This is a genomic window from Psychrosphaera sp. B3R10, assembly GCF_018861025.1.
Taxonomy (GTDB): domain Bacteria; phylum Pseudomonadota; class Gammaproteobacteria; order Enterobacterales; family Alteromonadaceae; genus Psychrosphaera; species Psychrosphaera algicola.
In genome coordinates this window covers 288,357-372,054 of the sequence record NZ_JAHKQH010000019.1, presented here as the reverse complement: position 1 = coordinate 372,054, position 83,698 = coordinate 288,357, and the positions used below count along the sequence as shown (strand labels likewise).

74 protein-coding genes, 3 tRNA genes and 1 pseudogene (1 of these 78 running past the window's edge) are annotated in these 83,698 nt (G+C 39.3%); 41 read left to right on the top strand and 37 right to left on the bottom strand.

Annotation, left to right across the window (positions count from 1 at the left end; genetic code table 11):
* Nucleotides 1–76: 76 nt before the first annotated feature.
* From KO525_RS06850 to KO525_RS06840, 3 genes are all read right to left on the bottom strand, one after another.
* Nucleotides 77–153: transfer RNA gene (locus tag KO525_RS06850), tRNA-Met, on the bottom strand.
* 76 nt (nt 154–229) lie between these two features.
* Nucleotides 230–320 (bottom strand) — tRNA-Met (locus tag KO525_RS06845).
* Nucleotides 321–409: 89 nt separating this feature from the next.
* Nucleotides 410–486: transfer RNA gene (locus KO525_RS06840), tRNA-Met, on the bottom strand.
* A gap of 156 nt (nt 487–642) precedes the next feature.
* Here KO525_RS06840 and rlmKL point away from each other — a divergent pair.
* The 6 genes and pseudogenes from rlmKL to rmf form a co-directional block, all read left to right on the top strand.
* Nucleotides 643–2,739 (top strand): annotated as a pseudogene (gene rlmKL / locus KO525_RS06835) (bifunctional 23S rRNA (guanine(2069)-N(7))-methyltransferase RlmK/23S rRNA (guanine(2445)-N(2))-methyltransferase RlmL); the annotation flags it as partial.
* On the top strand, nt 2,720–2,800 hold the full coding sequence (locus KO525_RS19965) for a hypothetical protein (protein WP_368392570.1): 81 nt from the start codon (nt 2,720–2,722) through the stop codon (nt 2,798–2,800). The pseudogene rlmKL and the gene KO525_RS19965, both read left to right, overlap by 20 nt.
* Complete coding sequence (locus KO525_RS06830; protein WP_368392569.1) at nt 2,778–3,020, top strand: glutaredoxin family protein; 243 nt, start codon at nt 2,778–2,780, stop codon at nt 3,018–3,020. The genes KO525_RS19965 and KO525_RS06830 overlap by 23 nt, the downstream gene beginning before the upstream one ends.
* Nucleotides 2,998–4,893, top strand: a complete 1,896-nt coding sequence (locus KO525_RS06825; protein ID WP_215963037.1) for an ABC transporter ATP-binding protein — start codon at nt 2,998–3,000, stop codon at nt 4,891–4,893. Before KO525_RS06830 ends, KO525_RS06825 begins: the two co-directional genes overlap by 23 nt.
* 24 nt (nt 4,894–4,917) lie before the next feature.
* On the top strand, nt 4,918–6,621 hold the full coding sequence (locus tag KO525_RS06820) for a DUF3466 family protein (RefSeq protein WP_215963036.1): 1,704 nt from the start codon (nt 4,918–4,920) through the stop codon (nt 6,619–6,621).
* Nucleotides 6,622–6,796: 175 nt separating this feature from the next.
* Nucleotides 6,797–6,970 (top strand): ribosome modulation factor, encoded by a 174-nt coding sequence (gene rmf / locus KO525_RS06815; protein ID WP_215963035.1) that lies wholly within the window; start codon nt 6,797–6,799, stop codon nt 6,968–6,970.
* 69 nt (nt 6,971–7,039) lie between these two features.
* Here rmf and fabA read toward each other — a convergent pair whose 3' ends face one another.
* Nucleotides 7,040–7,555, bottom strand: a complete 516-nt coding sequence (gene fabA, locus KO525_RS06810) for a bifunctional 3-hydroxydecanoyl-ACP dehydratase/trans-2-decenoyl-ACP isomerase (protein WP_215963034.1) — start codon at nt 7,553–7,555, stop codon at nt 7,040–7,042.
* A gap of 100 nt (nt 7,556–7,655) precedes the next feature.
* Between fabA and KO525_RS06805 the strand changes: the two genes are divergently transcribed.
* Nucleotides 7,656–7,907: a hypothetical protein gene (locus tag KO525_RS06805; RefSeq protein ID WP_215963033.1), complete on the top strand. Its 252-nt coding sequence runs from the start codon at nt 7,656–7,658 to the stop codon at nt 7,905–7,907.
* Here the strand turns inward: KO525_RS06805 and KO525_RS06800 are convergent, their stop codons facing one another.
* From KO525_RS06800 to KO525_RS06790, 3 genes are all read right to left on the bottom strand, one after another.
* Complete coding sequence (locus KO525_RS06800; protein ID WP_215963032.1) at nt 7,908–8,444, bottom strand: DM13 domain-containing protein; 537 nt, start codon at nt 8,442–8,444, stop codon at nt 7,908–7,910. It abuts the gene before it with no gap.
* Between the two features lie 81 nt (nt 8,445–8,525).
* Nucleotides 8,526–9,875: a sigma-54 dependent transcriptional regulator gene (locus tag KO525_RS06795; protein WP_252736708.1), complete on the bottom strand. Its 1,350-nt coding sequence runs from the start codon at nt 9,873–9,875 to the stop codon at nt 8,526–8,528.
* A gap of 127 nt (nt 9,876–10,002) precedes the next feature.
* The gene (locus tag KO525_RS06790) at nt 10,003–11,601 is read right to left on the bottom strand and encodes a HAMP domain-containing sensor histidine kinase (protein WP_215963030.1); all 1,599 of its coding nucleotides are present in this window, start codon (nt 11,599–11,601) and stop codon (nt 10,003–10,005) included.
* A 465-nt stretch (nt 11,602–12,066) separates the two neighbouring features.
* On the opposite strand from KO525_RS06790, the gene KO525_RS06785 reads away from it, so the two are divergent.
* Nucleotides 12,067–12,726 carry a hypothetical protein gene (locus KO525_RS06785; protein WP_215963029.1) on the top strand — a complete coding sequence of 220 codons (660 nt, stop codon included), beginning with the start codon at nt 12,067–12,069 and terminating at the stop codon, nt 12,724–12,726.
* 33 nt (nt 12,727–12,759) lie between these two features.
* On the opposite strand, the gene KO525_RS06780 is transcribed toward KO525_RS06785, so the two are convergent.
* Nucleotides 12,760–13,401 carry a DNA-J related domain-containing protein gene (locus KO525_RS06780; RefSeq protein WP_215963028.1) on the bottom strand — a complete coding sequence of 214 codons (642 nt, stop codon included), beginning with the start codon at nt 13,399–13,401 and terminating at the stop codon, nt 12,760–12,762.
* Nucleotides 13,391–14,050: a 7-cyano-7-deazaguanine synthase QueC gene (queC, locus tag KO525_RS06775; protein WP_215963027.1), complete on the bottom strand. Its 660-nt coding sequence runs from the start codon at nt 14,048–14,050 to the stop codon at nt 13,391–13,393. The genes KO525_RS06780 and queC overlap by 11 nt, the downstream gene beginning before the upstream one ends.
* Before the next feature lie 159 nt (nt 14,051–14,209).
* On the opposite strand from queC, the gene queE reads away from it, so the two are divergent.
* The gene (queE, locus tag KO525_RS06770) at nt 14,210–14,884 is read left to right on the top strand and encodes a 7-carboxy-7-deazaguanine synthase QueE (protein ID WP_215963026.1); all 675 of its coding nucleotides are present in this window, start codon (nt 14,210–14,212) and stop codon (nt 14,882–14,884) included.
* Between the two features lie 123 nt (nt 14,885–15,007).
* On the opposite strand, the gene trpA is transcribed toward queE, so the two are convergent.
* From trpA to KO525_RS06740, 6 genes are read right to left on the bottom strand one after another with little or no spacing between them, the layout of a single operon-like run.
* Nucleotides 15,008–15,817, bottom strand: coding sequence for a tryptophan synthase subunit alpha (gene trpA, locus KO525_RS06765; RefSeq protein WP_215963025.1), 810 nt, complete (start codon nt 15,815–15,817; stop codon nt 15,008–15,010).
* Nucleotides 15,817–17,031 (bottom strand): tryptophan synthase subunit beta, encoded by a 1,215-nt coding sequence (gene trpB, locus KO525_RS06760; protein ID WP_215963024.1) that lies wholly within the window; start codon nt 17,029–17,031, stop codon nt 15,817–15,819. The genes trpA and trpB overlap by 1 nt, the downstream gene beginning before the upstream one ends.
* 17 nt (nt 17,032–17,048) lie before the next feature.
* Nucleotides 17,049–18,500, bottom strand: coding sequence for a bifunctional indole-3-glycerol-phosphate synthase TrpC/phosphoribosylanthranilate isomerase TrpF (gene trpCF / locus KO525_RS06755; protein ID WP_215963023.1), 1,452 nt, complete (start codon nt 18,498–18,500; stop codon nt 17,049–17,051).
* Nucleotides 18,501–18,502: 2 nt separating this feature from the next.
* Complete coding sequence (gene trpD / locus KO525_RS06750; protein ID WP_215963022.1) at nt 18,503–19,522, bottom strand: anthranilate phosphoribosyltransferase; 1,020 nt, start codon at nt 19,520–19,522, stop codon at nt 18,503–18,505.
* An 11-nt stretch (nt 19,523–19,533) separates the two neighbouring features.
* Entirely contained in the window at nt 19,534–20,133 is a 600-nt protein-coding gene (locus KO525_RS06745) for an aminodeoxychorismate/anthranilate synthase component II (protein ID WP_215963021.1), read from the bottom strand.
* Between the two features lie 12 nt (nt 20,134–20,145).
* On the bottom strand, nt 20,146–21,756 hold the full coding sequence (locus KO525_RS06740; protein WP_215963020.1) for an anthranilate synthase component 1: 1,611 nt from the start codon (nt 21,754–21,756) through the stop codon (nt 20,146–20,148).
* A 287-nt stretch (nt 21,757–22,043) separates the two neighbouring features.
* On the opposite strand from KO525_RS06740, the gene KO525_RS06735 reads away from it, so the two are divergent.
* The 8 genes from KO525_RS06735 to KO525_RS06700 all read left to right on the top strand — a co-directional run bounded on the left by KO525_RS06735 (nt 22,044) and on the right by KO525_RS06700 (nt 32,238).
* Nucleotides 22,044–22,904: a PHP domain-containing protein gene (locus KO525_RS06735; protein WP_215963019.1), complete on the top strand. Its 861-nt coding sequence runs from the start codon at nt 22,044–22,046 to the stop codon at nt 22,902–22,904.
* Nucleotides 22,905–22,949: 45 nt separating this feature from the next.
* Nucleotides 22,950–23,570, top strand: a complete 621-nt coding sequence (locus KO525_RS06730) for an L-threonylcarbamoyladenylate synthase (protein ID WP_215963018.1) — start codon at nt 22,950–22,952, stop codon at nt 23,568–23,570.
* On the top strand, nt 23,570–24,412 hold the full coding sequence (locus tag KO525_RS06725) for a ScpA family protein (protein WP_215963017.1): 843 nt from the start codon (nt 23,570–23,572) through the stop codon (nt 24,410–24,412). The genes KO525_RS06730 and KO525_RS06725 overlap by 1 nt, the downstream gene beginning before the upstream one ends.
* A 2-nt stretch (nt 24,413–24,414) precedes the next feature.
* Nucleotides 24,415–25,038: an SMC-Scp complex subunit ScpB gene (gene scpB, locus KO525_RS06720; RefSeq protein WP_215963016.1), complete on the top strand. Its 624-nt coding sequence runs from the start codon at nt 24,415–24,417 to the stop codon at nt 25,036–25,038.
* Nucleotides 25,039–25,054: 16 nt separating this feature from the next.
* Entirely contained in the window at nt 25,055–25,921 is an 867-nt protein-coding gene (gene rluB / locus KO525_RS06715) for a 23S rRNA pseudouridine(2605) synthase RluB (RefSeq protein WP_215963015.1), read from the top strand.
* Nucleotides 25,922–26,133: 212 nt separating this feature from the next.
* Complete coding sequence (locus tag KO525_RS06710; RefSeq protein ID WP_215963014.1) at nt 26,134–29,361, top strand: parallel beta-helix domain-containing protein; 3,228 nt, start codon at nt 26,134–26,136, stop codon at nt 29,359–29,361.
* A 63-nt stretch (nt 29,362–29,424) separates the two neighbouring features.
* Nucleotides 29,425–30,939, top strand: coding sequence for an SO2930 family diheme c-type cytochrome (locus tag KO525_RS06705; protein ID WP_215963013.1), 1,515 nt, complete (start codon nt 29,425–29,427; stop codon nt 30,937–30,939).
* A gap of 33 nt (nt 30,940–30,972) precedes the next feature.
* Nucleotides 30,973–32,238, top strand: coding sequence for an SO2930 family diheme c-type cytochrome (locus tag KO525_RS06700; protein WP_215963012.1), 1,266 nt, complete (start codon nt 30,973–30,975; stop codon nt 32,236–32,238).
* Nucleotides 32,239–32,246: 8 nt separating this feature from the next.
* On the opposite strand, the gene KO525_RS06695 is transcribed toward KO525_RS06700, so the two are convergent.
* Nucleotides 32,247–32,996, bottom strand: coding sequence for a YciK family oxidoreductase (locus tag KO525_RS06695; protein WP_215963058.1), 750 nt, complete (start codon nt 32,994–32,996; stop codon nt 32,247–32,249).
* Between the two features lie 217 nt (nt 32,997–33,213).
* On the opposite strand from KO525_RS06695, the gene KO525_RS06690 reads away from it, so the two are divergent.
* From KO525_RS06690 to KO525_RS06680, 3 genes are all read left to right on the top strand, one after another.
* Nucleotides 33,214–35,859, top strand: coding sequence for a VolA/Pla-1 family phospholipase (locus tag KO525_RS06690; RefSeq protein WP_215963011.1), 2,646 nt, complete (start codon nt 33,214–33,216; stop codon nt 35,857–35,859).
* Nucleotides 35,860–35,974: 115 nt separating this feature from the next.
* Nucleotides 35,975–37,006 carry a protease SohB gene (sohB, locus tag KO525_RS06685; protein WP_215963010.1) on the top strand — a complete coding sequence of 344 codons (1,032 nt, stop codon included), beginning with the start codon at nt 35,975–35,977 and terminating at the stop codon, nt 37,004–37,006.
* 206 nt (nt 37,007–37,212) lie between these two features.
* Entirely contained in the window at nt 37,213–39,612 is a 2,400-nt protein-coding gene (locus tag KO525_RS06680) for a prolyl oligopeptidase family serine peptidase (RefSeq protein ID WP_215963009.1), read from the top strand.
* A gap of 45 nt (nt 39,613–39,657) precedes the next feature.
* Here KO525_RS06680 and rrtA read toward each other — a convergent pair whose 3' ends face one another.
* Complete coding sequence (rrtA, locus tag KO525_RS06675; RefSeq protein ID WP_215963008.1) at nt 39,658–40,245, bottom strand: rhombosortase; 588 nt, start codon at nt 40,243–40,245, stop codon at nt 39,658–39,660.
* 80 nt (nt 40,246–40,325) lie between these two features.
* On the opposite strand from rrtA, the gene ggt reads away from it, so the two are divergent.
* Nucleotides 40,326–42,089, top strand: coding sequence for a gamma-glutamyltransferase (gene ggt / locus KO525_RS06670; protein ID WP_215963007.1), 1,764 nt, complete (start codon nt 40,326–40,328; stop codon nt 42,087–42,089).
* Nucleotides 42,090–42,241: 152 nt separating this feature from the next.
* On the opposite strand, the gene KO525_RS06665 is transcribed toward ggt, so the two are convergent.
* Nucleotides 42,242–42,703 carry a hypothetical protein gene (locus tag KO525_RS06665; protein ID WP_215963006.1) on the bottom strand — a complete coding sequence of 154 codons (462 nt, stop codon included), beginning with the start codon at nt 42,701–42,703 and terminating at the stop codon, nt 42,242–42,244.
* Between the two features lie 150 nt (nt 42,704–42,853).
* Entirely contained in the window at nt 42,854–43,822 is a 969-nt protein-coding gene (cysK, locus tag KO525_RS06660; protein WP_215963005.1) for a cysteine synthase A, read from the bottom strand.
* Between the two features lie 237 nt (nt 43,823–44,059).
* Here cysK and KO525_RS06655 point away from each other — a divergent pair, with 237 nt between their 5' ends.
* The 3 genes from KO525_RS06655 to KO525_RS06645 are packed head-to-tail and all read left to right on the top strand — an operon-like array spanning nt 44,060 to nt 46,080.
* Nucleotides 44,060–44,968 (top strand): transcriptional regulator GcvA, encoded by a 909-nt coding sequence (locus KO525_RS06655; protein ID WP_215963004.1) that lies wholly within the window; start codon nt 44,060–44,062, stop codon nt 44,966–44,968.
* Entirely contained in the window at nt 44,961–45,662 is a 702-nt protein-coding gene (locus KO525_RS06650; protein WP_252736706.1) for an alpha/beta family hydrolase, read from the top strand. The genes KO525_RS06655 and KO525_RS06650 overlap by 8 nt, the downstream gene beginning before the upstream one ends.
* Before the next feature lie 31 nt (nt 45,663–45,693).
* Entirely contained in the window at nt 45,694–46,080 is a 387-nt protein-coding gene (locus KO525_RS06645) for a DUF423 domain-containing protein (protein ID WP_215963003.1), read from the top strand.
* Here the strand turns inward: KO525_RS06645 and KO525_RS06640 are convergent.
* From KO525_RS06640 to KO525_RS06610, 7 genes are all read right to left on the bottom strand, one after another.
* On the bottom strand, nt 46,064–47,845 hold the full coding sequence (locus KO525_RS06640; protein WP_215963002.1) for a hypothetical protein: 1,782 nt from the start codon (nt 47,843–47,845) through the stop codon (nt 46,064–46,066). The genes KO525_RS06645 and KO525_RS06640 overlap by 17 nt on opposite strands.
* 3 nt (nt 47,846–47,848) lie before the next feature.
* Complete coding sequence (locus tag KO525_RS06635; protein WP_215963001.1) at nt 47,849–48,229, bottom strand: DUF3192 domain-containing protein; 381 nt, start codon at nt 48,227–48,229, stop codon at nt 47,849–47,851.
* Between the two features lie 90 nt (nt 48,230–48,319).
* Nucleotides 48,320–49,675, bottom strand: a complete 1,356-nt coding sequence (ppnN, locus tag KO525_RS06630) for a nucleotide 5'-monophosphate nucleosidase PpnN (protein ID WP_215963000.1) — start codon at nt 49,673–49,675, stop codon at nt 48,320–48,322.
* A gap of 98 nt (nt 49,676–49,773) precedes the next feature.
* The gene (locus KO525_RS06625) at nt 49,774–51,294 is read right to left on the bottom strand and encodes a GGDEF domain-containing protein (RefSeq protein ID WP_215962999.1); all 1,521 of its coding nucleotides are present in this window, start codon (nt 51,292–51,294) and stop codon (nt 49,774–49,776) included.
* A 487-nt stretch (nt 51,295–51,781) separates the two neighbouring features.
* Nucleotides 51,782–53,101 (bottom strand): anti-phage deoxyguanosine triphosphatase, encoded by a 1,320-nt coding sequence (locus KO525_RS06620; RefSeq protein ID WP_215962998.1) that lies wholly within the window; start codon nt 53,099–53,101, stop codon nt 51,782–51,784.
* Between the two features lie 8 nt (nt 53,102–53,109).
* Complete coding sequence (gene yfbR / locus KO525_RS06615) at nt 53,110–53,703, bottom strand: 5'-deoxynucleotidase (protein WP_252736705.1); 594 nt, start codon at nt 53,701–53,703, stop codon at nt 53,110–53,112.
* A 2-nt stretch (nt 53,704–53,705) separates the two neighbouring features.
* Nucleotides 53,706–54,920 carry a pyridoxal phosphate-dependent aminotransferase gene (locus KO525_RS06610; protein ID WP_215962996.1) on the bottom strand — a complete coding sequence of 405 codons (1,215 nt, stop codon included), beginning with the start codon at nt 54,918–54,920 and terminating at the stop codon, nt 53,706–53,708.
* Between the two features lie 100 nt (nt 54,921–55,020).
* Here KO525_RS06610 and KO525_RS06605 point away from each other — a divergent pair, with 100 nt between their 5' ends.
* The 5 genes from KO525_RS06605 (at nt 55,021) to KO525_RS06585 (ending at nt 59,026) form a co-directional block, all read left to right on the top strand.
* A complete protein-coding gene (locus KO525_RS06605) occupies nt 55,021–55,599 on the top strand; it encodes a hypothetical protein (protein WP_215962995.1) in 579 nt (192 codons plus the stop codon).
* Nucleotides 55,600–55,641: 42 nt separating this feature from the next.
* Nucleotides 55,642–56,445, top strand: coding sequence for a glucosaminidase domain-containing protein (locus tag KO525_RS06600; RefSeq protein ID WP_215962994.1), 804 nt, complete (start codon nt 55,642–55,644; stop codon nt 56,443–56,445).
* Nucleotides 56,446–57,117 (top strand): DUF2987 domain-containing protein, encoded by a 672-nt coding sequence (locus tag KO525_RS06595; protein ID WP_215962993.1) that lies wholly within the window; start codon nt 56,446–56,448, stop codon nt 57,115–57,117. It begins immediately after the preceding gene.
* A gap of 257 nt (nt 57,118–57,374) precedes the next feature.
* Nucleotides 57,375–57,959 carry a hypothetical protein gene (locus KO525_RS06590; RefSeq protein ID WP_215962992.1) on the top strand — a complete coding sequence of 195 codons (585 nt, stop codon included), beginning with the start codon at nt 57,375–57,377 and terminating at the stop codon, nt 57,957–57,959.
* A gap of 584 nt (nt 57,960–58,543) precedes the next feature.
* Nucleotides 58,544–59,026: a cupin domain-containing protein gene (locus tag KO525_RS06585; RefSeq protein WP_215962991.1), complete on the top strand. Its 483-nt coding sequence runs from the start codon at nt 58,544–58,546 to the stop codon at nt 59,024–59,026.
* A gap of 223 nt (nt 59,027–59,249) precedes the next feature.
* Here the strand turns inward: KO525_RS06585 and arsJ are convergent, their stop codons facing one another.
* The 9 genes from arsJ to ubiG form a co-directional block, all read right to left on the bottom strand.
* On the bottom strand, nt 59,250–60,461 hold the full coding sequence (gene arsJ / locus KO525_RS06580) for an organoarsenical effux MFS transporter ArsJ (protein ID WP_215962990.1): 1,212 nt from the start codon (nt 60,459–60,461) through the stop codon (nt 59,250–59,252).
* Between the two features lie 16 nt (nt 60,462–60,477).
* On the bottom strand, nt 60,478–61,488 hold the full coding sequence (locus tag KO525_RS06575) for an ArsJ-associated glyceraldehyde-3-phosphate dehydrogenase (protein WP_215962989.1): 1,011 nt from the start codon (nt 61,486–61,488) through the stop codon (nt 60,478–60,480).
* A 26-nt stretch (nt 61,489–61,514) separates the two neighbouring features.
* Nucleotides 61,515–62,024 (bottom strand): tyrosine-protein phosphatase, encoded by a 510-nt coding sequence (locus KO525_RS06570; RefSeq protein WP_252736704.1) that lies wholly within the window; start codon nt 62,022–62,024, stop codon nt 61,515–61,517.
* Nucleotides 62,017–63,045: an ACR3 family arsenite efflux transporter gene (gene arsB, locus KO525_RS06565; protein WP_215962988.1), complete on the bottom strand. Its 1,029-nt coding sequence runs from the start codon at nt 63,043–63,045 to the stop codon at nt 62,017–62,019. Before arsB ends, KO525_RS06570 begins: the two co-directional genes overlap by 8 nt.
* 43 nt (nt 63,046–63,088) lie before the next feature.
* A complete protein-coding gene (locus tag KO525_RS06560) occupies nt 63,089–63,853 on the bottom strand; it encodes a metalloregulator ArsR/SmtB family transcription factor (protein ID WP_371744380.1) in 765 nt (254 codons plus the stop codon).
* 319 nt (nt 63,854–64,172) lie between these two features.
* The gene (gene yfaE, locus KO525_RS06555) at nt 64,173–64,442 is read right to left on the bottom strand and encodes a class I ribonucleotide reductase maintenance protein YfaE (protein WP_215962986.1); all 270 of its coding nucleotides are present in this window, start codon (nt 64,440–64,442) and stop codon (nt 64,173–64,175) included.
* A gap of 29 nt (nt 64,443–64,471) precedes the next feature.
* On the bottom strand, nt 64,472–65,602 hold the full coding sequence (gene nrdB, locus KO525_RS06550) for a class Ia ribonucleoside-diphosphate reductase subunit beta (RefSeq protein WP_215962985.1): 1,131 nt from the start codon (nt 65,600–65,602) through the stop codon (nt 64,472–64,474).
* Nucleotides 65,603–65,665: 63 nt separating this feature from the next.
* The gene (gene nrdA / locus KO525_RS06545; RefSeq protein ID WP_215962984.1) at nt 65,666–67,981 is read right to left on the bottom strand and encodes a class 1a ribonucleoside-diphosphate reductase subunit alpha; all 2,316 of its coding nucleotides are present in this window, start codon (nt 67,979–67,981) and stop codon (nt 65,666–65,668) included.
* Nucleotides 67,982–68,382: 401 nt separating this feature from the next.
* Nucleotides 68,383–69,102: a bifunctional 2-polyprenyl-6-hydroxyphenol methylase/3-demethylubiquinol 3-O-methyltransferase UbiG gene (gene ubiG / locus KO525_RS06540; RefSeq protein WP_215962983.1), complete on the bottom strand. Its 720-nt coding sequence runs from the start codon at nt 69,100–69,102 to the stop codon at nt 68,383–68,385.
* Between the two features lie 262 nt (nt 69,103–69,364).
* On the opposite strand from ubiG, the gene gyrA reads away from it, so the two are divergent.
* Nucleotides 69,365–72,037: a DNA gyrase subunit A gene (gyrA, locus tag KO525_RS06535; protein ID WP_215962982.1), complete on the top strand. Its 2,673-nt coding sequence runs from the start codon at nt 69,365–69,367 to the stop codon at nt 72,035–72,037.
* An 86-nt stretch (nt 72,038–72,123) separates the two neighbouring features.
* Here the strand turns inward: gyrA and KO525_RS06530 are convergent, their stop codons facing one another.
* Entirely contained in the window at nt 72,124–73,011 is an 888-nt protein-coding gene (locus KO525_RS06530; RefSeq protein WP_215962981.1) for an MBL fold metallo-hydrolase, read from the bottom strand.
* Between the two features lie 153 nt (nt 73,012–73,164).
* Here KO525_RS06530 and KO525_RS06525 point away from each other — a divergent pair, with 153 nt between their 5' ends.
* A complete protein-coding gene (locus tag KO525_RS06525) occupies nt 73,165–74,055 on the top strand; it encodes a LysR family transcriptional regulator (protein WP_215962980.1) in 891 nt (296 codons plus the stop codon).
* A gap of 90 nt (nt 74,056–74,145) precedes the next feature.
* Here KO525_RS06525 and KO525_RS06520 read toward each other — a convergent pair whose 3' ends face one another.
* Nucleotides 74,146–74,349, bottom strand: coding sequence for a hypothetical protein (locus KO525_RS06520; RefSeq protein ID WP_215963059.1), 204 nt, complete (start codon nt 74,347–74,349; stop codon nt 74,146–74,148).
* A gap of 244 nt (nt 74,350–74,593) precedes the next feature.
* Between KO525_RS06520 and serC the strand changes: the two genes are divergently transcribed.
* From serC to KO525_RS06470, 10 genes are all read left to right on the top strand, one after another.
* Nucleotides 74,594–75,670, top strand: a complete 1,077-nt coding sequence (serC, locus tag KO525_RS06515) for a 3-phosphoserine/phosphohydroxythreonine transaminase (protein ID WP_215962979.1) — start codon at nt 74,594–74,596, stop codon at nt 75,668–75,670.
* Nucleotides 75,663–76,952: a 3-phosphoshikimate 1-carboxyvinyltransferase gene (gene aroA, locus KO525_RS06510; protein ID WP_215962978.1), complete on the top strand. Its 1,290-nt coding sequence runs from the start codon at nt 75,663–75,665 to the stop codon at nt 76,950–76,952. The genes serC and aroA overlap by 8 nt, the downstream gene beginning before the upstream one ends.
* Before the next feature lie 149 nt (nt 76,953–77,101).
* A complete protein-coding gene (gene cmk / locus KO525_RS06505; protein WP_215962977.1) occupies nt 77,102–77,785 on the top strand; it encodes a (d)CMP kinase in 684 nt (227 codons plus the stop codon).
* Nucleotides 77,786–77,908: 123 nt separating this feature from the next.
* Nucleotides 77,909–79,576 carry a 30S ribosomal protein S1 gene (gene rpsA, locus KO525_RS06500; RefSeq protein WP_215962976.1) on the top strand — a complete coding sequence of 556 codons (1,668 nt, stop codon included), beginning with the start codon at nt 77,909–77,911 and terminating at the stop codon, nt 79,574–79,576.
* A 27-nt stretch (nt 79,577–79,603) separates the two neighbouring features.
* A complete protein-coding gene (locus KO525_RS06495) occupies nt 79,604–79,936 on the top strand; it encodes an integration host factor subunit beta (RefSeq protein ID WP_303521133.1) in 333 nt (110 codons plus the stop codon).
* A gap of 65 nt (nt 79,937–80,001) precedes the next feature.
* Nucleotides 80,002–80,214, top strand: coding sequence for a LapA family protein (locus tag KO525_RS19960; protein ID WP_215962974.1), 213 nt, complete (start codon nt 80,002–80,004; stop codon nt 80,212–80,214).
* Complete coding sequence (locus tag KO525_RS06485) at nt 80,207–81,361, top strand: hypothetical protein (RefSeq protein WP_215962973.1); 1,155 nt, start codon at nt 80,207–80,209, stop codon at nt 81,359–81,361. Before KO525_RS19960 ends, KO525_RS06485 begins: the two co-directional genes overlap by 8 nt.
* 19 nt (nt 81,362–81,380) lie before the next feature.
* Entirely contained in the window at nt 81,381–82,076 is a 696-nt protein-coding gene (pyrF, locus tag KO525_RS06480; RefSeq protein WP_215962972.1) for an orotidine-5'-phosphate decarboxylase, read from the top strand.
* Nucleotides 82,077–82,407: 331 nt separating this feature from the next.
* A complete protein-coding gene (locus tag KO525_RS06475; RefSeq protein WP_215962971.1) occupies nt 82,408–82,947 on the top strand; it encodes a DUF924 family protein in 540 nt (179 codons plus the stop codon).
* A gap of 153 nt (nt 82,948–83,100) precedes the next feature.
* Nucleotides 83,101–83,698: the 5' portion of an ABC transporter substrate-binding protein gene (locus KO525_RS06470; RefSeq protein ID WP_215962970.1), read on the top strand. 200 nt of this gene lie beyond the right edge of the window; the window shows 598 of its 798 coding nt (coding positions 1–598); its start codon is at nt 83,101–83,103; its stop codon lies off the right edge, out of view.

Sequence of the window (83,698 nt, the reverse complement as noted above, 5' to 3'; positions counted from 1 at the left end):
TTGTCGAGAGTGAACCGACGATGTTGTCGTTTTGAAATGGTGTGTCGTTTTAAAAATTGATTGTGAACATTCGAATTGGTTGCGGGAGCCGGATTTGAACCGACGACCTTCGGGTTATGAGCCCGACGAGCTACCAGACTGCTCCATCCCGCGTCCGAATGCTTCTCCTAAGAGAAGGTGCCTACAATATTTTAATTCGACTGTAACGAATTTCCCAGAACCAATTAATTGGTTGCGGGAGCCACTCTCTATAAACAAAGAATGAACCGACGACCTTCGGGTTATGAGCCCGACGAGCTACCAGACTGCTCCATCCCGCGTCCGAATGCTTCTCCTAAGAGAAGAGAGTCAACAACATTTTAATTCAGTTGATAAGAATTCAGGCTTCCATTTTTCCTTAAAAAGGAAATGGTTGCGGGAGCCGGATTTGAACCGACGACCTTCGGGTTATGAGCCCGACGAGCTACCAGACTGCTCCATCCCGCGCCTGGGTTTCCGTTGTTTCGACTAGTGTCTCTCAACGAGATGCGTATAATAGCGATCTAAATTTAAATTGCAACGATTAATTTAAAAAACTGTAATAAATAGGTCTTTTGAATAAATTTGCTATAATGACGCCAATTTCCCAAAGGTTTAAAAATTATGCCCAATTTCATTGCACTAACATCCGCTGGTATAGAATTACTTCTTGCCGAAGAGCTTGTTGAACTCGGTGCTACCGACGTAGCCCCTAAAGTACAATCTGTTCATTTTTTCTGCAGCTTTGAAACTGCCCAAAAAATATGTCTTTGGACACGTCTTGCAACACGTATATTACGTCATGTTGTTCAGGTCTCAGGAAGCAGCAAAGAAAAAATTTACGACGGGGTTTTAGGCTTTGATTGGCATCCTTTCTTTACTAAAACAAAGGTTTTCGCCGTCGAGTTTGTTGGAACCGATAAAAGTATAAGAAATAGCCAATTTGGTGGACAAATAGTCAAAGATGCAATCGTCGATAACATCCGAGAAGAAACCGGCAAAAGACCAGACGTAGATAAGCAGTCTCCAGATCTTATTATTCAAGCGAGATTGTTTAAAGGGCAGTGTAATGTCTATGTTGATTTCTCAGGCCCATCACTCCACCAACGAGGTTACCGTAAAGCGCAGGGCGCTGCGCCGTTAAAAGAACATTTGGCTGCGGGTATTATTAGACGCAGTGGTTGGGATGGAAAATCCAGTTTTGTCGATTTGTTTTGTGGTTCAGGTACTTTGTTAATAGAAGCGGCCATGATTAACAAAAATCGCGCGCCAGGTTTAACTCGCAGGCAGTTTTCATTTGTTAAGCATCCTGAATTTCTGGTTCATAAGTATGAAGCGATTCGTGATGAAGCCATTGCTCAAGAAAAGCCAATTAGTGCCGACATTATCGGATTTGAAATTGTAGGTTACGTTTTGGATATCGCTAGAGAAAATATCGCAATGGCAGGATTAGAAGGTGATATTAAACTGGCGCAACAAGACGCAGTAAAAGCGACTGTAGGTAAAGACGTCACTCCGGGCTGGATTGTATCAAACCCTCCGTATGGAGAACGTATTGGCGACTCTATTACATTACTCACGTTGTTTAAGAAGCTTGGCTTTAATTTAAAATCAAATTACGTTAATTGGAACATGTCGTTGTTGTGTACTGAAAATACACTTTTAAAGTTACTTAAACTTCAAAAAGACAAAGAATATAAGTTTAAAAACGGTGCGATAGACATACTGTTGGTTAAATATCAATTGACCGAACAACAATGTGAAATGGGTAACGTTACGTCCAATGGCTATTTTTTGAGTAAAGATGGTCAGGCATTTTCGGGTCGAATCGACAAAAACTTAAAGCGTCTTAGTAAGTGGATCAAAAAAGAAAACATTAGCTGCTATCGGATCTACGATGCCGATATTCCAGAATACAATGTTGCAGTTGATTATTACGACGGCCGCATTGTGGTATACGAATACCAAGCGCCAAAAACGGTAAATGCTAATTTAGCAGAACAGCGCCTTCTTGATGTTTTAAGTATTTTACAAGAGAAGTTTGACCTTACTAGCGATAAGTTTTCGTTAAAAGTACGTAAGTCTCAAAAAGGTAAAGAACAGTACCAAAAAGAAGCTGAACGTCAGCAACGTTTTATTGTTGAAGAGAATGGCGCAAAATTATACGTCAATATTCATGACTACTTAGATACAGGCCTGTTTTTAGATCACCGTTCGGTACGTCAACGTTTTGCGTCTATGTGTTCTGGTAAAAGCATTTTGAATTTGTTTTGTTATACCGGCAGTGTATCGGTGCACGCGGCGTTAAATGGCGCTAAACGTGTTACCTCTGTAGATATGTCTAATACTTATTTAGAATGGGCTGAAGACAATTTCTTTATTAATAAATTGGACAAGAAAAACCACTTTTTCCACCGCGCCGATTGCCTTGCTTGGTTAACAAATACACGAGATAAGTTTGACTTAGTCTTTTTAGATCCACCGAGTTTTTCGAATTCTAAAAAAATGGACCGAACTTGGGATGTACAACGTGACCATGTTGAAATCCTAAAGTTAATGAAAGACCGTTTGATGGACGGCGGACAAATATTGTTCTCTAATAATTTACGTGGCTTTAAGCTTGATGTTGAAGGCATTACAGAACTGGGCTACAAAATAGAAGACATTACGAAAGATACATTACCACCAGATTTTGAACGTAATGCAAAAATTCATCATTGTTGGATATTGTCTGTCGCGTAATGGACAAGCAACCACGGATTTTCTTTTTATTAGGTACTGACGGTTGCCATCTCTGTGAGGTGGCAGAAACGCTGTTAATGCAAAATAACATTGAATTTCAAAAAATTGATATTATCGAAGATGAGCAATTGGTGTCACTTTACGGTGACCATATACCAGTGTTTATTGCAGAAAATGCTGAACAAGCATTATTTTGGCCCTTTGAACAAACACAACTAAAGCAGTATTTAATACACTATGGAATTGATTCGAGTTACTAACGCCCAATTAGCATTTGGCACAAATCCTCTTTTGGATAAGACAAATTTTCAACTTAATACCCACGAGCGGGTATGTATTGTTGGACGTAATGGTGCCGGTAAGTCGTCATTGTTAAAAATATTAACTGGCGATATGCACCTTGACGATGGTCAAGTGCAATTTGTTAATGAAATAACGGTCGCTCGTCTTGAACAAGATCCACCACGTGGTCAAACAGGCACCGTTTACGAATTTGTTTGTGAGGGGCTAAAGGACATTATCGCCCTTGTAGCTCAGTATAATGACTTAGCTTATCAAGCGGCTGAAGATCCATCTGCGCTAGATAAGATGGAAGTTATTCAACAGGAAATTGACCGTGTAAATGGTTGGGCTGTTGAATCTCGTATAGCACAAACATTAACTAAGCTTGGGTTAGACCCTACACAAGACGTTAATAAACTCAGTGGGGGTTGGTTGCGTAAAGTCGCTTTGGCGAAAGCATTGGTTACCGAACCTGATGTGCTGCTATTAGATGAACCAACAAACCATTTAGATATCGACGCTATTGCTTGGTTAGAGAAGTTTTTAAAAGACTTTGCCGGTTCAATCATCTTTATTTCACATGACCGTGCCTTTATTCGGAATATGGCAACTCGTATTGTCGACCTAGATCGAGGTAAGCTCGTTTCTTTTGAAAGTAACTATTTTGACTATTTGTTAGAAAAACAAAGGTTGTTGGAAGTTGAGGAACAACAAAATGCGCTATTTGATAAAAAATTAGCGCAGGAAGAAGTGTGGATCCGCCAGGGAATTAAAGCTAGACGTACGCGAAATGAAGGCCGTGTTCGTGCGTTAAAAGATTTACGTAATGAACGTAGCGCAAGAATAGGGGTTCAAAAAACCGCAAATATGACAATTCAGCAGGGCGAAAAGTCTGCGAAAAAAGTATTTGAAGCCATTGATCTCAGTTTTGCAATTAAAGACCAACGTTTAGTATCAAATTTTGATGCGTTAGTCACTCGCGGCGATAGGATCGCATTAGTCGGTCCAAATGGGATTGGTAAGTCAACATTAATTAAATTACTGATGGGTAATCTTACGCCAGATAGCGGTATCGTTAAAATTGGTGAAAATTTACAGGTTGCCTATTTTGACCAGCACAGATTGGCTCTAGATCCAGAGCAAACGGTGCAAGATAATGTCGCTGATGGCAAACAAGAAATCATGTTTAATGGCAACAGTCGTCATGTATTAGGTTACTTACAAGACTTCCTATTTCCGCCGGTACGTTCAAGAACACCAGTTAAAGCGCTTTCTGGTGGCGAAAAAAATAGATTACTTTTAGCCAAGCTATTTGTAAAACCATCTAATTTGTTAATTCTCGACGAGCCAACCAATGATTTGGATGTTGAAACGTTGGAATTACTTGAAGAACTTGTGGCAAATTATGAAGGTACTGTACTTCTCGTTAGCCACGATCGTGAGTTTATCGACAATACAGCCACAACAGTTTGGGCATTTGAAGGTAATGGCTTAGTAAATAAAGTCGTTGGCGGTTACGAAGAATATCGTGAATATCTGCAACGAATTGCGCCGTCTATTGACGAAAAGCCTGCCGTTACACCGTCAAAACCGGTTGTAACGGAAACTAAAGTTAAAAATAATCAGAAGAAAAAGCTTTCATACAAAGAGGAGAGGGAGTTAGAATCACTCCCCAAACAGGTTGAACTTATAGAGCAAGAAATTGCAGAGCTTCAACTCACTGTTAACTCCTCTGAATTTTTTAAGTTAGATGCCGAGTTAACCACAAATACTTTGAACCAATTGGCCGAAGCTGAGTCAAAGCTTGACGAAGCTTTTGCACGGTGGGAAGAGCTCGAAGAAAAACAATAAAATTAAATTTAGGTAGTAGTTATTTTGAGTAATAAATATTTTGTTCGTTCATTAATATCCTTGTCTTTATTGACAGTAGTAGGTCAGGCAAACGCCGCTAAATATGACATTAAAGAAGTGTACTCTGGTGACAAATACCGTCAGAGTTTTGCTATTGACATAGATAATCAAGGCACGTTAATTGGTGCGGTTCGAGACAGTTTTAATTTTCCTATATATGTAGAACCCTATTTGACCGCTGAAACAGGACCGTTTCGCAGCTATTGTGCACTTTCGGATGCTGAACTAACGTCAGGTGAATTTGATTCTTCATCTATCGGTTGTCTCAAATTAGATTTAGCACGTACAACGACATCTAATAATCGCGTGGGTTATGGCGCTAGTCCTATTTATCAAAAAATTGGCGATTATAAATCGTTTTTTGGTACGGCTGATGACAGTACATTGATCAATATATTTGATTTTATTGATGACGATTTAGGAGACTTTACTAATAGTAATGTTGAACAAATTCGAGCAAGTAATAGTAATGGCATTAAAGTCGGTCACGGTACTGGTCCTTACAGTAAAATTTCGTTTCAACAAACGGGTGAATTTGCAGCCGAGTCGCCAGTAACTATGTGGCAGCAAGACTTTTTGTCTAGAGCCGTTGCTATTGTTGACGGTAATGTCATTGAATTGATGTCAGAAGAAACTCGTTATGGTGGCTATTCAACGGTTTATGACATATCTGATTCAAACTTTATTGCCGGTTCAGAGGCTATTGGTCTTCAAGTTGGTGTTGTAACTGCACTAGAAGAAAACTGTACTGGTGAATTGCTACCTGAACAAGTTTGTGCCTGGTCAGTATTTAGGTCGAGTGCGTTTTACAATACACGTCCGGTTGTTTGGCAAATTGATAACTCAGGTAATATTGTGAGTAAAACACAATATGATTTAGTGTTTACGCCAAACGAAAATCAAACTGGCTCGTATTCAAGTCGCGCTATTGCAGTGAATGATCTTGGTATTGCTGTAGGTTATGGTCATGTACCTTATTCTGATTCGTCGGCAGCTGCGCAGGATTATCCACTGGTATTTCAAAATGGCACAACAACCGAAATGTTGGCTGATCATGAAGATTACGACCGTGGTTATGCGTTAGACATAAATGAAAACAATCTTATTGTGGGTAATTTAGACACGTATTTTGACAGTGCTTATAATAGTGAATTTTTCATCTATGACTTAAACAGCGGCGAGTTACAAACGCCAACGACGTTTTATTCCACGGCACAAAGTACAGCAAGTGGTATTAATGACGAAGGGGTTGTTGTTGGCCAAGCTGAATACGAAGTTACAACAAACCAAACACGTCGTAAACATGGCTTTATTTACGACAGTGTTAAAAAAGAATTTTTTGACTTAAATGATTTGACCGAATGTAATTCGATTTATGAAATTGTCTCAACAAGTGCCATCAATAATGCTGGTCAAATTGCCGCAACCGCACTTAAAACAGTTGATACAAGAGATTATAAAGGCGAAATTGTTATAGATCCTTCTACCGGTGAAGCCTACCAAGAGCAGGTGGCAGTTGCCGTTTTACTGTCTCCAATCGATGGTGGCGAACTGGAAGAATGTGCGACTGAAGATGAACCAGACTATAAACGTAAAGGGTTATCCTTGCCGGTTAGTTTTACCATTTTACTTAGTGGTTTAATCGCAATAAGACGCAAGTTTTTATAATTTAATGTTCTAATAAAAAAGCCCATGTCTATCATGGGCTTATTTTTTTCCTCTATTTATTTCCGCTAAAACAGTTGATCATATTTTTGTAATCTACTATTCATATATATGTGATTTTGCTCCAAAGAGTAAAAACTCAAAAGTGACTTCAAACTAATAAATTGAGGAAGTGCCTATGAAAAGACAGAAACGTGATCGCTCAGAAAGAGCTCATTCACAAGGATATAAAGCAGGTCTTACCGGACGTTCGAGAGACGCCTGTCCTTATCAATCTTCAGAAAGTAAATCACAATGGTTAGGCGGATGGCGAGAGGCTATCGGAGACAAGAATATTGGTCTCTTTAAATAACTATCACTAGAAATAAAAAAGCCCGACATAAATGACGGGCTTTTTAGTAACTAGTTTGAACTTTCAAACTTAGAATGAAGAAGTGTCTGTAAACAATCCAACTTTTAAATCATTTGCTTCATAGATTTTTTTGCCATCTACTTCAACTACACCGTCACCTAATCCCATATAAAGCTTACGTTTGATAACGCGCTTAAGGTCGATTCGGTAAGTTACTTTTTTAGCGGTAGGTAGCACTTGACCGGTAAATTTAACTTCACCTACACCGAGTGCACGACCTTTACCAGGGCCACCAGTCCAACCTAAGAAAAAGCCTACAAGTTGCCACATAGCATCAAGTCCTAAACAACCTGGCATGACGGGATCTTCTTTAAAATGGCAAGCAAAAAACCACAGGTCTGGATTAATATCCAATTCAGCTATGATCTGTCCTTTACCATATTTTCCGCCTTCTTCTGAAATATGGACAATACGGTCCATCATTAACATATTATCTGACGGAAGTCGGCTATTTCCCGGGCCAAAAAGCTCGCCATTACCGCAATCGATTAAATCGTTTTTATCGTAGCTGTTTTTCTGTAACATAAATACTCTTAACAAGAAGTGTAATAAAGGTCGCTAATTTAGCGAACACTTGTACGCTAAACAACTCTGAACAGTAATTTAACTAAAATTTAATATTCAAATGAACAAAAAACAACCATTATCTAACGCTGAGAAACAAAAACGCTACCGAGAAAGGAAGATCCTGCAAGGTAGAAAAGAAGTTCGTGGCTATTTAACCAATGAAGCTCAAGTGTGTCTTGAAGAAATTCGTATCAAAACGGGATGGGATGACAGCACAATATTGAGCAATGCAATTCGCCTAACGTTTGCGGCTCAACAGTGTGGACAAGTGAAATTATTAAATAGTTGGTTGGTGAAGCACAAAAAATAACTATTGAAACTGACCATCTCCAAAACTTACCGAAAAATCGGCACACCACACACTTATACTATTCATTTTGTCGAGTGGGGCAGGCGAAGTGAGTTTAACGGTAAAGTCTTCATTGGCATACGCTCTACCATTTAATTGCATACCCATAGCAAAACCGCCATTCTCAGTGTCGTATTGCCCATCTAAAGCGCCATAAAAATAGACAGACGGACCTTCACCATCGTAAGTAAAATTAGTCACAGATAAGGTGCAGTTGTCCTCAATCTTAACTGTTCCAGACACCATATGATGAAGTGTACTCAATATCGCCGTAGAGCCAACGCTAGGGTGATCTGCCATGTCACAGCTATATTGTGATTCATTTTCTATGTCGTCGTCTGTGGTTGCGCCACCGTCGTCCATGTCGTTGGTTGTTGTGTCATCCATCATGACCGTTTCGGTCATTTCTATGTCTGGTTCATTCATTTTATCAGAACAGGCCCCAAGCAAAGTTGATGATAAAACCAATAGTGTTAACAAGGACAATTTAGTAGACATAACAAACCTTAGAAATACAAACGACGCGTTAACTATATAGAACTAGGTTTGTTAAATAATCTTTCAATTTACTTTTATTTTTTACAACTGGTATTTTTCTAGTCGATATAAAAACTGTTTGTAGTTTAACCCGATGAGTTTCGCCGACTTCGTTCGGTTGCCATCGGTACGGTCTAAAGATTGCTGTAATATGTCTTTTTCAAACTCATCCCAAACCAGCCCATCGGGGGGGATTTCAAAACCTGAAGTAACATCTATTTTGTGGGTACTGTTGCTATTAAAACTCAACTCTTCTGCATCCCCGAGCAAAACGAATCGTTCTATACGATTACTTAACTCGCGCACATTGCCGGGCCAAGGGTAGTCATAAATAGCCCGTTTTTGTTCTGTCGTCAGTTGCGGTGCTTTACTTTTGTACTGAGTTTCGAACTTCTGAATAAAGTGTTCAAATAACCGTGGTATGTCTTCTTTTCTTTCTCTGAGCGCCGGCATTGTAAGCGGCACAACGTTTAACCGATAATAGAGATCTTCACGAAATTCATTGGAACTGATTAACTCTGGAATATCTCTGTGGGTCGCCGCGATAACTCGGGCATCAATTTGGATCTCTTCATTTGAGCCTAAACGGACAATGACATTTTCTTGTAAAAACCGGAGTAACTTGGCCTGCAGTAAAATAGGTAACTCACCAATTTCATCTAAAAATAATGTTCCGCCATTGGCCGCTTCTATTTTGCCAATTTTACGTTCTGTCGCGCCGGTAAAGGCGCCTTTTTCAGCACCAAATAGTTCGGCTTCTGCTAGGTTTTCTGGAATAGCCCCGCAGTTTATTGCCACAAAGTTATTAAGGTGACGTTGTGACATCTTATGCAGCGCTCTGGCCGCTAACTCTTTACCTGTACCACTTTCTCCGTGGATCAATACGGTAGCATTGGTATTTGAAACACGTTTTATTCGGTCATATACTTTTTGCATACACGGCGCGCTACCAACAAGTTCAACTAAGTTTTTTTGTTCGGAGAGTTGCTCTGAAAGGGCGCTGTTTTGTAACCGTAAATTGTTTGCTGTATTGGCTTTGGTAATGGCCAGAAGCAGTTCTTGAGTTTGAAATGGCTTACTTAGATAGTCATCTGCGCCTTTTTCAACAGCTTCTACTGCGTGTTGCACTGAACCGTAGGCCGTAGCAACCACAAAGCCACAGTTAATCTTGTTGTTTCGAATATATTCCAACAAGCTGATGCCAGTTAAACTTCCCAGCTTCCAGTCAGAAAAAATAACATTTGGCACTTGGCCTATTTTTTCGAGGTTTTTTAATTCAACTATTGCTGACTCAACCGATTCGGCTGAAACTATTTCATGGCCATGATCTTTAAGAATGTCGGCGACAAGTTCTCGTTGATCTTTTTCATCTTCTACTAATAGAACTAACATTTGGAACCCTTTGACGTGCATTTTATATTTAACACCTAATCAAAAACATATGTTCGTAGGTTGTTAAAGTAACATTGGTCTTAGTAATACTGGTTTTGTATCTCGATTTTAATGACAGTGGTTTACATTATCCTTGCTTACGCAAAATTAACGTTGCCTTTGCACCTTCTGACGTATTTTTTAGGTTTAGTGAACCATTGTAATAAAGTTCTGCGATACGTTTGCCAATGTATAAGCCCATTCCAGCGCCTTCAGCTTTTGAAGATACATGGGGCGCAAATAACTGTGGTTCAATATTTTTATCTATACCGCCGCCATTGTCTGAAACGGTAATGCAAGTTTGATCATCATTTTCATATTTGTTGATTTTGAGTTTTAAAACATCTGGGTTATGGCTTATTGCCGCTTCGTAACCGTTAAAAATAATAGTATGTAATATGCTTCTCAATTCGTTTAGTTCGCCAACGACAAAGCTCTGTTCGCCGAGCTCAAACTCGATTTCCAACGGTTTGGTATTAGAAGGGTGTGATTGCTTGAGTTCCAACGTTACATCTTTAATCAAACTGTTAATATCAATTTTAGCACCGCGTTCCATTTTACCAGACGTTAAGGTTAACAGCGCCGCAATGCTTTTGTTTAGTTGCGAGATCTTAACTTTGATGTTGTCTAATAATTGAAGTTTGGTCGTTTCATCGCAATCTGGTTTTTGCAGCTGATCTATGGCTAAACCAATAGTATGAAGTGGGTTGCGAAGGGCATGCGCAATGCCTTTGCTCACGTCACCGATTTCTTCGAGGTGAGAGCGTTCGCTCAATTTTGTTTCCATCTGTTCGAGCAATACGAGTTGTTTGCTCATGGCATTAAACTGGGTAATCGCAAATTGGATTTCGTTGGTGCCTGAAACTTCAACTTCGACGTCTTTTTCGCCTTGTTCTATTTTGCGAAAACCAAGTGTTAGATTATTCATCGGTTGGCTGATTTTATTGCTTAACCAAAAAACAAAAATAATCCCTAAAATAGAAGTAAATATAATGATGTAGGTGATTGAGTTAATCATTTTTTCTAGCAAAAACGATTGCCCTTTATTGGCGCTTTTGTGTCTCTTTTCAATAATTTTCACGAGCGCGGGTTTGTGCTCCGACAAGTCAGGATCGATTTCTTTATAATGTTCGATTTGTTGCTTTAAATGTTTTTTGAATAGCTGATGTGTTGAACGTTCATCTTTAGTAATAAAGATTTGGATATTTCCGAATTCTTCCGCGGTACTAATTTCTTTGCCGTTATAGAACTTTCTTAACATCGAATTAATTTTTTTCCTAATTGATTTAGGTTCGTTTTTTAACAACTGATTAATGAGTTCTTCAGATTTTCTGCTTTTGCCAGGCAAAACGACGTCATAGTCATTTCGAACACCATTGCTCATATCTTTGATCTCAATTCGAAATGCATTTAATGAACGTTTAGATTTAGACTTAGATTTATGAGCGGTTTTATTTTTGTTTGAATATTTGTTGAACTCCAATTCATGAACTTCAACCTCAACTTCGGCATCTTGCGGAATATTTTCGATTGTTCTATCGATGATAAGGTTGGCTAATCGTTTGCCTCGTAATTCAATTTCTTGCTCCATCTTTTGTTTTAATTGATCAACTAAAAATATTTGTGATGCGGCCATCACAACAAGAAACGTGGTAAGCAAAATAAATAGGTAACGCTTGATTGTCATTTTTTAATCTTATGTTTGGTCGTTTGAAAATAACGGACTGAAAATCAACCCTAACGGAATTAAATGAAGAATTAACGTATCGTTCGAATACCTATACTCGGTACTTTCCCATTGCCCAGTATCTTCATCTCTTCGCAACTATATTGTTTCATATACTGATACTGTTTAATTGTACGCAATCTTTGTTCCACATATTTAAACTTTGTAAAACAGCAGGTTAACGAAGGCATAATTAGACTATAGATTAATATATCCTGATATGGGGAATAACGCATGCTTATATCAGGATTTATTTGTATTTATTAGGACGTGTATTTTTACTTAATTTAGTTAAGTAATTGAAATTTATGTCGTAATTTTTTGTGGCACAGGAATTGAGTTACTTACTGAGAATGACATTAAAAGAGTTGAATACTTTTAACGTCGAATTGTTCAACTTAGATTACTATTTTACGGAGTAATACCATGAAAAAAATGAAATTACATTCTATCGCCGCTGCTGTAAGTCTTACAATCGGTATGTTAGCAATGACATCAACAGGTGCCATTGCAGGTTCTAAACATAAAGATCACGAAAATCGCAGAAACGTTGAAAAAAATATCGTTAAAGTTGTTTCTGAATCAGGTGACGGTGTTGAAGTTTATGTTTTAAACAAAGACGTTAAAAAAGAATACAACTTTAGCTTTGACGAATTAGATAGCATGGACAATGTTTCCGCCAAACTTGGCGACTTAGATTCAGATACACAATCTAAAATTGTCGAACTTTTAGGCCAACTTAAAGACCACGATGCCAAACATGTTGTGATAAAAAGTGCCGAAATAGCTAAAGGCGATAAAGAAACTGAAGTTTATATGATCAGAACCGCTGATGGCGAAGAAAATGTACATATTGAAATTGACGTAGAAGGCGAAGGCGCGGGTTCTGAAAAACGCATGTTTATCCATAAAATGATGGAAGATGGTAAAAAAGGCCACCATGACAGAGGCGGAAAACGTAATTCGAAAGAAAAAGGCAAAATGAGCAAGAAAAAATTAAAACACATCTTGAAACATTTAGTTAAAACTGAAAAGTTAGATGAAGCAGAGAAAGCTGAACTTAGAGCTATTTTAGACGGTCAATAAAACATAGCGTTTCCCAACGGTTGTGTCACGCCATTACAATTTTGTAATGGCGTTTTTCATGACCTTGTAGTGATTAAGTAACTCACTAAATCTTTCGGTAGTTCCGCCTTTATCTGGGTGATATTCTAGAGATTTATGACGATATTTGGCCTTTAGTTCCTTCATCGTTGGCGTAGTGTCAAATTCGAAATAGGCCTGAGCTTGCTCTACAAGTTGCGGCGTATAAAGGGCGTTTTTGTTATATTTTTGCCAAAATTGAGACAACAAACTCGCTACATCTGCACTATCAGTTTTATCAAAATTATTCCAATCCAAATAATAATCACGTAAACCGTCACTTTCTAAGTAACAGCTTGGCTCGGTTGTTGAGTTGGCAGAAATCACATTGAGTTGTATAGAAAGTACATGAATTTCTATATAAAAAGTTTGTGTTTCGTGACCGAGTTGATTGAGCCGATACAAGGCGTGAAACAAAATAAAGTGCGTTTGAAACAAGCTTAGATTTTGGGATAGACTACCTACCTCAAAAAAAGAATAGGGCGCTTTGGATAGCTTATCGATTAATTCAAATTCGGTAAATTTATCGCCGGACAAGAGCAACTGATAAACAGCTTGTTCGAGTTCATCAGTAGCCCCAGGCGGATTTGTTATCGCTTTTTTGTCGTTAGACTTCATAAGTCAGTGGGTCAGTCACATTATTTTTTTCAAATGCTTCTAATCGTTCCTGACAGGCACCACATTTGCCACATGCATGTTCACGTCCGTTATAACAGGTCCAAGTTAACCCGTAGTCCAGTCTCATTTTAAGACCGTCTTTTAGAATATCGATTTTACTCGATTCTAAATATGGAACGACGATGTCTATCGGATCGTAGTTTGAAATCGCACAAACGTCCTGCATCTTTTTGACAAACTCTGGTCGACAATCTGGATAAATAGCGTGGTCACCTGAATGTGCGCCATAATACACTTTACTAGCCTCTAAGCTCACGGCGTAACCGACAGCAAGTGATAATAAGATCATATTCCGATTAGGCACGACTGTCTGCTTCATGCTTTCTGCTTCGTAATGACCCTCAGGCACGTCAATATTTGCAGTTAACGACGAACCCGCAATGATGCCGCCAATGGCACTAATATCGACAATTTTGTGTTGTACTCCAAGTTTCTCACAGGCATTTTGAGCAAAGTTAACTTCTTTTACATGGCGTTGCCCATAATCAAACGTTAACGCATATACGTCTAAACCGTCTCTAATTGCTCGGTTTAATACAGTGAATGAATCCATTCCACCAGAAAAGATAACAACTGCTTTATCAGACATTTTTAACCTTATTTAATATTTACCAACATCGAGGTATTGGATTTGTTACAATACCGCGCAATATTTACTGGCGCAGTAGTTAACTATTGATAGTCGTAAATTTTAAATCATTATTGAACGATTAGAAAGAATAGTCAGAGATTGAGCGGTTAATATTCCATGATTAATTACAATGTAAATGAGTTGTTTGAAACGATCCAAGGTGAAGGGCAATATACCGGTACGCCTTCTTTGTTTTTGCGATTGCAAGGTTGCCCAGTGGGTTGTTCTTGGTGCGATACAAAACAAACGTGGGAAACAGACAAAGCTGATGAAACTGATTTGCAGACCATATTGATTAAAACAGCGGACTCGCCTACGTGGACTGCTTTAACTGCAGACCAAATATTAGGTATTTTTAAAAACCAAGGTTATACCGCTAAACATGTGGTTATCACAGGTGGTGAACCCTGTATGTTTGATTTAGTGCCGCTTTGTGAGTTGTTACATAATCATGGCTATTCAACCCAAATTGAAACCAGTGGTACATTTGTAATTAAAGCTCCTAAAACAACTTGGGTTACGGTTTCGCCAAAGATTAATATGAAAGGCGGATATGAAGTTTTGGCCTCTTGTATGGCTCGTGCGAATGAAATTAAGCACCCGGTGGCCCGTGAAGTTCACGTTGAAGAACTAGAAGCGCTATTAGCTAAGTCACCAATTAATAAGAATGCTTTTGTGTATTTACAACCAATTAGTCAAAAGCCGTCTGCAACCCAATTAGCGATAGACACCTGCATTAAAAAGAACTGGCGCTTATCGATTCAAGTTCATAAGTATATTGGGATCAGTTAGTCTTATTTTTAAATGATACGGCACAAATAAAAAAGCTCATTTGTTAATTAAAACAAAATGAGCTTTTTTTATGTTTAACGTCTAATGCAATCAATTGCTTGCATTAGACGTTAACATTACCAATTAGCGTTTAGTTGCAGCTTTCATATCACGAACAAAAGCAGCTAATTCACTTAACATTGTTTGTTTGTCGTTAAGATTATTCTCAATGATTTTAACGACAGCGGAGCCCGATATTGCACCTTTTGCTCCGGCCGCAATAGCACTCGCAACCTGTTTTGGCGTAGATATACCAAAGCCTAAAATAGGTGGTGCTGCATGGTAAGCTTTCATTGTTTTTATCATAGCATCTGCCGGCATTTCTGCCTGCGACTCTGCACCAGTGACGCCAGAACGACTCAACAAGTAGGTATAACCGCGGCTGTAACTCGCCACTTGACGTAATGTTTCATCGCGCACATTTGGCGGCACGATAAAGACCGCGTCGATATTGGCTTTTTCAGCGGCTAATCTAAATGGTTTAGACTCACGAACAGGTACGTCAGCGACGAGCACTGAGTCGACACCTGCATCATTACATAGTTGATAAAATTGCTCGATACCTTTTGCTAATACCAAGTTACTATATAACAACAATCCAATTGGGGTATCTGGGTATTCGTCTCGAATTCGACGAATTAAATCCAAACAGTCTTGTGTACGAATTGGATTATCAAGTGCTCTAATATTTGCCGCTTGGATTGTTGGTCCATCGGCAATAGGGTCTGAAAACGGAATACCGAGTTCTAATGCGTCTGCGCCAGCGTCAATAAGTGTTTTAATGATCTCATAACTGGTTTCTAAATCGGGGTCAGCAATCGTGACAAAAGGAATAAACCCGCCTTCAGCGTTTTGGTCTAATTTTGCAAATAAGTTGGAGTAACGGTTTGACATTATTTGTCTCCCATTTCAGTTAATACGCTATGGACATGAGTTAGATCTTTATCACCACGACCCGATAAATTAACCAATAAAACCTGATGTTTTTCAGGATCGGCTTTGGCTAATTTAAGTGCGTAGGCTAGGGCATGTGATGATTCCAACGCAGGGATAATCCCTTCTCGTTTGGCTAGCGTTTGAAAAGCTTCAAGGGCTTCATCGTCATTAATAGCAACATAATTGGCTCGACCAATTGATTTTAAATGCGCATGTTGAGGCCCTACAGCAGGATAATCGAGTCCTGCTGAAATTGAGTAAGATTCTTCAATTTCGCCGTCTTCGGTTTGCATAATGTGGGTGTAAGCCCCGTGCAATATCCCTTTTGAATCGATACCTAAATCAAGAACCGCTAGCGCTGCCCCATGTTCACCGGTTTCAATGCCTTTACCGCCTGGTTCAACGCCAATAAGTTGCACGCCATCTTCTGGGATAAAGTCGTTAAACATACCGATTGCATTTGAACCACCACCAACACAGGCAATAACCGCGTCTGGCAATTGACCTTCTTGCTCAAGAATTTGTTGTTTTGCTTCTTCACCAATCATTTTTTGGAAGTCACGAACAATGGTTGGGAACGGATGTGGGCCCGCTGCTGTGCCCAATAAATAATGACTGTCGTCGTAGCTAGAAGCCCAATCACGCATCGCTTCGTTTACTGCATCTTTTAACGTGCCAGAACCAGCAGTAACAGGAATAACCTTCGCCCCCATTAGCTCCATTCTAAAAACATTAGGTTGCTGTCTTTCTATGTCTTTTGCACCCATATAAATACGAGCTTCGAGACCCAATAACGCACAGGCTAGGGCGGTTGCAACGCCATGTTGTCCGGCACCTGTTTCGGCGATAACCCGTGTTTTACCCATGCGTTTTGTTAACAAGGCTTGGCCTAAAACCTGATTGGTTTTATGTGCGCCACCGTGTAATAAGTCTTCGCGTTTTAAGTAGATTTTTGTATTGGTGCCCTTGGTAAGGTTACGACACAAAGTTAATGGTGTCGGACGACCTGCGTAATCTTTTAATAAGTGGTTAAACTCTTTGATAAATGCATCGTCGTCAATTGCGTTGATATAGGCTTGTTCGAGCTGTTCCAAAGCAGGAACAAACAATTCGGGAACAAACATACCGCCATATTCGCCAAAATACGGATCTAATGTTTTCTTTTGTGACATTTGAAATACCTTACTGTTTAACTTTGTAAACTGTGTTTACGATTAATTATATCGAAACACTGTTGAACTAATTCTTTATTTTTGATGCCTGGCGATGTTTCTACGCCAGAATTTAAATCCACACCATTAATTGGCAATTGGATGGCATCGTTTATGTTTTGCGGGTTTAATCCGCCAGCCAACATTATTGGCGCGATATCGAGTGGTAAAGACGTTAAGTTTTGCCAACTAAATGTCATACCGCTACCACCTTGGGTGCCATCTGGTGTTACGGTATCTAATAAAATACGATCAGCTTGTGGCCATTGCGCTGGTAATTTCCCATCGACAGGCACTGAAATAACTTGCCAGATCTCGATGTTTTTGCCGACTTGTGACAGTGCTTCACGTAATTCATCAATGTAATTTTGATCCTCATCACCGTGAAGTTGTAAGGCGCTGACTGGAACTTGGGAAATCAAACGAACCAAGTCGTTTATTGTTTTATTCCTAACAACGGCTACAAACGGTAAGTTTATCACTTCGTGAGTTTCGCTAATGATGTCTTTTGCTTGTTCTGGGGTAACACAACGTTTACTCGATTCAACAAAAATGAGCCCACAAAATGATGCACCGGCCTTAGCAATGGCGATAGCGTCTTCAGACTGAGTAATACCACATACTTTATGTTGTCCATGCACTAATTCACGGCAGGCTTTTTCCAAGTCTTTTTGAGCCATTAACGAACTACCAACGAGATAGCCATCTACATGTTTGTTGAGGCTCATAATTTGGCCGTGATTATAAATGCCGGATTCAGAAATTAATACGGTATTATCCTGTTGTTTTTTATCGGCAAGCGTTTTAAACAGGTCAACTAACATTGGTGTTTGATTTAGATCAGTAGACAGATCACGCAAATTTCGGTTATTTATGCCTAAAATATCACAATTTAGCGCAACGGCTCGTTCCATCTCTTCACGGTTACTGACCTCGGTCAATACATGCATACCAAGCTCTTTTGCTACCGTATCCAAGCGAATATAAGTTTCATCGTCTAATACTGACAGCATCAATAAAATCGCATTGCCGCCAAAATGGCGCGCGAGATAAACTTGATAGGGCTCTACAAAAAAATCTTTACATAACACTGGTTGTGGCAATTTGCTGCGCACAAGCGGTAATCGTTCAAATTCGCCTTGAAAGTACTTTTCGTCAGTTAAAACCGAAACACAACTGGCATATTGACTATACGCTTGGCAAATTTCATTCAGGTCAAATACTTCTCTTATCAAACCTTTAGATGGACTGGCTTTTTTACATTCGAAAATATATGCCGCGCCTTTGTTTTGTTTATCATCGATTAATGCTTGTTTAAAATCACGATCGGACACGGTTAATTGGTCTATAAACGACTCAAGTGGAAAATCGATTTCTCGCTGTGCCACTTCAATACGCTTATCTACAACGATTTTTTCTAATACATTCATGTTTACTGGTCCTGCGCCGACAGTGCGACAAAATGATTCAGCGTTGTCAGCCCTGCGCCACTTAATAACGTCGACTTAGCCAATGCAATTGCAGCTTCAAAGCTGTCCACTAAACCAGATAAAAATAGCACTGGCGCGGTATTTAGAATGACAGCGGTATTGTGAGCGTCGATACCATCGCCCGCCAATACTTGTTTAATATTAGCGGCGTTTTCTACTGGTGTTCCACCTTGTAGGTCAGATAAGGCGTATTGTTTAAACCCAAATTGTTGTGGGGTAAGTTCGAACTCTGTTATCTCACCATTAAGAAGTTGCACGACTTTAGAAGGGCCATGAACAGCAATTTCATCCATTCCACTGCCGTGTACTATCCATGCGGCTTTTTTACCAAGCAGCTTTAGCGTTTCAGCTAAAGGTCGACATAAATGTTCTGAGTATACGCCAATCACTTTTATTTCAGATTTTGCAGGGTTAACTAATGGGCCAAGAATATTAAAGATGGTGCGGGTCTCGAGAGCTTGACGAACGGGCATCGCAAATCGAATACCGGCGTGGTATACCGGCGCCATAAGAAACGTTAAATTGGTTTCATCTAAACATTTACGAGCATGTTCAGGCGTCATATCCAATTTAATCCCAAGCTCGGACAATACGTCGGCCGAGCCTGACTTTGACGATACTTTACGATTACCATGTTTTGCCATTTTAACGCCACATGCAGCACCAAGTATTGCGCTAATGGTGCTAATGTTAATGGTATGCGTGCCATCGCCGCCCGTACCGCAATTGTCTGCAGTAGGATAGTTTGGGATTGGGAAGGGTAACGCGTTACCCGAAAGTGCCGCGGCCGCGCCCGCGATTTCATCCGGCGTTTCACCTTTCATTTTTAAAGCTGTTAACAGCGCACTTAAATGGATATCTTCCATTTGGCCTTTTACGACACTCGTGAAAAGTTGTTCTGTTTGTTCAGCGGACAAATTGTTATTTGCCATCACATTATGAATAAGGTCAATGTCTTTCATTACGTAATCCTTTAATTTGAATTCTGGGTCAAATAGGCGATGCTATTTTTTAATAAATGAGAACCGTTGGTGGTTAAAATAGATTCAGGGTGGAATTGGAAACCAAGGGTTTTATCTTGCTCATGCACCATCGCCATTACCAAGTCGCCAAACATGGCAATTTGCTTGAGTTCACTCGGTAGGTCCCGTGCAACAAGGGAATGATATCTCGCGACTTGTAACGCGTTACCGAAATCATTGAATATCTCATGATCTTTAAGGTCAATAACTGACGATTTGCCATGTACGGTTTCACCGGCTAAATCGACGGTTGCACCGTAGTGTTCTGCTAAGGCTTGATGGCCTAAACAAATGCCGATAATTGGAATAACACCACAAAATTTTGCAATAAGCGCCATCATGGTTGGCGAGTCACTCGGTGTACCTGGACCAGGTGATAAAAACAAAATAGGCTGTTCGTGATTCGCGATACTGTTCTCAATGCGTTGCGTGATAAATTCTGCACTTAAGGTATTTCGATAAACTTCGACGTTAAGTTCAAGGGCGTTTAATTCTTCTACTAGGTTGTAGGTAAACGAATCTTGGTTGTCGATAAAGTATATTTTACTCATTAGTCACTCCGTTTACTTAGAGGTTAAAAGGGCTTGGCTTGCACAAACCGCTCGAATAACGGCTTGCGCTTTACTGACGGTTTCGTCGGCTTCAGATTGTGGGTCTGAATCATAAACAACCCCAGCACCCGCCTGAATGTGAGCCATGTTGTGCTGGACAAATGCGCTTCGAATTACGATACAGGAATCCATATCGCCATTGCCGTTAAGGTATCCAACCGCACCACCGTAACTGCCGCGTCGCTGTTTCTCTACTTGTCGAATTAATTGCGCGGCTTTAATTTTTGGCGCGCCAACTAAGGTGCCCATATTCATGCACGCTTGGTAAGCATGCAGAGCGTCTAATTCTGGTTTAAGCTTACCGACAACTCGAGACACTAAATGCATTACGTAACTATAGCGGTCTACTTTTAGTAATTCTTTTACGCAGCGTGTGCCCGTATCACTAATACGAGCTACGTCATTACGCGCTAAATCAACTAACATTAAATGCTCGGCGACTTCTTTTTGATCATTACGAAGTTCAAGCTCAACCCGCGAGTCTAGGTCTAAATTGATCCCGCCTTTGGAGTCAAAACCACGTTTACGTGTACCTGCAATTGGGTAGACTTCGACTTGACGTGTATCCGCGCAGTACTTTAAAGCCGATTCAGGAGACGCTCCAAACAACACGTAATCTGCATGTTTAAGATAAAACATATATGGGCTTGGGTTATCACGTTTTAAGTGGCGGTAAGCGTCGAGGCTGTCTTCACAAGGAAGAGAAAAACATCGTGAAGGAACCACTTGGAATATGTCGCCCTGAACGATGTTGTTTTTTAACTGTAAAACGGTTTGCTTGAATGTGTCATCTGAAATATTTACCGTAAAATCCAATTTGCCGTTTAACAGATCAAAACCTACGTCTTTAATTTCAGGTGAAATTTGTTTAAAGATATTTTTGATGTGCTCTAAACGTTTGCCAATGCTAAAACAGTTTGCGTAGGCGGTTTCGCCACTGAATACATTACCTACTATTTCAGATGTACCATTTTGATGGTCGATCACAACCATAGTTTCGGCCAAATAATAAACAAAGTCTGGGCAAGTATTATTTCCGTCTGGGACATTTGGTAGTTGTTCAAAATTTCCTAACATGTCGTAGGCAAAACAACCGCCTAAAAACACCGCAAAAGGGTCGGTTTCATCATGTTTAAACTGATTAATGATTAAGCGTAAAGACTCAAAGGCGTTAACTTGTTTTAATCGTTGTTCTTCATTGACGTTTAAATCCGGTGGTGAAAAGGTCAGCGTGAGTTCCATGCCTTGTTGCACGATAACAACATCGCTTACGTGTAATTGTTCAAACTGTTGTTTTATATAATGATTCGCGCATTGACCATTTTCATTCTGGGCAACAAGTGTCACTGTATTTCCACGACATTCTAAAACAACGGCGGTATCAACAAGCATTAAACTTTTTAAGTTATCTTTGCTGTTAATTTCTGCGGATTCTAATAAAAGAGCGTAATTGCTGTCAGTTGTTGCTAGTTCAAAGGCTTTTAATGGGCTGTCGATGTAATCCACATTTATTGAAATACTGGCTACTTCGCCCGGAGAAGTCGTAATTTGACTGAATACCATGTTTAATCTTCTTTACTAAATAATGTTCTAAATTTACGGGCATAAAAAAACCCGCTGATTGCGGGTTTCTACATAAAGTCGTGTTAAAAAACAGACACGCAGCACTCACCCGCCAAAATTGGAAGTTAACCACCAACGCCAAGTTGTATGATTTGAGATAACTGTATTCATGATTACCTAAGCTGTCTGTTTTAAAAAGTGGTTATATAAAACCGCGAATTTAACTTAGAGTCAAGAGGGGAATTTATCGCGTGTAGAACTAAACGCTATATGCAATAATGTTGGCTATGCAAAATACCGATAATTTTTCCTATGATTTACACAGTCATACGACCGAATCTGATGGCTCGTTAACGGTTTCAGAACTGTTAATGAGAGCCGATATTAAACAAGTTAATGCCTTGGCAATAACTGATCACGATACAATCAATGGGTTAGTCAAAGCAAAACAATATATTGAAGAACAATCGCTTAAGATAAAACTAGTCAATGGTGTTGAAATATCCACCAAATGGCATGGTTTTGAAATACATGTCATTGGTTTATGTTTAGATCTTGAAAACGAGCATTTAAATGACTTGCTTACAAAGCAACAAAACGCAAGGCGGATCAGGGCTAAGCTGGTTGCTGAAAAGTTAGAAAAAAAAGGTTATGTTGGTATTTATCAAGATGCCTATGACTTAGCTGGAAGTGATCACATAAGTCGAACTCATTTTGCTAAGGCCCTTATAAACAGAGGTGGCGTAGCCCATTTTAATGGTGCTTTTAAAAAATATTTAGGCAAGGGTAAATCTTGTTATGTGGCAGCGGAATGGGTAAGTATAGAAGAAGCTGTGGCGGCTATAAATGCTGCGGGCGGTATTGCAGTTCTTGCGCATCCCATTCGTTACGATATGTCGAATAAGTGGTTAGCAAAATTAGTTGCACAGTTTGCTGAAGCGCAGGGGGCGGGGCTTGAAGTTGGATTAACCCAAATCACGCCTAACCAACGAACCCATTTGAGTAATTTGGCCCAGCAACATGACTTATATAGCTCCCAAGGCTCGGACTTTCATGGTCCTGCACGTTGGATAGAGTTAGGACGAAATCTAAAGTTAGGCGAACATTGCAAACCTGTTTGGGAACATCCTAAATGGCGCTTTGCTTAACGGCACGTTATAGTAAGATATATAGAGAAAGGAAGTACCTAAGCCATGAGTCAGTTTTTTCATATTCATCCAGATAACCCGCAGGGCCGATTGATCAGTCAAGCCGTCGCTATTGTAAGGAACGGTGGTGTTATTATTTATCCGACCGATTCGGGATATGCTATTGGATGTGGATTAGGTGAGAAAAAAGCGATGGATCGAATAATTAGTATTCGACGCGTTGATAAAAACCATAATTTTACATTGGTTTGTAAAGATTTATCAGAAATCGCAAATTTTGCACGAGTCGACAATTCTGCGTTTCGTATCATCAGGCATTTAACGCCCGGGCCATTTACCTTTATTTTTAAAGGCACAAAAGAAGTCCCAAAACGTGTGTTAAATGACAAACGTCGAACCATAGGTATACGAGTACCAAATAACAAAATAGCATTAGCCTTGCTCGAAGAGCTAGGTGAGCCATTAATGTCATCGTCATTGTTGTTACCAGGTGACGAATTTGCAGAGTCTGATCCAGACGAAATGCGATTACGCCTTGAGAAACACGTTGATTTAATTATCCATGGTGGCTTTTTGGGTGAGAAACCGACATCCGTTGTCGATTTTACGGATGGCGAGCCTGTGGTATTGCGCCGCGGTGAGGGCGATACTAGCCATTTTGACTAATGACCAACGCTGAACAACTTCAACCTCCTGTCATAGATACAACACAAATGGTGCAGCAGTCGCTGCCTCTTGCGTTTGTCCGTGGGGAAGCGGTAATTGAACGACCTGAAGACTTATTTATTCCACCAGATGCCCTTGAGGTTTTTTTAGAGGCATTTGAAGGGCCTCTCGATTTTTTACTGTATCTCATCAAAAAGCAAAAGTTTGATATTGTCGACTTACCAATTCAAGAAATTACCCTGCAGTACATGGAATACGTCGATTTGATGAAAAACATGAAACTTGAACTTGCTGCTGAATATCTTGTAATGGCAGCCATGTTAGCTGAAATCAAATCTCGATTATTATTACCGCGCAATCAGTTTTCCGACGACGATGAATTAGACCCTAGAGCTGAATTGATACGTCGATTACAAGAGTATGAAATATATAAAGAAGCAGCGGCAAATATCGATGAAATGCCGCGTTTAAACCGCGAAATTTATGTTGCTCAAGCAGCTTTACCATTAAATATGGAGCCAATTGTTCAACATCCTGAAATTGATATGCACGAACTTGTCGCAGCGTTCCAAGACGTTGTTAATCGGCTCGAAGCTTTTAGTCATCATGAAATATCCGCGGAAAAATTATCAACACGTGAGAGAATGTCGCAATTATTAGAACGTTTGTCACAGACTGACTCTTTTGTGCCATTCCCGGAATTGTTTGATTTATCTGAGGGGAGACAGGGCGTTGTCGTGACCTTTTTGGCTATACTCGAACTCGTAAAAGAAAAATTACTAGAGATAATTCAGAGTGAAGCGTTTAGTCAATTACATGTTAGGTATAAAAGGGTAGAATAGCGATGAGCGAAAGTCTGACCGACGACAAATTACTCCAATTAATCGAAGCTGCAATATTTTGTGCTGATTCGCCATTGACGGTGGAGAAGATGAAACAAACGGTGTTAGTCGACCAAAAAGTGACGACAAAACGTGTGAAAATTGCGCTAGAAAAATTGCAAGAACATTACGACAACCGCGGCATTAACTTAGTCAAGGTGGCTTCGGGGTATCGCTTTGAAGCGGCAAAATCCATATCGAGTTCGTTAGGTTATCTATGGACAGAGCGGCCTGCAAAATACAGTCGAGCGTTGTTAGAAACGTTAGCATTAATCGCCTACAAACAACCAATAACCCGTGGTGAAATAGAAGATGTACGTGGTGTCAGCGTTAGCACAAACATTATACGTACGTTAACAGAGCGAAATTGGGTAAAAGTCGTTGGACATAAAGAGGTACCGGGTAGACCATCGTTGTTTGGCACCACCAACGCATTTTTAGACTATTTTGGGTTGCGCAATTTGTCGCAGTTGCCACAATTGATGGAACCAGAAGCACTTGAAACGATTACACGTCGTTTAGAAAATGAATTTATGGGGGTTGACCAAGAAGCGTCGACCTCAACTGAAACAAATTATACAAATTAGAAATAGAGATTATTTAATGTCAGAAAAATTGCAAAAAGTATTAGCACGCTGTGGTGTTGGCTCTCGTCGGGAAATGGAAACATACATTACCAACAATCGAGTAAGCATTAACGGTAAAGTTGCAAAACTTGGGGATAGAATCGACAGCACAGAAACCATTCGTGTTGACGGCCATGTTATTGAAATTCGTCCAGTTGCTGACGAAATATGCCGAGTGATTATGTACAACAAGCCAGAAGGCGAAATGTGTACCCGTAAAGACCCTCAAGGTCGTCCTACCGTCTACGATAGATTGCCACAACTTAAAAATAGTCGCTGGATTGGTATTGGTCGTCTCGACGTGAATACCTCTGGTTTATTGCTATTTACTAATGATGGTGATTTAGCTAATCGATTAATGCACCCAAGTTACGAAATAGAACGTGAATATTCGGTTCGTGTATTTGGTGAAGTCGAAAACAGCCATTTGCAAAATTTAACCAAAGGGGTTGAGTTAGAAGATGGCATTGCAAAGTTTGATAAAATTAAAGCGGATTCAAACCAAAACGATGAAAGCAGTAATCGCTGGTTTACGGTTAGTTTACGAGAAGGTAAAAACCGTGAAGTACGTCGTTTATGGGCTTCTCAAGAGTTAACTGTAAGCAGACTGGTTCGTACTCGTTATGCTGACGTTGTTCTCGATAGACGGTTAATCCAAGGCGGTTGGCGCGAGTTGCCGTTAGATGAATTAAATAAACTTCGTAAAAAGGTGGGGTTAGACCGTGAGTTACAAGAGTTTAATCCTGTTGTTACGAAAGACAATGCAAAAAGCCGTCGGGTAGAACACGCTCGTATTAAACGTGCAGTGAAAAAACATAAGATACGCTCGACTAAACGAAAATAAGCAAACGCTCTACCACAAAAACACTCTCTTATTAGACAACCAGTTTGGTGCAAAAAGTATAAATATTTTTTGCTAACTGGTTGTACCAATGCATTAGTTATGATAATTGTACCTTTAGTCAATAAATGGACTGTTAAATTTACAGTCCGCTATATATTTTTTAAGACTACAATATAAAAATAATTATAAAACAGGTTTAAGAGGGAGAGGTCATGCAAACTACTGCATTCGTGAGAACCATAGTCGCACTATCAGTCGCAGCGGGAATTGTTGCTTGTGGAGATAGCGCACCAGATGTCGAAACATTAATCGACGAACAAGTTCAAGTAAGCACAGAAAACAAAGTATACACCGGCTCAGGTGGAGCAGCACCTCAGGTTCCTGATGTTGACACAAGTAGCGTGACTGATTCTTTGACAATTGCTTATGACGAGAGTGATTATCCGTTTAACGCCGAAGGCGCCAACAAGTTTTACTATGGTATTGATGCACAAGCTGCTGTTATTCCTGACACTGGGATAATGCTAGATTTCACTACTCCATCAGGCGGTAATTCAACAACTTATCCAATCGAAGTTGTCTTAAAAGCATTAGATGATGCTAACGATGCGGCGACTGAGCCAACCAAAGTTGTTTTGGTAATGCCTGAAGGGCACTTTGTGTTAGATCAAACATTCAACATAGATTTAGCCGACTACGAAAATCTGTCAGCCGTCACGATTATGGGTCACGGTATTGATAAAACGACCCTTGACTATAAAGGCGCGAGTGTCGCTAAAGATGGTTTCCTCATATCAAATGGGGCTAACTTAGAGTTAAGTCATTTCTCAGTTTTAGATTCAAACAATAACGCCATTAAAGTCACAAAGACCGATGGTGTTTATATGCATCATTTAGGCACGATATGGCCTGGTACACCTGATAAAGATAACGGCGCATACGGTTTATACCCAGTTGAAACCAAAAATGTCATCATCGAAGATAGCTTTTCTTATGGTTCAGCTGATGCCGGTGTTTATGTCGGGCAGTCAGAAAAAATAGTCGTTAGAAATAACTTTGCCGTAGCAAACGTTGCTGGTATTGAAATTGAAAACTCCAAAGACGCTGATGTTTATAGCAACTATGCGTTTATGAATACCGCGGGTATTTTGATTTTTGACCTTCCTATCGGTAACAATCATTACGGTGATGGTACGCGTATATTTAATAACGTGTCGATAGCAAACAACACTGAAAACTTTGCTAATGCCAGCGCAAATCCTGCAGGTGTGCATATCGCACCTCCTGGATCTGGGATCATAGTGTTAGCGTCTAGAAATGTAGAAATTTTTGATAACGACATTTCTGGAAATGATTCGTATGCAATTGCGATTGCAAGTTACTTTTTAGCTGAACAAGATTTTACAAAATATGCTGATCCAAACCAACTAGGCGGAGTTATCGCGAACGGCTGGAAACCAGTACCACGCGGTATTAACGTTCACGACAATCGAATTGCTGAAACTGGTGGAAACCCAAATGGTGCACTGCTTGAAGATCCTTCTTTACCCATCATTGATGGTTTTGTTGGAATTAACGGTTTAATGCCTGCAATTTTATATGATGGTCTTGGCCAAAACTTAGCTGAAAATTCTATTCTTCAGCCAATGGGCGAATTGCCATTTAGAGCAAATGAGCAAATTTGTGCAACAAATAATGGCGGCGCTACTGTTGGCGAATTATTTGACCACACAACGGCATCAAACGCTTTTGCAATTATGCAAGGAAATGGTTTCCCATCGTTTGAAATTGACCTAACTGGTGAATCACTACTTAATTGTCAATTAACTGAACTGCCTGTTTACACTGTAAAATTTGATGGTGTTGAAATGGGTTGTGGCGTTGATGATATGGGCGAAGTTTGTACCGCTGCAACACCAGCTCCAACTCGTGTTGATGAGTTAACGATTGCCGTTCCTGATAATGCTTATCCAATGAACGCTGACTCAGATACTGCTTTTTACTATGGTTTAGACGAAATGGCAGTCACCATCCCTGATGGTGCAATTATGCTCGATTTTACCACGCCGAGTGATGGCAACTCAGCAACTTACCCAATTGAAGCTGTTTTAGAAGCGCTAGATACAGCAGATCAAGCTGCTACGGCCCCAACACATGCTGTTTTGGTAATGCCTGAAGGGCGTTTTGTTCTGGATCAAACCTTTAACATAGATTTAGCGGATTACAGTAATTTATCTGCGGTTACGATTATGGGTCATGGTATAGACAAAACCATTTTAGACTATAAAGGTGCGAGCGTAGCTAAAGACGGCTTCCTTATTTCAAATGGTGCAAATCTAGAACTCGCACATTTCTCAGTACTGGATTCCAATAATAACGCCATTAAAGTCACTAAAACAGACGGTGTCTACATGCACCACGTCGGTACAATTTGGCCTGGTGTTCCAGACAAAGACAATGGCGCGTATGGTCTATATCCTGTAGAAACGTCAAATGTAATTATCGAAGACAGCTTTAGTTACGGTTCCGCAGACGCAGGTGTTTATGTCGGTCAGTCAACCGATATCGTTGTTAGACGAAATTTTGCGGTTGCAAATGTCGCTGGTATTGAAATTGAAAACTCAAAAAATGCCGATGTTTATGATAACTATGCATATATGAACACCGCAGGTATCTTGATATTTGATTTACCGATTGGTAATGGTAACTACGGAAATGGAGTTCGTATCTTTAATAACGTATCCATTGCAAATAATACCGACAACTTTGCAAATGCAAGTAGTAACCCAGCAGGTGTGCATATCGCACCTCCAGGTTCGGGCATGATAGTGCTAAGTACAAATAGTGTTGAAATATTTGATAATGTAATTGCTGGAAACGAATCTTATGCAATAGCAGTATCGAGCTACTTCTTAGCCGAACCAGACTTTGCAAAATATGCCGATCCGGCTGGACTCGGTGGCGTTATTTTTGATGGTTGGAGACCAGTTCCTAGAGCAATTAATATGCACGACAATGAAATGGTTATGAATGCTACTCGACCTCGCGGTGCGTTGATTGATGACGTCGTAACTGGCTTCTTTGGCTACAATGGCCGATATCCTGAGATCCTATATGACGGTTTAGGTGAAAACCTGGCAAATATAGGGGCGATAGCTGATATGGGTGAAGCTGCATTTACCGCTAACGATGCCATATGTTCACAGAATAATGGTTACATGAAAGACGGTGTAATGCAGAATATATTGGTTGGTACTGTATTTGATTTCACAGGTGTAATACCAGCAACGACAGGCAGTGAATATACCTTTACTATGAGTGAGTCATTGTTGGATTGTAGTCATGACGCTTTACCGGTTTACGATGTTGAATTTAATGGGACAACTTACGGTTGTGGCATTGATGATACGACATCTGTAGCGTGTAAAACAGACGACTAATTTTAATTTGAAACAATAGATGAACAAAAAAGGGGGGAGACCCCCTTTTTTTAGGTGGATCCGATGATGTATAAAAAATTACTCACAATAATTATTTTAGGTGGACTGTCTTTAACCGGCTGTGGCGGTGGTTCTGATCCAGATGGAAAAGAAGACGTTGCGATAATTGATACAGATAATGATGGCGTTGCTGATAGTAGCGATGCATTTCCAAATGATGCGACAGAAACAAAAGATTCTGACAGCGATGGTGTTGGCGATAACGCAGATGCATTCCCGAACGATGCAACAGAAACAACTGACACTGACAACGACGGAGTTGGTGACAATGCCGATGCATTTCCGAATGATGCAACTGAAACTGTTGATACAGATGAAGATGGTTATGGTGACAATATTGATTTCGCACCAAATGATCAGAACATTTGGTTAGAATCGCAATTGAAATATTCTGGTTTATGTACGCCAGATAGTGACAAGGTCAATTTTGATGCTCTAATGGAGGAAGATTGCGAATATCTATCTGCTTTCAATTTATTTAGCGATATGACAAACCCGACTGAGGGGATTTTAGGCTCAAATTCGTTACCTTATGATTTATCCATACCGCTTTTTACTGATTACGCGACAAAATATCGATTTGTTGTGATGCCAGACGGAACAACTGCAAATTATAACGAAAATGAAGTGTTTGATTTACCTGTTGGTTCTATATTAGTTAAAACCTTTTCAATGCCAGCAGACACGGCAAGCAGAGGGTTCGAAAACGAAACGTTGATTGAAACACGATTGTTGATCCATCGTGATGACGGTTGGGATGCCTTACCTTATGTTTGGAATGAAGACGGTACCGATGCGAAGTTGGCTAAATACGGTAAGCAAATAGCCAATACAAAAGTTAAGCATGATGGCGAAGATTATGACTTTACATATGTTGTTCCAGCGAGAAGTGACTGCAAACAGTGTCACCAATTAACCGATCTTGATTCTGCCGGAAATATTGTCGATGGCACTTCAAGGTTTGCGCCTATTGGACCAAAAGCGCGATTACTTAACTATGATTTCAGCTATGACGATGAAACAAAAAATCAAATCGCAAAATGGTCTGCCGAAGGTATGTTAACCGGTGCACCATCCGATTTATCAACTATTAAGTCTATTCCAAACTTTAAAGACGAAGACATCAGTTCGGTACTGACATTAGAAAGTAGCGAGTTAATGGTATTTGCCAAAGGGTATTTTGATATTAACTGTTCACATTGTCATCGCCCTGAAGGTAGTGCAAGCAATACAGGTTTCCACATCGAATATTGGCGAGATTTTGATTCACAGCAAAACAAACATGGTATTTGTAAACAACCCATTGCTTATGGTGGTGAAGGATTGGGATATGACATAGAGCCAGGTGTCGCAGTTGAGTCAATTGTTTATGCACGTATGGACTCAAATGAGGCCAAAGTTCGAATGCCAGAAATTGGCCGTTCTTTAATCCATAAGGAAGGGGTATTGTTAATTGGGGAGTGGATTAGTCGCCTCAATAGTGCGCCGTATAATCTCAGCTCCTGTACGAGCGATTAACATTGGAAAGCCCTTAAAAAGGGCTTTTTATTTATGAAAAAATCACACCTTATTTTCTATATTATCATGTGCTTTTGTCTATTCTCGTGTGGTGAAACATCGAAGACAACACCACCAGAAGATGTGGTCGATGTGCCAAAGGACGGCACCGACACCGCTGTCGACGAAAATGAAGATGAAAATGATGACGATGACGAGAACGCGGTAGAAACGCTAGAAGAGAAACTCGCGCGTTTAGCTTTGGCGTCTCCAGCAGACTGTCAGCAAGATTCAACAAGCGTAAATTGGGATGCGCTTAGTCACGCGGATTGTAATTTGTTAAGCCAATACAAGTTATTCAAGAACATTAAACAACCACAATATGATGCAAATGGAGCAGGGCAATATTATCAATTGTCGGCTGAACTATTTAGTGATTACGCAAGTAAATATCGTTTTGTGTTTTTACCTGAAAACACAAAAATGACCTATTCTTTTGACGACGTTTTTGAAATGCCTTTAGGAACTGTCTTAGTTAAGACATTTGCTATGCCATTTGATACGGCCATTAGAGGCGCAGAACACGAACGATTGATTGAAACTCGATTATTAATCAAACGCACCGATGGTTGGGTCGCGTTGCCGTTTAAATGGACCGACGATGGTGAAGACGCTATTTTAACTAAGTATGGTGCATTGGTTGACGTAGTTATGACGAACGCACAGCAAACAATAGATTTTCGTTATGAAATTCCGTCTAAGACGACCTGTAAAAATTGCCATCAAAAAGAAACGGACACAAATGAGTTGGTGTTTTTACCCATTGGTTTAAAAGCCCGTTTTTTAAATTGGCCTTTAGCTAACCAGTCAGAAACGCAACTTAGAAACATGCAAATTAATGGGTTGTTGTCAGGTGATGAGACAGACATTGCAGCGACAAATACAGTACCTAAATTTCCAGTCACTGACCTTGAACTTGATCAAGCAGCCAAAGGCTATCTTGACGTTAATTGTGCTCATTGTCATCAAGACGGCGGATTTGGGGGCATTTCAGGGCTTAGATTAGAATACTGGCGCGACGCTACATCAATCAAACATGGGATTTGTAAAAAGCCGCCTGGATATGACGGAGGCCTAAATCATCTTTCATATGACATTGTGCCAGGGAATGCAGAGCAGTCTATTTTGCCTTATCGAATGTCGGTTACGACCGCTAAAGACATTATGCCGCCCATTGGACGACATAGTGTTCATTTAGAAGGCATTAAACTGATAAACGATTGGATTAATCGTATGCCTATCGTAAGTTGTAACAATTAACGTTTTTGCTATTTGGGTTGAGCGTCTAGTGATTCGCCATTAACATCAACTGATTGATCAGACATTAAATAGACATAAGTTGGCATAATGTCTTCTGGTAACTTGAGCAGGGATACGTCTTCAGAAGGGTAGGCTTTCGAACGCATGGTTGTTTTTGTAGCCCCTGGGTTAATGCAATTTGTACGAATATTTGTATGACCAAATTCATCCGCCATTGTTTGCATTAAGCCTTCTGTTGCAAATTTTGAAATTGCATATTCACCCCAAAATGCACGACCTTTTTTACCAACGCCGCTTGATGTAAATATAACGGATGATTTATCGGCCTTTTTTAGCACCGGTATTAATGCTTGAGTCAAAAATAACGTCGCCTTTAAGTTCACTTTCATCACTTTATCAAACGCATCTTCATAGATATGATCGATGGGATTTAACGAATTTAAAATTGACGCATTGTTAAGTAATCCGTCCAATTTACCAAATTCACTTTCAATAGTTAGGGCCATATCTTTATAGTTTTTAACCGTTGCGCCCTTCATATCGAGAGGAATTATAGCGGGTTCTTTGCCACCTTCCGCGACTATTTGGTCGTAAACAGCCGTTAATTTTTTAACAGTTTTACCTAATAATATGGTTTCAGCACCTAGTTTTGCGTAGGTCAAGGCAGCTTGTCTGCCAATGCCATCACCGGCTCCGGTGATTAAGATGACTTTACCGTCGAGTTCGTTTGCTGCGGGTTTAAAACTTACGTGATTCATTTCGGCCAATAAAATTCTATTTATCAAAGGCCGACATATTACCTCTTCAATTTAATAAAATCATCGTTACAAAATTATTATTCTTAATTTTTATTTAGGGACTAGCTAAAATTAAATTTCTCATGTAACTTTAACTGGTCTAAGCTGTTTAGAAAGTCCCATAATTAAAGCCGTACCTACAAACGGATAATAAAAAAAATAGGACCTGGGGAGAAAAATGAAAAAATTAGCAATAAGTATAGCCGTAACGAGTATTCTAGGGCTCACTGCCTGTGACGATACAACGTTAGAAAATATTCAAAAAGATTCAGCGTCACTAGTTGAAGCAAACGAACCGCAACCTAAAGTATCGGTAGTGTTTGACCCTTCAAATGGCAAACTGAGTGTTCCAAATGATTTACTCTATAGTGGCACACAAGATTTCACTCTGGAAATGCCAGAAGAAGTTGCTTCTAAAGCTGCCGGTGAATCTGTCAATTGGGCAAGCCCAGCTTCTGCATTGGGTGCCTTAGACGGATGGGGTACTCAAAACCCATTCACTATTGAACTTGCGTATGACTCAGGTGTGACGTTGGACGCAACCTCTATAATGTCTGGTGATGCGGTTGCATTGTATGAAGTTGTTAAGTTTCCTGAACTTTCAGACCCAGATTGTGCGGATGCTTCTAGAGCAGGTCTAATCTGTAAAGGCACTGCAAGACTAACGTTTGGCGTTGATTATGTAACAACACTGTCAGGTGGCAACATCGCCGTTGTTCCGTTAAAGCCGCTTAAAGCTGGCAAGTCATATGCTGTGGCGTTAACTAAAGAAATTAAAGACTCTAATGGTAATCCATTAAATCCTTCTTCGACCTACGCGTCGGTAGAACAAGATATAAATACACTTCCTATTGTACATCCTGATCTAACAGCGTCTGAATTAAATGAAACTCAAGCTGGTATTCGATTATTACAAACAATGTTTAATAATTTCGAAAACACACTTGCTGATACATTTGGCGCAAATAAAGACGCGATTGTTTATACCCAAGTATTTACTGTGCAATCAGCAGGTGTACCGGGAACGGATCCACTTCAGATAACAAAATTGTTAAACGCACAGAAATTTTCGGGCATGGCTGCGGCTGACCCGTCAAGCGTTGCGACTTTGATGTTGTCACAGGGTTTTAACGTCGCTCAAGCCTTTGCTCAAGCCGGCGCTATTGAAAATGATCCTGAATCACTGCCTTACAAGCTCTATTCATCTGCTGATGTATATGGTGCTCAAATTAGCATGCCTTATTACCTAGAGAATGCTGAAACAGGCAGCCCATTAACGGGACGCTGGGAAGCGGCATGTGATAGTGGCGTAATGTTGCAATCACTTACTCAAGACCAACTTGTAGCACTTTCAGCGAATACTGGTGATAATCACGAATTGTGTTCAAGTGCGCAAATTGGATTGGCAGATTTTGGTATTGATACTCAACGTCATTTAACTAAGTACAATCCTGTACCTAAAGTTAAGAGTATGGAAACTGTTGATGTACAAATTACCCTTCCTAATCTGGATAATGCTAACTCCATACGAGCAGAACAAGGCTTAACGCCGCTTGCTGGTAGACCAGATGCAGGTTGGCCAGTTGTTATTTTACAACACGGTATTACAAGCAAAAAAGAAGATATGCTAGCCGCGACAGGTTTCTTATCTATGTTCGGATTTGCTACGGTAGCGATAGACCATCCTTTGCATGGTAGTCGTGGTTTTACAGATGATGGTGTTGTTATTAATGCATCAACAGAAAACCCTACGCATTACTTAAACTTACAAAGTTTGTTAACGGCGCGTGATAACGGCCGTCAATCGGTAGCCGATGCGTTACGACTTCGTTTATCACTTAATGCAATGGCTGATGTAACGGCATATTCGCAAGACGGTGTAACACCTCCAGATGCCGGTGTAATCGACTCAACTCGAGTTTATTACATGGGACACTCACTGGGTGCGATTACAGGTACAGCTTTTACTGCAGTAGCTAATACGCCAGCGAATACTGGTGATGCAGCAACTGATGCAGCGATAAATGCGGCTTATAAAATTAACGCCTCTTTCCTAGCCAACGGTGGCGGTTCATTAGTTAACTTCCTATTGGAATCAGCGTCGTTTAGTCCGTTAGTTAAGGCGTCAGTTATTTATGGTTTGGGCAATGAGTTAAGCCAGTCTATGGCGCTAAATTTACAACCTGCTAACTATGGATTAATTGTTGCTCAAGAGCCATCATGTGGCGCGGCACTTAACGAAAACTTTGAAGTTATTGATCAAAATATTGCCTTGGTTTGTGCCTACAATGCATTTGTAGCCTCAGCAAGTGACGCTGAAAAAGCTGGAATGGCGTCCGCATTTGCTCAGTTCTCATTTGCTGCACAGGCAATTGTAGAAGCCACTGACCCAACAAACTATGCAGGTTTGTTAGCGGCAACCCAAACACCAGTATTGATGATTGAAATGGTTGGCGATATTGACCGTGGTGGTGACAACCCATCAGATTTAGTTGTTCCAAACTCCGTAGCAACTAATCCTATGGCAGGAACAAGCGGTCTAGCGACCTCAATTGGTCTGCAATCGATAACTGAATCAATGATGGACTCTAGTGGTTCGGTAAGTGGTATTGTCCGTCTAACGGCAGGATCTCACAGTACAATATTGTCTCCTGCGACGAGTTTAGGTGGTAATTACCCAACACTGTACGCGCTATTAAACCAAGACCTGAACTTAATGATGAATTACTATTTCTTAAGTAACGGTGCTTCAGTTCAGATTGGCGACAATACGTTAGGTGCTTGCCTTGTTAAAGGTGGCAACCCGGAAACGTGTAGTCAGTAAAAAGCCAAAATTAAAAAGACCAGCTTCGGCTGGTTTTTTTGTTTTTATCACTTCAAAACGTTGAATTTTGCAAAAAAGTCCCCACAAATGTTGGGTTGAATATAAGGGGAATCCATTGGAATTTTTATACGAATACGGTTTGTTTTTGGCCAAAATTGCTACGGTTGTTGTAGCCGTTGGTATTGTTATTGGGTTAATTGCAGGTGCAGCAATGAAAGGAAAATCGAGCAAGAAGGGCGAATTGTACTTAGAAAATATCTCTGAATCAAAAGAGCAAGAGATTGACGATGTAAAAAAAGCCATGCTTGATAAAAGCCAAATTAAAGCATTAGAAAAAGCAGAAAAGAAACTTAAGAAGGCAAAGTCAAAAGCGAAAGATGATGAAGCTAAAACAAAAGCTAAGTTATTTGTCATCCGTTTCGACGGTGGCGTAGATGCTCAAGAAGTTGAATCTCTTCGTGAAGAGATTAGTTGCATTATTTCGGTTGCTGAAGAAAATGATGAAGTATTAATCAATTTGGAAAGTCCCGGTGGAGTGGTTCATGGCTATGGGCTTGCCGCTTCACAAATTGATCGTCTTAAAAATGCAAATCTTAAAGTAACAGTTGCGGTTGATAAAGTGGCTGCAAGTGGCGGGTATATGATGGCCTGTGTTGCGGATAAGATAATTTCAGCACCTTTTGCAATTATTGGTTCAATTGGTGTGGTAGCTCAAATACCAAATATTAATCGTCTTTTGAAAAAGGTTGATATTGATATTGAACAGCATACTGCGGGCGACTATAAACGAACGCTTACTGTCCTAGGTGAAAATACCGACGCAGGGCGTGAAAAATTCAAGCAAGAGTTAAATGAAACACATGATTTATTTAAACAGTTTGTAGCGGATCATAGACCAGAGGTTGATATTGATAAAGTGGCAACTGGTGAACATTGGTATGGAACTCAAGCCAAAGATCTCGGTTTAGTTGACGAAATATTAACAAGTGATGATTTTGTACTAACGAACTTAACAAAATACGACGTTTATAAAATTGAGTTTAAGATAAAACATAATTTGGCGGAAAAATTTGGTATAGCCGCTGAACTTGGCTTGAAAAGGGTATTTGGTGTTTTGTCTTCGTGGTCGGTGACTAATACTAAATAATGCTCATATAACTCGTTAATTCGATTAACAAAAGAATGAAACGTTAGGCCAGGTGCCTAACGTTTTTGTTTTTGCCACCGTAATTTTCAATCGGTTTACATTTTAGGATATTCGTTAATAGTATTATTCTGTTAATTCGCCGTCTCAATATGGCGAAGTAACCCAAACAATGGTTAAATATTGGCAACTCATTTTTGGATTACAATATGAAAAATAAATCGATTTTACTCTCGTTACTACTATTTCCATTATTTACCTTTGCGGAAAGTTCAGAATTAACCCTTGAAAAAATAATGTCAGATCCTAGTTGGATTGGAGCCGCACCATCTTCTGCTGCGTGGCTTGCGACATCAGATTCTGTTGTATTCCAGCAAGAAACGGAAACCGCCATTGAAAACCTGATGAAAGTGAATTTATCAAGTTTATCCCAATCAAAGGTGCCGATAGAAACATTACATTTAAACCACCAAGACGAGTTAGTTTTTAACCGAAATAAAACCCTAGCAGCCTATGTTTTTGAGGGTAATTTATTTACTGTCGACATTGCAATCAACAAGGTAACGCAACTTACCTTTTCCAGTTCAATTGAAAATGAACCTATGTTTTTGAACGACAATCGATTGTTATTTTGGCGCGATTTTAGTGCTTATGTTTTTGATCTAAATTCGAAAACTGAAAAAGAACTGGTCAAACTAAGTTTTGAAAAAAAACCTGAAGCACCAAAAATTAAAGATGATGTAATTAGTACTGAGCAGCACAAATTAATTAAGTTTGTTGCGAATGAACATAGAGATGAAGTTGAGCGATTCAATTACAGTTCAATGATTAATCAAAAAAATAAAAGTGTATTTTCTCAGGAGTATTTTTTCTCACCTGAAGACAGACTTGTCGATGTGTCTATTTCACCACGTGGTGACAAGATGATTGTTGTTACTGCGAAAAAGAAAAATTGGCGAAGTGACGGCGATATCATGCCAAATTATATTGGTGATGATGGTCGAATTCATGCTGAAAAAGTTAGATCTAGAGTCGCTGACGCTGAACCTAATCAACAAACATTTTGGTATGTGGATTTAATAGATAGAAAACAGTCTCAGATCACTATTTCAAATTTGGATGATTTTGACAAAGACGTACTTAAATCTGTTAAAACCGAGAATGCTAAGGCATTAGGTAAAAAGTACAAAAGTGAAAAACAAGATAGAACCGTTAATTTGATTGTTGATTGGAGCTGGGAGCAAAGCCCTATTCAGTGGCAACAGTCTGGTGATAATGTCGCTATCATGTTGGAAGCTTGGGATAATAAAGACCGTTGGATAGCCACGGTTGATTTTGATAAAAGCAAGTTGAAACAGCAACATCAATTACATGACGATGCGTGGATAAACTACACATTTAACGATTTTGGCTGGTTACCAAATCAAAACAAACTTTATTTTTTATCAGAACAAAATGGGTATTCTCATATCTATACAAAATCGATTTCTAGTAAAAAGGTTCGACAGGTTACTGATGGAAAATTTGAAGTATCAAGTTTACAAGTAAACTCGGATGGTTCATCGTTTTTCTTTAGAGCGAACGTAAACCACCCAGGAGACTACCAAATTTACCGTGTAGCAACTGACAGCAAAAAACAAAGTAAACCTGAAGCGTTAACTTCGATGTTAGGAAATAATGAATTTTCTATATCTCCTGATGAAACAAAATTACTCATAACGCATTCAACACTAACTCGCCCAAATGAGTTGTACTTAGTCGATTTAACAAATAACAATCAAGTTACGCAGTTAACTCAAACGGTATCGAAAGAATTTGTTGACTACGATTGGCAGGCACCAAAAATTGTTGCGGTACCGTCGTCAAATCAAGAACAGCCTATTTACTCTAAAGTTTATTATCCTAAAAATTATGATCCAGCTAAAAGCTACAAAGCAGTAATCTTTAACCATGGCGCCGGGTACACGCAAAATAGTGACTATGGATTTTCCTATTATTTTAGGGAGTTTATGTTCCATAACTTTTTGACCCAACAGGGTTATGTTGTAATGGATATGGATTACCGAGCATCAAAAGGGTATGGCCGCGATTGGCGTACGGCAATTTATCGTCAAATGGGTACACCGGAAATAGAAGATTTAAAAGATGGTGTTAACTGGCTAGTAGAAAACGTCAGTGTTGATAGACAACGTGTTGGAACTTACGGTGGTTCATATGGCGGCTTTATGACGTTTATGGCCTTATTTACAGCACCTGATTTGTTCCAAGCAGGGGCTGCGTTGCGTCCGGTTTCCGACTGGGCCCATTACAATGACGGTTATACGTCTAATATTCTCAATCGCCCAACAAACGATCTTTTAGCCTATCAACGAAGTTCACCAATATATTTTGCAGAAGGACTCAATAAGCCTTTACTAATTAATGCGCCAATGGTCGACAACAACGTGTTTTTTGTTGACGTTGTGCGACTCGTTCAGCGCCTCATTGAATTAGAAAAAGAGAATTTCGAAACGGCTATTTATCCTGTTGAACCGCATGGGTTTGTTCAACCTTCAAGTTGGTTAGACGAGTATCGTCGTATTTATAAGTTGTTTGAAACTCACTTATAACGCTTAAAAAATGTTTAGTTTTTAAAAGGGCCAATAGGCCCTTTTTTATTTGTGCCGTATTACCTGATAATAAAAGTAGAATACGGCAACAACACACCCCACGATAACACCTATCAGATGTGCTTCGGTTGCAACGGAAGCACCAATTAACTCTTCGGTTTCCGCTGACGCCCCTACAATATTTTCGTACGCAACTTTAATTGCAATACCTAGTAACAGCAACCAACCTGTTTTTTCTTGTTTGGTGATATCTATAATGCCACCGTAGATTAACAGACTATGTAGGACCCCAGATAAACCGGCGTAATGACTGTAATTAGCAAAAAACATGAGTGTTATGCCAACGAGGGTAAGGCATAGCAGCATCACTATTAGATAGTGTTTAACACTGTAATATTCACCGTGTAACGCCCAGACTAAAACTAATCCAGAAGAGTTTAATAACAAATGATTTAAATTGGTGTGTAAAAGCTGGCCTGTGATCACTCGCCACCATTCTCCATCAAGTACCTTGGTTGGAAACAACCCTAATAATTCGCTGGAGTAGGGTTCAAATAAATGAAGTAAGATCATGCAACTAAATACAAGTAGCGGCCCAATTATAAACTGACGTCGCAACGGTAGACCTAACATGTAAATGACCCTATTTTGTAGTATGTGTTTAATGTGTGATTTGATAACATTACGGTAATAACAAATTATTCGAAGTAACTATGCGCGTATTAACTCTTATTACTTTCACCATTGCAACTCTGTCTAGCCAGTTTTTAATGGCGGCCGAACAAACTCACGAAAATGCAGTTTCTAGAGCGGTACCAGAAGCCTTTACTGGAATGAACTACCAGAAGTCTGCTATTGCTAGTGAGGCGATGGTCAGTGCAGCAAATCCTCATGCTGTAGATGCGGGTTTAGCAATGTTAGCGCAAGGTGGTAATGCTATTGATGCTGCTGTTGCTATACAACTGGTATTAACTTTAGTTGAACCGCAGTCCTCAGGCATAGGTGGTGGCGCATTTTTATTATGGTATGACGCCAAGACAAAACAAATGACCTCTTTTGATGGTCGTGAAAAAGCCCCATCTGCGGCTACTCCAGAATTATTCTTTGAAAACGGTAAACCTGTAAGATGGATTGATGCTGTTATCGGTGGACGTTCAGTGGGCGTACCTGGTGTTCTCCATATGTTGCATCAAGTACATGAAAAAAAAGGCCAATTAGAATGGCACAAGCTTTTTCAACCCGCGATAAAATTAGCTGAGAATGGATTTCGAGTAAGTCCTCGTTTAGCCAAATTAGTCGCCATGCATATGAATCCTGGTCTTGCTCGGTTGAGTCCGGCTAAAGAATATTTTTACCCAAATGGAAAAGCCATTAAAGAAGGCAGTCTGTTAGTTAATAAACCTTATGCCAATACATTAAAGCTTATTGCTAAAAATGGTATTAAGGCGTTTTATAACGGGATTGTCGCTAAACAAATTGTTGAAGCAGTCAATAATGCTCCGGTTGCCCCCGGGTTATTAGCACTTGAGGATCTTGAGAACTATCAATCAATCGAACGTCAGGTTGAATGTTTAGACTACACTAAAAGAGACTCATCTTTTGATATCTGCAGCATGGGGCCACCAAGCTCAGGCGGCATAACGGTATTGCAAATTTTAGCGATGTTAGAACCGTTTGATTTCACCGGTTTGAATTTTTTTAGTGCCAAAACGTTACATCTCTATTCTCAAGCAGCGAGACTGGCATTTGCCGACAGAGACCAATATATCGCTGATAGTGATTTTGTAGATGTGCCTACCTTAGCAATGTTGGACAAACAGTATTTAACCAAGCGCAGTGCACTAATAAACGAAAAACGGGATATGGGGAAAGCCACAGCGGGCATTATTGGACGTAAAGAATATGCCGCAAACGTATCAATCGCGCAGCCTAATACGAGTCATCTATCAATTGTCGATAAAGAGGGTAATGCAATCTCAATGACAACAAGTATTGAAATGGGCTTTGGTTCGACGGTTATGGTTTGTGGGTTTTTATTAAATAATCAACTAACCGATTTTTCATTAGCACCAAAGGTAAACGGGAAACTAGTTGCTAATCGAGTGGAAGCGAATAAACGCCCAAGAAGCAGTATGACACCAGTGATTGTCATGAAGGATGACGAATTGTTTGCGGTTTTAGGCTCACCCGGTGGCAGCCGTATCATAAACTATGTTGGGTATGCCTTGCTTGGGCTATTGGAATTTGAGATGGATCTTGACGACGTTGTGAACGGTCCGAGGTTTTCAAATCGTAATGGCTATACGACGTTGGAAAAAGATTCGATATTGGCACAGTACAAAACGCAATTGGAACAGATGGGACACACCATAAGGCTATCTGAACTAACCTCAGGTATCCACGCCATAATTAAAACTAAAGATGGCTGGAAGGGGGCTGCAGACCCTCGTAGAGAAGGTACGGCAAAAGGGCTTTAATAGTCAGGGCGCACTTTTTGTATAACTAAGTGCGCTTGCGTTTTATTGTTCTCTAGCGTCCCAACAATCACAATCAAACTGAAACGCTAACTCTAACTCTAACTCTAACTCTAACTCTAACTCTAACAAAATGCTAACCGATAATTGTTGGGTTATTTATGTTGTCTTGCATAAGGGTCGTCGGCAATTTCGGCAATGAGCCATTCACCTTTTTCTTTAACAAATTTAACTTTTCTAAGGTCGTTTTTAAGTGCGCCGAGGTATTTACCCGTGAACAAAATATTGACTGACGTAGTGTTATTGTCCCCAACTTTAACTTGATTTAAGGTTCGATCAATTTTTAAGTCGACTCCCTTATCAAATTGCATATTTAGCACATAACGCGAATAACCTTTAGGTGTACCATAACTCTTAATGATCCGAGCATGCTTTTTGGTAACATATTTTAACAATAGAGAAATATCATTTTGGTTATAAATGGCATCAAAAAACGTTAATGCACGATATTCAGGTGCATTGGGGTTTGCAAATGCAGGAATATTGCTACTTTGCTCTTTACAAGCATACAAATTAAAAAAAACAAAAATCACGATAAGTGTTCGGATGATATTCACAAAAATTCCTTATTTTTGGCCAAAGATAAAAATCTTTCTTCCATTAGTCTATCGTGAACACTTAAATGATCCACCTAAAACAAAAAAAAACTCAAAGTTTATAAAACTTTGAGTTTTTTTGAACGCTTTTAAAAAGCAAACTAATTCAAATTATTGTACAAGTTCAGAATCAGTGAATACTTCAGCAAATAAAGGCGAACTTAAGTAACGCTCTGCAGAACTAGGTAAGATTACAACAATAACCTTATCTTTGTTTTCTGGTTTTTCAGCAATACGTTTAGCTGCAACTACTGCAGCACCTGAAGAAATACCAGCTAAAATGCCTTCTTCTTTCATTAAGCGGTGTGCCATTTCCATTGCTTCATCATTACTAACCGCTTCAACTGAGTCAATTAAGTCTAAGTCTAAGTTTTTAGGAATGAAGCCTGCGCCAATACCTTGAATTTTATGTGGTCCAGGTTTTAAGTCTTCACCAGCAAGTTTTTGAGCAATAACCGGAGAATCAACAGGTTCTACAGCAACAGATTGAATTTGCTTGCCTTTTTCTTGTTTAATATAGCGACTAACACCTGTAATCGTACCGCCAGTACCAACACCAGCGACAAAGACGTCAATTGTCCCTTCGGTATCATCCCAAATTTCTGGGCCTGTAGTTTCAAAGTGAACTTGAGGATTAGCTGGGTTTTCAAATTGTTGTAATAAAACGTACTTTTCAGGATCTGAAGCAACAATTTCCTGCGCTTTAGCAATTGCGCCGCCCATGCCTTTTGGACCTTCAGTTAACACTAGTTTCGCACCTAGTGCCACTAATAACTTACGACGCTCTAAGCTCATTGTTTCTGGCATAGTTAACGTTAATTTATAACCACGAGAAGCCGCAACAAAAGCAAGTGCAATACCCGTATTACCCGAAGTAGGCTCGATAATTTCTTTATCTTGCGTAAGACGACCAGATTTTTCTGCGTCCCAAATCATATTCGCGCCGATACGACATTTAATACTAAATGAAGGGTTTCTTGATTCAATCTTTGCGTATACGTTACCGCCAGTAACTCGGTTTAGTTTAACTAATGGCGTTTTGCCTATCGAGCGTGAATTATCTTCGTAAATAGAGCTCATTTTTTTAATACCTTCATGGTTATAGTTTTTTAGCAACGGTGCTAGTAAATAACGTCAGAGGCAAAAATAAAAGTTCGTTTTTTAAATAACATATTCGTTTAAGTTAATAGCAGAAACATATCGAAATCTTTACACCTATTTTTTCCTATATTGAGGGCCAAAAAAATCAATTTACGCTGTCGGATAATTAGATAAGTGTTACACTTTGGCATTAATAATAATAATGTGAATTTTACTATGGCACGTCGTTTACCCCCGCTAAATTCATTAAAAGCATTTGAAGCTGCCGCGCGTAATCTTAGTTTTACTAAAGCCGCGGAAGAGTTGTTTGTTACTCAAGCAGCAATCAGCCATCAAATTAAGTTATTAGAAGATCATCTAAGCATTAAGTTATTTATGCGTCGAAATCGATCTCTTTTACTTACTGAAGAAGGGCAAAGCTATTATCTCGATATTAAAGATATTTTTGCGCATCTCTACGAAGCAACCGAAAAGTTATTAACGCGGGGAGCGAAGGGCACGATAAGTATCGCGCTCACGCCAAGTTTTGCGATCCAGTGGTTAGTGCCGCGTTTATCTGAATTTTCTGCGTTACATCCCGACATCGATGTGCGAATTAAAGCACAGGATCATGATGACAGCTCGCTTACTGATGATGTTGATGTAGCGATCTATTACGGATTAGGTCATTGGCAAGGAGTGAATGCCGATAAACTTCATACCGAGTACCTGACCCCAGTGTGTAGTCCACTATTGTTAGCAAGTGATCGTCCGATACGTTCGACAGAGGATTTACGTCATCATACTTTGCTGCATGATTCATCTAGGAAAAATTGGAAGGAATGGATGAAGGTTGCGGGGCTGCCCGATCTCAACGTAAATCAAGGACCAATATTCTCCCATTCATCTATGGTGCTGCAAGCCGCGATACATGGTCAAGGAGTGGCATTAGCACATAGTGTTTTAGCCAAGCCTGACATCGATTCTGGCCGTTTGGTAATGCCATTTGATCAAGTACTCGTCAGTAAAAATGCATACTATTTAGTCTGCCGCGAAGCCCAATCAGATACGGCAAAGATCGTAACATTTAGAAACTGGTTGTTAGCGGCTGTTAAGCAAGAACAAGAGGCCATTGAACTTGATTAAGATCACGACGGTTGGCGAAATTAGACGAACTTACATCCCTAACGATATAAAAGCTGTTTTAGTTATTGCCCACGGCGCTGGCGCTGGCCTTAAGCACGAATTTATGGATTCGTTTTGCCATTTGATGGCCCAATATAATATTGCGGTGTGGTCATTTAATTTTCCATATATGCAAATTATGTATGAAACGGAAAAACGACGTCCGCCAAATAAAGTCGATAAGCTAGTAACACATTATTTTTCTGAAATAGGTGAAGCGACTCGACAATTTGGTGCGGATTTACCTTTGTTTGTTGCTGGCAAAAGCATGGGAGGCCGAGTGTCGAGTTTGGTTTCAAGCATGTCACTTGCACAACAAACGTTGGCTGAATTGGAAAACGTGAACATTGCAGGAAACATTGTTTTAGGTTATCCGTTTATCCCACCAGGAAAGCCTGAAAAGTTTGAGTCTCGAACTCAACATTTTAAAGACCTGCAGTGTTCGTCGTTGATTTTACAAGGTGAGCGCGACACGTTTGGTAATACCACTGTGTTAAATTCTAAAACATTCCCAGACCAAGTTACAATAAGCTGGATCCCAAATGGTGATCATAGTTTTAAACCATTGAAGTCGTCGGGCAAAACATATGAAGATAATTTAGAATTAGCGGCAAAATTGTCTAACGACTTTATTTACAAAGTGATTGGCAAATAAGATAAATTAAAATGTTTAACAGGGGACTACGATGAATCATTACTGGAATTTTAAAGCAATAGCGTGTGTTTTAGTTGCGTTATCGGTTCTTGCCGGAGCATTTAGTGCACATGGTCTTAAAGATATATTAACGACCTCAGAACTTACAACGTGGGCAACGGCCTCTAATTATCTGCTTTCGCAAGGTTTAGGGATTTTAATTTTAAGCTGTTTACCACAGTCACCAAAACTTACACTTGGATTAAAACTGATCCTATTTGGCGTGATTACGTTTTCTGTTTCGTTGTTTATGTTAGTGTCATTTACGTTAAAAATTATTGCAATGCTTACGCCGTTTGGTGGCATGTTAATGATCGTAGGTTGGGGCGTAATTGCCTGGCATTGTTTTAGGCAATATGAATTTACTCAAGTGAAGTAATAGGCGCAGCGTTTTCGACGACTTGGTTAAGTAATTCACGTATATCGGCTTTATCGAGCTTTAATTCGGTCATAATATTTTGCACTTGCTCGTCGCGTAACAATCCTCTATAACTCACTGAATTAATAGCTAAATACATGTAGCCTGCAAGCTCTATACATAAGATGACAAATTGATATTTCTTTGGAATTAAGCGAAGCGGCGCTGATTTTTCAATATATTTTAGATATAGATCGAGTTGGTTTCTAACATGTTTATCGACATGCCAATTAACACAAATTTGAGAAATATGGGTCTTCAAAACTTTATTGTCCGATAACTCAAAGTAATCTAATAAAGAAAAATCTATTTTCGATTTTGTTTTTAACGTTTTTAACGGATCTTTGTTAAGAATTTGAGGGTTGGAAATCAAACCAGCCATGATTAACACTAATACCGATTTTTCACTGACATTTTGTTGTTGTAAATCTAGCTTTCTCGACAACAAAGATGTTATTGCAATAAATTGATCGAGTTTGTTAATGATTAAATGGCTAAATTTATCATTTTGACTATAGGCAATACGTAAAAACTGTTGCCTCATTAAAATAGCCGGTAATCGTTCAATGCCAATTAAACCAATGGCATGTTTTAACGTAAAGTTTGCTCTGACTTCTTTTGATTGAGATTGGGCGTAACCAATAACAGAATTTATATCCGCTTGTTCATTTAAAAACTGTTCTATTTTGTTAATTGGCGCAATATTAATAAGCTGATATAACGCTGGATAACTAATAGGCGCATTAAATCTTATGTTCTCAACTGGCAAGATAGGGACTTCTATCGGTGTATTGTTAGACAAACCGAGTCGTAATAAACGCAAACTTAAGTTATTAATCTGTTCTAATTTAAATATTGGAATATTTTTGTCGTATTGCGCTTCTTCATCAAATTTCACTTCTTGAATAACGTAGTTACTCGGCTTCTTTTGATTTTCGGCAATACTAATGCAGGCTTCTATAACACTGCCATTGAGTATGGCGATGAGTTGTTTGTTGTTTTGTTCAACGAAGACGACAGATTCATCCGTATGGAGTTTTTGCATCACGATTTGTTGATAGAAAGAAGACAAACGTGAATCTACAGGTAGAACATAATTTCCATAGGCAATTTGGCTTAGTAGTTGGTCACTATTGTATTTCCTAGTTTTTTGATGACGACACGCGGATAAACAATAATTGATAACAATAGTAACTAATGCTTGAACGGTTAGTCTTCTATTTTTACAGGTAGACCCACCTAAGATAGCCCCTAATATGGTATGCGTATTGGTTTCTGCAAACGCCTCAGAACAAGCGTACTTGTACGAACGCGCTAGAAGGGTACTTAAACTTGTTTTTGTCGAAGCGGTTAGCTTTGGATCGATAGATAACTTCTCAAATATCGGTTTTCCGCTATAAATAACGGTACAACAAGTAATTAACAGTTCTTTTTGAGTTTCTTTTGTTAACGAACAGGCATTACCTAATCGTAGGCCGATGACGATACAATTTAGTAAGGCGCCAACAAAAGGGGTAACCGCAATGAGTTTTGAACCATAAAGTAAAGTAAACCAAAATGGATTTAGTTTATTTAATACAAACGCATTATCGATTAACAGCGTTATGCTGGCATTAATTTCAGCAGTGTCTTGTTTTTTAACCGCCAACTGACAAATTCGAAGCGTTTTTAAAAACTCTGAAAGCGCCTGTTGGCCGTTATGTAGGTGTTCTTGAACGTTTTGCACAAATTAGTATTGAGTGAACTTTTCATATGCACCGGCGCCCCAAGCAATCAACTGACCGTTCTTGAATAACATCGGCGTACATTCGTCTTTTGTGGTGATACCATCACTTTTTTGATGCTGCGTACGGTAGAACATTACCTGAATGGTACCGTCTTCTACTTGCCTTGCTTCTGTAAGGTCTGGTGAACCTAACGAATCAATGACATGAGATTTTAGGATCTGATCGTTAATAGACAATTTATTAATATAAATTTTATTAAACGCCTGCCTATCTTCCCAGTCCATTTGGTCTGGATCATCTTCATAAAATGTAATGACCGTAGCTGCAAATACGACATATAGTCCAAATCCTATACCTGCAAATTTAACTACTTTATTAGACATAACATTCCTTCAATCTCTCTTTTATTTTGCGCGCATTATAACTTGAAAGCATCAAGCCTTGTCAAAGAAGTTTAACAATTAACTCGGATATTAAGTCACTATTTTGTAACAAGGTTCGTATTTGGCACCTGGTAATTTCATTCTGCCTTGTTGGACAAAAGCTTCGAGGAGCTTGTCCATCGCCAACATCAGTTCAGCATCACCATCTAATATAAATTGCCCGTGCTCTTTTACAGAACGAACGCCATCTTCTTTTATATTGCCAGCGACGATGCCAGAAAATGCGCGACGTAGATTCGCAGCGAGTTCTTTTTTATCTTGGTTAATATGGAGATCTAAACTTGCCATATTCTCGTGACTTGGGTTAAAGCTTTGTTGGAAACCCTGATCTATTTTTAATGTCCAATTAAACTGATAAGCATCACCATTTTCTTTGCGGTACACCCTTACATCTTCCATTTTTTCAGAAATATAGCGAGCAACTTGCTTAGGATCATCTGGAATGATCTTGATTAAATCTAGTGCTTCTTGGCCCAATGTCAATTCGATAAAGTTAGCAATTTCTTCAAAGTAACTTATCGACTCTTTTGGTCCCGTCAATACGATAGGTAACACTTGTTTTTTATTATCCGGATGTAACATGATGCCTAGGATATATAAAAGTTCCTCAGCTGTTCCAGCGCCCCCAGGGAAGATGATAATTGCGTGTCCGACACGTACAAAGGCTTCAAGGCGCTTTTCAATGTTTGGCAATATAACTAATTCATTAACGATTGGATTGGGGGCTTCTGCAGCTATAATACTGGGTTCCGTGAGACCTAAATAACGGCCTGAATCTATGCGTTGTTTTGCGTGCGCTAATGCCGCACCTTTCATCGGGCCTTTCATTGCACCAGGGCCACAACCGGTGCAAATATCCAATTTTCTTAAGCCTAATTGATATCCCACTTCTTTTGTATATTGGTATTCATGATCTTTTATCGAATGTCCGCCCCAGCATACGACGAGGTTAGGATGATCCGTAGGTGATACCACATTTGCATTACGCAACATTTCAAAAACTTCATTAGTAATAATTGCGCCCGATGCAAGTTCAGCTAATCTCTCATTTGGATAGCGGTTAGCGTTATACAAAATGTCTCTGATAACGGCTTGTAAATGTTCTTGAATACCGACAATAATTTTGCCGTCTACAAATGCAGAAGTCGGCGGGTTAACTAATTCGATTTTAATACCGCGTTCACGGCTTAATAAGTTTATTTCAAAGTCTTTGTATTTTGCCTGTGCTGCAGTACTGTCATCAGATTCGGTGCCAACATTGAGAACGGCTAGGGCGCAGTTTCTAAATAAATTATATAGGTTGCTGTTGGATGATTGTTTAAGTTGTTCAACTTCGTGTTGCGATAGTAAATTCATGCCACTAAGTGGACTTAGAAGTATTCTCATATCTTCTCCTTGATTTAATGCTTTGTTTTAACAAGGAAAGATGTATTTTTAATTACATCATCTATGTTGATTGTTTTTTTAATTATTATTTTTAAGATCTACTTTTTATAACAAATTCGATTTCGACCCGCATCTTTAGCTTCATATAGCGCTTTGTCAGCTCTATCAAACGCAGTGTGAACGTTGTCCGTTGCCACTAACATAGTGACACCAACTGAAACCGTTATGTTTAGTCGATCATTTTTTACTTTGAAAGGAATTGAACTGACTGCTTTACGCAGTTTTTCAAGTGGAGTTAACATATTTGTCGCGTCAGTATTTATCATTAAGCAAACAAACTCTTCACCGCCATATCGAGCTAAAAAGTCAGTTTCACGTAACGAGGTTCTCAGGGTTTTGGCAACAATTTGTAGCGTCTTGTCACCTACAGAGTGCCCATATTTATCGTTTATCTTTTTAAAGTGATCTACGTCAATCACGGCAATACACAACGGATCTGGGTGCCGTAACCAACGCTTAAATTCTTCGTTAAATCGTTTGTCGTACGCGCCACGATTTGGCAAGTTGGTCAGCGCATCTAAATCTGCTCTAGCGATCTCTTCGAGCCATTTTTTACGATAAAACTCCGTTCTTTGCTCTAAATTAGCCAATTTAGATTCCATGTCTTGCAAAACATTGTCTAAATCAGCAGCGCGTTGTTTTTCCAAGTCATCGCGCTGCTTAATCGACTCGGTAATAACGTTTAATTTGTTTTCAATTATCTGTTTAAGATTAGAAACACTATTAGCGCTGTCGGCATTTTTAGATAACTCGTCGATTTGACCATCTATTTTTCTATTTAACTGTTCGAGTTGGTTGCCGTAATCTTTAGAACAATTTATCGACTTAATCAGTGTTTTGTGGACATCGGCCAATGCCGCATTTACATTTAAAATGAGTTTTTGAGTTTGTAAAAATTCTTCAGAAAATTGAGTCACGGACTCTTCAAAATACGTAAGACAAATTTCTAAACGGTCAAAATCATGTGTAGAAACTTCGATGCGTTTTTTAAACTCATTTAATCGCGGCTTAATAATCGCATTTTGAGAGAGCTTATCGAGGCGAACTATTATGTTTTTAAGTAATTTAGGGTTTAATTGTTGATCTTTTGATTGGTTTTCAACAGGCTTTTGTTGAAATTGCATAGCGACCAAACGATAGGTTTCAACCAAATTGGCAACCGTTGGTTGCAATTCATTAAATAACAAAGTCTCTTTAGACTTTAACTTATTAACAACCATACGCAGTTTCCTACGAACGTTTTCTTCCATCCCTTTTACGGATTGCAAGGTTTCCCCAGCTTCTAACAGAAAGTCTCGTAGGGCTTTCTGTTTTAAATAATGTTGATTTTCTAAGGACTTTATCGATTCATGAGTTTCTGTAAGTCGAGACGTAAGCGTTGACAGCTCAACACCTTTACCTGTTGTTTTTCTAAGTTGAGTTAATTTATTGTCAACTTCTACATCTTGACCTTTGGTTAGACTTCCCATCTTGTCTACGACAGTTAACGCAAGCTTTAATGCTCGCTCGTGTTGAACAATCACATCTTCCAGTTGATTTTGTTTATCTTTTTCACTCATATCCGTAGTCTAAATATCCATAGCTAAAGAAGTTACTAAGATAACTATAATTTTAAAGTATAAAAAAAGCCATCTTGAAGATGGCTTTTTCTGGAATTACTTTTGTTTTTTAAGCAGATAGTAGGGTAACCAATTTGGTTCCGCTTGATATTCGTCATTCATGATCTTGTCCCACCCTTGTAAAATTGACTTACAGTTTTTGCTAGTTCGATAAGCATAGTCTTTTTTTATCCAAAGTGAAAGTCTTTTTGTACTATTACATGTCGACTTACATAATTGCTTACATGACTACTTACAGAATGGACAGGTGCTTATAACGACTTCGTGTAATTACTTATAGACACTCTATTTCTGCCCTCACACAGGTGGTTTATATTTTTGTTTAAATACAATGGGTTGTGTTTATTGAGGCTTTACTTTTTATGTCATGTGTGTATTTCAAAGAGGAAGATAGAAGTGGAATTTTGAATTGTGGTATGAATTAGTACTACATGCCAAACAAACGGTTGTAAACACGGATTGCGTGGTCATCAGACATCCCAGCGAGATAATCGCAAATTATCCGATCAGAGTTGAGTCCTTGTTCTTCACTCATTAACCATAATTGTTTTACTTGAGTTGGCAACAGGCGCTTTGGATCACACGAAAAGGCTTCAAATAATGAAATTAACATTCTTTGTCCCTTGAATTCCAGTTGTTGGATTTCGGTATTTTGGATCACATGTTTAAAAACAAATCGTTTCAATAAGTCCAACACCGGTTGTGCCGTAGGAAGTAATTGAGCGTTATATTGAAGCAATGTTTCGGCAAACGGGGTAGGCAGTTTGACAATGCTTATATTGGTGATTAGGTGATTTACTAGGGCACCAATTGCATTTTTTCGCTGATGATGTTCTTTGCTAAATAACATTATAGACAGTTGCTTGGCGTGTTTTTTTGCCCAAGGGTTACCGGTCGTTAACAAGCCAGGTAATACTTCTTCGTGCCAGAAATCGCTCGTCACCTTGCCTAACACAATAGCGTCTTCTAAGTCATGAACACCGTAGGCAATGTCGTCGGCTAGTTCCATAATTGAACAGTCGAGAGATTTGTATTTTGCTCTTAAAGAAAGAAACGGTCCCGTTGCAGCACCATCGGTATCTATTTCTAAAAATTGACTACGGTCTTTGTCTGACAGAGGTTGCAATAACCAATCAAAGCTCGCCTTGTCATCGTCGAATAGACCTTTAATGGGTTTCCAACTGTCAGCACGTATAATTGTCGAAATATTGTTTGGCTGAATAAATTCAGGGTTTTGTTTAATTAACAGTGGATATTTAACCAACCCTAGTAAGGTTCGACGCGTAAGATCCATACCAAACGCGGGTGTATAGGGTTCAAGTTTTGTTGCGATTCTGAATGTTTGTCCGTTTGCTTCGAATCCACCGGAGGATTTCATCATATAATTTAACGCAATTTCACCTCCGTGACCAAATGGTGGGTGACCCAAATAATGTGCTAAACAAAGAGATTCAATTAGTGCATCAGAAGGTAAAGCATCTTTGAGAAACTGATGGTTAAGGACGTTATTATTTTGTCTTAACTGAGCGGTCAACCCCGTGCCGATTTGGGCTACTTCTAACGAATGAGTTAATCGAGTCCGATAAAAATCGTCTTGCCCTACGCCGAGGATCTGAGTTTTGGATTGTAAACGACGAAACGCCGCGGAATGCAATATCCGGGCGCGATCTCGTTGGAATGGGTCTCGTTGATCGTTGGGTCTTTGATTGGCATCCCCCGATTGTCGATTGTTCCAAACGTCAGTCATCTAAAGCCTTAAAGTGGTGACGAAATTTCGTCAAAGTTTAGCGAGAAGCTTGGTAAAAACATATCCATAAAATAGTCGACTTCCGGGCAACGATACTTTTGTAGTGTTTTGTTAATGTTCTTTTTGGCTTTCTCAAATTCATGATTGCCTGCGCTTAGTTCTTCTAAGGTTTTAATTAAACCGCAAATTACATCCGCTGACTTCACAATCCGAGCCATCTCAGGATCAATATTTTCATGTAATAGAAGGTCACTGAAGTCTTCCCTAAATTCAGCAGGTAACATTTGCAACAATGATTTTTCGGCTACTGCTTCAATTTTTTTATAGGCGTTTGCGATATCTTCATTGTGATATTTAATTGGGCTGGGTAAATCGCCAGTTAATACTTCGCTAGCGTCATGATATAACGCAACGAGTGCCGCTTTTTCAGGGTTGACGTTGCCATTAAACTTTTTGTTTTTGATCAATGCCAAAATGTGCGCGACAGTTGCCACTTGATGGCTATGCTCCTGCACATTTTCGGTGGTGACGGTTCGCATTAAAGGCCAGCGTTGAATTAACTTCAAGCGGGCGATATTGGCAAAAAAGTGACTGTGTTCCATTATCATTTTCGGTATACATCTAAAAAGTCAGATAGGTCAGAGATGGCCTTTTTCAACTCATCTATATGCGGTAGAAACACCAATCTAAAGTGATCTGGGCTTGGCCAATTAAAGCCTCGGCCATGGACCACGAGTATGTATTTCTGCCTTAGTAAGTCGAGCACCATTTTTTCATCGTCTTCAATATTAAATTTTGACAGATCAATTTTCGGAAATAAATACATTGCGCCTTTAGGACGAGTAACTGAAATACCATCGATGGCATTTAATGCTTTGTAGGCATAATCCATTTGACGGTATAGTCGACCTTCTTTTGCGACCAAATCGTTGATACTTTGGTACCCACCTAATGCTTGTTGAATTGCATTTTGACATGGCACATTGGCACATAGTCGCATTGATGCCAGCATGTTTAAGCCGTCAATGTAATCGCCAGCCCATTTTTTGGGGCCCGATAGCAACATCCATCCTGTTCTAAAACCCGCGACTCGATAGTTTTTAGACAAACCGCTGAACGTTACAATAAATAGGTCCTGACGCATAGCTGCAATACTGTGATGAACAGCATCGTCGTATAAAACTTTGTCATAAATTTCATCACTAAAAATGATCAAATCATGTTCCGCTGCAAGGTCTGCAATTTCTAACAATACTTTTTTGCTATAAACCGCACCAGTTGGATTGTTTGGATTAATCAAAACAATTGCTCTGGTTTTTTTTGTGATCTTGGATTTAATGTCTTCAATTGAAGGTGCCCAATCATCATTTTCATCACAAAGGTAATGGACGGCTTTACCACCACTTACCGAGACGGTAGCTGTCCATAGTGGATAGTCGGGACTTGGAACTAATACTTCATCACCATTATCTAACAAAGCTTGCATCGACATGGAAATTAATTCACTAACCCCATTACCGATATAGATATCGTTGACTGTTACGTCTCGTAGACCTTTTTGCTGATAATATTGCATAATAGCAACACGAGCTGAATACAAACCTTTGGAATCTGAATAACCCTGGGCTTTAGGTAATTGTGCAATGACATCTTTTAAGATGTCGTCAGGGGCTTGAAAACCAAATGGGGCAGGGTTACCAACGTTTAGTTTTAGGATCTTGTGACCAGCTTCTTCTAAACGTTTTGCTTCATCTAAGACGGGTCCTCGAATGTCGTAACATACGTTGTCTAATTTGCTCGATTTTTTTATGGTTTTCATTACGTTATATTTCCATTTACATCTTGTTGCAACTTATTACAGTCATAAATACATTTTTACATAACAATATAAAGGTGACTAATTAAATTTGAGACAAATTATGGCATTACCTTTAATTGCAGCAGGTTTAGCGTTAGGCGCGGCTGCGTTACATGAATCTACCAAAAATCACTATAGAAATTTAGAATTAAATCGTAAAAATGACGATTATTCTAATATATATCATTCCAGTATCACTAAAACACCTTCAGATACCTATGACAATGGCCAAACAGTGACCCCAGTGTTTGGCAGTATTGTGTGTTGTGAAGTTTATAATCTTGTTGACCACACCGGTATTTGGATTGACCGGGACACCATAATTGAATTGAGTGAAAATGGCTTAGTTAAAGCAATATCTTATGAACGTTTTTTAGATGACCGATCAGGCGATAATATGTTTGTTGCGTGTGATAAAAACCACAATCCGATAGTAATTGAAGGCGTGGGAGAACGTGCCATTAGCAACGTATATACGCATCGCGAATACGATGTGGTCAATAATAATTGCCACCGGTTTGTACACCAATGTTTAACAGACAGTGACAAAAAAATAACACGATTTAAATCACTTAATGAAGCCTTGTGTTTACAAGCAGGTAAAACTATTTTTTGGGATAGAGTAAAGACGCCTCGATAAGTTGTGCTAAAATTACAGGCTTAACCCAATTACGGAAATTTTATGATAAGCCAAGTAATAAAAAAATTAGTCATTATCCTTGTCGTTGCTTATGCAGCTATTTACCCCTTCGTACAGCATTCACCGGTAGAATCAAGTTTAGAAAGCGAACTAGACATCGAGATTGGATCGGTTAAAAAACACATATCTAAAAAATCTCATAAAAATGTTCACCTCCCCGATTTTGCCAGCATTCGTGATGTGAAAGAAAAGAAGCACGCTTTTTTTACTTTTATGAAGCCATTTGTTTTAGAAGTTAACGAAGAACTCGGCCGTCATCGCGCGTTTGTAGAATCATTTAGTCCACAGAGTAAAAACGCGTCAGACAAAAAGCGTTTTCTTGCTCTTGCTAAAAAATACCGAATTAAAGAACTAGACGACTTACATAAAGTGAAAGCTGAATTACTAACTCGTGTTGATATTATCCCAGTGGATTTGGTTTTGATGCAGGCGGCCAACGAAAGTGGTTGGGGAACCTCGCGATTCGCGTTAGAAGCAAATAATTTATTTGGTCAATGGTGTTTTACCAAAGGCTGCGGCGTTATTCCAACAGGCCGACCTGCAGGCAAAACCTATGAAGTACGTAAATTTGCAACGCCAGCGGATTCCATCAGAAGTTATTTCCATAACTTAAATACTGGCCACGCATACGCTAAGTTACGACAACTTAGAAATCAACAAAGGGTTAACCATGATGAACTGGACCCGTATGTTATTGCAGAGGGGCTATTGCCATATTCAACCCGTCGCGAAGCCTACGTGGAAGAGATCCAAGAAATGTTACGTTTTAACCAAAAGTATATGTAAATGACATTGAAAAAATTAGCGGTACCGTTTTTACTATTTTTCTCCATGTGTTTGGTGTCGAGTAGCCTATTTGCCAACGTTGAACAACAAACAAAGACGATGGAACTCAACTACGATGGCTTTTTTGATCGTATGGATGATTTGGATGAAGCTGAATATGTTGATATAAAATTGGCGTTTTACTTTAATCAAATTAACAGTAAAAAAGCCTGTCCAATACGTTCGGCTAAGTTGCAAACTAAGATCAAATCAATGCCTGTTTACTATCTAGAAAATGGTGAAGTTTTATTGCCATTTGATGAACAGTTGGACATGGATAAAGCAAAGTTGGTCATTGAAACCGAAAAGGGATTAGAGTGCGGCTTAAACATGAGACTTGAAAACAGCTTCTTGTTAGCCTCAACCATAGACAATACTAAGCTAGTCCGTCTTGTTGAAACTTTTAACGATGCTCTCCAGGATTTAGGAGGCATGATGTCGTTTTTAGTACCAAAAGTCACAGGTGTTACCGTTTTAGGAAAAACTGGAGAGCAATTAAGTATAATCAACGGAGATGAAAGTTGGTGCAGTGATAACCAATGTATATTAACTTCAGCCATACTTAAAAACGCTGAAAAACCATTTGTCCTTAGTTCAATACCATCGAAGATTGTTCCGTTTATTAAACCATAGAGCTAAGGTAATCAGTGATTTTTAGTCTTCAATATTCGTTAAAAAGTAGAGTTTAGAGGTATCAAGCTTTACAAAGTCGGTTTGTCATCAATACACTTTTTAAAACCGCAGTTTAACGTTTAACAAGCCCAACCAATTAGGTAGGGCTTTTTTTTTCATCCAATTATATGATAGTTATGATTATATTATTGTCGATGGATCGTTTTGAGTTAATTCTTGTAAGTCTATATTTGATATTGAGCCTTAAGGAAAAGTTTATGAAATTAATTACGGTGGGCCTTCTAACTTTGTTATTGTCAGCCTGTGTTCTCGATGAGGACGCATTTTCTGATCAAGTGTCCTTTACCAATGATAGTGAGGTTGCTACGTTCACCGAGGTTGATTTAGAACAACGAACTGGCTACTTCAGTATTGAGTTGACTAAGCCAAAACAATTAGAAAAGCGGTGTGTAGATACCGAATGTTCGCAGACCTTGTTTACCCACAATGGGAATTATTTTGATTTTTCATTTATCGCAGATGGCGATTGGACTAAAGATTTAAGTATGCTTTCGGGCGAAGAAACTGAATTGATGTTGCACACACAAGTTAGGCGAGTGAATGGTACTTTTTACTTTTATCAGGACTATGAAAACTCCAACCCTTTACTTTTTAGAGTCGAAGCGCAATGGTCCGATTTTATTTCTGGTGACAGTGGGAATGGGATTGAAGCATATTATAGCCCTGTTTGTGGATGTGTAATTATCGACTTAGATTTGGATGATTATATTGCTTACAGCGCTAATAGTACTGAAGTAACTTCAAACCTAAGCAACTATTTCCGATTTGAGTTTCTACTTTAGTTTCTACCTCAGAAGTATCAACCACTGTTTATTATTAGCCTGACAAATTATAAACAGTGGGTCTGCTAACCATTTAGATAAATATCTAAACTCATATAGCGAGTCGTCTAAGTGAAAAGCGGTACACTCTCTTTGTCATAGCAATCAGCGTGTCTGATTGCATCGGGTTTTAAAAGGTGAGCTTTTTACACCTGTGAATTTTTTTACAGAATTTGCATTTGAACCTTTGTAAGCCTTTATTTGTTGCGCCCCTTAAATAAAGAACTCGATTCGGCAATTACCATACTTTCCAACTTTACCCTCTTTTTGGTACTTGTTTATTTGACGATATCAACACATAACTGGGACATAGCCTTATAGAAACAACTAACTGCTATTTCCTCGATAGTCTTCGGATCACCGAACTTTCCTGATTTCCACAAAAACATCATTGCTCAGACATAGTAGTTGCAAGCACCCTAAAGAGTTTGCTAATAATAGATAAATAAGCACAGGGAAAATATTTTTTCAGGATCTGAGGAAACTTTTTCCTGATGAAGTTGTTATGTTTTAAATTAAAATGAGTGAATTCATAAGGTAACCTGATGGATAAATATTTAGTTACTAAAGAAGAGATTGATGCCTACGAGGGTATTGATAAAACACATTTTCTTAATCCTAATGCAAAGCGTATTAATAAATCTCTTGGAGACTTAACGGGTCTGAGTGGTATTGGGTTTCACATAATTGAAGTTAAACCCGGTTATGTAACTACCGAAACGCATGTTCATTATTCTGAGGAAGAATGTGTCTATGTTCTTGAAGGGAATGGTGAAGCTATTGTTGGAAATGAGGTATACGAAATTAAAGCAGGTGACTTTATTGGTTATCGTGCTGGAGGTGAAGCACATAACATTAAAAATACAGGAACTGAAACTCTAAAATGTATAGTTGTTGGTCAGCGGCTAGATAGCGATATGGCTGACTACCCCAATCTTAAAAAACGAATATATCGCCGCAATGGGCAAAAATGGAATTTGGTTGATTTTGAAAATATCCAAGAACCAGAGGGTGGTAAAAAAGCATAACAATTTGTTAAACAAAGTTCAAAACGGTTGGCTTTTGCTCCTTCGTCACTGGTTTTAACCAATTACAACCAGCCCATTATTGAGGCGTTCACCTCCTAAAATAAGCGTCAGAATTGTTGATCTCTTAAAGATTGTGAGCACATAAAACAAGCTCATCAATATCAAATCAACCAAATTATTCCCGACGCTTTTTAATTTCAATTTAGGAAAGTGAGTACAGTTTTTATTGTTTCAATTTCAAAGATAGCAAGGCCGCTGTAGCAACAAACAAGCTTGATATCCATAAACATGCCTCTAGGCCAAAATTTTGATATACCCATCCTGAGAGTACAGTGCCTATTAGTCTGCCCATTGCATTAGCCATATAGTAAAAACCAACGTCGAGCGACACACCGTCGTTACCGGCGTAACTTACGATAAGGTAACTATGCATAGACGAATTAATGGCAAACACAACGCCAAAAATAATGAGTCCTATGATGATCGACGCAAGAATGTGAAAATTAAAGTGTAATGCCAAAGCAATAAAAGCGGGGATTATTGCCAAATAACTTGCCCATAGAAAAGCAGACTTTCCAGTTGGCGTTTTTCCCTGTCTCTTTCCGGTAAAATAGGGCGCGAAGGATTGTACGATTCCATAGCCGATTACCCAACTTGCCATAAATCCGCCAACCCACCAGTGGTCCCAATTAAACTTTACGGCTAAAAATACTGGTAATGCGACAACAAACCAAACATCTCTTGCCCCAAATAAAAACATGCGTGCTGCTGACAGAATATTTATTGATGCACTCTTGGAAAAAATGTCACTGAATTTAGGTTTGTGCTTTGCTTTACCCAGATCTTCCCTTAATGCGATTAAACTAACGACCCAAACGATACTTAATAGGGCTGCCATAACAATAACCGCGCCTTTAAACTCAAGTAAAGTAAGTAGCAATCCCCCTAAAAAGAACCCAGCGCCCTTTAGTGCATTTTTACTCCCCGTCAGTATTGCAATCCAATGATAGAGCTTTCCTTCTGCGCCGTCGCTTACAAGTAACTTAATGGAACTCTTAGCACTCATTTTATTTAGATCTTTGGCGATACCAGATGATGCTTGAGCCACCATTACGTAGACGATTGTTAGCATTTCAGCAGGAACTGCAAGCATAGCGAGCGCGATTATTTGAATCGCTAACCCGATGTTCATGGTTTTGTTTAAACCTAAACGAGCGCCTAACCAACCCCCAACAAGGTTAGTGATAACACCAAATATTTCGTAGAATAAAAATAACATCGCAATATTTAATGGTGAGTACCCTAACTGATGAAAATACAGCACAACGAGCATACGTAGTGCACCATCAGTTAATGTAAACGCCCAATAATTACCGGTGATCAATAAATATTGTTTTATCTGTGGCGATAGTGTTTTAAATGATAAAAGTCCCATGTTTGTTAACTTGCCCTTAGCCTTTATCTGCCATACCGACTAAACGTGCCAATTCTGCCGTTCTATTTGCATAACCCCATTCGTTGTCATACCAAACGTACAATTTCAGTTGCGTTTTGTTTATCACCATAGTCGATAACGCATCAATGATGCCTGAACGTGGATCTGTTTTGTAATCGATGGAAACAAGAGGGCGTTCCTCATAACCTAAGATGCCTTGCAATTGCCCTTTCGAAGCTTGTTGTAATAGGGCATTTACTTCTTCAATATTGGTTTCACGTTCTAATTCAAAAACGCAATCGGTGATAGAAGCGTTAGTTAATGGCACACGTATCGCGTGGCCATTTAACTTACCCAAAAGTTCAGGAAAAATATGGGTAATTGCGGTCGCTGAACCTGTTGTGGTAGGGATCAAACTAGAACCACACGCTCGAGCACGGCGTAAGTCTTTGTGTGGTGCGTCAATGATAGTTTGCGTATTGGTAATATCATGAATGGTTGTCATAGACCCATGTTTTATACCTAGTGTTTCATGAATTACTTTTACGACTGGCGCTAAGCAGTTCGTGGTGCATGACGCGGCGGTCACGATAGGGTGTAAGTCCTTGTTGAACAGATGATCGTTTACCCCCATAACAACATTTAGAACACCATCTTCTTTTACTGGAGCGGTAACCACTACACGTTTTACCCCTTGCTCCAAATAGTCGTTTAATAGCGCTTTTGTCTTCATTTTGCCAGAGGCTTCTATTACCACATCGCATTTTGACCAGTCAGTTTCTTTAATCGCTTTATTGTGCGTACAAGTAATTGATTTACCGTTGATAATAAGTTCGTTATTGTTATGACTTACGTCGTAATGCCATTTGCCATGTACCGAATCGAACGTCATTAAATGCGCTAATGTTGCGGGATCACCTGCAGGATCATTAATATGTACTATTTCAATGTCGTCCCAGTCATAAGCGGCGCGCATTGATAATCGACCCATTCGACCAAAGCCATTAATACCTATTTTGATTGTCATAAATTTACCTATGTATTATTTAATATTTACAAATAAGAGTTAAAATAATTGAGCTGTTTTGAATTTTTTAGTGCGTTAGGACGCCTTTGTTGAATTTGTTTTATTATTTTTTCAGCGGGCCAACCAATAGATAAAAGAATGAGGCCAATTACCAAACCTGTTCTACCGGAGCCGCCTTTGCAGTGGACCGCAATAGTGCCTTTGTTCTTTAGTTGTTCTAAGATCTTGTCCTTCTGCACGTGCCATTGGTTTTCAAATGCCTGCGCAGGTGCGGCATCATCAACAATAGGGAGCTGAACCCATTCAATGTCGTGTTTAAGACATTCCGTAGGTAAAGACTGGCCATTGTTTTTTGCCATTTCATCGTCAAACATTAATGTTATCAGCATGCTTGTTCCTGCATGTTTTAGGGTTGAAATAGCGTCACTTAAACTAGCGTCTTTTGTTCCAGGGCAAGGTGTAAAAATAAGTTGCGCACCATTTTCTAGAGGCAATATATCGTAAGGGTGTTTTTGTATGGCTGGTTTATTATCCATGATTTTCTCCAAACCAGTTTTGAGTATGGTTTATTATATAAACTAACGAGAGCATGACAGGTACTTCAACGAGCACGCCCACTACGGTGGCTAAAGCAGCACCGGAATGCAGGCCAAATAGCGAAATAGCGACGGCAACAGCAAGTTCAAAGAAGTTAGAAGTACCTATCAGGCAGGCGGGCGCAGCGATGTTATGTGGGAGTTTCATCCATTTCGCAGCCAAATAAGCGATGAGGAAAATACCGTAAGTTTGGATCATTAACGGAATTGCAACTAAAGCGATGGTTTCAGGTTCAGAAATTATTGTATTTGCTTGAAAGCCAAATAATAAAACGACGGTTGCCAACAACCCAATAACCGACCAAGGCTTTAAAGAAGACAAAAATTGATTTACGGTATGTTCTCCTTGGCCTTTATTGAGCATTTTGCGAGTTAAAACACCGGCTATTAATGGCAATAATACATAAAGTGCAACAGAAATAAGCAATGTTTCCCAAGGGACTTGAATGTCGCTTACACCGAGTAAAAACGCAGAGATAGGCGCAAATGCAAATATCATGATCACGTCATTAACTGAGACTTGTACCAATGTATAATTTGGATCTCCTTTCGTTAGTTGCGACCACACAAAGACCATCGCAGTGCATGGTGCGACGCCCAGTAAAATCATGCCTGCTATGTATTCTTGAGCTGATGTTGGGTCAACCAGATCGGCAAATAAGATATTAAAAAATAACCATCCTAAACCGGCCATAGTGAAAGGTTTAATCAACCAATTGATAACTATAGTTAGCAGCAGTCCTTTTGGGTTTTTACCTACATTTTTTATAGCTGAAAAGTCTATTTGAACCATCATAGGATAAATTATCACCCAGATGAAAACAGCGACAACAATATTTACATGCGCTACTTCAAAGCCCGCTATTGTTTGAAAAACCTCTGGTTGCCAAAGGCCTAAAATCACCCCCAAGCTTATGCTCAGAGCTACCCATACGGACAAATAACGCTCAAAAATACCCATGTAAAATCCTCTTTAAATTAGAAGAAAAATTGTTTTGTGATCTTTATTTACAGAAATTGGATTTGTCGGGCCTATTTTTCATATTAGCCAAACGTTTGACTTCGTTAGCGATAAGAGGAACGTTGTTCTCAGTTGTTTGTGCAATAACTGATTTAGCCCACAGCGGCAGTTCAGGATTTATTCGGTAAAACACCCACTGTCCGTGTTTCCTATCCGTTATTACATTCGCTTTTTTCAAAACGGCAAGGTTGCGTGACACTTTTGGTTGGCTATCTTCATCCATCGCTTCCATTAATTCACATACGCAAAGTTCGCCATAATAATGGGTCAACATTAATGTTTTGAGTCGAATATCATCCGTAAGGGTCTTATAAAAAGTGATAGGCTCTAGGTCAATTAGCTGATTAACTCCGTCATTTGCGCGATTGTGAGTGGTTTCATTTTGAAATCGCGCATTTTTGCCTTCGACTAAAAGAAACATCGATAATCGATTATTTAGTTCAGTTAATGTTGTAGAAAATGGATTACTGCAGGAGCGTTCCTTTGGATCAGGGAAATCCCATGCTAATTGCTTGAGAGCATTTGGGTAGCTACGACATTCATTATTTGCCTTATCACAGAGCGTGATGACGTAATCAAAAATTTGACCTTCGAACGTATTTATATTTTTTGAAACTAAACCAGTGGTGTCAATCCCAAATTGACCTAATGCCTCAATCACACGCACGTCTACTGTATCAGGCTGTGTTCCCGCACTATACACTTCAAAATAATCCGCGGCTTTATGTCTTAGAAGCGCTTCTGCCATTTGTGACCTAGCCGAGTTTCCAGTACAGATAAAAAGGACTTTTTGTTTATTTAGATTTTTCATAAAATTAGTAACAGACTTAATATATATAAAATAGTATATATATAAACAATCATATGTAAAGTGTTTATATTAAAAATGTCGCGGTTAAATGAGGTTTATATTGGTAAGTTTTTGTTTATATTAATGAGTTTAAGAGGTTTAACTCGACGCTTGAGACCAAAAATAACAAAATGAGCTGGATCTAACGTGTGTTGAATAAACTCTTTGCAGTCAATTTGTAACGTTTACGTCTGAGGCGCAGCGTAAAGACAGGGGCTTAAAATTTAATTTCTATCTCAATATCAGTAGTGGGTTTGGAACAACAAGTTAGGATTTCGCCTTTGCGAACAAAAGCCAGTGGTTCGTTAATGTACTCAACTGTACCACTTTTTAGTTTACATCGACATGCGCCACAAAACCCTTCACGGCAATGGTAAAGCACGTCCAATTTTTGATTTAGGAGTGAGGTGAGTAGGGTTTTGTCGCCAGATTGAAATTCAAACTCTGTTTCAACTTCTTGTTGGCTCAAAACCCGTATTTTAGACATGAATCGTTAAAGTAGGGAACTGACTAAAATTACAGTTCAAAACCGTCAAATTCAGACGCATCAACTTCTGAGTCAATTTGACCAACAAGATAAGAACTGATCTCAGCTTCTTGTGGTGCAACTTGAACGTTGTCAGATTCTAAATATTTGTTCATCCATGGTAGCGGATTACTTTTAACGTCATACATCGCTGGAATACCAATCGCAGATAAGCGGTGATTAGCGATATATTCAACATATTGACACAATATTTCTTCATTTAAGCCAATCATAGAGCCATCTTTAAATAGGTATTTAGCCCATTCTTTTTCTTGCTCAACTGCATTGGCAAAAATTTCTTTTGCTTCTTGGAAACACTCCATGCTGATCTCTTGCATTTCTGGATCATCCTGACCATCAGCCCACAAATTAATAATGTGTTGCGTTGAGGTTAAATGCAGGTTTTCATCACGGGCAATAAGACGAATGATCTTAGAGTTACCTTCCATTAATTCGCGCTCAGCAAAAGCAAACGTACAAGCAAAGCTGACGTAAAAGCGAATCGCTTCTAATGCATTAATAGAGTTTACGGCAAGATACAATTTTTTCTTTAAAACACGAAGGTTAACTACGTAGCGTTCACCGTCGATGACATGTTCACCTTCACCGAGAGTTTGAAATATCTGAGTATAGAAAATTAGATCATCGTAATATTTAGAAATGTCTGCTGCGCGCTTCAGGATCTCTTCGTTCTTGACTATGTCGTCAAAAACTTCGCTCGGGTCACTAAATAAATTTCTAACGATATGAGTGTACGAGCGGGAGTGAATGGTTTCACTGAACGACCAAGTTTCGATCCATGTTTCCAATTCAGGAAGTGATGTGATTGGCAACAGAGCGATGTTCGGGCTACGGCCTTGAATAGAATCTAATAACGTTTGATATTTTAAATTTGAAATGAATATGTGCTTTTCACTATCCGTCATGCTTTGGAAGTCAGCTCGGTCGCGACTTACATCGATCTCTTCTGGTCGCCAGAAAAAGGACAGTTGCTTTTCAATTAGTTTCTCGAAAATAGCGTGACGTTGTTGGTCGTAACGAGCAACGTTAACGGCTTCGCCAAAAAACATAGGTTCTTTAAGCGGGTTAACTTCATTTTGATTAAACGTGGTATATCGCATTTTATTAAACTCTGTAATCTAATTTGGAATTGCCCAAACATAGGTTTGGGCATAATAATATGACTAAATTTTACAAGCGCCGCCTTCACAGTCTTCATCGTCTTCGATAACAACTGTGGTTGGTGCGGTGACCTTTTTACCAGACTTACTGTCGGTAGAGGTGCCTGCTTGATCCCGCGTATTATGGTAATACAAAGTCTTTAAGCCATATTTATAAGCTGTTAATAAATCTTTTAACAACTGCTGCATTGGTACTTTGTGATCATTAAAGTCTGTAGGATCGTAATTTGTATTGGCAGAAATTGTCTGGTCGACAAATTTTTGCATGATCCCACATAATTGCAGATAACCTTCGTTACTTGAAATATTCCACAACAATTCGTATTGATCTTTTAATCGCCCAATTTCAGGAACAACCTGCTTTAACACGCCGTCTTTACTCGCTTTAACTGATATCAAACCACGAGGAGGTTCAATGCCGTTCGTCGCATTAGAAATTTGTGACGATGTTTCTGACGGCATAAGTGCCGACAATGTTGAATTACGTAAGCCGTGCTCAACAATATCTTTTCTTAGGGTTTCCCAATCTAAATGCAAAGGCTCCTGACAGAATCCGTCAACCGCCTTTTTATAGGTATCGATTGGTAAAATACCTTGAGAATATGTCGTTTCGTTAAACTTCGGACAGGCACCTTGTTCTTTAGCCAACGTATTAGAGGCTTTTAACAAATAAAACTGAATTGCTTCAAAAGTTCTGTGGATCAGGTTGTTTCCAGACCCGTCCGAGTATTTTGCGCCATTTTTTGCAAGATAATATGCAAAGTTAATAACACCAACACCCAACGTACGACGACCCATAGTGGCATTAAAAGCGGCTGGAACTGGGTAGTCTTGATAATCTAATAAACTGTCTAATGCACGAACAGCTAATTCAGCCAACTCATCCAATTCGTCTAATGATTCAATTGCGCCTAAGTTAAATGCCGACAATGTACAGAGGGCAATTTCACCTTCTTCGTCATTTACATGCTGAAGTGGTTTTGTCGGAAGGGCAATTTCAAGACACAAGTTACTTTGACGAACCGGCGCGTATTTAGGATTAAACGGACTATGAGTATTACAATGGTCAACGTTTTGTAAATAGATACGACCTGTACTAGCACGTTCGTTTAAGAACAAGCTAAACAACTCAATGGCTTTAATGCGTTTTTTGCGAATGGAATCGTCTTGTTCGTATTGAACATATAAACGTTCGAATTCATCTTGGTCTTGGAAGAACGAGTCGTACAAACCAGGAACATCTGACGGGCTAAATAAAGTAATAAAACCGTCTTGTATTAATCGTTGATACATCAAGCGGTTAAATTGCACGCCGTAATCTAAATGTCTTACTCGGTTTTCTTCAACACCACGGTTATTTTTAAGTACAAGGAGTGTTTCAACTTCTAAATGCCATAGCGGGTAGAATAGGGTAGCAGCACCACCTCGCACACCACCTTGTGAACAACTTTTTACGGCTGTTTGAAAGTGTTTATAAAATGGAATACAACCTGTATGGAATGCTTCACCATTTCTAATCGGGCTACCTAAAGCGCGAATACGACCGGCATTGATACCGATACCTGCACGTTGCGAAACATATTTAACAATGGCAGATGTTGTTGCATTAATTGAATCTAGGTTATCACCCGTTTCGATTAACACACACGAACTAAACTGGCGGGTTGGCGTACGAACACCAGACATTATTGGTGTTGGTAACGAAATTTTAAATTGCGACGTCGCATCATAAAAACGTTTTACGTAGTCTAAGCGAGTCGCGCTGTCGTATTTAGCAAATAAACACGCGGCGACTAAAATATATAAAAACTGGGCACTTTCGTAAATTTGGCCTGTTACGCGGTTTTGTACTAAGTACTTACCTTCTAACTGTTTAACGGCTGCGTAACTAAAATCTAGGTCACGGTCATGGACAAGAAACTTATCCATAGCGTCAAATTCGGCTTCTGTATAATCAGCTAATAAATGTTCGTCATAACGGCCATTAGCAACTAAATGTTTAACATGATCAAACAAACGTGGTGGTTCAAATTGGCCATACGCTTTTTTACGTAAATGGAAGACCGCTAAACGTGCAGACATATATTGATAGTCTGGAGTGTCTTCTGCAATAAGATCCGCTGACGCTTTTATGATGGTTTCATGGATATCTTCTGTTTTTATGCCATCGTAAAATTGGATGTGAGAACGAATTTCTACTTCAGATACCGAAACGTTGTCTAAACCTTTTGCTGCCCAGGTAATCACTCTATGGATTTTATCTAGGTCTAAAGGTTCTTTTACACCGTCACGTTTGGTTACAGAAAGGGTGCTGTTCATTGGGCCAGTTTGTCCTTTGTTTTTATATATTATTATTTTGTGTATCGCATTTAGATGCAATTTTAAATCAGACTGGATAATAATTAGCTAATTTGGCTAAAAACACATCATATAGTGTCTGTTTAAATTCGATAGCACAAGATAGAGTGTAGAGGAGATGATTGCAAGTTTAAAATATTCATCTATATGACTACAAAATAACCAACCATGGGTCCTTGTAAGTGTCTCCTTACAGTATGAGCAACAGGTGTAAACATAACTAAAAATATCCATAATTGAACGTAATTTTTAACTATTTTTTTATATGAATTTTATCTGAAAAATCCATTTAAATTACCAAATTATTACTTCACTTTTTGTAAATTTTATGATGCCAGCGTCACCGTTGGGTTTGTCACCGTTTAAACCAATTTTTTAAAATGCAGCACATAATTAACATCAAGTTTTGGCGTTAAACTGGCTGAGCTATAGATTGGGTTGTAATTAATGCCAATGCTATGTTTTACATTAAGATCAAAATTAGAGGCGCAACGGATGATTTGAGACGGTTTCATAAACTTGTCGTAATCATGCGTTCCATTTGGCACTATCTTTAATAGCTTTTCTGCTGCAACTATCGCTAGAGCGTAAGATTTGTATGTTTTATTTAACGTTGAAAAGAAAACAGAACCACCAGGTTTACAGGCCATCGCCGCGGCTTCAATAATAGCTGCCGGATCTGGTACGTGTTCCAACATTTCCATACACGTGACAACGTCAAACTGTTGCTTATTATCAGCGCAATATTGTTCTGCTTGCACTTGCTCGTATCGGACATTAGTTACCTTAGTTTCTAAGGCGTGTAGTTGAGCCACTTGTAATGAATCGCTCGCCATATCGATCCCCACGACGTCGCCGGCCAGTTTTGCCATACTTTCAGTCAAGATGCCGCCGCCGCAACCAATATCAAGGATAGACTTATTCGCTAAACCGCTTGTTTGTTCCTGTATATAGGCAAGCCGCGCAGGGTTAATAATGTGCAGAGGTTTGAAATCACCTTCTAGGTCCCACCATGTACTTGCGATTGAGTTAAACTTTTCAATTTCATGTTGATCAACATTTGTGGTGTTTTCTAACGACATGTAAGTTCCTTTAAGATAATTAACGCAGAGTAGGGTACTCGATATTGTGGTGAAAAAGAATTCTAGATTTCAACAATCGATTAAATAAACAGCAAATAACGCGTCAAAATGGCCTCAAGGCGATTTTAACGACAACAACACTAGCCCCCCACTATTTATAACGTAATTTTCACTAGCACGAATACACGAATGTGTTACAATCCCGCGTTAATTAAAAACAATAAAAACTTCTATTTAAATAGTTGCAGGGAAATTTTCGTTTATGACTGAACTCGCCAAAAACATTAGCCCCATTAATATCGAAGAAGAGCTAAAGACAAGTTACCTTGATTACGCGATGAGTGTAATCGTAGGACGTGCTTTACCCGATGTTCGTGATGGTTTAAAACCGGTTCACCGCCGTGTTTTATTTGCGATGAATGAACTTAAAAATGACTGGAATAAACCATATAAGAAGTCTGCCCGTGTCGTGGGCGACGTAATTGGTAAATATCACCCACATGGTGACTCAGCTGTTTACGATACCATTGTTCGTATGGCGCAACCATTTTCTTTACGTTATACATTAGTAGACGGCCAAGGTAACTTTGGTTCTGTTGACGGCGACTCCGCAGCCGCAATGCGTTACACCGAAGTGAGAATGGACAAGCTTGCCCATGAACTCCTCGCTGACTTAGAAAAAGAAACAGTCGATTTTGTTCCTAACTACGATGGGACTGAATTTATTCCTGCTGTTTTACCGACAAAAGTACCAAATCTCCTCATTAATGGTTCTTCTGGTATCGCTGTAGGTATGGCAACCAATATACCGCCACATTCTCTACGTGAAGTTGTTAGTGCGGTTTTAGCCTTATCTTTTAATCCTGATATGGAACTTCCTGAGTTGATGGAACATATTCCGGGTCCTGATTTTCCAACGGGCGCGATTATCAATGGCCGTAAAGGGATTGAAGAAGCGTACCGTACTGGTCGTGGTAAGGTTTATATCCGAGCAAATACAGAAATTGAAACGGATGAAAAAACGGGTAAAGATACGATTATCGTTACCGAAATCCCTTATCAAGTTAACAAAGCTAAGCTGATTGAAAAAATTGCAGAGCTGGTAAAAGATAAAAAGGTTGAAGGAATAACGGCACTGCGCGATGAGTCTGATAAAGACGGGATGCGTATTGTTATCGAATTGAAACGTGGTGAACCAACTGAGGTGATTTTAAATCACTTGTTTGCATTGACTCAAATGCAAACCGTATTTGGTATCAATATGGTTGCACTGGATCACGGACAGCCAAAAATATTCAAACTTAAAGAAATGCTTGAAGCATTTTTATCTCACCGCCGCGAAGTTGTTACGCGTCGTACGGTATTTGATTTACGTAAAGCACGTGACCGTGCCCATATATTAGAAGCTCTTGCAATAGCATTGGCAAATATTGACGAAATCATCGAGACAATTAAAACCTCTCCAACGCCAGCTGAAGCAAAAATAAAGCTTACTGCTAAAGGGTGGCCGCTAGGTGGTGTTGCTGCCATGTTAGAACGTGCAGGCGATGACGCTGCTCGCCCTGAATGGCTAGAAGATGAATACGGTATTCGCGATGGTTTATACCATATGACTGAGCAACAAGCTCAAGCGATATTGGAATTACGTTTACATAAATTAACCGGTCTAGAACACGAAAAGATCTTAGATGAATATCGTGAAATTTTAGACCTAATTGCTGAATTGTTAGAGATCTTAGGTTCACCTGAGCGTTTGATGGAAGTTATTCGTGAAGAGATAGAATTAATTCGCGATACTTATGGTGATGAACGTAAAACGGAAATCCGTGAGGCGTCACACGATATCAACCTTGAAGATTTAATCAATGAAGAAGACGTTGTTGTAACGCTTTCTCATGAAGGTTATTGCAAATATCAGCCACTTACTGACTATCAGGCTCAACGCCGTGGTGGTCGTGGTAAGTCTGCGACTAAGATGAAAGATGAAGATTTCATTGAAAAACTATTAGTTGCCAATACCCATGACACAATCTTATGTTTCTCTGACCGTGGTCGTTTATATTGGTTGAAGGTATACCAATTACCATTAGCGTCACGTCAATCACGTGGGCGTCCAATTATTAACTTGTTACCTCTAGAAAGTGACGAAAAGATAACAACAATATTGCCGGTCAAAGAATTCGAACAAGATAAGTTTGTATTTATGGCAACGGCAAACGGTACCGTTAAGAAAACAGCATTGACCGAATATTCTCGTCCTCGTTCTAGCGGTATTATCGCTGTGAACTTGAATGATGGTGACAAACTCATTGGTGCGTCAATAACAAATGGCCAAAACGAAATCATGTTGTTCTCACAAAACGGTAAAGTTGTTCGTTTTGATGAAGGGCAAGTTCGTGCAATGGGACGTACTGCGACAGGTGTTCGTGGAATTAAATTGACTGAAGACGCGAAAGTGGTATCACTAATCGTGCCTAACGAAGAAGACAATATCCTAACGATCACTGAAAACGGTTTTGGTAAACGTACGCCGCAAATTGACTACCCAGCTAAGAGTCGAGCAACACAGGGTGTTGTTTCGATTAAAGTGAGTGAACGTAATGGTTTAGTGGTTGGCGCTTGTCAAGTTGCTGAAACTGACGAAATCATGATCATCTCAAATAAAGGTACGTTAGTAAGAACACGGGTTCACGAAGTATCTGTTGTTGGACGTAACACTCAAGGTGTTCGTTTGATAAGAACAATTGAAGGTGAATTGGTTGTCGGTCTGGCTAAAGTCGAAGAGATTGAAGAAGATGAAACGCTTGAAGGCGAGTTTATCGACGGCGAAGTTGTCGAGGGTCAGGATGTTATTGAAGGCGAAAGCGCTGAAGTAACAAATGACATACAAGCTGAATCAAGTGAAGATGACGAAGCGCCTGAACAGGGCGAATAAGTCGCAGTCTTTAACTGTAAATATAGAATAAAAAAAGGTCCTAATGGACCTTTTTTTATGCCTGTATCCCTGTTAATTAGAATACATTACCATTTCATCTCGCCCATATGCACTTTAGCGCCAATCGCTAAAGCAAGGTTTAATTCGGCATCTGGATATCTTGTGGTCATTATGTCTATTAATGCCTGTGCGTTTATACTCTTGCGCTTAGCATCAATAAAGTCAGTTAAGTAAGTTGCGGTATAGTCAATTAGTTGAACATTAAGTTGAGTTCCTTTTTTCATATGACCTGGAACGACAACCTTTGGTGACAATTCCTTCATTTCTTGCAGTTGATGTTGCCACGCTGCTAACGATTCAGATGATTGTGTATCTGCGGTCCAAACATGTAAATCACCAAACACTGCGATATTACCTACTATTGCTTTAATTGATGGGATCCAAACAAAAGGGCGGTTAGCCAAAACGCCTTCTGTTCCCTTAACTTCGATTTTGTAACCGTCTACGGTAAAGCTATTTGGACTATATACGTCAGGTAGTAGTACATTTTTAGGGGCATTCACGCCCATTTTTGGACCCCAGTAGGCCAATTTGCCTCCCATTTTTATACTAATTGCCTTGCGTACTGCGGGTGTCGTGATCACATTTACGTCAGGGAATATTTGTCGCAAGGTTTCAATACCAAAGTAAAAATCAGGATCAGCTTGGCTAATAAAAATCGTTGTTAATTTTTTTCCTGAATCTAAAACGTTTGCTGCAATACGAAGTGCATCAGCTCTTGTGAAACCTGTGTCTATCAATACGGCCTCTGTTTCACCATAAACTAATGTTGAATTTACATGAAAGCTGTTTTTATCCGAGTTATATACTTTTAAACTCAGCGCACTTTTATTATCGGCGGTACTTGAAAAGCTCATTAATGTTACTGTCAATGTTGCTAATAAATAGAAACCTTTGAGTATATTTATTTTCATTTTATTTCCTATTTTTTGGGTTTTGTTTAACTGTATTTTGAAAGTTGGGCAATAATAGAGAATTGATTTGCAATGATATATGTACAATAATGTTCAACATTGTTTCTTAAATCGAACATATGTGGGTTGGTCTGTTAGAAATCGGGGTTTAGTATGGATCGGGTTAAAGCGGCACAAGTATTTATTGATATAGCCCGCACAGGTAGCTTTACCGCGACCTCGGAGCGTTTGGAGATGTCACGCCCAATGGTAACGCGTTACATCGAAGTGATGGAAAGTTGGCTCGAAGTTCGTTTATTACATAGGACGACTAGAAAAGTGACACTGACAACGCAAGGAGAAAAATGCCTAAATGATATTGAGCAGTGGCTGACTACAGCAGACCAATTTATCAGTGAGATAAAGTCAACTGAGCAACTTTCCGGTCGGATCCGACTCGCGTGTAGTATGTCGTTTAGTCATGCGCAGCTCATGGTTGCAATACAACAATTTATGACACGTCACCCGAAAGTCTCTATCGACATAGACCTGCAAGATACTGCAATTGATTTAGTCGATAGCAGAATTGATTTAGCAATTCGAATTGCGTCAAATCCAGATCCGTCGTTGATTGGAAAACCATTGGCGGTGTGTCATTCCGTTTTAGTGGCAAGTCAAGCTTACCTGGATTCTATGCCTGCAATCACGGCACCGGATGATTTAAGTCAACATCGTTGCCTTAGCTATACCAATTTTGAAAAACACATTTGGCACCTTTGGAATGAAAACGAACATAAAGCCATTAGCGTTAATTGTCAGTTAACGGCTAATGAAGCAACCACGTTATTAAAAGCAGCTCAATGTGGCGCCGGAATTAGCATGCAACCAACTTATATGGCAAATGCCGCTATTGAAAATGGCAGTTTGGTTCGTGTACTGCCTAATTGGAATACGAATGATATGAATATTTACGCTTTGTATTCTTCTCGAAAGTTTTTGTCACCGACAGTGCGTGCACTAATCGATTTTCTAGCTGAATATTTTAAGCAACATCCTTGGGATTAGTGTCGGCCATTTTCTTATGATTATGCTAGGTCCTCGTCAGGTGGATCGCCACTATCCTCATTTTTTTTAGGTTGTTCCTGTTTTGCTTTTTTAACATGTTTTAAATATGGGAGGTGGAATAGGAAAAATTGTTATAAGTGGAAATAACGCTAAAAATAGAAACGCGCCTCTAGGCATTTTCTTACCCCAAAGAACCATTTTATACATCACCATAGCTCCCATAAAAAATAGTAAACCAGTAATGAAATATTGAATAAGTTCATTGGTAATTCCAATTGCCTTAAATATTTCCATAAATGTTTCCATATGGTTGTATGACTTAAATGGGCAGTAAAATACTAAAATTCAATAGGATATTTATCATAGAGGATGTTGGTAAGCCTTGTACGACTGGCTATTTAGATTATTTAACAAACAAATTTTGTTGTTGTCATAAATTAATTAATTAATTGCAAAATAATCAATTGAGACGCAATTCAAATAACGTTAGAGTAATTGTTCGATAAAATTAGCTTTACTGTAACTAACGAGAAAATGAATGACAGTTTATAACTTCTGTGCGGGCCCTGCAAAATTGCCCGAGGCCGTGATGAATAAAGCTCAGAGTGAGTTTGTTAATTGGAATAACACAGGTTGTTCTGTAATGGAACTCAGCCACAGAAGTAAAGAGTTCATTGCTGTTTATGACTCGGCAATAGCCTCGATAAAGCAATTATTAGGGCTCAGCGATGAATATACTGTGTTATTTATGCACGGTGGCGGTCGCGGTCAGTTTTCTGCGGTTCCGCTTAATTTGCTAAATAGTGGCCAGGCCAATTATGTCACAACTGGGTCATGGTCCCAGGCCGCCGTTGAAGAAGCCAAAAAGTTTGGTGCCGTTACAGAACAAAATACGGTGGAAATTGTTGGTGGTAAAAAACAAGTTATTTCGATGTCTGATTGGCAGGTTTCGCAGGACAGCGCTTATGTTCATTACTGCCCGAATGAAACAGTCGATGGCATTGAAATATTTGAACAGCCTTCATTTGATGTGCCTGTCGTTGCCGATATGTCGAGCACCATTTTTTCCCGTGAAATCGATAGCAGTAAATTTGACTTAATTTATGCTGGCGCCCAGAAAAACATAGGTCCGTCAGGGCTAAGCTTAGTTGTTGTTAAAAAAGAGTTGTTAGCACGTTCGCAGGAAACCGTGCCTTCTGTATTTAACTATAAATTAACCCATGAAAAAGACAGTATGTTTAATACGCCACCAACTTATGCGATTTATCTAGCTAAGTTAGTATTTGATTGGTTATTAGAAAGTGGCGGTGTTGCGGCACAGGAAGTATTAAATAAGAAAAAAGCTGACTTGTTATATCAAACGATCGACAACTCCAGTTTTTATAGTAATAACATTGCAAGTGCCAATCGCTCTCGTATGAATGTTCCGTTTTTCTTGGCGAACAGCGAATTAGACAGTACATTTTTGGCGCAAGCTGAAAATCAAGGACTGGTTGCACTGAAAGGACATCGAATTGTTGGCGGTATGCGAGCAAGTATCTACAACGCCATGCCTATTGAAGGTGTTAAAGCGTTAACTGAGTTTATGCAGGAGTTCGAACGTACACATGGCTAATCAAGAATCATTAACGCTACCTCACATTTCTGGTTTTAAAGGGGACGTAACGGTTCCGGGATCTAAAAGTCTGTCAAATCGTGCGTTATTATTAGCGGCGTTATGTGACGGTGATACAACCATCACCAATTTGCTCGACAGTGATGACATTAGACACATGTTAAATGCGCTTGAGTTATTAGGCGTTAAAACCACCTTGTCAGCAGATAAAACGACGTGTGTTGTGCATGGTTGTAATGGTCAATTTAAACAGCCTCAACAAGCATTGTTTTTAGGTAATGCAGGAACGGCAATGCGTCCTCTTGCGGCGGTATTAGCATTTGCAAATATCACAACGGAATTAACCGGCGAAGAACGCATGTCAGAACGTCCAATTGGGCACCTGGTAGACGCAATACGCCCACTTGGCGCAACAATAACCTACTTGGGTAACGAAAATTATCCACCGCTTAAAATTGAGCCTGCAGTGATCACTGACGACACCGTTGTTGAAATTGACGGCAGTGTTTCAAGTCAATTTTTATCGGCGTTGTTAATGGCAGCCCCATTAATTCACAAAACCATAACGGTTAAAGTGATTGGTGATTTGGTTTCAAAACCTTATATAGATTTAACTATCGATATTATTCGTCAATTTGGGGTTGAGGTAGAAAACAATAATTACCAAAGCTTTGTGGTAAATGCTGATGCTCAATATCAATCTCCTGGCGACTTTATGGTTGAAGGCGATGCAAGTTCAGCATCTTATTTCTTAGCTGCTGGCGCAATTAGCGGCGGTCCGGTAAATGTGTATGGTGTCGGTAAAAATAGTGTTCAAGGCGACATCCAATTTGCGGACGTTCTTGCAAAAATGGGTGCAGATATTACCTATTTTGATGACCATATTTCTGTGTCATCCAACGGTAAACTAACCGCAGTTGATATGGATATGAATCATATTCCAGATGCCGCAATGACGATTGCTACTACTGCATTATTTGCAGAGGGTACAACAGCCATTCGTAATATTTACAATTGGCGAGTTAAAGAAACCGACCGTTTATTTGCGATGGCAACTGAACTTAAAAAAGCGGGTGCGATTGTTGAAGAAGGGCATGACTATATTATCGTTACACCAGCGCCAATTAAACACGCAGCAATAGACACTTATAACGATCATCGAATTGCCATGTGTTTCTCGTTGTTATGTTTTGATCAAGCATCAGTAACGATTAATGATCCAAAAGTAACGAGTAAAACCTTCCCGGACTATTTCGATAGATTTAATGCATTAGTCTGCTAATTTTAGCAAAAAAACCTACCTTATAGCCGAGTGATTTAACTCTAATTCACTCGGTTACATTTTTTATATGAAAAATAACTTTCTAATTTAATTTTAATTTGTAGCCAATCGCGTATAATGCCGCCCGAAATTCACTTCGTGGAGTAACTATGGCGCATTCTATTCCGGTCATCACTATTGATGGTCCAAGTGGAGCAGGCAAAGGCACGGTATGTCGTCTGTTAGCGGAAAAATTAGGATGGGAAATCCTTGATAGCGGTGCTATCTATCGCGTATTGGCCTTAGCGTCAATGCATCACAACATACTACCGAGTGACGAAGAAAGTTTGATCCCACTCGCGGCTCATCTTGATGTGCAGTTTTTATCTAGCGAAGCTGGAACTAAAATTGTGCTTGAAGGTGAAGAAGTAACACATTCGATCCGAAATGAAGAAGTCGGTGGAGTTGCCTCTAAAATTGCAGCTTTACCTCGTGTGCGCGAAGCATTATTGCGTCGTCAACGCGCCTTTAGACAAAAACCGGGTTTAATCGCAGACGGTCGAGACATGGGGACAGTTGTATTCCCAGACGCTGCAATTAAGGTTTTTCTTACTGCAAGTGCGGAAGAACGTGCAAATCGACGCTATATAGAGTTGAAAGGAAAGGGCCACGATGTTAAAATCGGCGACCTTTTAACCGAGATACAAGCTCGAGACGACCGAGATATGAACCGAAGTGTAGCACCAATGGTGCCTGCAGAGGATTCTATCGAAATTGATTCGACTACGTTATCGGCAGAAGAAGTCTATCAATTGCTTATTAAAGTGGTTGAAGAAAAATTTATTCGTAGTTAGGCAACCTTTTTATTTTAAAAGGGTTTATTAACAAACTTAAAAGCCTTGTTAGCATGGATGTAACAAGTTAAAAATCAACCCATAGTCGCTGGAACGCCTCTTTGGCAATAATGAAGATAAATCATGACAGAAAATTTTGCTCAGTTATTTGAAGAAAGCCTTCAGGCTATCGAAACACGCCCTGGTTCAATCGTTAAAGGTACTATTATCTCTATCGATCGTGACCTTGTAATCGTAGACGCTGGCTTAAAATCAGAATCTGCTATTCCTGCGGCTCAATTTAAAAACCACGCTGGTGAATTAGAAGTAGCAGTTGGTGATGAAGTTGACGTAGCACTAGATTCAATCGAAGACGGATTTGGTGAAACAATTCTATCTCGTGAAAAAGCGAAACGTTACGAGTCTTGGGTACGCCTTGAGAAAGCTTGTGAAGAACAAGAAATCGTTAAAGGTGTTATCTCTGGTAAAGTTAAAGGCGGTTTCACTGTTGAAGTTGAAGGCATCCGAGCATTCTTACCAGGTTCTTTAGTAGACGTACGTCCTATCCGTGACACGTCTCACTTAGAAGGCAAAGAGTTAGATTTTAAAGTAATCAAACTTGACCAAAAACGTAACAACGTTGTTGTCTCACGTCGCGCAGTTATCGAAACTGAAAACTCTGCAGAACGTGAAGAGCTTCTTGCTAACCTTGAAGAAGGTTCAGAAGTTAAAGGTATCGTTAAGAACCTTACCGATTACGGAGCGTTCGTTGACCTTGGTGGCCTAGACGGACTACTTCACATCACAGATATGGCTTGGAAACGTGTTAAGCACCCAAGTGAAATCGTTGCAGTTGGTGATGAAATAGACGTTAAAGTTCTTAAATTCGACAAAGAGAAAAACCGTGTTTCTCTAGGTCTTAAGCAACTTGGTTCAGATCCTTGGGGCGACATTGCTGGTCGTTACCCTGAAAGTTCACGTCTTAAAGGCCGTGTTACTAACCTTACTGACTACGGTTGTTTCGTTGAAATCGAAGACGGTATTGAAGGTCTTGTACACGTTTCTGAAATGGATTGGACTAACAAGAACATCCATCCTTCTAAAGTTGTTAATCTTGGCGACGAAGTTGAAGTTATGGTTCTTGAAATCGACGAAGAACGTCGTCGTATTTCTCTTGGTCTTAAACAATGTAAAGACAACCCATGGGAAGTATTTGCTAAGACTCATAACAAAGGCGACCGTGTTGCTGGTAACATCAAGTCAATCACTGACTTTGGTATCTTCATCGGTCTTGACGGCGGTATTGATGGTCTTGTACACCTTTCTGACATTTCTTGGAATGTTTCTGGTGAAGACGCAGTACGTGACTTCAAGAAAGGCGACGAAATCGAAGCTGTTGTATTACAAGTTGACCCAGAGCGCGAGCGTATCTCTCTAGGCGTTAAACAAATGGATTCTGATCCGTTTAGCGAATACTTAGAAGCTCACAAAAAAGGTACTATGGTTAAAGGTCTTGTAAAAGACGTTGACGCTAAAGGTGCTACTGTTGACCTAGGTAACGAAGTTGAAGGTTACATCCGTGTATCTGAACTTTCTCGTGAACGTGTAGAAGATGCTACAACAGTATTAACTGCTGGTTCTGAGTTAGAAGCTAAGTTCGTTGGTGTTGACCGTAAGAATCGCGTGATAAGCCTATCTATCAAGGCTATCGACGAAGCAGAAGAGAAAGCTGCGTTAGATAACTTACAAAATCAAGCGCCTGAATTTGAAAATGCGATGGCTGCTGCATTTAAAAATGCACAAAAAGACTAAGCATTTGATTTTAAATGAGCTATAAATATAGGGGAGCATAACGCTCCCTTATTTTTTGTCTCGATATTAGGTGAGAAAATGACAAAGTCTGAATTAATAGAAACATTATCTGAACAACATCCACATGTACCTGTAAAGGAAGTGGAAACTGCAGTTAAGAGCATTATAGATAACATGGCCGAATGTCTATCAACTGGTGATCGTATTGAAATACGTGGGTTTGGTAGCTTTTCTTTGCATTATCGTGCGCCGCGTACAGGACGTAATCCTAAGACGGGTGACTCGGTTGAGTTGGAGGCAAAATATGTCCCACACTTTAAACCTGGCAAAGAATTACGCGAAAGAGTCGATTTTAAGTAGTTCCGTATTGACTCGATGAAAGACTTACAATAGCCTTGTACCCCTAAATTGCAGGGGTTAAGTTTTTGAAATTACTTAGTTACGCTATATTTTTCATTCTAGTCATATTCGCGTTGGCATTAGGCAGTGAAAACCATCAATTGGTCGATTTGAATCTACTTGTTGTGAAGGTACAACTGCCTCTAGCTGTTTTATTATTCCTAACATTTATGCTGGGCGTATTTGTTATGCTTGTGATATCTGCTATTAAAAAGTTGATTACACGAAAGAATGCTTGAATTACTATTTTTGCTATTACCTGCTGCAGTCATTTATGGCTGGGTTATGGGTAAACACAGCGCAAAAAAAGAATTGTTAGAACAGCAATTAACCATTAATAATGCGATCAATTCGAGTGTGTCGTTATTACTTAATGAAGATCAAGAACAGGCCTTTGACAGGCTTATCCAATATTTTGACGACACGCCTTCAAATATCGACAATTATTTAACGTTAGCAAAGCTGTTTCGCAAAAAAGGCGAAATCGACAAAGCTATCGCGATCCATGAAGGTTTAGTTAAAACCGATCAGATCACAATTCCTCAATATGAGTTAGAAGAAATTCAACTTGAATTAGCGCAGGATTTTCTGTCAGCGGGCATGTTAGAACGAGCTCAAAACACTCTTACGCCTTTATTAACATCGCAACACGCTTCAGAGGCATTACTTGGACTACTCCATATATTTGAGCAAACTCGTGAATGGCAAGCGGGCGTAGAGTCCTATCTAGCGGCCGATGCTCAATTATTGTCTGAAAACTGTCGTCAACTCGTAAGTCATTTTTATTGTGAAATTGGCGATGCACACGATAACTACAAATCTAAAAAACAAGCGTATAAACGGGCATTAAAGGTAAACCGAAAATCAGTTAGAAGTTTATTGGCCTTATCTAAATTGTACCTAATCGTAAATAACAAACAAAAATCGAGAGAATTAGTTGTTACGATTCTTGACCAAGAACCGAGTTTTGCACCGGCGTTATTTAATATTGCGCCTGAATGTTTTGTCGATGAGTTCGAACAAACAGCTTGGTTATTTTGGCTAATAAAAGAAAAAAACATTAAAAGTGTTACAGCTCATAGTCAGATGACTGACTATATTGTAAAAGAGAGGGGCATTGAGGCGGGGCGCAGTTATATCATTGAGCATTTGCAGGACCAGCCAAGTGTTCGCGGTTTTGCAAAGTTGATTGAACTTGAAAAAGAATTTTTTATGTCCGATCCTCATTTTAAACAACTGCAATCCCTAATTACACGTTACATTGAATTAAAGCCACTTTATGAATGTAATAGCTGTGGGTTTACCACAAATCATTTCAGCTGGCGTTGTCCAGCATGCAATAATTGGCAAACAATAAAACCATTGGCCGGATTAGACGGCATATAAAAGTTAGAGAGACATTTCCGTGAATAACAAAAACATCGTAGTAGCATTGGATTTTGACAATAAAAAAGAAACGACTGATCTGGTCGACAGACTTGACCCAAGTTTATGTCGTTTGAAAATTGGCAAAGAAATGTTTACTCACTTTGGACCAACCTTTGTCACCGAAATTCAGAACAAAGGTTTTGACGTTTTTCTCGATCTAAAATTCCATGATATACCAAACACAGTTGCAAAAGCCGTAAAAGCAGCGGCAGACCTTGGCGTGTGGATGGTAAATGTACATGCTAGTGGCGGTGGTAAAATGATGGATGCAGCCAAAACCATACTGCAACCGTTTGGTAATGACGCGCCTTTACTAATTGCAGTTACGGTATTAACAAGTATGTCTGACGATGATTTAATAGAGTTAGGTATAACGCGCACACCTCGTGAACAAGTTAACTTTTTAGCCGGTCTAGCACACAAATATGAACTAGACGGAGTAGTATGTTCAGCCCAAGAAGCGCAGATGTTAAAACAAAACTATGGCGCAAACTTTAAATTGGTAACACCAGGTATTCGAACTGCGGATGCGTCAGTTGATGATCAAAAAAGGATCATGACACCGCAAAAAGCGGTTGCTGCAGGATCTGACTACTTAGTTATTGGTCGAGCGATTACGCAATCTTCAAACCCAATTGAAACTATGAAAGCAATTTATCAATCTATAAACTAATTCCTCTAATTTGTATTTGCCTAACGACAACTCGTTGGTTAGTAACAGTGTCCTACATTGCTAATTAATCAACGGGTTACCTCATCTTAGTCACGCCATGACGAGACTAATACTGCGAATTGGCCATCTAATAAACCCACTCAAAATTGCCTAGCAACGTTATTATTTCAAACGAAACCTGTGTTTTATGTTAAATCTAATTAATTAGATTCTTTTCTTGAACTCAAAATAGGTATATTCAGATATTTAAACTATTGTTTAATAACAGACACCTTGATAAAACATTGGGCATAAAAAGATTTTGAATGATGTATTGCAAAGGAAGATAGCAATGAATTGGCAAAATGTAATAGCGTTTTGGTTTGACGAGTTAACACCAGCCCAGCACTTTTCTAAAAGTGATGAGTTAGACCGAGTCATTACAACGCGTTTTGATGATACTTTATCGGCAGCAAAACTGGGCGAACTTTATATGTGGCGTACTGAACCTTTGGGTCGTTTAGCCGAAATAATCGTATTAGACCAATTTGCACGTAATATATATAGGGATGATAAAAGGGCGTTTGAATCAGATCCTTTAGCATTAGTTTTAGCTCAAGAAGCAATTGCACACCGCTTGGATGTAGCTATGAGTATCCCTCAAAAGTCGTTTTTATATATGCCGTTTATGCACAGCGAATCACCAAGCATTCATAAGGTAGCGGTGACCTTATTTGACCAACCTGGACTTGAAAACACACTTAATTTTGAACATAAACACAAAGAAATAATAGATCGCTTCGGGCGTTATCCACACAGAAATTCGATTTTGGGACGTAGAAGTACCGATCAAGAGATTGCATTTTTAAATGGACCTAATTCGTCATTTTAAACGTGAATATTGTTGCTAAACGGTCTAAAACTTATCGTTTATCAATAATAGGTTTACCCAACAGATAGAATAAAAATAAAGTTTTGGGGCATAAATGAGGTGTTAGTAGTAAACAGCGATGTGAGCGTTGTTATAGAGATCAACAGGTGCAAGATGAAAAGGTTATTTTACAAAGCGATTCTTTTTTTATTACTGCTAAGTACTTTACCAGTTATTGCTAATGCTGACAGTGAAGTTACGATTGCCGTTTTTGATGACCACGATAAATACGTATTGGCTTCGGGCCCATACGGTATTTCTTGGCGACTAATTACACTTGCAGCAAAGTCTCAAAACATAACGTTAGTACCTCAGGAAAGTTCGTGGCAAGGCAGTGTTAAAAGGTTAAAGGGGAAAAAGGTCGATTTAATTTTTGCCGCTTTTAAAACAGAGGAACGCGCAAACTGGGGATATTTTTCAAAGCCATTAATGTCAACCACGTCGTCTATTTTTACATTGCCCGAAAACCCAATAAATCACGTTTCTGAAATTGATCTAAACGTCGCCACAATAGGCGTTTCTGCAAATTCAAGCCAAGAAACAATTGCAAAGGAACTGGGATTTAAGAACATTTACGCAACGGTTACACGTAAACAACTTTTTTATATGTTACGTCAACGCCGATTAGATTATCTATTTTTTGCTGTCGGCGCAGTTAATTACTATTGTATGTTTTATGAAGATCCAACAGATCGCGATTGTTTAAAACGTG

Excerpts from the sequence above, each read along its gene's own strand:
- KO525_RS19965 (WP_368392570.1), top strand. The coding sequence starts at position 2,720 with ATGCAAAAATTCATCATTGTTGGATATTGTCTGTCGCGTAATGGACAA.
- KO525_RS06825 (WP_215963037.1), top strand. The coding sequence starts at position 2,998 with ATGGAATTGATTCGAGTTACTAACGCCCAATTAGCATTTGGCACAAAT.
- rmf (WP_215963035.1), top strand. The coding sequence starts at position 6,797 with ATGAAAAGACAGAAACGTGATCGCTCAGAAAGAGCTCATTCACAAGGA.
- fabA (WP_215963034.1), bottom strand. The coding sequence starts at position 7,555 with ATGTTACAGAAAAACAGCTACGATAAAAACGATTTAATCGATTGCGGT.
- KO525_RS06805 (WP_215963033.1), top strand. The coding sequence starts at position 7,656 with ATGAACAAAAAACAACCATTATCTAACGCTGAGAAACAAAAACGCTAC.
- KO525_RS06800 (WP_215963032.1), bottom strand. The coding sequence starts at position 8,444 with ATGTCTACTAAATTGTCCTTGTTAACACTATTGGTTTTATCATCAACT.
- KO525_RS06795 (WP_252736708.1), bottom strand. The coding sequence starts at position 9,875 with ATGTTAGTTCTATTAGTAGAAGATGAAAAAGATCAACGAGAACTTGTC.
- KO525_RS06790 (WP_215963030.1), bottom strand. The coding sequence starts at position 11,601 with ATGACAATCAAGCGTTACCTATTTATTTTGCTTACCACGTTTCTTGTT.
- KO525_RS06785 (WP_215963029.1), top strand. The coding sequence starts at position 12,067 with ATGAAAAAAATGAAATTACATTCTATCGCCGCTGCTGTAAGTCTTACA.
- KO525_RS06780 (WP_215963028.1), bottom strand. The coding sequence starts at position 13,401 with ATGAAGTCTAACGACAAAAAAGCGATAACAAATCCGCCTGGGGCTACT.
- queC (WP_215963027.1), bottom strand. The coding sequence starts at position 14,050 with ATGTCTGATAAAGCAGTTGTTATCTTTTCTGGTGGAATGGATTCATTC.
- queE (WP_215963026.1), top strand. The coding sequence starts at position 14,210 with ATGATTAATTACAATGTAAATGAGTTGTTTGAAACGATCCAAGGTGAA.
- trpA (WP_215963025.1), bottom strand. The coding sequence starts at position 15,817 with ATGTCAAACCGTTACTCCAACTTATTTGCAAAATTAGACCAAAACGCT.
- trpB (WP_215963024.1), bottom strand. The coding sequence starts at position 17,031 with ATGTCACAAAAGAAAACATTAGATCCGTATTTTGGCGAATATGGCGGT.
- trpCF (WP_215963023.1), bottom strand. The coding sequence starts at position 18,500 with ATGAATGTATTAGAAAAAATCGTTGTAGATAAGCGTATTGAAGTGGCA.
- trpD (WP_215963022.1), bottom strand. The coding sequence starts at position 19,522 with ATGAAAGACATTGACCTTATTCATAATGTGATGGCAAATAACAATTTG.
- KO525_RS06745 (WP_215963021.1), bottom strand. The coding sequence starts at position 20,133 with ATGAGTAAAATATACTTTATCGACAACCAAGATTCGTTTACCTACAAC.
- KO525_RS06740 (WP_215963020.1), bottom strand. The coding sequence starts at position 21,756 with ATGGTATTCAGTCAAATTACGACTTCTCCGGGCGAAGTAGCCAGTATT.
- KO525_RS06735 (WP_215963019.1), top strand. The coding sequence starts at position 22,044 with ATGCAAAATACCGATAATTTTTCCTATGATTTACACAGTCATACGACC.
- KO525_RS06730 (WP_215963018.1), top strand. The coding sequence starts at position 22,950 with ATGAGTCAGTTTTTTCATATTCATCCAGATAACCCGCAGGGCCGATTG.
- KO525_RS06725 (WP_215963017.1), top strand. The coding sequence starts at position 23,570 with ATGACCAACGCTGAACAACTTCAACCTCCTGTCATAGATACAACACAA.
- scpB (WP_215963016.1), top strand. The coding sequence starts at position 24,415 with ATGAGCGAAAGTCTGACCGACGACAAATTACTCCAATTAATCGAAGCT.
- rluB (WP_215963015.1), top strand. The coding sequence starts at position 25,055 with ATGTCAGAAAAATTGCAAAAAGTATTAGCACGCTGTGGTGTTGGCTCT.
- KO525_RS06710 (WP_215963014.1), top strand. The coding sequence starts at position 26,134 with ATGCAAACTACTGCATTCGTGAGAACCATAGTCGCACTATCAGTCGCA.
- KO525_RS06705 (WP_215963013.1), top strand. The coding sequence starts at position 29,425 with ATGATGTATAAAAAATTACTCACAATAATTATTTTAGGTGGACTGTCT.
- KO525_RS06700 (WP_215963012.1), top strand. The coding sequence starts at position 30,973 with ATGAAAAAATCACACCTTATTTTCTATATTATCATGTGCTTTTGTCTA.
- KO525_RS06695 (WP_215963058.1), bottom strand. The coding sequence starts at position 32,996 with ATGAATCACGTAAGTTTTAAACCCGCAGCAAACGAACTCGACGGTAAA.
- KO525_RS06690 (WP_215963011.1), top strand. The coding sequence starts at position 33,214 with ATGAAAAAATTAGCAATAAGTATAGCCGTAACGAGTATTCTAGGGCTC.
- KO525_RS06680 (WP_215963009.1), top strand. The coding sequence starts at position 37,213 with ATGAAAAATAAATCGATTTTACTCTCGTTACTACTATTTCCATTATTT.
- rrtA (WP_215963008.1), bottom strand. The coding sequence starts at position 40,245 with ATGTTAGGTCTACCGTTGCGACGTCAGTTTATAATTGGGCCGCTACTT.
- ggt (WP_215963007.1), top strand. The coding sequence starts at position 40,326 with ATGCGCGTATTAACTCTTATTACTTTCACCATTGCAACTCTGTCTAGC.
- cysK (WP_215963005.1), bottom strand. The coding sequence starts at position 43,822 with ATGAGCTCTATTTACGAAGATAATTCACGCTCGATAGGCAAAACGCCA.
- KO525_RS06655 (WP_215963004.1), top strand. The coding sequence starts at position 44,060 with ATGGCACGTCGTTTACCCCCGCTAAATTCATTAAAAGCATTTGAAGCT.
- KO525_RS06645 (WP_215963003.1), top strand. The coding sequence starts at position 45,694 with ATGAATCATTACTGGAATTTTAAAGCAATAGCGTGTGTTTTAGTTGCG.
- KO525_RS06635 (WP_215963001.1), bottom strand. The coding sequence starts at position 48,229 with ATGTCTAATAAAGTAGTTAAATTTGCAGGTATAGGATTTGGACTATAT.
- ppnN (WP_215963000.1), bottom strand. The coding sequence starts at position 49,675 with ATGAGAATACTTCTAAGTCCACTTAGTGGCATGAATTTACTATCGCAA.
- KO525_RS06625 (WP_215962999.1), bottom strand. The coding sequence starts at position 51,294 with ATGAGTGAAAAAGATAAACAAAATCAACTGGAAGATGTGATTGTTCAA.
- KO525_RS06620 (WP_215962998.1), bottom strand. The coding sequence starts at position 53,101 with ATGACTGACGTTTGGAACAATCGACAATCGGGGGATGCCAATCAAAGA.
- yfbR (WP_252736705.1), bottom strand. The coding sequence starts at position 53,703 with ATGGAACACAGTCACTTTTTTGCCAATATCGCCCGCTTGAAGTTAATT.
- KO525_RS06610 (WP_215962996.1), bottom strand. The coding sequence starts at position 54,920 with ATGAAAACCATAAAAAAATCGAGCAAATTAGACAACGTATGTTACGAC.
- KO525_RS06605 (WP_215962995.1), top strand. The coding sequence starts at position 55,021 with ATGGCATTACCTTTAATTGCAGCAGGTTTAGCGTTAGGCGCGGCTGCG.
- KO525_RS06600 (WP_215962994.1), top strand. The coding sequence starts at position 55,642 with ATGATAAGCCAAGTAATAAAAAAATTAGTCATTATCCTTGTCGTTGCT.
- KO525_RS06595 (WP_215962993.1), top strand. The coding sequence starts at position 56,446 with ATGACATTGAAAAAATTAGCGGTACCGTTTTTACTATTTTTCTCCATG.
- KO525_RS06590 (WP_215962992.1), top strand. The coding sequence starts at position 57,375 with ATGAAATTAATTACGGTGGGCCTTCTAACTTTGTTATTGTCAGCCTGT.
- KO525_RS06585 (WP_215962991.1), top strand. The coding sequence starts at position 58,544 with ATGGATAAATATTTAGTTACTAAAGAAGAGATTGATGCCTACGAGGGT.
- arsJ (WP_215962990.1), bottom strand. The coding sequence starts at position 60,461 with ATGGGACTTTTATCATTTAAAACACTATCGCCACAGATAAAACAATAT.
- KO525_RS06575 (WP_215962989.1), bottom strand. The coding sequence starts at position 61,488 with ATGACAATCAAAATAGGTATTAATGGCTTTGGTCGAATGGGTCGATTA.
- KO525_RS06570 (WP_252736704.1), bottom strand. The coding sequence starts at position 62,024 with ATGGATAATAAACCAGCCATACAAAAACACCCTTACGATATATTGCCT.
- arsB (WP_215962988.1), bottom strand. The coding sequence starts at position 63,045 with ATGGGTATTTTTGAGCGTTATTTGTCCGTATGGGTAGCTCTGAGCATA.
- KO525_RS06560 (WP_371744380.1), bottom strand. The coding sequence starts at position 63,853 with ATGGCAGAAGCGCTTCTAAGACATAAAGCCGCGGATTATTTTGAAGTG.
- yfaE (WP_215962986.1), bottom strand. The coding sequence starts at position 64,442 with ATGTCTAAAATACGGGTTTTGAGCCAACAAGAAGTTGAAACAGAGTTT.
- nrdB (WP_215962985.1), bottom strand. The coding sequence starts at position 65,602 with ATGCGATATACCACGTTTAATCAAAATGAAGTTAACCCGCTTAAAGAA.
- nrdA (WP_215962984.1), bottom strand. The coding sequence starts at position 67,981 with ATGAACAGCACCCTTTCTGTAACCAAACGTGACGGTGTAAAAGAACCT.
- ubiG (WP_215962983.1), bottom strand. The coding sequence starts at position 69,102 with ATGTCGTTAGAAAACACCACAAATGTTGATCAACATGAAATTGAAAAG.
- gyrA (WP_215962982.1), top strand. The coding sequence starts at position 69,365 with ATGACTGAACTCGCCAAAAACATTAGCCCCATTAATATCGAAGAAGAG.
- KO525_RS06530 (WP_215962981.1), bottom strand. The coding sequence starts at position 73,011 with ATGAAAATAAATATACTCAAAGGTTTCTATTTATTAGCAACATTGACA.
- KO525_RS06525 (WP_215962980.1), top strand. The coding sequence starts at position 73,165 with ATGGATCGGGTTAAAGCGGCACAAGTATTTATTGATATAGCCCGCACA.
- KO525_RS06520 (WP_215963059.1), bottom strand. The coding sequence starts at position 74,349 with ATGGAAATATTTAAGGCAATTGGAATTACCAATGAACTTATTCAATAT.
- serC (WP_215962979.1), top strand. The coding sequence starts at position 74,594 with ATGACAGTTTATAACTTCTGTGCGGGCCCTGCAAAATTGCCCGAGGCC.
- aroA (WP_215962978.1), top strand. The coding sequence starts at position 75,663 with ATGGCTAATCAAGAATCATTAACGCTACCTCACATTTCTGGTTTTAAA.
- cmk (WP_215962977.1), top strand. The coding sequence starts at position 77,102 with ATGGCGCATTCTATTCCGGTCATCACTATTGATGGTCCAAGTGGAGCA.
- rpsA (WP_215962976.1), top strand. The coding sequence starts at position 77,909 with ATGACAGAAAATTTTGCTCAGTTATTTGAAGAAAGCCTTCAGGCTATC.
- KO525_RS06485 (WP_215962973.1), top strand. The coding sequence starts at position 80,207 with ATGCTTGAATTACTATTTTTGCTATTACCTGCTGCAGTCATTTATGGC.
- KO525_RS06475 (WP_215962971.1), top strand. The coding sequence starts at position 82,408 with ATGAATTGGCAAAATGTAATAGCGTTTTGGTTTGACGAGTTAACACCA.